The organism is Cohnella sp. SGD-V74, from assembly GCF_003001675.1.
In the GTDB taxonomy this organism is placed as follows: domain Bacteria; phylum Bacillota; class Bacilli; order Paenibacillales; family Paenibacillaceae; genus Cohnella.
Genome location: NZ_PVYW01000010.1, coordinates 114,339 through 229,681 on the forward strand (window position 1 = coordinate 114,339; position 115,343 = coordinate 229,681).

General features: G+C 57.8%; 93 protein-coding genes and 1 pseudogene (2 of these 94 cut by a window edge). 58 read left to right on the forward strand and 36 right to left on the reverse strand.

Features of this window, described 5'->3' with window-relative positions; all coding sequences use genetic code 11:
- Positions 1-982 carry the 3' portion of an MFS transporter gene (locus B0G52_RS16445; protein WP_094046218.1) on the forward strand. It extends 305 nt beyond the left edge of the window, so only the last 982 of its 1,287 coding nucleotides appear in the window; its start codon lies beyond the left edge, outside the window; the stop codon is at positions 980-982.
- Positions 972-1,889 carry a polysaccharide deacetylase family protein gene (locus tag B0G52_RS16450; protein WP_094046220.1) on the forward strand — a complete coding sequence of 306 codons (918 nt, stop codon included), beginning with the start codon at positions 972-974 and terminating at the stop codon, positions 1,887-1,889. The genes B0G52_RS16445 and B0G52_RS16450 overlap by 11 nt, the downstream gene beginning before the upstream one ends.
- Before the next feature lie 223 nt (positions 1,890-2,112).
- Here the strand turns inward: B0G52_RS16450 and B0G52_RS16455 are convergent, their stop codons facing one another.
- Positions 2,113-3,084 carry a GntR family transcriptional regulator gene (locus B0G52_RS16455; RefSeq protein ID WP_094046222.1) on the reverse strand — a complete coding sequence of 324 codons (972 nt, stop codon included), beginning with the start codon at positions 3,082-3,084 and terminating at the stop codon, positions 2,113-2,115.
- A 203-nt stretch (positions 3,085-3,287) separates the two neighbouring features.
- On the opposite strand from B0G52_RS16455, the gene B0G52_RS16460 reads away from it, so the two are divergent.
- Positions 3,288-3,776 (forward strand): HPP family protein, encoded by a 489-nt coding sequence (locus tag B0G52_RS16460; RefSeq protein WP_094046468.1) that lies wholly within the window; start codon positions 3,288-3,290, stop codon positions 3,774-3,776.
- A gap of 242 nt (positions 3,777-4,018) precedes the next feature.
- On the forward strand, positions 4,019-5,260 hold the full coding sequence (locus B0G52_RS16465; protein WP_094046224.1) for a TolB family protein: 1,242 nt from the start codon (positions 4,019-4,021) through the stop codon (positions 5,258-5,260).
- A 13-nt stretch (positions 5,261-5,273) separates the two neighbouring features.
- On the opposite strand, the gene B0G52_RS16470 is transcribed toward B0G52_RS16465, so the two are convergent.
- Complete coding sequence (locus tag B0G52_RS16470) at positions 5,274-6,257, reverse strand: DUF1835 domain-containing protein (RefSeq protein WP_094046226.1); 984 nt, start codon at positions 6,255-6,257, stop codon at positions 5,274-5,276.
- Between the two features lie 156 nt (positions 6,258-6,413).
- Between B0G52_RS16470 and B0G52_RS16475 the strand changes: the two genes are divergently transcribed.
- The 4 genes from B0G52_RS16475 (at position 6,414) to B0G52_RS16490 (ending at position 10,024) form a co-directional block, all read left to right on the forward strand.
- A complete protein-coding gene (locus B0G52_RS16475; protein WP_233162728.1) occupies positions 6,414-7,334 on the forward strand; it encodes a peptidoglycan-binding domain-containing protein in 921 nt (306 codons plus the stop codon).
- Positions 7,335-7,524: 190 nt separating this feature from the next.
- The gene (locus B0G52_RS16480; protein ID WP_094046230.1) at positions 7,525-8,634 is read left to right on the forward strand and encodes an MBL fold metallo-hydrolase; all 1,110 of its coding nucleotides are present in this window, start codon (positions 7,525-7,527) and stop codon (positions 8,632-8,634) included.
- Between the two features lie 401 nt (positions 8,635-9,035).
- A complete protein-coding gene (locus B0G52_RS16485; protein WP_094046232.1) occupies positions 9,036-9,635 on the forward strand; it encodes an ASCH domain-containing protein in 600 nt (199 codons plus the stop codon).
- 38 nt (positions 9,636-9,673) lie between these two features.
- Complete coding sequence (locus B0G52_RS16490; protein WP_094046234.1) at positions 9,674-10,024, forward strand: MGMT family protein; 351 nt, start codon at positions 9,674-9,676, stop codon at positions 10,022-10,024.
- 83 nt (positions 10,025-10,107) lie between these two features.
- Here B0G52_RS16490 and pepT read toward each other — a convergent pair whose 3' ends face one another.
- The 10 genes from pepT to B0G52_RS16540 form a co-directional block, all read right to left on the reverse strand.
- Positions 10,108-11,340 (reverse strand): peptidase T, encoded by a 1,233-nt coding sequence (pepT, locus tag B0G52_RS16495; RefSeq protein WP_094046236.1) that lies wholly within the window; start codon positions 11,338-11,340, stop codon positions 10,108-10,110.
- 156 nt (positions 11,341-11,496) lie between these two features.
- A complete protein-coding gene (locus B0G52_RS16500; RefSeq protein WP_094046238.1) occupies positions 11,497-11,805 on the reverse strand; it encodes a hypothetical protein in 309 nt (102 codons plus the stop codon).
- 106 nt (positions 11,806-11,911) lie between these two features.
- Positions 11,912-13,336, reverse strand: a complete 1,425-nt coding sequence (locus tag B0G52_RS16505; RefSeq protein ID WP_233162731.1) for a leucyl aminopeptidase family protein — start codon at positions 13,334-13,336, stop codon at positions 11,912-11,914.
- 109 nt (positions 13,337-13,445) lie between these two features.
- Positions 13,446-14,954 carry a dipeptidase PepV gene (gene pepV / locus B0G52_RS16510; protein WP_094046240.1) on the reverse strand — a complete coding sequence of 503 codons (1,509 nt, stop codon included), beginning with the start codon at positions 14,952-14,954 and terminating at the stop codon, positions 13,446-13,448.
- Positions 14,951-16,006 carry an asparaginase gene (locus B0G52_RS16515; protein ID WP_198960663.1) on the reverse strand — a complete coding sequence of 352 codons (1,056 nt, stop codon included), beginning with the start codon at positions 16,004-16,006 and terminating at the stop codon, positions 14,951-14,953. Before B0G52_RS16515 ends, pepV begins: the two co-directional genes overlap by 4 nt.
- A 14-nt stretch (positions 16,007-16,020) precedes the next feature.
- Entirely contained in the window at positions 16,021-17,298 is a 1,278-nt protein-coding gene (locus tag B0G52_RS16520; protein WP_094046242.1) for an alpha-L-fucosidase, read from the reverse strand.
- Positions 17,299-17,630: 332 nt separating this feature from the next.
- The gene (locus B0G52_RS16525; protein ID WP_094046244.1) at positions 17,631-19,313 is read right to left on the reverse strand and encodes an ABC transporter substrate-binding protein; all 1,683 of its coding nucleotides are present in this window, start codon (positions 19,311-19,313) and stop codon (positions 17,631-17,633) included.
- Positions 19,314-19,344: 31 nt separating this feature from the next.
- Positions 19,345-20,241: a carbohydrate ABC transporter permease gene (locus tag B0G52_RS16530; protein WP_094046246.1), complete on the reverse strand. Its 897-nt coding sequence runs from the start codon at positions 20,239-20,241 to the stop codon at positions 19,345-19,347.
- A gap of 14 nt (positions 20,242-20,255) precedes the next feature.
- The gene (locus B0G52_RS16535) at positions 20,256-21,170 is read right to left on the reverse strand and encodes an ABC transporter permease (protein ID WP_233162733.1); all 915 of its coding nucleotides are present in this window, start codon (positions 21,168-21,170) and stop codon (positions 20,256-20,258) included.
- A gap of 161 nt (positions 21,171-21,331) precedes the next feature.
- The gene (locus tag B0G52_RS16540) at positions 21,332-23,632 is read right to left on the reverse strand and encodes a helix-turn-helix domain-containing protein (protein ID WP_094046248.1); all 2,301 of its coding nucleotides are present in this window, start codon (positions 23,630-23,632) and stop codon (positions 21,332-21,334) included.
- A gap of 193 nt (positions 23,633-23,825) precedes the next feature.
- Here B0G52_RS16540 and B0G52_RS16545 point away from each other — a divergent pair, with 193 nt between their 5' ends.
- The 5 genes from B0G52_RS16545 to B0G52_RS16565 all read left to right on the forward strand — a co-directional run bounded on the left by B0G52_RS16545 (position 23,826) and on the right by B0G52_RS16565 (position 28,435).
- Complete coding sequence (locus B0G52_RS16545; RefSeq protein ID WP_233162734.1) at positions 23,826-25,355, forward strand: spore germination protein; 1,530 nt, start codon at positions 23,826-23,828, stop codon at positions 25,353-25,355.
- Positions 25,352-26,467, forward strand: coding sequence for a GerAB/ArcD/ProY family transporter (locus B0G52_RS16550; protein ID WP_094046250.1), 1,116 nt, complete (start codon positions 25,352-25,354; stop codon positions 26,465-26,467). Before B0G52_RS16545 ends, B0G52_RS16550 begins: the two co-directional genes overlap by 4 nt.
- The gene (locus B0G52_RS16555) at positions 26,451-27,611 is read left to right on the forward strand and encodes a Ger(x)C family spore germination protein (RefSeq protein WP_094046252.1); all 1,161 of its coding nucleotides are present in this window, start codon (positions 26,451-26,453) and stop codon (positions 27,609-27,611) included. The genes B0G52_RS16550 and B0G52_RS16555 overlap by 17 nt, the downstream gene beginning before the upstream one ends.
- A gap of 3 nt (positions 27,612-27,614) precedes the next feature.
- Positions 27,615-27,821 (forward strand): hypothetical protein, encoded by a 207-nt coding sequence (locus tag B0G52_RS16560; protein ID WP_094046254.1) that lies wholly within the window; start codon positions 27,615-27,617, stop codon positions 27,819-27,821.
- A gap of 113 nt (positions 27,822-27,934) precedes the next feature.
- Positions 27,935-28,435, forward strand: coding sequence for a hypothetical protein (locus B0G52_RS16565; protein WP_094046256.1), 501 nt, complete (start codon positions 27,935-27,937; stop codon positions 28,433-28,435).
- 620 nt (positions 28,436-29,055) lie between these two features.
- Here the strand turns inward: B0G52_RS16565 and B0G52_RS16570 are convergent.
- Positions 29,056-29,931: a helix-turn-helix transcriptional regulator gene (locus tag B0G52_RS16570; RefSeq protein ID WP_094046258.1), complete on the reverse strand. Its 876-nt coding sequence runs from the start codon at positions 29,929-29,931 to the stop codon at positions 29,056-29,058.
- Positions 29,932-30,085: 154 nt separating this feature from the next.
- Here B0G52_RS16570 and B0G52_RS16575 point away from each other — a divergent pair, with 154 nt between their 5' ends.
- The 16 genes from B0G52_RS16575 (at position 30,086) to B0G52_RS16645 (ending at position 43,863) form a co-directional block, all read left to right on the forward strand.
- Positions 30,086-31,474, forward strand: coding sequence for an MATE family efflux transporter (locus B0G52_RS16575; RefSeq protein ID WP_233162736.1), 1,389 nt, complete (start codon positions 30,086-30,088; stop codon positions 31,472-31,474).
- 138 nt (positions 31,475-31,612) lie between these two features.
- Positions 31,613-32,068, forward strand: coding sequence for a Dps family protein (locus B0G52_RS16580; protein ID WP_094046260.1), 456 nt, complete (start codon positions 31,613-31,615; stop codon positions 32,066-32,068).
- Positions 32,069-32,132: 64 nt separating this feature from the next.
- Positions 32,133-32,570: an RrF2 family transcriptional regulator gene (locus tag B0G52_RS16585; RefSeq protein ID WP_094046262.1), complete on the forward strand. Its 438-nt coding sequence runs from the start codon at positions 32,133-32,135 to the stop codon at positions 32,568-32,570.
- Between the two features lie 135 nt (positions 32,571-32,705).
- The gene (locus B0G52_RS16590) at positions 32,706-33,077 is read left to right on the forward strand and encodes a DoxX family protein (protein ID WP_094046264.1); all 372 of its coding nucleotides are present in this window, start codon (positions 32,706-32,708) and stop codon (positions 33,075-33,077) included.
- 348 nt (positions 33,078-33,425) lie between these two features.
- Positions 33,426-33,872 carry a MarR family winged helix-turn-helix transcriptional regulator gene (locus tag B0G52_RS16595; protein WP_094046266.1) on the forward strand — a complete coding sequence of 149 codons (447 nt, stop codon included), beginning with the start codon at positions 33,426-33,428 and terminating at the stop codon, positions 33,870-33,872.
- Positions 33,873-33,993: 121 nt separating this feature from the next.
- A complete protein-coding gene (locus B0G52_RS16600; RefSeq protein WP_094046268.1) occupies positions 33,994-34,620 on the forward strand; it encodes a nitroreductase family protein in 627 nt (208 codons plus the stop codon).
- Positions 34,621-34,648: 28 nt separating this feature from the next.
- Complete coding sequence (locus B0G52_RS16605) at positions 34,649-35,599, forward strand: ring-cleaving dioxygenase (protein ID WP_094046270.1); 951 nt, start codon at positions 34,649-34,651, stop codon at positions 35,597-35,599.
- On the forward strand, positions 35,599-36,228 hold the full coding sequence (locus B0G52_RS16610; protein ID WP_094046480.1) for an alpha/beta hydrolase: 630 nt from the start codon (positions 35,599-35,601) through the stop codon (positions 36,226-36,228). The genes B0G52_RS16605 and B0G52_RS16610 overlap by 1 nt, the downstream gene beginning before the upstream one ends.
- Positions 36,225-36,836 carry a flavin reductase family protein gene (locus B0G52_RS16615; protein WP_094046272.1) on the forward strand — a complete coding sequence of 204 codons (612 nt, stop codon included), beginning with the start codon at positions 36,225-36,227 and terminating at the stop codon, positions 36,834-36,836. Before B0G52_RS16610 ends, B0G52_RS16615 begins: the two co-directional genes overlap by 4 nt.
- Before the next feature lie 132 nt (positions 36,837-36,968).
- A complete protein-coding gene (locus B0G52_RS16620; protein WP_094046274.1) occupies positions 36,969-38,195 on the forward strand; it encodes an MFS transporter in 1,227 nt (408 codons plus the stop codon).
- An 87-nt stretch (positions 38,196-38,282) separates the two neighbouring features.
- A complete protein-coding gene (locus tag B0G52_RS16625) occupies positions 38,283-38,708 on the forward strand; it encodes an SRPBCC family protein (RefSeq protein ID WP_094046276.1) in 426 nt (141 codons plus the stop codon).
- Positions 38,695-39,033, forward strand: coding sequence for an ArsR/SmtB family transcription factor (locus tag B0G52_RS16630; protein WP_094046278.1), 339 nt, complete (start codon positions 38,695-38,697; stop codon positions 39,031-39,033). Before B0G52_RS16625 ends, B0G52_RS16630 begins: the two co-directional genes overlap by 14 nt.
- A gap of 158 nt (positions 39,034-39,191) precedes the next feature.
- Entirely contained in the window at positions 39,192-39,335 is a 144-nt protein-coding gene (locus B0G52_RS35940) for a hypothetical protein (protein ID WP_198960664.1), read from the forward strand.
- 102 nt (positions 39,336-39,437) lie between these two features.
- The gene (locus B0G52_RS16635; protein WP_094046280.1) at positions 39,438-41,357 is read left to right on the forward strand and encodes an ABC-F family ATP-binding cassette domain-containing protein; all 1,920 of its coding nucleotides are present in this window, start codon (positions 39,438-39,440) and stop codon (positions 41,355-41,357) included.
- Between the two features lie 63 nt (positions 41,358-41,420).
- Positions 41,421-41,699, forward strand: a complete 279-nt coding sequence (locus B0G52_RS16640) for an alpha/beta-type small acid-soluble spore protein (protein ID WP_094046282.1) — start codon at positions 41,421-41,423, stop codon at positions 41,697-41,699.
- A gap of 301 nt (positions 41,700-42,000) precedes the next feature.
- Positions 42,001-43,863: an LTA synthase family protein gene (locus B0G52_RS16645; RefSeq protein ID WP_094046284.1), complete on the forward strand. Its 1,863-nt coding sequence runs from the start codon at positions 42,001-42,003 to the stop codon at positions 43,861-43,863.
- Positions 43,864-43,954: 91 nt separating this feature from the next.
- On the opposite strand, the gene B0G52_RS16650 is transcribed toward B0G52_RS16645, so the two are convergent.
- On the reverse strand, positions 43,955-46,255 hold the full coding sequence (locus B0G52_RS16650) for a helix-turn-helix domain-containing protein (protein WP_233162738.1): 2,301 nt from the start codon (positions 46,253-46,255) through the stop codon (positions 43,955-43,957).
- A 117-nt stretch (positions 46,256-46,372) separates the two neighbouring features.
- Here B0G52_RS16650 and B0G52_RS16655 point away from each other — a divergent pair, with 117 nt between their 5' ends.
- The 4 genes from B0G52_RS16655 (at position 46,373) to B0G52_RS16670 (ending at position 51,594) form a co-directional block, all read left to right on the forward strand.
- On the forward strand, positions 46,373-47,896 hold the full coding sequence (locus B0G52_RS16655; protein ID WP_233162740.1) for an extracellular solute-binding protein: 1,524 nt from the start codon (positions 46,373-46,375) through the stop codon (positions 47,894-47,896).
- Positions 47,897-48,069: 173 nt separating this feature from the next.
- Complete coding sequence (locus B0G52_RS16660; RefSeq protein ID WP_094046286.1) at positions 48,070-49,626, forward strand: extracellular solute-binding protein; 1,557 nt, start codon at positions 48,070-48,072, stop codon at positions 49,624-49,626.
- Between the two features lie 152 nt (positions 49,627-49,778).
- Positions 49,779-50,699, forward strand: coding sequence for an ABC transporter permease (locus tag B0G52_RS16665; RefSeq protein WP_369827075.1), 921 nt, complete (start codon positions 49,779-49,781; stop codon positions 50,697-50,699).
- 19 nt (positions 50,700-50,718) lie between these two features.
- Positions 50,719-51,594: a carbohydrate ABC transporter permease gene (locus B0G52_RS16670; RefSeq protein WP_094046290.1), complete on the forward strand. Its 876-nt coding sequence runs from the start codon at positions 50,719-50,721 to the stop codon at positions 51,592-51,594.
- Positions 51,595-51,648: 54 nt separating this feature from the next.
- On the opposite strand, the gene B0G52_RS16675 is transcribed toward B0G52_RS16670, so the two are convergent.
- On the reverse strand, positions 51,649-52,440 hold the full coding sequence (locus tag B0G52_RS16675; RefSeq protein WP_158223738.1) for an FkbM family methyltransferase: 792 nt from the start codon (positions 52,438-52,440) through the stop codon (positions 51,649-51,651).
- Between the two features lie 232 nt (positions 52,441-52,672).
- Between B0G52_RS16675 and B0G52_RS16680 the strand changes: the two genes are divergently transcribed.
- The 5 genes from B0G52_RS16680 (at position 52,673) to htpX (ending at position 56,283) form a co-directional block, all read left to right on the forward strand.
- Positions 52,673-53,311 carry a TVP38/TMEM64 family protein gene (locus tag B0G52_RS16680; RefSeq protein ID WP_094046292.1) on the forward strand — a complete coding sequence of 213 codons (639 nt, stop codon included), beginning with the start codon at positions 52,673-52,675 and terminating at the stop codon, positions 53,309-53,311.
- Positions 53,312-53,410: 99 nt separating this feature from the next.
- The gene (locus B0G52_RS16685; RefSeq protein ID WP_094046294.1) at positions 53,411-53,908 is read left to right on the forward strand and encodes a hypothetical protein; all 498 of its coding nucleotides are present in this window, start codon (positions 53,411-53,413) and stop codon (positions 53,906-53,908) included.
- Between the two features lie 124 nt (positions 53,909-54,032).
- Entirely contained in the window at positions 54,033-54,635 is a 603-nt protein-coding gene (locus tag B0G52_RS16690; RefSeq protein ID WP_094046296.1) for a Uma2 family endonuclease, read from the forward strand.
- 58 nt (positions 54,636-54,693) lie between these two features.
- Positions 54,694-55,290 carry a Uma2 family endonuclease gene (locus tag B0G52_RS16695; RefSeq protein WP_094046298.1) on the forward strand — a complete coding sequence of 199 codons (597 nt, stop codon included), beginning with the start codon at positions 54,694-54,696 and terminating at the stop codon, positions 55,288-55,290.
- Positions 55,291-55,383: 93 nt separating this feature from the next.
- The gene (htpX, locus tag B0G52_RS16700; protein WP_094046300.1) at positions 55,384-56,283 is read left to right on the forward strand and encodes a protease HtpX; all 900 of its coding nucleotides are present in this window, start codon (positions 55,384-55,386) and stop codon (positions 56,281-56,283) included.
- 267 nt (positions 56,284-56,550) lie between these two features.
- On the opposite strand, the gene B0G52_RS16705 is transcribed toward htpX, so the two are convergent.
- The 3 genes from B0G52_RS16705 to B0G52_RS16715 form a co-directional block, all read right to left on the reverse strand.
- On the reverse strand, positions 56,551-57,651 hold the full coding sequence (locus tag B0G52_RS16705; RefSeq protein ID WP_094046302.1) for a sn-glycerol-1-phosphate dehydrogenase: 1,101 nt from the start codon (positions 57,649-57,651) through the stop codon (positions 56,551-56,553).
- Positions 57,652-57,653: 2 nt separating this feature from the next.
- Positions 57,654-58,457, reverse strand: coding sequence for an HAD-IIA family hydrolase (locus tag B0G52_RS16710; RefSeq protein WP_094046304.1), 804 nt, complete (start codon positions 58,455-58,457; stop codon positions 57,654-57,656).
- Positions 58,458-58,589: 132 nt separating this feature from the next.
- Complete coding sequence (locus B0G52_RS16715; RefSeq protein WP_094046306.1) at positions 58,590-59,354, reverse strand: DeoR/GlpR family DNA-binding transcription regulator; 765 nt, start codon at positions 59,352-59,354, stop codon at positions 58,590-58,592.
- Between the two features lie 220 nt (positions 59,355-59,574).
- Here B0G52_RS16715 and B0G52_RS16720 point away from each other — a divergent pair, with 220 nt between their 5' ends.
- The 3 genes from B0G52_RS16720 to B0G52_RS16730 are packed head-to-tail and all read left to right on the forward strand — an operon-like array spanning position 59,575 to position 62,913.
- The gene (locus B0G52_RS16720; protein WP_094046308.1) at positions 59,575-60,567 is read left to right on the forward strand and encodes a LacI family DNA-binding transcriptional regulator; all 993 of its coding nucleotides are present in this window, start codon (positions 59,575-59,577) and stop codon (positions 60,565-60,567) included.
- Between the two features lie 20 nt (positions 60,568-60,587).
- Entirely contained in the window at positions 60,588-61,562 is a 975-nt protein-coding gene (locus tag B0G52_RS16725) for an N-acetylglucosamine kinase (RefSeq protein ID WP_094046310.1), read from the forward strand.
- Between the two features lie 43 nt (positions 61,563-61,605).
- Positions 61,606-62,913, forward strand: a complete 1,308-nt coding sequence (locus B0G52_RS16730) for a 6-phospho-beta-glucosidase (RefSeq protein ID WP_094046312.1) — start codon at positions 61,606-61,608, stop codon at positions 62,911-62,913.
- A 57-nt stretch (positions 62,914-62,970) separates the two neighbouring features.
- Here the strand turns inward: B0G52_RS16730 and B0G52_RS16735 are convergent, their stop codons facing one another.
- Together B0G52_RS16735 and B0G52_RS16740 are read right to left on the reverse strand one after the other, a co-directional pair.
- Positions 62,971-64,377: a sensor histidine kinase gene (locus tag B0G52_RS16735; protein WP_094046314.1), complete on the reverse strand. Its 1,407-nt coding sequence runs from the start codon at positions 64,375-64,377 to the stop codon at positions 62,971-62,973.
- Positions 64,374-65,060 (reverse strand): response regulator transcription factor, encoded by a 687-nt coding sequence (locus tag B0G52_RS16740; RefSeq protein WP_094046316.1) that lies wholly within the window; start codon positions 65,058-65,060, stop codon positions 64,374-64,376. Before B0G52_RS16740 ends, B0G52_RS16735 begins: the two co-directional genes overlap by 4 nt.
- 213 nt (positions 65,061-65,273) lie before the next feature.
- Here B0G52_RS16740 and B0G52_RS16745 point away from each other — a divergent pair, with 213 nt between their 5' ends.
- On the forward strand, positions 65,274-69,818 hold the full coding sequence (locus tag B0G52_RS16745; RefSeq protein ID WP_158223739.1) for a X2-like carbohydrate binding domain-containing protein: 4,545 nt from the start codon (positions 65,274-65,276) through the stop codon (positions 69,816-69,818).
- 151 nt (positions 69,819-69,969) lie between these two features.
- Here the strand turns inward: B0G52_RS16745 and B0G52_RS16750 are convergent, their stop codons facing one another.
- Both B0G52_RS16750 and B0G52_RS36640 read right to left on the reverse strand, forming a co-directional pair.
- Positions 69,970-73,812: an OmpL47-type beta-barrel domain-containing protein gene (locus tag B0G52_RS16750; protein ID WP_233162742.1), complete on the reverse strand. Its 3,843-nt coding sequence runs from the start codon at positions 73,810-73,812 to the stop codon at positions 69,970-69,972.
- Positions 73,813-74,142, reverse strand: a pseudogene (locus tag B0G52_RS36640) (hypothetical protein); the annotation flags it as partial.
- 223 nt (positions 74,143-74,365) lie between these two features.
- Between B0G52_RS36640 and B0G52_RS16755 the strand changes: the two are divergent.
- Positions 74,366-78,649: a cadherin-like beta sandwich domain-containing protein gene (locus tag B0G52_RS16755; RefSeq protein WP_158223741.1), complete on the forward strand. Its 4,284-nt coding sequence runs from the start codon at positions 74,366-74,368 to the stop codon at positions 78,647-78,649.
- A 396-nt stretch (positions 78,650-79,045) separates the two neighbouring features.
- Here B0G52_RS16755 and B0G52_RS35280 read toward each other — a convergent pair whose 3' ends face one another.
- Complete coding sequence (locus B0G52_RS35280; protein ID WP_143762574.1) at positions 79,046-79,606, reverse strand: hypothetical protein; 561 nt, start codon at positions 79,604-79,606, stop codon at positions 79,046-79,048.
- Between the two features lie 70 nt (positions 79,607-79,676).
- On the opposite strand from B0G52_RS35280, the gene B0G52_RS35285 reads away from it, so the two are divergent.
- Positions 79,677-81,392, forward strand: coding sequence for a hypothetical protein (locus B0G52_RS35285; RefSeq protein WP_143762575.1), 1,716 nt, complete (start codon positions 79,677-79,679; stop codon positions 81,390-81,392).
- Positions 81,393-81,835: 443 nt separating this feature from the next.
- Here the strand turns inward: B0G52_RS35285 and B0G52_RS16765 are convergent, their stop codons facing one another.
- Positions 81,836-82,714, reverse strand: a complete 879-nt coding sequence (locus B0G52_RS16765) for a carbohydrate ABC transporter permease (protein ID WP_233162744.1) — start codon at positions 82,712-82,714, stop codon at positions 81,836-81,838.
- 16 nt (positions 82,715-82,730) lie between these two features.
- Positions 82,731-83,651, reverse strand: a complete 921-nt coding sequence (locus B0G52_RS16770) for an ABC transporter permease (RefSeq protein ID WP_094046326.1) — start codon at positions 83,649-83,651, stop codon at positions 82,731-82,733.
- 231 nt (positions 83,652-83,882) lie between these two features.
- Between B0G52_RS16770 and B0G52_RS16775 the strand changes: the two genes are divergently transcribed.
- Positions 83,883-86,231 carry an AraC family transcriptional regulator gene (locus tag B0G52_RS16775; RefSeq protein ID WP_158223743.1) on the forward strand — a complete coding sequence of 783 codons (2,349 nt, stop codon included), beginning with the start codon at positions 83,883-83,885 and terminating at the stop codon, positions 86,229-86,231.
- Between the two features lie 36 nt (positions 86,232-86,267).
- Here the strand turns inward: B0G52_RS16775 and B0G52_RS16780 are convergent, their stop codons facing one another.
- Positions 86,268-87,239 (reverse strand): DUF1861 family protein, encoded by a 972-nt coding sequence (locus B0G52_RS16780; RefSeq protein ID WP_094046330.1) that lies wholly within the window; start codon positions 87,237-87,239, stop codon positions 86,268-86,270.
- A gap of 27 nt (positions 87,240-87,266) precedes the next feature.
- Positions 87,267-88,865 carry an extracellular solute-binding protein gene (locus tag B0G52_RS16785; protein ID WP_143762576.1) on the reverse strand — a complete coding sequence of 533 codons (1,599 nt, stop codon included), beginning with the start codon at positions 88,863-88,865 and terminating at the stop codon, positions 87,267-87,269.
- Positions 88,866-89,187: 322 nt separating this feature from the next.
- Here B0G52_RS16785 and B0G52_RS16790 point away from each other — a divergent pair, with 322 nt between their 5' ends.
- The 3 genes from B0G52_RS16790 (at position 89,188) to B0G52_RS16800 (ending at position 97,545) form a co-directional block, all read left to right on the forward strand.
- The gene (locus B0G52_RS16790; RefSeq protein ID WP_094046334.1) at positions 89,188-94,113 is read left to right on the forward strand and encodes an S-layer homology domain-containing protein; all 4,926 of its coding nucleotides are present in this window, start codon (positions 89,188-89,190) and stop codon (positions 94,111-94,113) included.
- A 276-nt stretch (positions 94,114-94,389) separates the two neighbouring features.
- Positions 94,390-95,013, forward strand: coding sequence for a type II toxin-antitoxin system PemK/MazF family toxin (locus tag B0G52_RS16795; RefSeq protein ID WP_094046336.1), 624 nt, complete (start codon positions 94,390-94,392; stop codon positions 95,011-95,013).
- A gap of 249 nt (positions 95,014-95,262) precedes the next feature.
- Positions 95,263-97,545: an ATP-dependent DNA helicase gene (locus B0G52_RS16800; protein WP_094046338.1), complete on the forward strand. Its 2,283-nt coding sequence runs from the start codon at positions 95,263-95,265 to the stop codon at positions 97,543-97,545.
- Positions 97,546-97,666: 121 nt separating this feature from the next.
- On the opposite strand, the gene B0G52_RS16805 is transcribed toward B0G52_RS16800, so the two are convergent.
- From B0G52_RS16805 to B0G52_RS16820, 4 genes are read right to left on the reverse strand one after another with little or no spacing between them, the layout of a single operon-like run.
- A complete protein-coding gene (locus tag B0G52_RS16805) occupies positions 97,667-98,440 on the reverse strand; it encodes an ATP-binding cassette domain-containing protein (protein WP_094046340.1) in 774 nt (257 codons plus the stop codon).
- Between the two features lie 15 nt (positions 98,441-98,455).
- The gene (ssuC, locus tag B0G52_RS16810; RefSeq protein WP_094046342.1) at positions 98,456-99,235 is read right to left on the reverse strand and encodes an aliphatic sulfonate ABC transporter permease SsuC; all 780 of its coding nucleotides are present in this window, start codon (positions 99,233-99,235) and stop codon (positions 98,456-98,458) included.
- Positions 99,219-100,394 (reverse strand): FMNH2-dependent alkanesulfonate monooxygenase, encoded by a 1,176-nt coding sequence (ssuD, locus tag B0G52_RS16815; RefSeq protein WP_094046344.1) that lies wholly within the window; start codon positions 100,392-100,394, stop codon positions 99,219-99,221. The genes ssuC and ssuD overlap by 17 nt, the downstream gene beginning before the upstream one ends.
- Positions 100,395-100,425: 31 nt before the next feature.
- A complete protein-coding gene (locus B0G52_RS16820) occupies positions 100,426-101,439 on the reverse strand; it encodes a sulfonate ABC transporter substrate-binding protein (RefSeq protein ID WP_233162746.1) in 1,014 nt (337 codons plus the stop codon).
- Positions 101,440-101,701: 262 nt separating this feature from the next.
- Here B0G52_RS16820 and B0G52_RS16825 point away from each other — a divergent pair, with 262 nt between their 5' ends.
- The 9 genes from B0G52_RS16825 (at position 101,702) to B0G52_RS16865 (ending at position 110,554) form a co-directional block, all read left to right on the forward strand.
- Positions 101,702-102,904, forward strand: coding sequence for a helix-turn-helix domain-containing protein (locus B0G52_RS16825; protein ID WP_094046346.1), 1,203 nt, complete (start codon positions 101,702-101,704; stop codon positions 102,902-102,904).
- A 1,126-nt stretch (positions 102,905-104,030) separates the two neighbouring features.
- Complete coding sequence (locus B0G52_RS16830; RefSeq protein WP_094046348.1) at positions 104,031-104,273, forward strand: helix-turn-helix domain-containing protein; 243 nt, start codon at positions 104,031-104,033, stop codon at positions 104,271-104,273.
- 6 nt (positions 104,274-104,279) lie between these two features.
- On the forward strand, positions 104,280-104,798 hold the full coding sequence (def, locus tag B0G52_RS16835) for a peptide deformylase (protein ID WP_094046350.1): 519 nt from the start codon (positions 104,280-104,282) through the stop codon (positions 104,796-104,798).
- 41 nt (positions 104,799-104,839) lie between these two features.
- A complete protein-coding gene (locus B0G52_RS16840) occupies positions 104,840-105,967 on the forward strand; it encodes an ROK family transcriptional regulator (RefSeq protein ID WP_094046352.1) in 1,128 nt (375 codons plus the stop codon).
- An 81-nt stretch (positions 105,968-106,048) separates the two neighbouring features.
- Complete coding sequence (locus tag B0G52_RS16845; RefSeq protein ID WP_094046354.1) at positions 106,049-106,888, forward strand: sugar phosphate isomerase/epimerase family protein; 840 nt, start codon at positions 106,049-106,051, stop codon at positions 106,886-106,888.
- Positions 106,885-108,012: a Gfo/Idh/MocA family protein gene (locus B0G52_RS16850; RefSeq protein ID WP_094046356.1), complete on the forward strand. Its 1,128-nt coding sequence runs from the start codon at positions 106,885-106,887 to the stop codon at positions 108,010-108,012. Before B0G52_RS16845 ends, B0G52_RS16850 begins: the two co-directional genes overlap by 4 nt.
- A 78-nt stretch (positions 108,013-108,090) precedes the next feature.
- Positions 108,091-109,263 (forward strand): MFS transporter, encoded by a 1,173-nt coding sequence (locus tag B0G52_RS16855; protein WP_233162748.1) that lies wholly within the window; start codon positions 108,091-108,093, stop codon positions 109,261-109,263.
- A gap of 26 nt (positions 109,264-109,289) precedes the next feature.
- Positions 109,290-109,640: a DUF3243 domain-containing protein gene (locus tag B0G52_RS16860; RefSeq protein WP_094046360.1), complete on the forward strand. Its 351-nt coding sequence runs from the start codon at positions 109,290-109,292 to the stop codon at positions 109,638-109,640.
- 77 nt (positions 109,641-109,717) lie between these two features.
- Positions 109,718-110,554, forward strand: coding sequence for a DUF4362 domain-containing protein (locus B0G52_RS16865; protein ID WP_106359403.1), 837 nt, complete (start codon positions 109,718-109,720; stop codon positions 110,552-110,554).
- Positions 110,555-110,606: 52 nt separating this feature from the next.
- Here the strand turns inward: B0G52_RS16865 and B0G52_RS35945 are convergent, their stop codons facing one another.
- The 5 genes from B0G52_RS35945 to B0G52_RS16880 all read right to left on the reverse strand — a co-directional run bounded on the left by B0G52_RS35945 (position 110,607) and on the right by B0G52_RS16880 (position 114,116).
- Positions 110,607-110,762 (reverse strand): hypothetical protein, encoded by a 156-nt coding sequence (locus B0G52_RS35945; protein WP_198960665.1) that lies wholly within the window; start codon positions 110,760-110,762, stop codon positions 110,607-110,609.
- 25 nt (positions 110,763-110,787) lie between these two features.
- Entirely contained in the window at positions 110,788-110,952 is a 165-nt protein-coding gene (locus B0G52_RS35950; protein WP_198960666.1) for a hypothetical protein, read from the reverse strand.
- 142 nt (positions 110,953-111,094) lie between these two features.
- Complete coding sequence (locus B0G52_RS16870) at positions 111,095-111,238, reverse strand: DUF4023 family protein (protein ID WP_094046362.1); 144 nt, start codon at positions 111,236-111,238, stop codon at positions 111,095-111,097.
- 126 nt (positions 111,239-111,364) lie between these two features.
- The gene (locus B0G52_RS16875) at positions 111,365-112,009 is read right to left on the reverse strand and encodes a hypothetical protein (protein ID WP_094046364.1); all 645 of its coding nucleotides are present in this window, start codon (positions 112,007-112,009) and stop codon (positions 111,365-111,367) included.
- A 136-nt stretch (positions 112,010-112,145) separates the two neighbouring features.
- Complete coding sequence (locus tag B0G52_RS16880) at positions 112,146-114,116, reverse strand: dihydroorotate dehydrogenase (RefSeq protein ID WP_094046366.1); 1,971 nt, start codon at positions 114,114-114,116, stop codon at positions 112,146-112,148.
- Positions 114,117-114,835: 719 nt separating this feature from the next.
- Here B0G52_RS16880 and B0G52_RS16885 point away from each other — a divergent pair.
- Positions 114,836-115,343, forward strand: the start of a protein-coding gene (locus B0G52_RS16885; RefSeq protein ID WP_094046368.1) for a DUF3900 domain-containing protein. It continues 659 nt past the right edge of the window; only the first 508 of its 1,167 coding nucleotides appear in the window; its start codon is at positions 114,836-114,838; its stop codon lies off the right edge, out of view.

The following is a 115,343-nucleotide window of genomic DNA, read 5'->3' on the forward strand; positions in this document are numbered from 1 at the left end:
ATCCGAGATGGGGCTGTTTACGTGGTTCCTGATCGCGCTCATCTTCTACGAGGCGGTGGCGACCGTGATCTGGGTCAACTACGGCGCGTTGTTCGCCGAGCTGTTCCGGGGAGATCGAGTTCGCGCCAAGGCATCCGCCGTTCAGCAAGGGTTTCAGATCGTGGCGCTGCTGATCGGGACGGCGGCGACGCCTTTTCTGTACAATGCGATGGGCTTCAGCAATATGGCGATTGTGTATGCGGTAATGTTTGCCGCGCTTATGCTCATCTGTTTGCGGTTTGTGAGAGAGGACCCGGAAGCGAGCGCCGCCCCGCAGCCCAAGCTGAAAGAGGCGTTCAAAGAAACGCTCAGCAATAAGCCGTTCTGGCTGGTCAACCTGGCGAATTCGTTCGCGCAGACGGTTAACGGCTTGCTTAGCGCTACGATCCCCTTTTACGCCAAGTATGTACTGAAGATTCCCGAGGCCCAAAATACGATACTGCTGGCTTCCGTCTTCGTGTCCGTCATTCCGCTCGTCGCCGTCTGGTACTGGCTGCTGCGCCGGATGGACCCGGTCAAAGGCTGGAGGCTGTCGTTCATCGCATACGCGCTGTCCGTTATTCCGCTCTGGTTCGGCACGGGCTTGATCAGCGGCGTTATCGCGGGAGTGATCGTCGGCTTCGGGCTGGCCGGCTTCCTGGTCTCGCCTCCGATGGTCAACAGCAACATTATAGACATGGACGCGGAAAAAACGGGCAGCAGGCGGGAAGGCATCTATACGGCGGTCAGCGGTTTTATTATTCGTTCAAGCGGCTTGATTTCGGTGGTGGCTTTCTGGATCGTCGGCATTATTTTCGGCTACGAGAGCGGGGACAATCCCGGACCCGATCCGGAGAAAACCTTCCGCTATTTGATTAGCGTCGTTCCGCTGATATTGCTGACGTTCTCGATCGTGATTTCTTACTTCGTGAAAATAGAGAGGAAGCCCGCAAATGAGTCCTAAGTATCTCGTCATCAACTGCGACGATTTCGGCCAGAGCAGGCCGATGAACGAAGCGATCATGCATCTGCTGGAAGAGCGGCGAGTGTCCTCGGCGACGATTATGGCGCCAGCCCCCGGCTTCGAGGAGGCGGCGGAATGGTGCAGACGCAGAGGGCAGACCAATGTCGGACTGCATTTGACGCTGACGAGCGAGTTCGACGCTGTTCGCTGGTCCAGCCTGACCGGGCACCCTTCGCTCCACGACGAGAGCGGCCATATGCATAAGACGGTCGAAGCCTTCGAACGCCATGCCGATACGGAGGCCGTTCTGAAGGAACTGCACGCCCAATACGAGAAAGCTGTCCGGTCCGGCCTGCGGCTGAGCCACGCGGACAATCATATGGGCAGCCTGTACGGCACCGCGACGGGCCGAAGCCACATCCCGCACGCGCTTAAGCTGTGCGCCAAGTGGAAGCTGCCCTTCCGCCTCTTCCGCAAAGTCCATCCGGGCGATCCGCTGCTCTCCGGCATTCCGGGGGTCGAGCGCGCGGCGGCCAAGGCTTCGGCAGTGGCCGGTCTGCTGGGCGTGGCGATTCCCGACTATTTGCTGTCGCATGCTTTTCACGTCCAAGAGGGGGAAACCTACGAGCGGTTCAAAGAGGAGCTGATCGGCAAGCTCTACGACCTGCCCGAGGGGATCAGCGAGACGTACATACATCCCGCCGCGGAAGACGCTCATATGCAAGAGAACGTGCCGCATTGGGAGAAACGGGTGTGGGAGTACCGTCTGATGCTGGACGATGACTTCTCCTATGCGATTCGAGACGCCGGCGTGACACTGACCGACTACGGGCATGTCCGCAAGCATGGCAGAGCTTCGAGGCTGGGCTCGGTGTTGGCGCTGACGCGGGAACTGTTGAAAAAATAAAGAAGAGGCCGTCCATAAGTGAGGAAGTACAAGATTATCGATGAAAAAGAAGGGCATCTATCTCCTGGAGACTGCCTCATACGGTCCTGAAATCACCTATTCACGGGTTTACCGTTCCCATTTCAGGATCGTATAGCATCGGAAGGAGATAGATGCCTATTACCATACATCCATCGATAATCGTTAGGTACAACTCTGTTTACTTATGCGACAGCCTCTTCATTCAAGGATCGAGAGACAGGTCGCGGAGCAGCTTTTCGCTGCTTCGTTCCAGCACGAGCGGGTAGAGCGCAGCTTTTTCCGGGGCCAGCGAGCGCAGCTCGTCATATGCGGCGGACGAAGCGTAGACGCGGTCGGCGTGACCGACGATCTTCCGCAGAGCTTCGAGGTTGTCGGTACCCCCAACGTCGCTGGCGATATGGGTCAATCCGGCTTCGGCTACCCGGTCGGCCATCCACTGTCCGCCCTGCCGGCCGAGACAGACGAAAGCAATCCGGCTTCCGGCGTCCATCCGGGCAATCTCCAGCAGCACCGGCGGAGAGGCCGCCGCCCCGATCGTCAGCAAAGGAACGTTAACCCCTTCCAGCAGTCCGCGCACCTCATCCACATGATTCAACGTTGTGACCACTGCATCCGCTCGCCCAGCCGCCCCGGCAAGAATGTCCGCCCGTCCGGCGATTTCCTCCAGGAACAGCACGTTTACCACCGCTTGAGCCTCTTTCTCGACCTGCTCCCGATAGAAGGGATGGTCGTGCCCGCGGCATTCGACGAACAGCAGCTTCCGCTTGCCGTCCGAAGCCGCAGACTTTCCGAACAGCCGCGCGAACGCCAGTCCGGCGAGCGCAAGCTCGTCCGGGGAGATTCCGTTCTCTTCGGCTTCCTGCATTGTTTTCAAGAGCAGCTCGCGCATCGCTTGCCGCTTGCGGATCAGCGTCTCCGCAGCGGGGCCGGCCAATACTTGCGTGCCGCGTCCCTTTTTGCCCGAGACGAGACCTTCCTCGCGAAGCTGCGCATAGACAAGGTTCACCGTGTTGCGATTAACCTGCAGCGCGTCCGCCAATTGGCCCGCCGGAGGAAGCAGCTCTCCCGGGCGAATGGCGCCGATGCCGATCAGCCATTTCAGCTGCTCCTTGATCTGGACGTTGATGGAGTAGGAAAATTCGGGATCCGCTTGCAGGCGGATGTCATTGTTCATCTCGGACGCCCCCGTTCGATGGTAGTCGAGTTAGTCTTATTATACACGCGCGGAACGGAATAGGGATAATTAAATGTCTATTTGACTAGTCATTTAGGATAAATTTATTGACAAAAGACTATTTAAATAGTTATATATGATTATTTTAATAGTTATTTGAGGTGGCGACGGTGAAGAAGAGCTTGCAGAATTACTTGGGAAAAATGTCCGGTTCGGGACGCAGTCCGCTCAAAGTCGTTCCTCGAACGGCGGCGGTCGGTTTGCTGGGAGGATTTATCGCGATCGGATTGCTGGCGCTGCTGGGCGATTCCACTGCCTCGATCTGGCTGATGGCTCCGTTCGGGGCAAGCTGCGTACTGGCTTTCGGCCTGTGGGACGCGCCGCTCTCGCAGCCTCGCAACATCGTCGGAGGTCATCTGGTATCCAGCGCGGTCGGCTTGGTGCTGCTGCACGCTTTCGGTCAAGCCGGGTGGGTCGTCGCCCTGGGAGTGGCGCTGGCCATAGCGCTCATGCACTTGACCCGCACGACGCATCCTCCTGCCGGAGCCGATCCGATCGTCGTCATCCTGGCCGGGGAGTCCTGGGCCTTCCTGCTCGATCCCGTGCTGGCGGGCTCCGCGGCGATCGTGCTGACCGCGCTGCTCGTGAACAATCTGGACTCCCGGCGCAAGTACCCGACCTTCTGGCTGTGAGCCGTATAAATTTTCCAAGGAGAGGACAACGTAGGGCGTGTATGCATACTCCGAGGATAGCAGGTATTGCCGAATTTTCGTTCCATGCAAGGAACTTTTGTGAAGGCGTACCGGAGGTGCGTCAAGCAAAAGTGACGCAGCAGGGGATGATAGATGCCTCTGAGCGGGTTTGCATACACGCCCTAGGACGGTTAAGCGAATTCGGCCGTTCGCGCGGAAATTTCTAAGGGAGATGAAACGGAATGCTCGTACGTTTTGGGAAACTGCAAGGGATAGCGGTTCTGCTCTCGGCGCTGTTCCTCTTGCTCGGATCGTCGGTTGTCGCGGAGGCTGAGCCTAGAGAAACTCTGAAAGCGGCGTTCGTGCGAGACGGGGATTTGTGGATCAGAAGCGGCGGCACGGAACGGCGATTGACCGAAGGAAAACAGGTTTCTCGGCCGCAATGGTCGTTCGACGGAGAGTGGATCGCTTACCAGGAGGGCGAGGAAACGCCGAATCTCAAACTGTGGCACGTGACTTCGGGGAACAGCCTGGCCGTATTTGCCGAGGGACTTGCGGATTTTCAATGGTCTCCGGATCGCAATGAGCTGGCCTATACGGCAGATCGCAAGCTCAATACGGTCCGACCGGATCGAGAAGCCGGCTCCAAGACGGTCGCGGAAGGTATCGGCAGCTTTTCTTGGCTGCCCGAAGGAAACGGATTTATCGCTTCTTCGGCCGTGAGCCTGCTGCCGGATGGCTGGGAGCGTGTGCGGATTTTGAAGATCCCGCTGGCGGGGGAGGCGGAGACGCTGTACACGCTGCCGCAGGCTTCCGACGACTTCTTCGCCGTCGGCACGAGCGGCTTCAAGTACTCGCCTTCAGGCAAGTGGATTGCGTTCCTGGCGACGCCGACCGCTTCTCTGTCTGCGGACGGCAACTACTTATGCTTGTTGTCCTCGGACGGAACGAGCTTCCACGCGGTCGATCAGATGCTGAACCGCGGCGAGTGGTTCCAGTGGGCGAACCGGGAAGATACGCTGGCTTATATCGCCGGCGTCGGGCGGGAAGTGTCCCGCAATAAGGTTCTTAAGACGGTGAGAATACCGGCATCCGGCAAACCGGCGTCGTATACGCCTAAGGGCTTCGTGGATCAAGGGTTCGCATGGGCGGGAGCGGACCGCATTATCGCTTCCAGGGCGAAGGAGTACGAAGGCGAGGGCGGGATCGACAGCTGGCCGCTGCCCAAGCTGGTCGAGATCCGCTTGCAGGGCAATCGCGCCAGCTCGGTAACGGAGCCTCCGCAAGGCTACGGGGACTTCGCTCCGCAGTTTTTTCCCCGGGAGCAGCGGCTGGTCTGGGTGAGGTCCAACCGTAATCAAGCCGACGCGCTGATCTCGGGACGCGGCGGAAAGCATCCTTCCGTCTGGATCAAAAATATCGGCTCGGGAAGACAGTATTACGGTTACGGGAATTGGGGAGAGGTTCTGTCCGTGTACGGCTGATCGGGAGCGAAGGTCACTTGCGCTCCAGAGTCTCCGACGATTCGTCCCAGCGCCATACTTCCTTCGAGCCGTACAGATGGACGCCTCCGAGCCACAGATCGATTCCGTTCAGCGTTATCCGGTCCTCTTCGCCCTTCAGCGCCTTGGCGCCTGTATCCGTCAGGCGAATACGGGCATGCTGAAATTCCGGAGACATTGCCGCGAACGTCGGGAAGCGAACGATAGGCTGCACGGCAATGAGCGGATGCTGACCTTGAATCATTCCGGCAAGATACAGCCAATATTGCAAATCTCCCATGCCCAGGAGGCTAAGCCGGTCGGAAACGAGCCGGAACAGCTCGAGCGGAGCGTCCACGCCGTCGCGAAGGGCTTCCAAAGTCGCTTGCTCCACAATGCCAAGACCGTTGCGAACGGAAGGGTAGCGGGCCAAATGAATGCGGAAAGCGGAGCGAAGGTATGGAAGCGCCTCGGTGTCTTGCCGCAGGAAGTCGGCCAGCGAGCGAGGATCGGCCGAGGCATACGCTTCCCAGGCCTCGCTGCCAAGGCGGAGTTCCTCCGGTTGAATCTCATGGCGTGCATCCGCGAGCGGAATGAGCTGCTCCGGCAAGAGCTGGCCCAGACCATGAAACGGCTCGAAGCCCGGATATTCCCCGATGCAGACGAGGCTCAGCCGGGTTCGCCCGAGCGGCCGCCGTTCAAATTCGTGAAGCAGGCGGATAAGCATCGTTTGATCGAAGAGATCGTGCTCGAACCAGAGCACGATCTCTTCATGTTCGGTCGCTTGTTCGAAAGCGAGCGTCTGCTCCGCAAGACCGGCTTTCCAATGGTCTGGAGGAATGCCTAACGCCTCGGTCATATACGCGGTGCGGGCTTCATGGCGGGGGTCGGCGAAGATAGGACCTTCCGTATACAGCTCTCTCCAGACGAGAACATCCCCCTGGATTCCTCCGCGTCTCAGGCTGTCCCCGACGTGGTCTCCGTTGACGATATGCAGCATCGCGGCTCCCTTCCGCGCCGCCCTTCGGCGGCTCTCGTTTTTACCCATTATCCGACCTGAACCGGCGGAAAGCAAGGCGTCTTTCCCTGAATAATCAGGCGATTTTGGGAATAGTAAGAACGATTCGAAATCACCGAAATGGCAAGGAGGATGCACATGCATTTGGATACGGAACAGGATCGGTACGAGGAGCGGGGCGATCGGCTGAAGAAGTGGTTGGGAATCGCGGGAAAATGGTTCGTGGTGGCGGCGCTGGCCATCGCCATGACGGTAAGCATGCCCAAGACGAGCTTGGCGGTAGGCAAAGGAGCGCACGGTCCGGACGTCTACGTCATCCAGGGGATGCTGAAGGCGCTTGGCAGCTATTCCGGACCGATTACAGGCCATTACAATCAGGCGACGGTACGCGGAGTGAAGTACTATCAGAAGAAGCACGGTTTGCCCGTGACGGGAACGGTGGACAAGCGTACGTTCACGTCGCTCGTATATGCGTATTCGAGTAAACGCATCGGCGGCGGGCAGAGCTGGCGCGGCAAAAGCGGCGGCAGAGGCTACGGCGGCCAAGGCGCAGGCAGCGGAGGCGGAGCTGGCCAAGGTGGAGGCGGAGCTGGCCAAGGTGGAGGCGGCGCAGGCATCGGTGGCGGAGCGGGCCAAGGCGGCGGTGGTGCAGGCAGCGGAGGCGGAGCGGGCCAAGGCGGCGGTGGTGCAGGCATCGGTGACGGAGGCGGCCAAGGTGGCGGCGGCACTGGCATCGGCGGCGGAACTGGTCAAGGCGGCGGTCAAGGCCAAGGGATAGAAGAAGAGCAGGAAGATCTCGGCAAAGGCAAGACGGAGCTTAAGGAAGAACTGAAGGAAGAGAAGAAAGACGAGATCAAGGAAGAGAAAAAGGAAGAAATCAAGGACGAGGACCATGGCAAAGCCAAAGACGAGGATCACGGCAAAGTCAAAGAAGACGACGGCCACGATCATGGCAAAGCCAAAGGCGACCAAGGCTACGGCGGCGGGCAGCAGCCTCAAGCTCCGCAAGGCGATACGAAGGACGACAAAGGATACGGCTACGGCGGCCGCGGCAACTAATCCGCGCATTTTCCCGAACCCTCTGCTCTCGCGAGCAGGGGGTTTTTCGGGTTGACCTCGCTTGCTCTAAGCGGAGGGAAAGCTCGGAGGTCTTCGATTGGATTTTCGCCGGCAATAGGTATACCATATCTATATACCTAGCTGCGAACGAGATTCGCAGAATCGCACATGAAAGATGAGGTTGACCATTATGGGAACAGTTATCCTTATAGCTGCGATCGTCGCCATCGCGGTGTTGCTGATTGTCCGGTATTATCCGCCGCTCGGCGGCAAAGCGTCGCGAGAGAGCAAGCGGCGGATCGAGGCCTCGCCCCAAAGCCGCGACCGCAAGTTCGAAAATCAGATCCCGACGAGCATGAACATGGATTTCCGCACGGGGCTGAAAGTATTCGTCGATATGATCAAAGGCCACCCCCAAAGCCGGCCCAAACAACCGTTGGAGACGGAGAGGTTAACGCCGGATAGACTGAGCGCGGGCGGAGACGCCGCCGTGACGTGGTTCGGCCACTCGGCGGTGCTGCTTAAGCTGGACGGCAAAACCCTCTTCCTGGATCCGATGCTGGGCCGGGTACCGTCGCCGTTTCCTATGCTGGGAGGACGCCGCTACAGCAAACGGCTGCCGATCGAGATCGACCAGCTTCCGTCGATCGACGCAGTGGTCATCTCCCACGACCACTACGACCATCTGGATTACGGCACGATCAAGAAGCTTCGCAGCAAAGTCCGCAGATTTATCGTGCCGCTCGGCGTAGCCGCCCATCTGGAAAGGTGGGGAGTCGATCCGTCGATCATTACAGAGCACGATTGGTGGGACGAGCTGGAATATGAAGGGTTGAAGCTGGTGTGCGCGCCCGCCCGGCATTTTTCCGGAAGGAACGTGGGCAGCAATCGCAATTCCACCTTGTGGTGCTCGTGGGTGATCGCCGGAAGGCAGGCCAAGGTGTACTTCAGCGGAGACAGCGGCTACGGGCCGCACTTTAAGGAAATTGGAGACAAGCACGGACCGTTCGATCTGACGCTCATGGAATGCGGGCAGTACGACGAGAGATGGTCCGCCATTCATATGATGCCCGAACAAACCGTTCAAGCTCATCTCGACGTCCGGGGCAGGACGATGCTGCCGATCCATTGGGGAGCGTTCACGTTGGCTTTGCATGCCTGGACCGATCCCGTCGAACGAGCGGCGAAGGCCGCGCGGGAACGCGGAGCGACCGTGGTGACTCCCAAAATCGGCGAGATCGTACCGATCGCGGATCCTCAGCCGAAGGCAAAGGCTTGGTGGAAGCCCGAACTGATCTAGTAGATCGCCCCCGAAGTAACGTAACCAAGATGTTGAAGAATCTAGGCTGACTCAGTCTTGCTGAGTCGGGTTGGAGCGGCGAATGAGCTGGTAGAGTAGCTGCAACCGCGCTGTGTCGGGTTGGAGCAGCGAAAGGGCCGGTAGAGTCGCTGCAACCGTGCTGAGTCGGGTTGGAGAGTAAGATTGCATCGGCTTCGAGCGCAATCGCATTTTACTTCTGGAATGCTCTACTAGGGCGTGTATGCAACCTCCGAAGATAGCAGATGTTGCAGAATGTTCGTTCCATGCAAGGAACTTTTGTGAAGGCGTACCGGGGGTACGTCAAGCAAAAGTGACGCAGCAGGCGGTGATAGATGCCCCTGAGCGGGTTGGCATACATGTCCTAAGGGGAGGCGACGGATGTGCTGTTCAAGGAGCGTATTCTGGAAGGAATCCGGAGCGGGGACATTGATGTCGTGTTCCGTCTATGGAACGAACCTCGCGTTCAGAAGAACTCGCGCTTGCGAACGCCGATCGGAATCGTCGAGATCGTGGATGTCGAAGCCGTCCCGGAAGCGGACGTTGCCGCCGAGGAAATCGAGCGTGCAGGGTACGCCTCCCGAGCGGAGATGATGAAGGAGCTCGGCAAACACGGAGGGCGAACCTTCTATCGAATCGCGCTCCGGTACGCCGGGACCGACCCCCGGGAAACGCTGCGAGAGCAGGATGAGCTGACCGATGACGAGATGAAGGGATTGCTTAGCCGTCTCGCGAAAATGGACAAGTCGAGCAGACGAGGGCCGTGGACGTCGGGGACGTTGGCCGCGATCGGAGGGCTTCCCGGGGTACGGGCGGCGGAACTGGCCGTGAACGCAGGCTGGGAGACGGAGAAGTTCAAATTAAACGTCCGCAAGCTGAAAGAGCTGGGCCTGACGATCAGTCTGGGCACCGGTTACCGGTTGTCGCCGCGCGGCGAAGCGGTTATGAAGGCGATCCGGGCGAAGGGAACGAGCCTGGAGTAAGACGGGAGCAGGATACGGAGAAGGGGAGACGGTGGACGGTGCAGCCTTTTACGAAACGGGTCATCGAAGTCATCAAAAGCATTCCCGAAGGATACGTCATGACTTATGGACAAGTTGCCGCATGTGCCGGCAGCCCGAGAGGGGCGAGGCAGGTCGTGCGGATTCTGCATTCGTTAAGCGAGAAGCACGGACTGCCGTGGCACCGGGTCGTCAACTCCAAAGGGGAGATCGCGATCCAGGAAGGTGAAGGGCGTTACATGCAGAAGCTCTACCTGGAAAACGAAGGGGTCGAATTCGGCCTGAACGGCCTGATCGATCTGGACGAGTACCGGTATGTCCCAGAGCTGGAGGGAGACGGCGTTAGGGAAAGCGGCTTCGGCAACGAGTAAGAGAGGGACACGGAATGCCTGAGTCCACTGATAGAACGCGAAAGGCAGGCCCATTCGGGCCTGCCTTGTCTGTCTTGCTGCCGTTAGGAACGCTGCTCGAACAGCTTGGCGATCTCGATAATGACGTTCGTCGCTTGGATCATCGTATCGACGGAGACGTATTCGTAGCGTCCGTGATAGTTTTCGCCGCCGGTGAAAATGTTCGGAGTAGGCAGCCCCATGTAACTGAGCTGAGAGCCGTCGGTTCCTCCGCGAATCGGCTGGATGAGCGGCTCGATGCCGAGGTTGACCATCGCCTGGTGGGCGATATCCACGATCTCGCGGACCGGCTCGATTTTCTCGCGCATGTTGTAATATTGGTCCTTGATCTCCAGCGTGACCCGCTCTTTGCCGTATTTCTCCTGGAGTTCCTCCACGATAGCCGCGAGCAGAGCTTTCCGTCCGTCGAAGCGGGCGCGGTCGAAGTCCCGGATCAGGTAATGCAGCTTGGTCTCCTCTACATCGCCGTTAATCGAGATGAGATGGAAGAAGCCTTCATAGCCGTCGGTATGCTCGGGCGCTTCTTGGACGGGCAGACGATTGTTGATCTCCATCGCGATTTTGGCGGAGTTGACCATTTTGCCTTTGGCCGTTCCGGGGTGGACGATTTTGCCCGTGCACGTAATGCGGGCGGCTGCGGCGTTAAAGCTCTCGTATTGCAGCTCGCCGAGAGGACCGCCGTCCATCGTGTAGGCGAATTGCGCGTCGAAGGCCGCCACGTCGAAGCGGTGAGGTCCGCGGCCGATCTCTTCGTCCGGCGTGAACGCGACGCGGATGCGTCCGTGCTTGATCTCCGGATGCTGGATCAGATAAGCCATCGCGGTCATGATTTCGGTCATGCCCGCTTTGTCGTCGGCGCCAAGCAGCGTCGTGCCGTCGGTCGTGATCAGCGTATGTCCTTTGTATCCCGTCAGCTCAGGAAAATCGCGGGGAGACAGCACAATCCTCTGCTCGGCGTTCAGCACGATGTCTCCGCCGTCGTAGTTTTCGACGATCTGCGGTTTGACGTCCTTGCCCGTAAAGTCGGTCGCCGTATCAAGGTGCGCCAGGAAACCGATCGTCGGCACATCCTTGTCCGTATTGGCGGGAAGGGTGGCCATGACGTAGCCGTTGTCGTCGATCGTCACGTCCTGCATGCCGATCTGCTTCAGTTCTTCTGCCAGCATCCGTCCCAATGTCAACTGTCCTTCGGTCGTCGGACAGGTTTGCTTGCTCTCGTCGGATTGCGTATCGACTTGCACATAAGTTTTGAAACGGGTTATGATCTCGTTTTTCACGGTTTATCTCAGCTCCTCGAAGTTATTTTACCAAAGTTCCGTTCCAGAGCGAAATTTGGTTGAAGCCCTAAGGGGCGGCGAAAGAACAAAGCCTGGAAAGACCGCACAGGGCGGTCTCCAGGCTTTGTTCTTTCGAATATGTAATCGGATACAAAACTAAGCAGCGATGATTCCTCGGGTCTGCAAAGCCGATTGCGCGTGCTCGTCGGCAGGACGGTAGCCTTTTTCCAACAGCTCTTTAATATACATTTTGTTGTAAATGAAAGAGAAGATGATGCCAGGGACCCATGCTCCGAAGCCCAATGTGAAAACCCCGAATGCGCAAGCGGTAATGAACATAATAGCTGCCCATTTCAGATCCCCTCTAAAAAGCGCAGGAAAAAAGCCAAAGAAAAACGTTGTCCAACTAAAGCCCAATTTCGCTTGCTTCAAGCCCCCGGCGGCATTTCTCAATTGTACGTGCATGCACGACAACCTCCATTGAATTATTTTCCATCCACAATTTAGTATAGGTATAAAGTAGTAAATTGTCGATATTTAATTTTTCTTGGAGAAATGCCCAAAAATGTACTTAGATCCCGGAACGGAGGGGGTTATCCGTTCCGGCGGCTCGCTCGACATAGTCGGCGAGAAGCCGGACGCCGAAGCCGGTCGCTCCGGCCGACTCATAACCGCGGTCGCCCGGCGTCTGAACGGTGTTGGCCATGTCGATATGCGCCCAGCGGACGCCCTCGCTCACGAAACGGCGCAGGAACAGCGCCGCCGCGCATGCTCCCCCGTAAGCGCTGGAGCTGATGTTGTTCAGATCGGCATAGTCGCTGCGCAGCAGATCCTCGTCGTCGTCGACGAGCGGCATCGGCCATACCCGGTCTCCGCACGAATCTCCGCAGGAGCGCAGCGTTTCCGTTATGGCCGGATCGCCCCATGCGCCGGCCACTCGCAGTCCGAGCGCATGACCTACGCTGCCCGTCAGCGTGGCGATGTCGACGATCTCGGCGGCGCCAAGGCGCTGCGCGTGCAGCAGAGCGTCGGCGAGAATCAGCCGTCCTTCGGCGTCCGTGTTGCCGACTTGAACGGTCAGGCCGTTCGGGTAGCGGACGATGGAGGAAGGGAGCAGAGCGCCCGAGCCGGGCACGTTGTCCGCGACTGCGATCAGCGCGGCGACATTGACCGCCGAGCCGCTGCGCGCCAGCAGGTCGAGCGCCCCGGCGACGGCGCAAGCTCCGCCCATGTCGAAGCGGGCCTCGCTCAGATCCCGGCCCGTCTTCACGTTCATGCCGCCCATGTCGAACGTCATTCCTTTGCCGACCAGCGCGACCAAGGGCAGAGACGGATCGGAGGCATAGGTCAGTTCGACGAGGGCGGGAGCATGGCGGCTTCCCTGGCTGACGGCAAGAAGGCCGTTCATGCCGGACGCCGCGAGATCGTCTCCGCGGTAGATGCGGACGCCGACTCCCGGCACATCCGCGAAACGCCGCTCGATCTCGTCCGCGAGCCGCTTCGGAGTCATTACGTTGGCAGGCTCGTTGCACCAATCCCGGGCCAATGTCGTGCTCTCTGCGCGCAGCCGCGCTTTCTCCGTTAGCCGAACTGCCGCTTCCCGGTCCGCGCTCCCGGCCAGAAGCCGCAGCGAAGAGACCGCGCTTTTTCTCGCGGCCTCCGTCTTATATCGGTCGAACGCATAGCTGCCGAGCAGCCAGCCTTCCGTCCAAGCCTGCACGCAGATCTCCGCGCCCAGCCTGTCCGCGGCTGCGCCGAGGTCGACTGCCGCCGCCTTGTAGCCTTCGCGGCCGATGGCTCGCGCGGCGCTTCCGGCCGCTCGCCTAAGCCGCTCGGCGTCCAAGCGGTCCGCCGAGCCCAACCCGACGATCGCCGCATGCGGCTCTCCGGGCGCTCCGTACAGCAAGCTCGTCCGTCCAAGAGCTGCGGCCGAAGGAGTAGGTTCAACGTTGAGACCGGGAATGTCTCTCGTCCCTTCGAAGACGAGATGCAGCACAACCTCCGACGACGGACTCACGCCCGAAGCTGAATTTGAATCCGAGCCCAAGACTGAGCCCATGCCCGAAACCGAGCCTGAGTCAGCCGCCGTGAGCTCATCTATCCGTTCAACGATGTCGATCCTCATTTCCGTCGACTTCCTTCCCATAGTCGATGTTCGCAAGCTCGTAGATCGCTTCGGCATACAGAGCCGTCGCCCGCAGCAGACTGTCGATGGAGATCCATTCGTCCGGCTGATGCGCCGTATCCTCTTCGCCAGGGAACAGCGGACCGAAGGCGACGCAGCCCGGCAGCTTGCAGGCGTAGGTGCCGCCGCCGGTCGAGAGCAGCGTGGCCGGCTGTCCGGTCTGCTCCGTATAGATGCGCTGCAGCGCCCGGATCATCGGATGATCGGCGGGCACTTCGTGCGGAGGCTTGACGATCGGCGGTGTGAGGAAGAAACCGTAAGGCCGCACCCTCTCTTCCAGCGCGGCCGCAAGCTCCTCGCCGTCCGCGCTGGACGGAAACCGGATGTTGAGCTGGAAGAACGCCTCATCCGAGCTCGGCGCGTAACGGAGCAAGCCGACGTTGACGGTGAGCGCCCCGGTCGCTTCGTCCCGGCAGGCGATTCCGAGCGCTCCCCCGTCCGTGTCCGAGGCGAGCAGCTCGACCGCACCGCGCACGAACCGTTCGTCATCGCCGCCCAGCGGCTGACTTCCGAGAAACTCCAATAGCTTCAGTCCCGCGTTGACACCAATCTCCGGTACCATGCCGTGCGCGGACTTGCCTTCCATTCGCAGAATTGTCGCGCATTCCGGCAATTGCAGGTCGGTCGAGGTAGAGCCGCTCAGCCCGCGCTCGGAGCAATAGGACCAGAACTCGGATACGACCGCAGCCAGCCGGTCCTTCGAGCCGTGCACGATCGCTTCGGCGGCGTCCGGCACCATGTTCGCGGCGATGCCGGAACGGAAGCGGCACAGCTTAAGCGCCGCGCCGCCGTCACCGTCTCCGGTTAAGCGAAGCATCATGCCCGTGTTGATCTGCCCCTTCTCCGCGTGGACGATCGGGAAATCGGCGTCCGGAGTGAATCCGGCGAGCGGAGGACGCTCGTGGCGATTGTACGCGTCCATGCAGTTCATGCCGGTCTCTTCGTCGGTTCCGAAAATCAGCCGGACCCGATGCTTCAGCGGAAGGCCGAGCTCCTTCACGATAAGCAGTCCGTAGAACGCGGCCAGCGCCGGTCCCTTGTCGTCGAGGGAGCCGCGCGCGTACAGCCGGCCGCCGCGTACGGACGCCTCGAAGGGAGGGGACTTCCATTCCCCGCTGGCGGGCACGACGTCGACATGGCTGAGCACGGCGATGTAGTCGTCCCGATTTTCCTGGCCTTCCGCAAGGCTCTCCGGGCCGTCATAGTCGGCATAACCGACGATTCCTTCGAGCGCCGAAGTCGCCAGTCCGTGCTTCCCGGCCAGCTCCAGCACCCAAGCCAGAGCTCTGGCGGACTGCTCGCCGAGAGGGGCGTCCGGTCCGGCGGACGACTCGTCCTTCACGCTCGGAATCGCAAGGAGAGACGACAAGTCGCGCAGCAGCGCGTCTTGCCGTCCCCGGGCTTCTTCCAACCAGTCGATCCGCCTCATATCTGTTCACCCCGCCGCAGCTGGATGACGCTGCGGTTTTCGCCGATAACCCGTCCGTTGTCGTTGAGAATGTTCGGCGAGCCAATCCGGTACATCCGGTCGATCGTCTCGCGGTTGCTGTAGCCGATCTGCTCCAGAATCGAAGCGACCGCGATCGGCCATTCGTCCTCCGAACCGTCGACGACTTTCAGCGCGAAGCCGAGCCGTTCCTTCTTCAGGCCGAAGCAGTAGATGCCTTTGGCCCCGCCTTTGGCGACGATATTGTCGTCCATGAGCAGATTCGGGCAGATCAGATACTCGGCCGAAATCATGTTCGGGTAGGCGTTCATCAGGTCCGTAACTTTGCGGACCGCGTCGCGGAGCGCGGGATCGGCGATCAGATCCGGGCAGGCCAGCTTAAGGAAGGCGGTCGCCATGCTGCGCAGCGGCATGCCGAATACCGGGAAGCCGCAGCCGTCGGTGCCGATCCGGATGTCCTCCTGCGGAAGCTCCGCCAGCTCGGCGGCCAGCGCAGCGATCCGCCGCTGGGCCGGGTGGTCGGGCGAATCGTAGTCGTCCAGAGAATAGCCCATGCCGATGCAAGTGGCGAGCACGCCGAGGTGCTTGCCCGAGCAGTTGTGGTAGATGCGCCGCTGGGGCAGGCGCTCGGCGACGAGCGCGTCCCGGGCAGACGCGTCCAGGGGATAGGTCGGCTTGCAGACGAGCGCTCCTTCGTCCAGGCCCAGCTTGCCGAGCATGCCTTCGAGCGCGTTCACGTGATAGGGAAGCGCCCGATGCGAAGCCATCATGATCGCCTGCTCCTCCGGCGTGAATCCGAACTTCTCGTCGAAGCCCTCCAGGAAAAAGGGCAAAGCCTGGATCGGCTTGGCCGCCGAACGCATGAACGTAATCGCGTCCGGATCGCCGTACTGCCAGACGATGTCGCCCGTCTCATTCACGGCGCACGCATGCCCGTAGTGGACGTTCTCCACAACACCCCCGCGGTACTCCAGCACGAGAGGCTCGGCGCCGTTCGCCAAGCCTTCTCCGAGTCCGCCTGTCAACTTGCTCATCTGTTTTGTTCCTCCTATGGAAGGAGCTCCAGTTCGATTACGGTATCCCTCTCGTCGGGCAGCCGCGCGCCTTTCAGCGTAATGAACGCGCCGCTGTCGATGTCGGAATACTGTTCCGCCATCCAAGGGAGCTCCACTTTTAATTCGGTTCCGTCGCGAAGCAGCCGCGCCCGCTTGATCTTGCCCTTCAGCCCGGCGAAATAAACCGGTCCGATGCCGCGGTCGAAGACGTGCGCGTACAGCTTATCACCTCTCTGAGTATAACGGCCCCACTCCGGCTTGGCTAGATCCGAAGCGCCGCATCCGTAAATGCTGTCCCCGTTTAATCTCAGCCATTCTCCGACCTCCGCCAGCACGTCGAGAGATTCGCGCGTAATTTCGCCCTTGGCGTCCGGTCCGACGTTGAGCAGCAGGTTGCCGTTTTTGCTGACGCATTCGACCAGCGTGCGGATGACCTGCGCGGCGGACTTGTACTCCCGATCCGCGGAGTGGTAGCCCCAGTTGTCGTTCAGCGTAATGCAAGCCTCCCACGGGATCGAAGCGCCGTTGGCGTCAACGATGCCGCCCGGCGGGATGATCTGCTCCGGAGAATAGAAGTCGCCGGCATATTCTTCAGGCTCCGCCGCGCGGATGTCTCCGCCCAGCCGATTGTCGATAATGATATCCGGCTGAATCGAGCGGATCATGCGCACGAGCTCGGTCGCTCTCCATTTCTCCCCGGTCATGTCGTCGTAGGAGAAGTCGAACCACATAATATCGATCTTGCCGTAGTTCGTCAGCAGCTCGCGCACTTGGCCGTGCATGTAGTCCAGGTAACGGTCGAAGTCGATCGGCTTGTCCTTGGCCGCTTCGTTGTCCCGATCGGGGTGGATGCGGTCGCGGTAGCCCGGATAGTCGGGATGATTCCAGTCGATGATCGAATAGTAGAGACCGACAGCCAGCCCTTCGGCGCGGAAAGCGTCGACGTATTCGCGAATCAGATCGCGTCCGGCCGGCGTGTTCGTCACCTTGAAGTCGGTCAGCTTGCTGTCGAACAGGCAGAAGCCGTCGTGATGCTTCGTGGTCAGCACCGCGTATTTCTGTCCGGCCGCCTTGGCGGCGCGAGCCCAAGCTCTCGGGTCGTACCGGGACGCGTCGAATTCGTCGAAGTAGACCTTGTATTGCTCGAAGCTCATTTTCTCGTTGCCGCGAATCCATTCTCCCCGCGCCGGAATCGAGTACAGCCCCCAATGAATGAACATGCCGAACCGATCGCGCAGAAATTCTCTCGTTCTTTCTTCTCTCGTGCTCATTAGCGGACAACCTCCTAAATATCTTCTCCCGGGATGGACGGAGGGGGAGCCCATAAGCAAAGTTGCTAGAGATGATCGATATATAAAGTAAGGGGTATGTGTCTCCCGGAGACTGCCTCATACGCTCCTGAAATTACCTTGTCACGGGTTTACCGCAAACATTTCAGGAAACGCTTTTGGGGCCCCCGCAAAGTAATCGGAATAAGCTTCGTAGCTTAACGTCACTTTGTGGGGAGTCTTGCATCGGAGGGAGATACATACCCCTTGCACCTTTAACATCGATTATCTTTCACGGCAACTTGATTGGCTTATGGGACAGCCCTCCGACCCGCTTATTTTTTAATTTGAGCGTCGTAAGCTTCTTGATAGATTTGGATCAGACGGTTCAGATTCATGCTGTCGAGCGTCTTGAGATACGTGTCCCAATCTTTCTCGACGTCCGCGTCGCCGGTGACGAAGCGGGCGAGCATTTCCTCTACGTAGTCGTTGACCGTCTTCGAGAGATCGGCGATTTCGGTTGCCTGCTCGTTCGTCATGAACAGAGGAGGAACGGTCGCGTAGGTGCCCGATTTGTAAGGCTCGTAGTTGTTTTTCGTTTCGTTGTAGAGAATGACTTCGAGATCGTCGTCGCCCTTGCTGACCGCGCTCAGGCGGAATTCGTTGGAGCGAAGAGCCGGGCCGGTCTGCGCCCAGTTGACGTTCTGGACTTCGCCGAACGACTTCAGCTCGGACCATTTGGCCGGTTGGCCGTTAATGCCGATCTCGCCTTCCGTCGCGTTGCGCCATTCCTGATCCGGACGGCCGTAGTTGCTGCGCAGCGTGTGCTCGTATTCGTACAAGCCGTCGGCCCAGCGAAGCGCGACCTCGGGATTTTTCGCCTTGTTCGTAATCAGGAAAGATCCGGTCGTCAGGCTCGTCGCGTCCGTAGGAGCGTACTGAGCGCCGTTCGGGCCTTTCAGCACGGGAACCGTCTTATACTCGTTCCAGCGTCCGCTCTCGCCGAGAAGCTGCGTGAATACGCCTTGGTGGCCGCCGGTAGAGGCGCCGAGCAGAGGAACGTCCGGATTTTCCCCGACCTGGATGAGCTGGTTGTCGTCCTGCGTGAACGATTCCGGCGTGATCAGACCTTCGGAGTAGAGCTTGTTCAGGTATTTCAGGCCTTCCTTCCATTCCGGCTTCGTGTACGAGACGTCAAGCTTGCCGTCCTGGACGAACAGCCGCTTCGTCGTGCCGTAGATCGGGTTGTAGATGAACGAGTTCATCAGGAAGCCGTCGATGGAAGATCTCCAGGACTTCGGAGAGATGGACAGCGCGACTTCGTCCGCTTTGCCGTTGTCGTTCGGGTCCTGCGTCTTGAACGCCTTAAGCACGTCGTACAGCTCTTCGGTTGTCGTCGGCATTTTCAAGCCCAGCTTGTCGAGCCACGGCTGGTAGATCCACATTTTCTGACTCATCGAGCAGTGATAGCATTCGTTGACTTCCGGCAAGGAGTAGATGTTGCCGCCCGGAGCGGTGATCGCTTCCTTGATGTCCGGACGTTCGGCGAACAGCTTCTTCGTCTGCGTGCCTTGGCTCTCGATCAGGTCGTTCAAAGGCAGGAACACGCCTTGCGAGCCATAGATCATCTCTTGCGCCGGGGACACGTTCATGCCGAAGATGACGTCCGGATAGTCTTCGCTGGCGAGCACGAGGTTCAGCTTCTCCTGCATGCTCTGCTCCGGAACGACTTCCCATTCAATGTGGACGTTCGTTTTCTCTTCGTACCATTTGGTGAATTCGTTGGTCGAGAAATCTTCGACGAGCGGATTGCCGCGCACCATGACTTTCAGCGTTACTTTTTCCTTCGTAATCGGATAAGTGCCAGGCTCGGTCAGCAGCCCGCCGTCCGCGCTTGCGCTCCCCGCAGGGGCGCTGGAGGAGGCGGAGCCTCCGTCGTTCTTGGAACCGGAGCAAGCGGCCAGAACCGTGGATAACAGCAATACAGTCGCGATCAAGCTGAACAAGGATTTCTTCATATAGACCCTCCCGAAGTGATTGCGAATTAAATTAGCCTTTAATCGAACCGATCATGACGCCTTTGACGAAAAACTTCTGAACGAACGGATACACGAGCATAAGAGGGACGGACGAGATGACGATCAGCGAGTACTTGAGCAGCTCGCGCAAGCCTTGACGGGCCGCCGCCGATTTGACGTCTCCCAGCATGTCGATCCGAACTTCGTTCTGGACGAGAATGTCTCTGAGAATCAATTGGAGCGGATACAATTGCGGGTCTTTCAAGTAGATCATCGCGTTAAAATATTGATTCCAGTGGCCGACCGCATAGAAGAGCGCGATAACGGCGATAATCGGTCCCGACAGCGGCACGACGATCTTCAGCAGAAAGCGGAAATCGTTGCAGCCGTCGATCTGCGACGCCTCCAGCAGCTCGCCCGGAATCGTCGTCTGGAAGTAGGTGCGCATAATGATGACGTTCCATACCGACAGCGCGGTCGGTATCAGCATCGCCCATACGGTGTCGATCATATGCAAGTCTTTCACGACGAAATAAGTCGGGATAAGCCCTCCGTTGAACATCATCGTGAAGACGAACAGCAGCATGAACTTGTTCCGTCCCCGGAAGTCTTTGCGCGACAGCGGGTAAGCGGCCAGAATCGACAGGACGACGTTGATGAACGTTCCTGCGACCGTATAGAAGAACGTGTTCTGGAAGCCCGTCAGGATGTTCTTGTTCTTGAATACGGCTTTGTAGCCGTCGAGCGACGGTTCCACAGGCCACAGCCACACTTTGCCCGACAGGACGGCATAGCTGGAGCTGAAGGAAGCGCTTACGACATAGACGAGCGGATACAGCACGACGATGAGCACGATCGTCAGCATAATGTAATTGACGACGTTGAAGGCGCGGTCTCCGCCCGACTCCCGAATCGGCTTGGCATGCATGGCTTTCGTTCCTCCTACCATAGGCTTTCCTGCCCCACTTTCTTGGCCGTCTGATTTACGACGATGAGCAGTACGAATCCTATGACGGCTTTGAACAGGCCGATGGCGGTCGCGTAAGAGAAATTAAGCGCTTGCGAAACGAGCCCGATCTTGTACACGTAGGTGTCGATGACTTCGGAGGCTCGCAGATTCAGCGCATTTTGCATCAGCAAAATTTTCTCGAAGCCGGTCTCCATGATCTGACCCGTGTTCAGAATAAGCAGAATGACCGCGATCGGCATAATGCCGGGCAAGTCGATATGCCGCATGCGCTGCACCTTGCTCGCGCCGTCCATGACGGCGGCCTCGTGAAGCGAAGGATCGATGCCGGCCAACGCCGCCAAGTAGATAATGCAGGCGAATCCGACGTTCTGCCATACATGGGACCAGACGTAGATCGACTGGAACATGCCGGCTTGGCCCATGAAGTTGATCGGATCTACGCCGAACCAGCCCAGGAACGAGTTGATAATGCCGGTCCGAGGGTCGAGAAACTGGAACAGCAAACCGACCACGACGACCAATGAAATGAAATAAGGCGCGTAGGTGACCATCTGTACCGTTTTCTTGAACCGCTCGTGCTTCACATAATTCAATCCCAGAGCCAGCAGGATGGGAAAGGGGAAGCTGGCGATTAACGTGTAGAAGCTGATGGACAGCGTGTTTCTCAGCAATCTCCAGAATTCATAGGAATTAAAGAAACGCTCGAAGTGGGCGAATCCGACCCATGGGCTTCCGAACATGCCTTTGGTGACAGTGAACTGCTTGAACGCGATAACGTTTCCAAACATCGGTACGTACTTGAATACGATGATGTAAAGAAGCGGCAGAGCGAACAGCGCGTACAACTGCCAGCCTTTCCTTACATCGGTCAAGGTTCTCAGCTGCAATCCCCCCTCGGCTTAAGACTTGTTGTTTCCGGCCGGTGATTCGAAGTATAGAGGGGGGCGAGCTTGTTCGTAAAGAAGACAAAATCAAGGACTATGCACGAATTTAGAATGGTCTGTAAGCGCTTTTATTCCACATTCATAGACTATTCAATTGTTTAGAATCAGCCTCGGGAATTGCGGCGAAACTCCGTGGCGCTAAGGCCGTTCGCCCTTTTGAAGGCGCGGCTGAACGAGTTGAGGGAATAGTAGCCGACCCAGGCGGAAATCTCGCTGACGGGCATCTCGCTCTCGGTCAGCATCCGCTTGGCGTGACCCATGCGCACGTTCTCCAGATAGTCGGAGAAGTTCACGCCGGTCTGTTCCTTGAAGAAATAGGAGATGTACGCTTCCGACGTATTGAAACGGTCGGCCAAGGTGGTCAGGCTGAGATCGGTCTGCATGTAATGCTCGTCCAGGTAACGGATCAAGTCGTCCTTAAGCTGGTTGTTGTGGCTCTTCTTCCGGTCGTGCTGGCCTTGGCAGAGCAGCAGGAACCCGTCGGACAGCTGGCCGAAAGCGAGCTTCGCCGGACGGCCGGATTCGGAGGCGACCAGGGCCGAATGGATTTTCTCGTTCTGCCGCTCCGTTTCCGTCGCGGCTTGCTCCAGGCATTTCAGCAGCGTGCCGGTCATTTCGTTGACGAGAATTTTGCCGACGGCGGCCGGCAGATTCGGTTGATCGAGATTGTTCTCGCGGATTTGGCCGAGCAGAGCTTCGGTCTCGGCGACGCTGCCGGACTTGACCAGATTGATCAGCCGCTGCTCGACGTCGGGCGGGTAGTAGTAAGCCGGAAGGGCAGGGCTGTCTTCGTCGTCTTGCGTCACGATCGTGCGCTCCTCGGACCAGCTGGCCCGCTGCAGCAGCAGACGGGCTTCCTCGTACGAGCGGCTGATCTCGGTCATCTCCAGATAACAGCCTCCGACGGCGGCGTAGGTCTGCGCGTTCAGCGCGCCGACGATGCGGTTCTGCAGCTCCTTGAGCATACGGCGGATTTCGTCCAGATAAGCTTCCGGAGACTCCGAATCGCCGTTAAACAGCAGACCGATCTGATTTTCCCCGAGATCGTGGGTCGAGATCGTCTTGCCGAACCCTTTGGAGATCATGTCGCGTATGGCGATTTTGCGGAAATCGAGCTCGGTAAGCATCGCTTCGTTATAGGAGCCGTCGTAGCCGGCGATGACCAGAATGCCGACGGAGAAGCGGCTGCCTTCCCACGATTGCCGGGAGTGCTCCATGGCGACGGCGATGTCTTTGTTGGACAAATAGTGTCCGCGAAGCAGACGGTCGTAAAATCCGCTGCGAATCAGCGGAACCTGCTGCTCCATCTTCTCGGACAGAAAGTCGTTGCTGTGCACGAGATTGGTGACGGAGGCGCGAATCTGGTCCCAGGCGTTGCGCTGCGGGGGCGCTTCCGCGCCCGTCCGCTGGCTGGGCAGGACGCGCAGCAGCATCCAGAGCGGACGGCTGTTGCGGTAGGAGAACAGCAGCGCGGCGAGCAGGCCGAAGCCGAGGCCGAGCAGAATGATCGTCAGGATGAGCTGCTTGAAGTAGCGCACCTGCTGAAGGACGTACGCCTCGGGCTGCGCGGACAAATATGTCCAGCCGTTGTAGCGGGACGTTGTTTTCGTCACGAGCATGCTGCTGCCTTCGATGTTGAGCTGGGAGAAGCCGTCCGGCAGGTCCTTCGACCATCCGATATCGGTATTCGAGCCGATCCGGCTGATGATGTCGCCCTTGCTGTCGGCGATAAAGGCGAAACCCCCGTTGCTCGAATCGAGCTTGTGCAGCAGGCTGCGGATCTGATTGTCGTCGATCAGCATCAGGACGACGCCGGAGCGCTCCCGGGTTCCGAACGACTGCATGTAGGTAACGACGGAATGGGGTTTGCCCCGATAGACGGCGGGCTGCCCGGGAAGGAACGTCTTGCGTCCGGCGGCGGCCGTCAGGCTGCTTGCCCATTCTTCGTAAGATTGGTCGGCATAGCGAAACTCCAAATCGTAAAACTGCCGAAGCGAATGCGAAGTGTCCGGAGAGATGACGGCTCCGCTGCGGGGGTAGGCGACATAATAGTCCAGAATAAAGTGGTTAAACAAAGGATAGTCGAACAGATCTTTGCGCAGCTCCAGAATGCGAACCGGATTCGTACCGTAGAAAGGTCTGTCCACGTACTGGAAGTTCAGCGCCTTCGGGCTGCTCGACACTTGCTCGGCGATCGTCTCCAGCTCTTCGAACCGTCGGTCCATAATTTCCTTCGTCTGCTCCATAACCGCGTAGGCTGTTTCCTTGGAGTGGTTTTCCACCAGCGCCGAGGTTCTGTCGTAGGCGTACAGCGCGACGGCCAAGAAGCCGGCCAGCAGAATGCCGTACGGGACGAAGAAGTGAATCCATACCTTCATGCTTCCGCGTTGCTTGTCAATGCTCATGAAACGGACTCCCCCTGATGTCTTCTGTGTAAGGGTTTTCTAAAATGATAACAAATATCGCCGTCCAGCGGTATGCAAATGAGAGCTGTATTTTTCTTCCGGTCGCGGGAGCGGGGGCTGCGGTTAAATCAGGAAGGGTTGGATATATTAAAAGGAAATTCGAGCCAAGCGCCCGCGCAAGGAGGAGATGGGCATGAGCGAGTCGGCGAGCGACGATAAGCGCGGAGAAAGTTACGTCTTCCCGGACATGCAGGAAAACATCGGCCATATTCGGCGAATGCTCGGGGACCCGGCGGACCTTGTCATTCGCATCATCAGCATCGGCGGGGGCGAGAGAAGCTGCGCGCTCGCTTTTCTCTCCGGGCTGTCGGACAAGGCGGTCATCGACGAACAGATCGTCCGGCAGATTCTGAAAGCGGGACGATTCGGGCAAGAGGATACGGGCATGGACATCTCGGAGGTGCTGGGCGGTCTTCGGAACGAGACGATGTCGGTGTCCCAGGTTCTCGAAGTCAACCTCTGGAGCGATGTCATCAAAGCGGTTCTGTACGGAGATACGGCGATGTTCCTGGAGGGAGCGGACGACGTTCTGCTGATCGGCACCCAGAATTGGAAGGAACGGAGCATTGATGAACCGCCTACAGAAGCGCTGGTTCGGGGGCCAAGGGAAGGGTTCACGGAGAAGATCGAGACCAATATCGGTCTCATCCGCAGAGGCATTCGCGACATGAACTTGCGCTTCGTTTCTTACACGATCGGAAGGCGTTCGCGCAAAACGCTTATTTTGACGTATATCCAAGGCATTATTCATCCGGCCATCGTGGAAGAAGCGCGCAGAAGATTGGATACGATCGACATCGACGACGCTCCGGAATCGGGATTCATCGAGCAATGGATCGAGGACAGCTTCCTGTCCCCGTTCCCTCAATTGCTGCATACGGAGAGGCCGGACAAAGTCAGGGCGGCGCTGCTGCAGGGCAAGGCGGCGGTCATGCTGGAAGGGACTCCGTTCGCGCTTATCCTGCCGACGACGTTCGTGGCGTTGATTCAGTCGCCGGAAGATTATTACGAGCGGTGGCTGATCGGCTCTTTGATCCGGCTGCTGCGTTATCTCGCGGTAATCATCGCCCTTTTCGCTCCCGCGATTTATATCGCTCTCGTCTCCTTCCATCAGGGGATGATTCCGTTTAAGCTGGCGTTCTCGATCGCCGCCGCGCGGGAAGGGGTCCCCTTTCCGGCAATCATAGAGGCGATGGTGATGGAAGGGACGCTCGAGCTTCTGCGCGAGGCGGGCGTGCGGCTTCCCAAGCCGATCGGCCAGACGATCGGCATCGTAGGCGGCCTTGTCATCGGCGAGGCGGCCGTCCAGGCGGGCGTCGTCAGTCCGATCATGGTTATCATCGTCGCCGTGACGGCGATCTCCTCGTTCGCCATTCCGTCCTACAGCGCGGGCATCGCTTTTCGCATGCTCCGGTTCGCGACGATGCTGGCGGCAGGCATATTGGGGCTGTTCGGGATTATTCTGACGTTCATCATGATCAGCACGCACCTCGTCAGGCTGAGAAGCTTCGGCATGCCGTACTCTGCTCCGTTCGCGCCGATGTTCATTACCGACTGGAGGGATTTGGTCATTCGCTCTCCGGTGACTTTTCTGACGAAAAGACCCGAATTCATCCAGACGAAAAATATTAATCGGGCGAACAAGAGAGGAAAGCGTTCATGAAATCGTTCGAATACGGCGACCGGGAGATCGGGACGACCGAGGTGGTCTACGGGGTGAGCAACATGGTCATCGGCTTCGGCGTGCTGACTCTGCCGCGTTCGCTGGCCGCCATGACAGAATCCTCGGACGGTTGGATTTCGCTTATGATCGGAGGAGGCGCGGCGCTTGTCTTCGGCTGGCTGATCGCCTTGCTGTGCGCGCGTTTTCCGAAAATGGGACTCAGCGACATGACGAAGGCGGTCGCCAACGGAGCAGTCGCCAACGTCGTCGCCATGCTGTTCGCTTGCTATACGTTTCTGTTCGTCGGCTACGAGACGAGAGGGTTGGCCAACATCTCCAAGCTGTATCTGTTCGATCGGACGCCGGAGGAAGCGATCTGCCTGTTCTTCCTGCTCGTGCTGGCATACGGGGTGGCGGGGCCGAGCGCGGCGCTGCTGCGTTTGAATCTGATCTTCCTCCCTCTCGTGCTGATTATCGTATTCCTCGTGCTGACGATGAACATTACGTTTTTCAATATGCACAATCTCAAACCGCTGTTCGTCACGGATTGGCAGGACACGCTGAAAGCGACCAAAGGCACCGTGTTCTCCTTTCTCGGCTTCGAAATTTTCCTGTTCTACAACGCTTGGGCCAATCGGCCGAAGGCGATGAAGAAGGCGATTCTCGGCGGGCTTGCGATTCCACTCTTCATTTATTTGATCGTCTTCGTCTTCGTGATCGGGATTTTCGGTTCCGAGGTCACGAAGAATACCCTGTATCCGACGGCCGAATTGGCCAAACAAGTGGAAATTCCCGGGGGATTCTTCGAGAGATTCGAGTCCATCTTCTTTACGATCTGGGTCGTTACTCTATTCAATACGGCGGCGATGGCGTTCGACGTGACTATCATCGCCTTGAGAACCTTGTTCCCCAAACCGAAGCGAATGACCTGGGTGATCTGGCTTTGTCCGTTGATTTACCTCGTCTCCATGCAGCCCCAGAGCGTCACGGAAATCGATACGTTCGGGGAGTGGATCAGCTACGCGGGGCTCGCGATCGGCTGGTGTCTCCCGGCCGTTCTGCTCGGGGTGGCCAAGATGCGGAGGATTAAAGGCAATGAGCAAGCTTCTTAGAGGACTGGTCGCTGCGGCTTCTCTGATCCTGGCAGCGGGATGCTGGGACCGTGTGGAGATCGAAGACCGGGGATTCGTGGTCGGTTCCGCGATCGACGAAGGGAAGGACGGCGCCTACGAGCTAACTTTCCAATACATCGTTCCGAGCGCGATGCAGGGCAAGTCGGCGGGCGGCGGTCATCCTTCTGCCCAATCCTTCCAGAACGTCTCCTCCACCGCGGCGACGCTGTTCAAGGCCGCTCGCAAAATGTCCAACGAGACGAGCCGCCCGCCTTATCTGGAGCACAACAAGATCATTATCGTCTCCGAACGGCTGGCTCGGGCGGGGAAAATACAGGAAGTGCTCGATCTGTTCGTTCGCGATCCGGAGATGAGAAGGGCGGCCAAGCTGATGATCTCTGTCGGCCAAGCGAAGAAGCTGCTGGAAATCAAGCCGCCTATCGAGACGCTTCCCGTGCAATATATCAACTCGACCTCGGAAAATCCGCAGAAGAGCGAGTCAATCGTGCCGGCGACGACGATGGGGCATGTTCATCGCTTTCTGCTCGAAGAGCACAGCTTTGCGATTCCTCGCATTACCCAGACGGACAGCAAGGTTTCTCTGAGCGGGGCGGCGGTGTTCGGCAGCGACAAGAAGATGAAAGGGTTTCTGGACGGGGAAGAAACGACGGGCAAAAATTACTTCAGCGGCACAATCAAGGCGGGAGCCGTGGAAGTCGAGATTGAGGGCAAACCTTTGCTGTTCGAGGTCAAAAGGGCTTCGAGAACGCTGTACGCGAATGTCTCGGATCCGGAATCCCCTGCGTTCACGGTCAACGTTCGCATCGAAGGCAACGTAGGAGAAACGTATTCGCATGTCGATCTGCTCGATCCGCAAGTCATTCGAATGATCGAGAACCGGGTCAGCGACAAGATTCGGGAGATCATGTACGTCGTACTGGAGAAGCTGCAGAAGGAGTACAAAGCCGACGCGATCGGCTTGAGCGATTACTTGAACGAAAACCACTATCGCGTATGGAAGAAAATCGCGGCCGACTGGGATCGCGGCGACCATTTGTTCTCGAAATGCAAAGTCGACGTGAAGGTTCACACCCGATTAAGAATTATCGGCGCCATTGAACGGGTTCAACCGGAGGGGGAATAGGCTTTGGATGCGCTGCTTAAGGAGTTGGGAGATCGGATGCCGACGGCTACCGTGCTCATCAATGCGGCATTGGCGGCAGCCGTGCCGTGGATCGTGTACAGGATTAATCAAGCGTTCCATCGGTACGGCGATCCTCCTTGGAAGCGCGATGAGGAAGAGTGCAGCAACGCAGGGGTCGCCCATGGAAGCGGGAAGGAAGAAGATCGGTGAAATCCGGATATTTGCTGGACGGAGGAAGGCGCGGAGGGTACAATTAATGTAAGCGCAATCATTCAATCGGCTTAAGCAGCGATTCCTTAACGATTCCTATGGAGGCGATCGAAATGGGCACTCGTTTGTTGACCGAGCAATGGATTAGAAGAGAGTATCCGCAGTTGAAGTACGTCAGGGCGCATACGACAGGAAGGAACGCGGCGACGCTGTACGTGTGGAACGAAAGCCTGGAGCTGCCGGAGGCCGACGCCGCTGCGCTGAAGAAGTTCGCGGCAGGCTGCTTGAGTTCTTCGATCTGTTACCGGGTGAAGGCGTATTCGATGCTTCAGGAGGATCGAGTCCCCAAGGATTACGAGCTGCCGGAGCCCGTCGCTCAGGCGGCGATTGACCGGGAGCTGGAGCCGGGAGGCGTGCTGGCGGTCATGAACGGCATACTGGAACCGGGAGTGGTGACGTTTAACCGCTATGATTACATTTCCGGCACGCTGCACTTTCAATTGCTGACGGACCAGACCGTCACGGACATCGAGCGGGAACTGGCGCACCGCTACTTGAGCGAGATGATCCCTCTCGGCACGCGCTGCGAGCTGGAATACCGCTTGGCTAACTAGTAGAGCATTCCAGAAGTAAAATGCGATTGCGCTTGAAGCCGATGCAAACTTACACTCCAACCCGACTCAGCACGGTTGCAACTACTCTGACGTCCCATTCGATGCTCCAACCCGACTCAGCGCGGTTGCAGCTACTCTGACGCCCCATTCGATGCTCCAACCCGACTCAGCGCGGTTGCAGCTACTCTGATGTCCCATTCGATGCTCCAACCCGACTCAGCACGGTTGCAGTGACTCTACCGGCCCTTTCGCCGCTCCAACCCGACTCAGCGCGGTTGCAGCTACTCTGATGTCCCATTCGATGCTCCAACCCGACTCAGCACGGTTGCAGCTACACTGACGTCCCTTTCGCCGCTCCAACCCGACTCAGCACGGTTGCAGCTACGCTGACGTCCCATTCGATGCTCCAACCCGACTCAGCACGGTTGCAGCTACGCTGACGTCCCATTCGATGCTCTAACCCGACTCAGCAAGACTGAGTCAGCCTAGATTCTTTAATATCTTGGTTTTGCTGCTACCTGGACGTCGGCGAACACGTCGCTCTTGAACATCTCCAGAAACCAGACGCTCGTGTCGGTCGTGCCCGCCCGAGATAACGAGAGGATTCGGGAGATCTCTCCCTAAGAGAAGCGTTGGCGGTATTCCCGAGGGGAGAGGCCTTCCGTTTTCAGAAAGCAGGAACTAAAGTAAGGCGCTTGGTTAAAGCCGACCTCTTCGGCGATGCGCGCGATCGGATAGTCGGTCTGCATGAGCAGCAGCTTGCTCTGCTCGATCCGGTAGCGCAGCAGGTAAGCCATCGGAGACAGGCCATATTCCTTCTGCATGCAGCGCGCGACGTAGACCGGATGGAAGTTCAGCGCCTCTCCCAGCGACTTGGCCGTAATCGCTTCGCGATAGCGGCTGCGGAGAAAGGCGGCGGCTTGTTCGGCGCAGGCGACGGCGGGAGATGTGAGCTGGGACTCGATGCTTGCGGACAGCTGCCGCAGCGCTTCCTGGAACAGCACCTGTTGCTTGAACCGCGAAGCGTTCAAGTGAGCTTCGGGGCCAAGGGCGATGATCTGGTCCATCAGCTCTCCGAATCTGCCGGGATGGGCAAGCTTGGCGAATTGGGGCAGTGCGAGCTGGAACGCGCCGGCGTCGAATTTGCGGGATTCGTCCCGGTCGTCGTAAGGTTCGGGAGCTCTTCCGGGAGGCGCGGTATCCGTAGCCCTCCAGCTCCCCATCGTCCGAAAATGCAGCCAGTAGTAGTCGGTCGTTGCCCGGCAGCCCTCCGTGGCGAAATGATAAGCGTCCGGCCGAAGGATGAGCGCGTTCCCTTCCGCGACCTCGTAATGCCGGTCTTCTTCTCCGATATAGAGACAACCTTTCATGACCGCCAACATATCGAACAAACCGATATGCCGCCTGCTCATATGCTTCTCCCCGACGGCGAACTCCGTGCGTCCGCTCGCGATGTAATGCGGCAGCGGGGGCAGGGTAAACTCCAGAAGCTCCATGCTTGGCCTCCTTCCCAATGAGGTTTGTAAAGTGAAAGAAAGAGTTTCAAAACTGAATCACGATTGCGATTAATGCCACTATAATTTGTTTTGCGCACAAAGTCTAATCTGTGCGGAACAAACGGAGCTTACGCGCTTGGCAGGAGTTGTAAACGTGAAAAAGAATAGAAATCCATACGGACTGTGGATGCTGGCATGGCCCATCTTTATTGAAGTGTTGCTGCAGACGCTGCTTGGAACCGTCGATACGGTGATGGTCAGCCGGATTTCGGACGACGCGGTGGCGGTGGTCGGCTTATCGGGGCAATTGTTCGCGGCGCTTACGACGCTGTTCATGACGATCTCGGGCGGCGCGGGCATTCTGATCGCTCAGAAGCTTGGGGCCAAGCGAGGAGAGGACGCAAGGACGATTGCCATCATGAGCTTGACCGTCAGCGGCGTCATCGGCCTGGCGATCAGCGTGCTGTTATACGCGCAAGCGGAAAATTTGGCGGGCATGCTGGGCATCTCGGACGAGTTGCTCCCGCTATGGAACGTCTACGTCTCCTATTTCGGCGGCGGGATGGTGCTGACTGCTCTTATCGCTGCGCTGAGCACGGCGATTCGCAATACGGGCAACACGAGGACGCCGATGTACATCGGGATCGCGATGAACGTCGTTCATATCGTTCTGAACTACGTGCTTATCTTCGGGATGTTCGGATTTCCCGAGTGGGGACTGTTCGGCGTAACGGTGTCGGGCAACGTCAGCCGGCTGATCGCGGTGCTTCTGTTGTTCTATGTTTTCGTCTATTCGTTCGATCGGAAGATCGGGTTCAAGGATTTGCTCGTATTTAAGCCGAAGCTGTTCAAAGAGGTGCTTCATATCGGCTGGCCGCTCGGCGTGAACATGTCCGGATGGGTGTTCTCGCAGCTGGCGATCTACGCGTTTATCGCCATGCTGGGCGCGGCCGAGCTGGCGACGAAAACGTATATGAACACGCTGGAGTCTTTCTGCTTCATGCTCGGCTATGCGATCTCGCTGGCCGTTCAAATTCAAGTCGCTCATCTGTTCGGAGCGGGGAAGACGCGGGAGGCCTACGTCGGCGCTTACCGGGCGCTCGGCATTGGCCTGGGCCTGGCGATGCTGAACGCTCTGCTGCTGTTGGCGACGGGACGGTACTTGCTCGGACTGTTCTCGCAGAACGAAGAGATATTGGCGCTTGGCACTTCCCTGCTGGCGCTGAACTTGCTGCTTCAGCCGGGTAAGGTGCTCAACATGTCTCTTAACAACGCGCTGAATGCGGTTGGCGATACCCGGTATACGATGATGACGGCCCTGTTCTCTTTGTCCCTCGTGGCAACGGCAGGCTCGTACTGGCTGGGCATTCATGCAGGCTGGGGGCTGGCCGGGATCTATTGCTGCATGATCGCCGACGAATGGGTGCGGGGCGTTCTCGTGCTGCGGCGGTGGAAGGGGCAGAAGTATTTGCGCAAGGCGGAGGAGGAGTCTCGGATATCGGACAGCCGAAGAATGGCCGCGGAGACGGGGTTGTCCGTATGAATCCGCCGCGATTCGGGGGGCGGCGTCTTCATCCAATCTTCATGAAACCTTCATCGGACGTTCATGTTAAAAGTTCTTTCCCGTGCTAGAATTAATTTATATTTAGATTAAGTATAAATTAAAACGGGAGGAATTCTCATGAGCACAAATACGAACACAACGACTGTCGGCGCCGTACTGAATCAGCAGATCGCGAACTGGACTGTCCTTCATATGAAGCTTCACAACTATCATTGGTATGTCAAAGGGCCGCAATTTTTCACCCTGCATGCGAAATTCGAGGAACTGTACACCGAAGCGGCCGCCAATGTCGACGTACTGGCGGAGAGATTGCTGGCGACCGGCGGCAACCCGGTGGCGACGTTGGCCGACAGCTTGCGGCTGTCGAGCGTCCGCGAAGCGAGCGGGGACGAGACGGCCGAGAGGATGGCGACGAACGTGGCGGAGGATTTCGCCCAATTGGCCGGCGAGCTGAGACAAGGCATCAAAATCGCCGAGTCGTGCGACGATCAGGATACGGCGGACCTGCTGCTCGGCATGAAAACGAACTTGGAGAAACACGCCTGGATGCTGAACGCTTTCGCCGGGCGCTGACCCGGAGGCGAGTTGCGAAGTCTGGAGGGCCGAATGTACAATAGACGGATAGGAGGTGAGTTCCATGGGCGCTTCTATTCGTCCGATCGGTCCTCCGCGATTCGCGGTTGCCGTTCATATTTTGGTCGGACTGGCGCGCAGCGGCTGCAATCTGTCGAGCGCGACGATTGCGGATCAAGTCCATTCCCACGCCACGTTTATGCGCAGAATTTTGGCGCGACTGTCCCATGCCGGACTCGTCGAAGCGCGGGAAGGCCGGGACGGCGGATACAGCTTGAAGCTGCCGCCGGAGCAGATTACGCTTGCGGACGTCTTCGCGGCGATCCGATGGGAAGGGACCGAGGAGGCTGGAGGCGACGGCTGCGGCAAGGAGGATGGCTCGCCGTGCGGCGAGGTCGACTGGAACGAACGGCTCGACTTGGCGTTGATCGAGATCATGGGCGCGATGGATCGTCAAATGCTGGACTATTTGCGCCGGCACACGATCGCGAGTCTGATCTGACAAAGGATTGACATCGGCGGAATGCCGTTATAATATGTGCTTAGAATGGGTGCAGTTAACGATGCGGTTGGCTGCGCCTTATTTTGATCCTAACTGTGCCTGTATCAGGCTCAGTATTATCGGGAGGATGTCAAGATGGATATTGCGGCAATCGTACTGCAGTCTTTGTTGGCGCTCGCTTTTGTCGGAGCGGGCATTTCCAAGCTGGCGGGAGTCAAGGCGCATGTCGACAACTTTAACCACTGGGGGCTGCCGCAGTGGTTCAGAATCGTGACCGGACTGGTCGAGGTCGCGGGAGCTGCGGCGTTGGTCGTCGGCTTCTGGGAGCCGAGCTGGGCGGCTGCGGGAGCGCTGTGGTTGGCCGTCACGATGCTCGTGGCCATTCTCGTCCACGTTCGGGTCAAGGATTCGCTGAAGCTTACGTTTCCTTCGATATTCCTGTTCGTGCTGCCGGCCGCGCTGTTGATCATCGAGTGGGATGCTTTGGCTGATTTCCCGGGATTCTAAGCGAGGGCAGGCTGTGGCTGTCTTGTAAGTAAGGGCGTACAAGATTATCGATGAAAAAAAGAAGGCCATCTATCTCCTGGAGACTGCCTCATACGGTCCTAAAATTACCTTGCAACGGGTTTACCATTTCAAATTTTAGGATCGTATAGCATCGGAAGGAGATAGATGCGCCTGGCACCATTCATCGATAATCGTTTGGTACGCCCCTTGCTGATAAGACAGCCCGCCTTCCTGTTGGAGCAAGTCGAAAAATAGCCATTGACATTCCTGCGCAATTGTAATATCTTAAATTTAAGATAAACGAAATCGAGATAATACGATCAGTCAAAAGGAAGGCAGGTGCGAACGATGACGGACAATGGGCGCGATTTTTCGCTTGATCTCTATATCGCTCTAAGCCGGGCCAGCCAATGGGTGAATGCGCACGTCGATCAGGACATCAAGCGCTCGGGGCTGAACAGAACGGAATTCGGGGTGCTCGAGCTGCTGTATCATAAAGGCTCGCAGCCTCTGCAGCAAATCGGCGGCAAAGTGCTCATGAGCAGCGGCAACATTACGTATGTCGTGGATAAGCTGGAACAGAAAGGGCTCGTCCAGCGAAGAGCCTGCACGGAAGATCGGCGTCTCGTGTACGCGGATATTACGGATTCCGGCCGGCAACTGATCGAGGACGTGTTCCCGCGGCACAGGGAAGTGATTCATCAAGCGTTGGGCGGCCTGGACGAAGACGAGAAGAAGACGGTTAGCGCGCTGCTCAAGAAGCTGGGGAAGGCGGCCGAAGATGGATTCAAGTAGGGCGCGTGCAACGTGAACTCTGCGAAACATCTGGAAGCGAACAGGCTGAGGCCTCCGTTTTCAGATCATATATCTTAAAATAAAGAATCTTTAATTTGACATAGAGAGGCTGAATGGACAGATGAGCGACTTCGAAACTTTGGTGAAAAATCGCAGATCGGCAATGAAATTCATGAAGGACGTGGAGATAACGGAACGCGAGTTGAACGAAATGTTCAGTCTGACCAAATTCGCGCCGTCGGCTTTTAATCTTCAGCACGCGCATTATATCGTCGTGAAAGATCCGGAGATCAAGAACAAGCTGTATGAAGCGGCGAACAAGCAGTACAAAGTTCTGACCTCCTCCGCCGTCATTCTCGTGTTGGGCAATACTAATGCCTACCGCGATGTCGGCCCTATTCACGAAGGCTTGCTGAATCTGGGCGTTATGAGCAAGCAGGAGTACGACATGACCGTCGAGTCGGTGCTGTCCTTCTACGAGGAGCGTGGGGAGTCGTTCCAGCGCGAGGAAGCAATCCGCAACGCAAGTCTGTCGGCGATGCTGTTCATGCTGATCGCCAAGGACAAGGGCTGGGACACGTGTCCGATGATCGGCTTCGATCCTGTCGAAGTCGGAACAATCTTGAACATCCCCGAATCGTACGTGCCGGCGATGATGATTACAATCGGCCAAGAGGATACGTCAAGCCAACGGCCGCGCGGCTATCGCAAGCCGGTGGGCGAGTTCGTGAGCTACGATACTTTTTGAATTCATCCCTATTAAGGAGAGGATACAGATGACGCAACGCACTTCAGGTATCCACCATGTTACGGCTTTCGTGAGACATGCGCAGGCTACCGTCGATTTCTATTCGGGAGTACTCGGGCTGAGACTGGTTAAAAAGACGATCAACTTCGACGCGCCCGAAGTATACCACCTCTATTTCGGCAACGAGGCGGGCAGCCCGGGGACCGTCATTACGTTCTTCCCTTGGCCGACGTCCCGCAAGGGCCGGATCGGAGGCGGGCAAGTCGGCATCACCTCTTACGTCGTGCCGGTCGGAACGCTGGGCTTCTGGAAGGAGCGCTTCGAGAAATTCGGCATTGCGACGACGGAGACGAGCCGGTTCGGAGAGCGACTGCTGCAGCTCGAAGATCCGGACGGCTTAAAAATCGAGCTGGCAGAGCGGGAGGACGGTCCGGCCAACCGTTGGGCTTTCGGAGGCGTTCCCGCGGACAAAGCGATCAAAGGCTTCGGCGGAGCGCTGCTGCTCAGTACGGCTCCGGAGCGGACGGCTTCGGTGCTTGAGAACGTAATGGGCCTGCGCAGAATCGCCCAGGAGGGAGATTACGTCCGCTTCCAAGCGACGGGAGACCTGGGCAACATTATCGACGTGAACGTCGCCCCGGTCGCGCCCGGAGCCGGGGGAGCGGGAACGGTTCACCACATTGCCTGGAGAGCGGCGGACGACGAAGACCATGCGCGCTGGAGAAGTCTTGTGGAGGAGAGCGGCTATCAGCCGACCCCGTTTATCGACAGGCAGTATTTCAACGCGATCTACTTCCGCGAGGAAGGCGGAATATTGTTCGAGATCGCGACCGATCCTCCGGGCTTCGCGCGCGACGAACCGGCGGAGACGATGGGCGAGCAGCTGATGCTGCCGGAGTGGTATGAGCCGCACCGCGCCCAGATCGAACAAGGACTGACGCCGATCGAAGTTCGCGTATTGGAGGAGGATCGCCGATGATGAAGCATATTTATCGGCAAGGCTCCGATCCGGGCGCCCCTGCGCTTCTGCTGCTGCACGGAACGGGAGGAACGGAGCGCGACTTGCTGCCGCTGGCCGAGACGATCTCGCCGAGCTCCTCGGTTCTGAGCGTGAGAGGCAACGTGTTGGAGAACGGCATGCCGAGATTTTTCCGCAGGCTGGCCGAAGGGGTATTCGATCTGGAGGACCTCGAGTTCCGCACGAAGGAGCTTCACGAGTTTCTGGACTCGGCGGCTGCCGAGTACGGCTTCGACCGGGGCAATCTGGTAGCCGTCGGTTACTCCAACGGCGCGAACATCGCAGGCAGCTTGCTTTTCTACTACGGGCAAGCGCTCCGGGGGGCTATTTTGCACCATCCGATGGTCCCTCGGCGCGATTTGCGGCTTCCGGATCTCTCGGGCGTTCCGATCTTCATCGGCGCGGGAGAGAACGATCCGATCTGCACGCCGCAGGAAACGGAAGAGCTGCAGTCGCTGCTGACGGGAGCCGGAGCGAACGTCGCGCTGCACTGGGAGCGGTTCGGCCATCGGCTGACATCGACCGAGGCCGCGGCGGCGACCGAATGGTTCTCCCGGACATTCGGAGCGGAGGGAGGCGAGCGGGCATGATCGGGCTGGATCCGGCGGACCTGAGCGAGAGGGACAGCTACAAGCTGCTGATCGGCAGCGTCATCCCGAGACCGATCGCGTTCGTCACGACGCTCTCGAAATCGGGCGTCCTGAACGCCGCTCCCTACAGCTACTTCAACATCGTGACCGCCAATCCGCCGATGGTGTCGATCTCCGCGCAGCGAAGGAACGGAGAGCGCAAGGATACGGCCAGGAACGCGATCGAGACGGGGCAATTCGTCGTTCACGTCGCGGACGAATCCTACATCGGGAAGATCAACGAGACGGCCGCGGGCGTTCCTCCCGAGCAGAGCGAGGTCGAGCTCGCCGGGCTTACGCCGGTTCCCAGCGCGAAGGTTGCCGTGCCGGGCGTCGCCGAGGCGAAAATCCGGCTCGAATGCGTGCTGGAGCAAGCGATTCCGCTCGGCGGGGACAAGGCGACGCGGGCTTGCGATCTGCTGATCGGGAGAGTTGTGTACTTCCATCTGGACGAAGCGGTGTACAAGGACGGGCATATCGATCCCGAGGCGCTGAAGGCGGTAAGCCGCCTGGCGGGCAGCTCGTATTCCAAGCTGGGCGATTTATTTTCCATCGACAGACCTTCCTGAAGGGACGGGATAGAGCAGGCAGCGGGCGACCGCTGTCTGTTTTTTTGCGGGACGAAAGGCGGTTTCCGGTCGATCTTTTGGGGCAGGTTATTATGGTGCATCACACTCCACCGCAATCCGAAGGAGAGATTCATGAACACGCGCCCACAGCATCGAGACGGACGATTGGACGGTCAGACGATCCTCTTGCTCGCGGTGAACGGACTGTTCGTCATGGCGACCGCTCTATCCGGCACTTATTTCGGAGTCTATATCTGGAAAGCCAGCAACGACTATTTCAAGCTGGGATGGTTTACGCTCATCACCCATCTGTGCATGGGGATTACGTTCTGGACTGCCGGCAACGCGGCCAAAGAAGGCAACAAGATGATCCTGCTGAGGCTGGGCATCGCGATCTCTGCCGGTTTCTACGCGCTGGTGCTTCTCTTGAAAGGGAACGCCATCCACTACATATGGCTGCTGGGTCTTGTTCAAGGAGTCGCGACGGGCTTGTTCTGGCTCGCGTACAACGTCGTCTACTTCGAAGCGACGGAGCCCGACAATCGGGACAAGTTCAACGGCTGGGCGGGAACGATCGCCTCGTTAATCGGAATCGTCGTGCCTTGGACCTCGGGCTGGCTGATCTCCCTGCTGGGCGGCGACAACGGCTACCGCGCGATCTTCATCTCCTCGGCTTGCGTATTCGTGGCGGCGATCGCAACGAGCTTCTTCATTCGCAACCGCAAAACCTCGGGCAGCTACCACTGGCGGTGGCCGTACAAACTATTGAAGGAACGCAGTTCCGCATGGCCTGCCGCGCTGGGCGCGCTGGCTTCGCAGGGAGTGCGGGAGAGCGTGTTCGGGGTCATCATCGGCGTGCTGATCTACGTTCAGACCGGCAGCGAGATGAAGCTGGGCAACTTTATGCTGCTGACTTCGGCGTTCGCGTTCGCGAGTTTCCTGGCTACGGGAAAGTGGCTTAAGCCCAAATGGAGGTACTGGGGGATGCTGGCGGGCGCCGTTGCGCTGATCGCCGTCATTCTGCCGATGTTCGCCGGATTCAGCTATGGGACGCTGCTTGCTTTCGGCCTGGGGGCGGCTTTGTTCTTTCCGCTCTACATTCTGCCCATTACTGCGGCCGTCTTCGATCTGATCGGGAGAGACGAGGAGAGCGTGGAGAGAAGGGTGGAATACGTCGTGGCCCGGGAGTTGGCGCTGAACGTCGGCCGTATCGTCGGGATGGCGGTCTTCATGAGCGTCATCTCCTTCAGCAAGACGCCGCTGGCGATGAAATGGCTGCTGCTGGCGGTGGGCAGTTCGCCGCTTCTAAGCTGGTTGTTCATGCGCAAGCTTCTGGCGAGGGGGAAAGGGCTGAGTTGAGCGAGGGTTGACATGAAACCAAAAGGTTTCATATAATAGGGTGAGAAATGAAACCAAAAGGTTTCCTATGCAGAGGAGAAATGAATCGTGACCGATACAACTCAGGACAAACTGCCCGATATTCGCCAGACCCAACTGTTCGACGCGCCGATCGATAAAGTATGGAAGGCCGTTGCCACGGCGGAGGGGATCTCGGTTTGGTTTATGCCGAACGACTTCCAGCCGATCGTCGGACATGAATTTCATCTCGATGCCGGTCCTTACGGCAAATCCCCGTGCAAGGTGACGGAGATCGATCCGCCGTACCGTCTCTCCTTCAACTGGGGCAACGACTGGTTCGTAACATTCGAACTCGTCGACAAGGGCGGCCAGACCGAATTTACGCTCATTCACGGGGGCTGGTCCGCGGAAGGCGCGACGGAGTACGGCGAGCCTCACGAAGTCGTGCGCGACCGGATGAATGGCGGCTGGGTCGGCATCGTGGCCAAGCTGGGCGAATATGTCAGAGCCTAACGCGGCTTCGGCGGAACAGAAGCACGACGTCTTCCAGGCGATCTCCGACCCGACCAGGAGGAGCGTACTCCGTCTGCTCGGGGATCGGGAGCTGCCGTTGAACGCGATCAGCAGCCATTTTCCGATGACGCGTCCCGCCGTCTCCAAGCATCTGCGCATTCTCGCCGAGGCCGGCCTGGTGAAGGAGCGCAAGGTCGGTCGGGAGACGCGTTATCGGCTGGACGCCGATCCGCTTCGCGAGCTCAAGAACTGGCTGGCTTTCTACGAACGCTTCTGGGAGAACAAGCTGGACGCGCTCAAGCGCTATGTGGAGACGGACGACTGAGACCCCGCATCTTTACGCGCATTTTCGCAGATCGCATCACGGAATAATTATATAATGATTTGCGAATTTGGCGGCGATAAGGACGCTGTTAGCTTGCGCTGCCACCGGAGTCCGTGGTATTCTCGGAATAACGATTTTTAACGGGAGGTGAAGGTAGGATGAATCGAGAGTTTGTGAACAATCAAGTAAGCCGGCTGCCGATCGCGATGGCTGGCATCGTTCATGGCGTGCGCGAAGACGGGAGAAGTCTATCCAATTGCGACCATACGATTGCACAACTCGCGAGAAGGTTCCTACCTTGACCAGAGCGGATCAATTTGAATCCGAACAGGGCGCAGGGAATTTTCCCTACGCCCTGTTTCTATATACAGGACGGGAACCTCCGATATTCAGGAGGAACCGATATGTTAACGATTAATTGCCAAAATGTACGCAAATACAACGCTGCCCAGCTCGTGCTGGACAACGTGACGTTCGAGCTTCATCACGGGGAGAAAGCCGGTCTCGTCGGCCGCAACGGAAGCGGCAAAACGACGCTGATGCGTCTGATCGCCAAGCTGGATACACCGGACGAAGGGCTGCTCACCGTGCGCAAGGACGCCAGAATCGGCTATCTGGAGCAGATCCCGGCGGATTCGGAGCGCCGCACCGTCTATGACGCGCTCGCTCTCGGGTACCGCGGTCTGCTGGAATGCCGCGCCGAGATGACCGTCTTGGAGCAGCGAATGGCGGAGCCGCAGACGGGGGAGGGCCCGGAGCTGCTGGAGACGCTGCTGCAGCAGTATGCTGCGCTTCAGGAGCGCTTCGAGCGGGAGGGCGGCTACGAGCTCGACGCGCACATCGATCAGGTCGCAGGAGGCTTGCGAATCGGGAAGGAATGGTACGAGAGAGACTACGCTTCGTTGTCCGGGGGAGAGAAGACGAAGGTAGGGCTCGCTTCCCAGCTCATCCGCAAGCCCGACTTGCTGCTGCTTGACGAGCCGACGAACCATCTGGACATGGGCGGCGTCGAGTGGCTGGAGGAGTTTCTGCTGAAATACGACGGCGCGTGCTTGATCGTCTCCCACGATCGTTACTTCCTGGACCGGGTCGTTACGAAGATCGTCGAGCTGGAAGACGGGGAGTCGCTCGTGTTCCATGCGAACTACACGAAGTATATGAAGGAGAAGGAAGAGCTGGTCCTTCAGCAGTTCGCCGATTACCAGGAACAGCAGAAGAAAATCAAGAAGATGCGCGAGACGATCAAGCAGCTCATGGAATGGGGCAGAATCGGCGACAACGGCAAGTTTTTCCGCAGGGCCGCGTCCATGCAGAAAGCGCTCGACCGGATGGAGAAGGTAAAGCGTCCGGCAATTGACCGCAAGGAGGCGGAGTTCGAGCTTCGGCCGACGGATCGTTCGGGCAAGCAGGTCGTCGCGCTGGACGGGGTGGTCAAGCGCTACGGGCAGGCCGACATTCTCAGGGGCGCTTCGGCGCAGCTCGAATACGGGGAAAAAGCGATGCTGATCGGTCCCAACGGCGCGGGCAAGTCGACGCTGCTCCGGTTGATCCTCGGCCAGGAGGAGGCGGACGGAGGCGAGCTTAGGCTCGGTTCGCGGGTCGAGGTCGGTTATCTGGCCCAGCAGCAGCTTCCGGAACAGCCGAAGCAGTCGGTGCTGGATTATTTTCGCCGGGAGGCCGGCATGGAGGAAGGGGAGGCCAGGTCGCGGCTGGCGGCCTGCCTGTTCTACGGAGCGGACGTGTTCAAGCCGGTCGGACTGCTGTCCGGAGGGGAGTGGACGCGTCTGAGGCTGGCGCTTCTCGTGCTTCGCAAGCCGAATCTGCTCGTGCTGGACGAACCGACGAACCATATGGATATCGCGTCGAGAGAGGCGCTGGAGGAAGCGCTCGAGGAATACCCCGGTACGATACTGGCGGTCACCCACGACCGCTATCTGATCAACCGGCTGTCGCAAAAAATCTGGGAGCTGAACGAGGGACGGCTGACGGTGTACTTGGGCGACTTCGACGATTACAAGGCGGAGAGCAGGCGCAGGCGGGCGGCCGGCAAGCCTGCGGAACCGGCGAGCGACCGCCAGTCTCGGACTGCGGCAGAGCGGCCGAAATCGGTCATTCCCGTCGCTGCTCGGCAGACCGTGCCTGTCCGGGAACGCCTGGAAGCGGAGATAGCCGAGCTAGAGCGGCGTCTGGCCGAGCTTGACGACCGGATGAACGGCAGCGCGTCCGCTGGGCTTGAACTCGAACGGGAGTGGGCGGAAAGGGAAGGCGTGCGGGAAAGCTTGGATCGCCTGTACGAGCAGTGGATGGAGAGCTCCGGAGAATAATTCGCGGGCATCCGGGAACGATAGCATCGACAAGAGCGTTCCAAAACGGAGGCGATCGAGCGGATGGCGAGAAGAAGAAGGAGATTGGCTGTGCCGGGAGCGGAAGAAGGCGTCAGCGCGCTGAAGGCGGAAGTCATGCGCAAGGAAGGTTACCCTGTCGATCCCCAGCGGCCCGACGAAGTCAAATACGAGGTCGCCAAGGAGATCGGAGTGCCGCTGAAGCGCGGAGACAACGGCAAGCTGACGACCGAGGAAGCGGGACAGGTCGGCGGGAAAATCGGCGGGGCGATGGTGCGGGAGATGATTCGGCTGGCGCAGGAGCAATTGACGCGCAGAACGTGAAAAACCAAGAAGCGAAGACCTCTTCGGGGGATCTTCGCTTTTTTCATGCTATTTTCACGCTATACGGCCTTATAGCTGACGAAGCCCAACTTAACAGGAGGCTGGCGGTGGCTTATAATGAACAGATACGTTGCCGACCGACACGACTCCAGGACGAACCTGCATGCTAATAGGCGGGTTTTTCATTTTGCGCGGCAGCGGGTATAAAATCTTAAGAAACTTTAAGAAACCGTTGGCAGAGGAATACGATAGAATAATAGAAAAAGGTTCTCCGCAATTCGGTAAGGGGGATGAAGCGGACATGAATCTGTTAATTAAGCTGGGTAACAGAAGGTTTATTCTTTTTACGCTGATTTTGCTGCTGAAATGCTGTCTGGCCTGGTTCGTCGTCTTCGAGGACGGCCCTTCGGTCGCGACGATGCTGACGGAAATTCCGTTCTTCTGGGTCGTCTTCTGTCTGATCGAATGGTTCGCGACCAAGCGCAAGCTGCTCTACTACACGATCGCCAACCTGCTGTTTACGCTGCTTTATTTTACGGTGCTGATGTACTATAAATATTATGGCGTTATCGTAACCTATCACGCGCTTAACCAGGCCGATAAGGTCACGCAGGTCGGAGACAGCACCTATTCGCTGATGGACCCGTATTACCTGCTTGTTTTCGTCGATATTATCGTTCTGGTATCCATTCCGTTGTGGATGAGAAGCCGGGCCAAGGGCGTTCAGCTGAATTTGAGACCGATCAGCCGCAAGGCGATTTCCGTGCTGTTCATCGTGTCCGTCGTGCTGTGCTATCTCAGCATCTGGCCTAACCGCGCCAGCATGAACGAGAATAAGCAGGCCGAGGAAATGGGCATTCTGAATTACGAGTTTTACACGATTTTCGCGGACGACAAGGTCGATGCGGCAATGGTGGACATGAATGAAATCACCCAGGAGAGAATCGATTGGCTGAAGGGCAGCGCCCTCTCCGGGGAACCGCGGTATTACGGCGCAGCCAAAGGGAAAAATCTGATTATCATTCAGATGGAGTCGCTGCAGAACTTCGTGATCGGCCTTCAGGTCGACGGTCAGGAAGTCATGCCGAATCTGACCAGGCTGGCCCGGGAAGATTTCCGTTACGACAATTTCTATACGATGGTCGGACAAGGGACGACTTCGGACGCGGAATACACGGTGAACACCTCTCTGTATGTGCCTAAGCACGAGCCGGCCACGAAGAACAACGTGAAGAAGGAGCTTCCGAGCCTGCCCAAGCTGCTGAAGGCCCAAGGCTACGATACGGCTACGTTCCATACGAACGACGTCCAGTTCTGGAACCGCACCGAGCTGTATCCGGCTCTCGGCTTTGACCGCTACTACGACAAGAGCTTCTTCGGGGACACGGACCATATCGCGTTCGGTTCGTCCGACGAGGTGCTGTACGCCAAGACGATCGAAGAGCTGAAGAGGATGGATGAGAGCGGCAAGCCTTTCTATGCGCACGTGTTGAGCATGAGCGCTCATCATCCTTACAATCTTCCTGAGGGCAAGCAGCGGATGAGCATTCCCGAGGAGATGCAAGGTTCGATGATCGGAAGGTACATCGCGGCGCAAAATTACGCCGATTACGCGCTGGGCGTCTTCATCGACGATCTGAAGAGCAGCGGGCTGTGGGACGACAGCATCGTCATTCTGTACGGCGATCATCAAGGCTTGCCGGTGTATTCGATGAGCAACGACGAGCGCGAGCTGATGCGTGAGCTGATCGGACACGAGTACGGATATGCCGATATGTTCAACATCCCGTTCATTATGCACGTTCCCGGCGTGACCTATCCTTCCGTGATCGAACAAACCGGCGGCCAGGTCGACATTCTGCCGACCGTCGCGAATCTGGTCGGAGCTTCTCTCGACAACCAGCTTCACTTCGGACAGGATTTGCTGAATTCGGACTCCAACGTGCTGCCGATGAGACACTTCCTGCCGACCGGCTCGATCGTGATGGATACCGGGGTGTTCATCCCAGGCAACGATTACGAGGACGGCACAAACTATCCGTTCGACGGCGCCGAGCTTCCCGAAGGATACGGCGCTTCGCGCGACGAATACGAGCGAGCGCTCGAACTGCTTAACTTGTCCGACAGTTACGTGAAGCAGTTGCCGGATAGAGCGCCGCAATAAAGAACCGTAAGGCCGTTCCTGATCCGCTGCGCAAGGCGGACAGGGACGGCCTTTGTTGTTGTCGTTCGCGATCCGGAGCGGGATCATACCGTCAGGCACGCAACCGGCGTTCCCGGTACTGCCCGGGCGTCATGCCCTCCTGCTTGCGGAAGGAGCGGATGAAGTTTTGCGGATTGTTGTAGCGAAGCCGTGCCGCTATGTCCTTGATCGGCAGGTCGGTTTCCGTCAGCCACTTCTTGGCCATGCCGAAGCGATAGGCCGAGAGGTATTCGCTGAAGGACACCTGCGTCTCCTTGCGGAACACGCTGCTTAAGTAGTTCGCATTGTAGTGCAGCCGCGCAGCGCACTCCTCCAGCGTCAGGTCGGTGTCGTAATAATGCTGGACGAGATCGATAATCTGCTCGGAGATGTTGTGATATTGGGCCTCCTGGCGGTCCCCGAACGCGGCGATCATCGGAGAGACGACGGAAGCCCAGAACCATTCCTCGATCGCGGGAACGGTGTTGAGCGCCAGGAGCTGCTCGAACAGGGAACCGCCGGCCCGCGGGAGCTGGATTCCCGACTCCTGGGCGACGATGAGCAGGTTGTTGAGCAGCCGGATCAGCGGAAGCTGGCACTCCTGCGGGGACAGCTCCGCCCGGAATACGGGCTGAAGGAACTGCCCGAGCAGGTCGTGGGCTTTCTCCTGCTCCGCCAGCTTGATCGCGTCGATCAACTCGTTCTCGATCAGCGCAGGGTAGTTGAGATTGAGGAACGGATGGCCGGAATTCAGGTTGCCGTATTGGATGATGATGCCCTTCCCGAGCTTCAGCCGGTGCTTCAAGGCGTCCAGCCCTTCGCGATAGCCGGCCTCCAGCCGGGAGAAGGAATCCAGCGGCAGACTCATGCCGATGCTGATCTGCAGCCCGAGATAGCGGCCGACGTTGTGCTGCAGCTGCTCCGCGGTCTCCAGCAAGGCGGCGTTGAAGCCGTCCGCTTCCGGGTCGGGGCTGCCCAGCACGGCGACGACCGTGCCGTCGATCGTGACCGGCGTTAATCTCCGGGAGAACGGAATCATCTCCTCGACGATATTCTGGATCGCGAACAGCAGCAGCTCCAGATCCTCCTTGCCGTAGCGGGTTTCCTCCAGCGCGTCGATCTGCAGCGTCAGCACGACGAGCCTTCTCCAGCCGGACAACTGCTCCCCGAAGCCGAAGCGATGGAGCTGCTCCGCCAGCTCGCCGGGCTTGAGATTTCCCTGGATCGCCTTAATCAGATAGTAGGCTCTCACCTGGCCGAGATGCTGGCGAACCTCTTTCTCCAGGCGGGACTTGGATTGAAAGAGATGGCTTACGTGCTCGCCGATCAGCCCGAATTCGTCCTTCCTGCTCTTGTCCGCGCCCGTCAAGCCTTCTCCAAGCTGCCTGAGCAGCTTTTCGATCGGGGAATAGATCCGTCTCGAACCGAGCCAGACGAACAGAATCGCCGCGACGAGCAGGAAGAGGCAGATGCTCAGCGTGTAGAGGCCGATCTTGCTCGATTCCTTCGTGAGACTGGACAGCGAGATCAAAGAAACGTAGGTCCAGCCGTTGTAGGGGGAACGGTAGTAGGCGACAGAGTATTTCGCACCGTTGATCTCAGCCTGGATTTGGCCCGAGGCGGCGGTCAGCTCGCCGGAGAGCTCGAATCCGGCGGCCGAGACGGGACGCCCGATCATCGCGGGGTCGGGATGCGCGAGAATCCGGTGGCTTTCGTCCAGGACGAGCGTTGTATCGGCTTGCTCCGCGCCGTCGCTGAGCAGCGCTTGCAGACTGCAGGCGGGGAGGTTGGCCATGGCGAAGCCGTCCGTCTCCAGCCCGTTCACGGGAAGCTTCTTGGTCAAGCCGAGTACATACGGACAGCCGATGCTCGAGGCGCTTTCTTCGCTGTAAAACCAGCGGCTCGGGTAAAGCGCCCAATCCGTCCCGATGCCTCCGTTCAGCAGGCTCAGCAGCGCTTCGTGCTGCTCGTAGCGGTCGAACGGGTAGAGGCCGGAGTTTTTGACCATCCAGTTCCGGCGAACGTTGACCAGGACAACGTCTTCGACGAGCGTATCGAACGATTGCATGTGACGCAATTCGTTCCGGATGTTGTCATACGTCATGAAATCGTTTACAGTTAGCGGGTTGGCCATCGCCTTTTTCAGCGCAGTCGAGTTGATCGTCTGGTTCAGCGTATGGTTGACAGTCGTCAGAATTTGTTCTACATTGGCATTGATCTGCTTTAGGAGTTGTATTTTTCCTTCATTAACATATTTTTGGATTTCGTTGGATGAGGTCGCGTAGGAGAACAATCCGATCATGAGAACCGGAACGGTGCTGAGCAGAAGACCGAATACGGTCAATTTGGTCAGGAAGCTGAAGGAACGCATCATGGTCAACACCTCGTCTGAAGATAGCTTCATTGTACCTACTGGGCATTTTCAGGACAATAATCATCTGAAGCTTCCATAATCATCAGGCCAGATTCGACTGGCGCGGAGGGGATTACGGTGAAAACGATCGAGGATAACCGCTTCCGGAGGGGGATGAGCCGGGCCGCGCCTTTCCTTATGGCGGGGATGCTGCTTGTCTCTTGCGGACAAGAGGCCGACACGGGCAAGGCGACCGGAGAAGATTCCGCGATTAGCATCATGGCGCCTCTTCATTTTCCGCATGCGCCCGATTTGTCGATTATCGGAGAGATCGAGCGGCTGACGGAGACGAAGCTCGACATCGAGTGGGTTCCCGACGGCATCTATACGGACAAGATGAATACGTCGCTGATGACCAATTCGCTGAAGAAAGCGACGTTCGTCAAGTATACGGATTACACCTTCGTCAAAAACGCCGTGCGGTCGGGCGCGTTCTGGGAGATCGGCCCGTATTTGGACCGCTTCCCGAACCTTCGGCGGCTGAATCCGGACATTCTGGAGCAGTCGTCGCTCGACGGCAAAATTTACGGCCTGTATACGGAGCGGCTGTCCTCGCGCCAGGGAGTCATTTTGCGGCAGGATTGGCTGGAGAGATTGGGACGGAAGGCCCCGTCGACGATCGACGAGCTGTACGAGACGATGCAGGCGTTCACGTACGACGACCCCGACGGCAACGGTCTCGACGACACGATCGGCGTCGCCGACCGCAACGATCTGATCTTCGGCGTATTCAAGACGATCGGCTCCTACTTCGGAACGCCCAACGGCTGGGCGGTGCAGGGAAAGGCGCTCGTTCCGGAATTCGAAACCCCGGAGTATATGGCGACGATGAATTTCATGCGCAAGCTGTATGAGGAGAAGCTGATCAATCAGGATTTCGCCGTGACCAGCAAGGAGGTGCAGCGGAATCTGTTTATCCGCGGCCAGGCCGGTATGTATATCGGCAGCATGCTGGACGCGCAGCGCCTGGCGGACGCGGCCGTCCGGGCCAACCCCGAGGCGCGCTTCGCGATCGTCAACCGGATCGAAGGGCCGTACGGCTTCCGGATCTGGTCGATTCCGAATTTTAACGGGCTGTACCTGTTCTCGAAGAAGGCGATCAAGTCCGAGGAGGAGCTGCTTGAAGCGCTGCGTTTTTTCGACCGGTCGATGGAGGGGGACGTGGCGAATCTGATGAAGTACGGCTTCGAAGGCCGGCATTATGAGGTGGAAGGGAACAAGGTCCGCCTGCCGAAGGAAAGCCAGGAGATGAGAAACAACGAGGTGAGCGTCATCTACACGCTGATGGTCGCCGATCTGAGCAACCCCAACATTATGAAGGTGGGCGAGCAGGACGAGCTGACCGCGCTGGCGGAGAGGCTCAGCGAGGACAACGAGAAGTTCGTCGTGAAGGACCCGACCGTCGGGCTGAAATCCGACACCTACGACGAGAAGGGCGGCGAGCTGTACAAGATCGTCTCGGACGCGACGTACAATTATATGTTGGGACATCTGGACGAGGAAGGCTTCAAGCGGGAAGTGGAGCGCTGGAAAAACGCCGGAGGGAGGGACATCATACGGGAGTATACGCTGGATTATTTCGGCGGCGGAGACGCGGGGTAGATCGCCTCGCGTTTTTTTGCGCCGACTTCGAAGTGTCCGCAGGCGTGGGAATAATCCTTGCAACGTTTGGCAGCGAGAGAGCGCCCGTTCCGAGAGGATGATTATATACGTAATCGGCTCCGGCTTTTACATTAAGGCTGCAACGACATTTTCCAATCGGAGGTCATGACGCGATGAGAAAAAGCAGAGCGGCGTTCGCGCTCGGTCTGGCGCTGGCGAGCGTGCCGGCGCTGGCGGCTTGTTCGGGAGACGGGGGGAAGGAGACGGCCGGGCCGGAGACCGGCGCTTCGGCGGGGACCGCCCCATCGGAGACGGCTTCGGCGGCGCCGGAGAAGGAGGAAGCGGCGAAGATTACGATCATGCTTCCCCTGAATATCGCGGAGACGCCGCCGGACACGGTCGAGAAAGAGATCGAGCGGCTGACGAACACGGAGCTGACCTATCAGTTTTTCCCCGCGGATACGTATGAAGAGAAGCTGAACGCTTCGTTCGCGACGGGCTCGCTGCCTCAGGTGACGTATCTGAAAAATCAGGCTACCTTTCTCATTATGAAAGATGCGATCCGGGAAGGCCAATTTTGGGAGATCGGTCCGTATCTGGGCGAGTTCGCGAATTTGAGCAAGCTGAAGCCGGCGATCCTCGACAATACGAAGGTGGACGGCAAGCTGTACTCTCTGTATGTAGGAAGACCGCTGGCTCGGCAGGGCATGATCTACCGCAAGGACTGGGCGGATAAGCTCGGCCTGAAGGCGCCCGAGACGGTAGACGAGCTGTTCGAGATGGCGAAGCGGTTCACGGAGGATGATCCGGACGGCAACGGCAAGCCGGACACGATCGGTCTGGCGGACCGCAACGACCTGATCTACGGCGCGTTCAAGACGATCGCCTCGTGGTTCGCGACACCCAACAACTGGGGAGAGAAGGACGGCAAGCTGCTGCCCGAATTCATGTTTCCGGAGTACGAGGCGACGATGGATTTCATGAAAAAGCTGCGCGACGGCGGATACATGAACCAGGATTTCGCGGCGACGAGCAAGACCGACCAGACGAACCTGTTCACGAGCGGCAAGGCCGGCATCTACATCGGAAGCATGCAGGACGTCAATTCGCTGCAGAAGGATCTGGTCAAAAACGTGCCAGATGCAGTCGTGGATACGCATGCCCTGATCAAAGGCCCGAGCGGACAGGCGACGACGTGGTCGATTCCCGGCTACAACAACGTTGTGCTGTTCCCCAAATCGGCCATTAAAGACGAGGCGGAGCTGAAGAAGGTGCTGGCGTTCTTCGACAAGCTGATGACGTCCGAGGTCGCGACAACGATGTTCTGGGGAGTCGAAGGCGTCCACTACGAGAAGGTCGACGGCAAAGCCAAGGAGCTGGACGACAAGGAGCGGATCGAGCGCGAGGTCAAAGGCTTCAAGGACAGCCTGATCGGAGAGCCGGAGACGAATGGCCAGCTTGAGGCTTACCATACGCTTGAGGCGCGGATTCATGCCGAGGAGCTGATCGTCGAGAACGAGAAGATCGCCATCCACGACCCGACCGCGGCGCTCGATTCTCCGACGTACACGTCGGAGGGCCTCCAGCTTCAGGAGCTGATCAAAGATGCGACGTACAAGTATATGTACGGAAACATCGACAATGCCGGCTTCCAGGCGATGGTCGACGACTGGGCCAAGCGAGGCGGCAGCAAAATCATCGAGGAGTTCAACGCGGCCAGAGCGAAATAAGCGCCGCAGGCGGCCGTCCCGGAGGACTTCCCTTGGACAGGGGTTCCGGGGCGTCTTGACTCGGGGCGGCCGCTTCCGAACATTCAGGAAAGGAAGACGCGTATATGCGGCATGCGGAGACGACGGCGGGAGCGATGGAGCATAGCCTCCCTATGAAGGCGGGGAGGCGCGGCGAGCTGTGGCGAAGGCTCAGGCGGAACAAATGGCTGTACGTCATGATTTTGCCGGGACTGCTTTATTTTTTGATTTTCAAGTACGCTCCGATGTACGGGCTGGTCATCTCTTTTCAGGATTTCAAGCCGTACAAAGGGATCGCGGACAGCCCGTGGGTGGGGTTCAAGCATTTCGAGCGCTTGTTCACGGAGCCGGATTTCCTGCAAATTTTGGGCAATACGCTGATTTTGTTCGGCATGAACCTGCTGTTCTTTTTCCCGGTTCCGATTATTCTCGCTCTGCTGCTCAACGAGGTCCGCGTGTCGGTGTTCAAGCGGACGGTGCAGACGCTGATTTATATTCCCCACTTCATGTCGTGGGTGATCATCGCTTCGATCAGCTACGTAATGCTGACAATGGACGGCGGCATCGTGAACGAGCTGATCGCTTATTTCGGCTTTCAGAAGGTGAACTTCCTGCTTAGTCCGGAGTGGTTCCGGCCGATGTACATTTTGCAGGTGATCTGGAGAGAGGCGGGCTGGGGCACGATCATCTACATGGCGGCGATCGCATCGGTCGACGTCGAGCAGTACGAGGCGGCCCGAATGGACGGAGCGGCCCGTTTCCGGCAAATCTGGCACATTACGCTGCCCGCGATTCGCGGCGTCATCGTCGTGCTGCTCATTCTGAAAATCGGGGACGTTCTGGAGCTCGGCTTCGAGCACGTCTATCTGCTGCTCAATTCGATGAACCGCAGAGTGGCGGAAATTATCGATACTTACGTCTATACGGCGGGCCTGCGCCAGCAGCAGTTCAGCTACAGCGCGGCCATCGGATTTTTCAAGTCGTTCATCGGGCTTCTTCTCGTCATGCTGGCCAACCGGCTGGCGCGCAAAATGGGGGAAGACGGCGTCTACTAATGCATCGGGGGAATGAACCATGATTGAGGATCGGACGATAAGCGGCCGGATTTTCTCGGCGTTTAACTATACGCTGCTGGCAGCGATCGCGCTGGCGTCGTTTCTGCCTTTCGTGCACGTCATCGCTGGCTCGTTCACGACGAACGCGGAGCTGGCCGCCAGCAAGTTCGTCCTGATTCCGAAGGTGTGGAGCGCGGAGGCTTACCAATTTATTTTTTCCACGAACACGATTTTCCGGGCTATGGCCGTGTCGGCGGGAGTGACGCTGCTCGGCACGCTGCTCAGCATACTGATCTCCTCGATGATGGCTTACGGACTGTCGCGCCGGGATCTCGACGGGAGAAAGCCGATCATGTTCGCCGTCGTGTTCACGATGCTGTTCAACGGGGGGCTGATTCCGACCTTCCTGGTCGTGAAGGAACTGGGCTTGATCGATTCGTACGCGGCGCTCGTGCTGCCGATCGCCGTCAACGCCTTTAACCTGATCATTCTGAAAAACTTCTTCCAGAACATTCCCGACGGGCTGGAAGAATCGGCGAAGATCGACGGCTGCAGCGACTTCGGCATTTTGTTCCGAATCGTGCTGCCTCTGTCGATGCCGGCGCTGGCGACGATCTCCCTGTTCTATGCCGTGACGTATTGGAACACTTATCTGAACGCCATTCTGTATCTGGACAGCAGCGCCAAGTGGCCGATTCAGGTGCTGCTGCGGCAGATCGTCGTGCTGGCCAGCGGAATCGAATACAGCTCCAGCCTGGATGGGGCCGTGCCTCCGCCGGATCAGACGGTGAAGATGGCCGTCATTGTCGTGGCGACGCTGCCGATTCTGCTCGTGTATCCGTTCCTGCAGAAGCATTTTGCCAAAGGCGCGCTTCTGGGCTCGATCAAAGGGTGAGCAACTGCCCGATCCATTCGCGCTTGAGACGCGCGAACGGATCGGGCAGTTTTGTTAATCGTGCATCAATACGTACGGATAGCCTGTCATGGCGAGCAGATCTTCGAGTTCGACGGGTAAGGGAAAGCCGTCGGACGACAGCAGGGAGAAGCGCTTGCTGTAGTCGCGGCTGTATCGACGCAGCAGATCGCAGAACGGTTCCCAATCGTCGGCGAGCATGGAGCGGTTCAACTCGAAGACGAGGTGGCGGACCTTGTCGGGGAGAAGGCGCTCCATGCCTCTAAGCGCATGGTATTCGCCGCCTTCGATATCCATCTTGGCGAAGTCGATCGTCCCGAATTCGTCGACCCTGCTGTCCAGAGCTTCCGCGTCGACGACGATCTGCTTGAATTCGTCCGCATAGTGGCGGCGGTATTCCTCGGTAGGCTCGCGAATCGAGCTGTTGCCCATGTAGCGCAGCGAAGCGTTCAGCGTCAGCCGGGTTTCGGAGGAATAGGCGGCTTTGGCCAGCACGACGGTCCGGTCGTGAACGTAGTTGATCGACAGGTTATCGAACAGGAATCCGCGCAGCTCCGGATACGGCTCGTAAGCCCACAGCTTGCCTTCCGGGCCGATCAGCCTGCCGAGCAGCACCGAGAAATAGCCGATGTTGGCCCCGATATCGATCACCCGATGGCCGGGACGGACGTGATTAAGGAAGTAGTGCGTGAGCGGAAATTCCATTCCCCCGGAGAATACGAGCTCGGGCGTCAGGCTGAGATCGTTCGCGGGGAGCAGCAGTCTGCTGCCGTGACCGGTCAGGCAGAGCACCCTGTCCTGACCGATCGGGATGGCGTTCAAGCCCATTGGCATCGCTCCTTTTCCCATTAGCCTATGAAGGGGATTCGGCTCGAATGACTTGGCGAAGCCAGGGGATGACTTGACTTGGCAAGATCCGGGGACGACTGGGGGAGCTGAAAAAGGGAAGCGCGAAGTTGCGTGTATTGTCGGATTTGCGGGGAAGTACCGGGAAGTATTGGGAGCGGACAAGTGGTATAATAGGCACATTACTGCGAAGCGGAAAAGGTGTTGGCTCCGGATGAGTCTCGTATCGGATATTCTCTCCAACCTGACCGAGGAGAATTTGACCCACGTATTGGAACGGTACCGCGAGTTCGGACCTTTGCCAGGTATAGCGCTTACGTTCATGAAATCCTTCGTCCCGCCCCTGCCGACGCTGCTGATCGTCGGAGTGAACGCGGCCGTCTACGGCTTGTGGCTCGGCTTTCTGTATTCCTGGATCGGGATCGTCGGCGGCTGTCTCGTCACGTTCCTCGTCGTCCGCAAGGCGGCGGGGCATCCTTACTTCGTGCGCTTCGCGCGCAAGCCGAAGGTGGAGAAGAGCCTCGTCTGGATTCGCCGCAATGCGTTCAGCTACGTGTTTCTGCTCAGCATTTTTCCGGTCGGGCCGTTCGTCGTCATCAACATCGCCGCCGCGATCGCGCAGATGAGGCTTCGCTCGTTCTTCATCGCGATTCTGTTCGGCAAGGCGATCATGGTCATGTCGGTGTCGATCATCGGCCACGACTTCATGCGGTTCGTCGAACGTCCGATCGAGCTGATCTATGTCGTATTGTTCTTGGGGCTGTCCCTGTGGATCAGCAAAAAGATCGAGCGGCGGTTCACTCGGGACGACGCGGAGAAGCCGACGCTTTCCCGCGATCGCGCCGGGGTGTAGCCGGAGAGTACGGCGGCGTGACGCAGGCAAGGCTAATTTTGCTGAGGTGCGCCGAAGATAGATAGGACTATGAGCGCGAATAAGAAAGGGAGTTAAAGGATGTTGAGTTTCGAAGAAAAGCTCGCGATTATGCAGTCGTTCCCCGAACTGGAACGCAGAGACGTCTCCCTGGGGAGAGTAAACTTTCATTATGACGGCAGCTTGAGCGACAAGAAAAACGTCGGCTACCACTTCCATCCGAACGGCAACGGATACGTCTACGCAGCCGGAGTGGAAGGAGCGGAGACGGACGGAAAAGGCCTCGTGAACGTTCGCGACTACGAAGCCGAGCAGCTTCGTCAGCTCGTTGGGCAGGCCATCCGCTCGCTTGGCGGAGCTTCTGCGGGCGGCAAGTCGGCTGCGGGAACGGTACAGGACGGAGGCGCACGGACGAATGAAGAGAAGTGGCGCGACGGAGACGGCAACGAGCTGTCTCTGCAGTTCGAGGACGACACGTGGTACCTGTTCGCCGGCTTGAACCTGGAGATGGCGTTCGAAACTCGCGAAGAAGCCGAAGAGTACTTGGCGGCCGAGGGTTTCGTTATTGCAGGAAATTGACAGTTTGCCCAAACATGGGCATAATGAAAGACATAATGTCGAGGAAGCACCTCACAAAGATAAACACAGACGTGTTTCTTTGCTGAGGTGCTATTTCTGTTGAGCGAAGGGAGCTGGGACAAGCATGAAAAAGAAGACGTACGAGGAGTTAATCAAGGAGTCTCCCGTTACTTATGAGATGTACGCCGAGATGGTCGACGACGGCAACCGTTACGAGATTTCCGACGGCGTGCTGGAGCTGATGAGCCCGGCCCCGACAACGACGCATCAGTCATTTGTTAATGAGCTGCAGTATAAGTTTAATGTCAGTTGCCGCAATGAATACATTATCTATTCCTCGCCAATCGATGTCATTTTGTCCGCTACGGAAGTCCGGCAGCCGGATCTCGTTCTGATTCACCGCAGCAGAATGGATATTATTGAGGAAAGAGGCATTAACGGCGCTCCCGATCTGGTCGTCGAGATTACCTCCAAGCATTCGCGCAGACGGGACAAGGTGCAGAAACGAATCGCATATGCCAAATATGGCGTGCCTGAATATTGGATCATCGATCTCTCCAATTTTACATTGGAGCAATATGTGCTGGATGGAGAGCGGTATGAGTTGGCCGAAGTATACGCGGAAGACGAGACAATCCGTTCCAAGATAGTCACCTGCGCCGCGTTCAGCATGAATGAGCTTGTGCAGGGTCTGCCCGTGCCTGCGCGTCCGGACAAGACAGACTAAATTCAGACTTCCTGAGTCGGGGGGATTTCATTTTGAAGGGGAAGGAGACGGCATAAGCATGAAAAAGAGAACGTACGAGGAACTAATCAAGGAATCGCCCGTTACTTATGAGATGTACGCCGAGATGGTCGACGACGGCAACCGTTACGAGATTTCCGACGGCGTGCTGGAGCTGATGAGTCCGGCTCCGACGCCTACGCATCAGTCGGTCAGTCAGGAATTGCTCTTTTCGCTTAATGCCAGCTGCCGCAACGAATACATTATCTATTCCTCGCCAATCGATGTCATTTTGTCCGCTACGGAAGTCCGGCAGCCGGACCTCATCATGATACATCGCAGCAGAATGGACATTATTGGGGAACGAGGCATTAACGGCGCTCCCGATCTGGTCGTCGAGATTACCTCCAAGCATTCGCGCAGACGGGACAAGGTGCAGAAACGAATCGCGTATGCCAAATACGGCGTGTCGGAGTATTGGATCATTGATCTTGTTGGTTTTACTTTGGAGCAGTACGTGCTGGACGGAGAGCGGTATGAATTGGCCGAAGTATACGCAGAAGATGAGATCGTCCGTTCCAAGATAGTCACCTGCGCCGCGTTCAGCATGAACGAGATTGTGCAGAGCTTGCCTATTCATCCGGCTTTGCTTGACTGAAGGCTGGCAGGAATTTTCGGGGACAACGGTGAAACGTAATAAGAGGTTCATTCGTACATAAAGATTAATAAAATCTCATTCCATATGTGTTGAATGGAGATCAAGGAGGAACTCATGAAACGCATTCTGCTGTTTATTCTAACCAACTTGCTCGTGATGGTGACGATCGGCATCATCCTGTCTGTCTTCGGAGTCGGCTCGTATTTGAATGAGTCGGGCGGTATAGACTTCAGCGCGCTGCTCGTGTTCAGCGCCATTGTCGGCTTCACCGGAGCGTTCATCTCGCTCGCGATGTCCCGCTGGATGGCCAAGATGATGATGAAAGTCCAGGTGCTCAAGCCGGAGGCCAACCTGAGCTACGCCGAGCGCCAAATCGTCGATACGGTACATCGGCTGTCCCGCGCAGCGGGCTTGACGCATATGCCGGAAGTCGGCATCTACGAATCCCAGGAAGTGAACGCGTTCGCGACCGGCCCGTCCAAGAAACGTTCGCTCGTCGCCGTATCGACCGGACTGCTGAACGAGCTGGACGAGGACGCGGTGGAAGCGATCATCGCCCACGAAGTCGCGCACGTCGCCAACGGAGATATGGTGACGATGACGCTGCTCCAAGGGGTCGTCAACACGTTCGTCGTCTTTCTGTCGCGCATCGCCGCTTGGGCCGTATCCCGTCTCGTGAAGGAAGAGCTGGCCGGAATCGTTCATTTTATCGCCGTCATCGTGTTCCAGATCGCCTTCTCTATTCTCGGCAGCCTCGTCGTGCTGGCTTACTCCAGATACCGCGAATTCCATGCGGACGCGGGCGGCGCCCACCTGGCGGGCCGCGACAAGATGATCCATGCGCTGCGCGGGCTGAAAACCTACCAGGACCGCATGCGGGGCAGCGAGCAAAACGCGTTCTCCACGCTTCAGATCAGCGGCAAGAAGAGAAGCGCATTGTTCTCGACGCACCCGGATCTCGAGGAGAGAATCCGTCGTCTGCAAGCAGGCTGATATATTCGCTATCCTTATCTGAATCGTCTCCGACAAAGAGGCTGTCCTATAAGCGCTTTAAGTTGCTTTAAAAGATGATCGACGATACAGGTGCGAGGGGTATGTACCTCCTTCCGATGCTATACGCTCCTGAAACCTGAATGGGTAAACCCGTGATAAGGTGGTTTCAGGAGCGTAGGAGGCAGTCTCCAGGAGGTACATACCCTTCTTTGTCTATCGATCATCTCAAGCAACTCTGCTTTTGGGACAGCCTGTTTTGCGTTTTCACTAATGCGATTCGTTGTACGTTTTCAGCAGGGTGTGGCGGTTGGGGCGAATACGGTGGGCTTCGCGCGAGCTTCGCTCCAGCAGCTCCTGGCTGATGCCGAGCTCCTCCGGAGCGGTCGGCCCGCCGGCCAGCTTAAGCAATCTGCGGATCTCCTCGCCGCCAGGGATGCGGGAGATGGCTCTCGTCAGCGCCGCCCGATGCTCCTCCGGGAACAAAGCGGGTTTTTCCTCCGCAAGCTTGTGATACAGGTCCGAGACGATCGCGCAAGCGATGCCGACCTTGGCGCCGTGCAGCACCTGCTTGCGTCCGAGCCGCAGCAGCTCCATCTCCCAGTAATGGGACAGATGGTGCTCCGCTCCGGAAGCCGGATGGGACTGACCGAATTGCAGCATGGCGAAGCCGGATTCGACGAGCGCCCGCATCAGCGTCTCGACGCCTTGCGGCGTGCGGCGTCCGATCTCCTCGCTATGCGCAATGCACGACAGAAGCGCGCGTTCGGTCCGCTCGTACACCTCGCGCGAGAATGGCTCGCCGCCCGCGAGGCTGCCGAACGTCCAATCGAACAACGACGTGTATTTGCCCAGCATGTCTCCGAAGCCTGCGGCGATCATCGCGTCGGGGGCTTGCGTCAGAATGTCCAGGTCCGCGAATATGGCGGAAGGACCGATCGCGCCGATCGTCTTCTTCTCGCCGCGCAGAATGAGCGGAGCTCCGACGGAATTGAAGCCGTCGACGGAAGGGGCGGTCGGCACCGAGATGAACGGGATGCCGACGGCGTAAGCCGAGAAGCGCGCGATATCGTGCAGCGTTCCCGAGCCGACGGCGACAACGGCTTCCGCCGCTTCCTGACGCAGACTCAGAATCAACTGAACGATGGAGGCTTCGTCTGCGATCACGTCGCCTTGGCGATCGGGTTCGATCCTGGTCGTCCGAACCCGGATTCCTGTACGCCCGATCTCCTGCTCCAGCCGTTCTCCCGCCACTTTATACGTAATTTCGTCGGCCGCGATGGCCACATGCCGATAGCCTTGCTCTTTCAGATAAGGGGCGACTTCTCCGAGCGCTCCTGCCTCAATTTTTACCGGTCCGTTAAATGTCATAGTTAAGCCCCCTCTCCCGATTGAAGCAACGGCTGAATGTCCGAGATCGAGTTCCAGATGAAATCAGGGCGCTCCTCCGCGGTTTCCGCGCGTTCGCGCGTCGTCGATCCGCTGAGCACGAGCGCCGTGCGGATGCCGGCTCGCTTGCCCAGCGCGACGTCGGAATGAAGGCTGTCCCCGATGACGAGACAGCGTTCCGGGGGCAGTCCCAACGAACGAAGAGCCGCATTGGCCATATAAGCCGAAGGCTTGCCGACGACGACGGACACCTCCGCACCCGTCGTATGGACGATCGCGGCGATGGTGGCGCCGACGTCTATGCACTCGCCTCCGTCTCCCGGGAACGTCTTGTCCTCGTTGGTGACGATCAGCTTGGCGCCGTTGCGAGCCGCCCGGAAAGCGGAGTTCAGCTCCGCGTAGGTAAGCGACTCGTGCAGCGTAATGACGAGCCAATCGGCCTCCTCGGGCTTGGAGGCGAGCTTGACGCCGTGGCTCTTCAATTCTTCGTGAAGTCCTTCGTCTCCGAACAGCCAAGCTTTGCTGTCCGGCTCGTTCTCGAGCAAATAAGAGGCGGTGACGGTGGAGGTCAGAATAATCTCCTCCGCCGCTGCCGGAATGCCCATCGCCTCCAGCTTCTCCTGGCACATTCTGCGGGAGTAGTTGCCGCGGTTGCTCAGGAATACGACTTTTTTGCCGGCGGCGCGAATGCGGGCCATTGTTTCCTGGGCGCCTTCAATCGCTTGCGAGCCGAGGTAGATGGTGCCGTCCAGGTCGATAATCAATCCGTCGATTGCGTCCAACGTCATGCTGCGGTGTCCCCCTAAATCGCGAATTCTCTCCTTCTTATTGTCCTGTCGTTTGCTTGCGAATGTCAACGATTGAGTGCATTTATCGGCGTTCGCATTCGCTTGTATATGAACGTTCGTTTAATGGCGATTTCAATCGGCTATGAGCACTTCCTTGCGTTGGCATTGCTTCAGGAAGGCGGAGTCAGCCTTCCTGTCCGTAATGAGCGCATGGATTTCTTCGAAAGCAACCGAGGAGGCAATCGATCTTCTCCCGAGCTTGGTGTGATCGACCAGCGCGATCGTCTGACGGGCGTTGCCGGCCATCAGCTTCTTGAGCTCGGCTTCGTACAGGCTGAAGTCCGTCATGCCCTCCTGGATGCTGAAGCCCTCGGCCGAAGTGAAGAACAGGTCGGCGTGAATGCCGCTCAGAATATCTTTCCCCAGCACGCCCTCCACCGTCTTGGAGCCGACGCGCAGCACGCCTCCGACGAGAATGACGTTGTTGCGCGGGTTCTGGTTCAGCGTCATCGCCGTCTCCAGACCGTTCGTCACAACCGTCAAATAGTTGTGGCCGGTCAGGCTCTTGGCCAGCTCCAGCACGGTCGAGCTGGCATCCAGAATGATGCATTGGCCGTCGCTTACGAGCTCGGCCGCTTTGCTGCCAATGGCCTGCTTCTCTTCGAAGTTGAGCTGGCTGCGGGAAGGGTCCCGCGAATCTCTCGCGAAAGCTTGCTGCTTCAGCGGAATCGCTCCTCCGTGAGTACGCTCCAGCAGCCCCTCGTCCTCCAAAATCCGCAGATCGATCCGCAGCGTTCCCTCCGAGACGTTGAACATGCGCGCCAGATCTTTGACGAGCACCTGCTTGTCCTGCTGCAGCAGCTCCAGAATTTTATCTCTTCTATGCGAAGCGAACATCGCTTTCCCTCCCATGCGTTTGTTTTCATTGTAGAAGAAACGAATGCAAACGACAACAAACGAAGGAGGAACGCGACGGAAAATCCGCTTGTCATTTTTCGTCCCGGTGACCTATAATAAAGACAAAAGTTTAATCGCTTTAATTTTTAGTTAAAGCGCATTAACTTATCGAAACGAAACATCCGCAGGTCATTTTTCATCGCACAGGAGAATCGAATTTATGAAGATCAGCATTTTCGATGTCGCCAAGAAATCGGGATTGTCGGTCGTAACCGTGTCGCGTGTGCTTAACAACTCGAGCTCGGTACGGCAGAAGAACAAGGAAAAAGTGCTGAAAGCGATGAAGGAGCTCAACTACCAGCCGAACGCTGCGGCTCGCAGTCTGGCTCGCGGCAAGACGGGAATCATCGGATTGACGTTGACTACGCTGGACGATTCTTTCCTCGATGCGGTCGTGAAGGAGACGAACGAGCGGCTGGGCGAGCACGGTTATCTGCTGGCGCTCTCGATTGCGCGAAGCTTCGAGGACGCGTTCCGGCGCTCCTTGTTTCAAGAAGACCGGGTGGACGGCGTCATTTTGCTGTCTCCTACGGATGAAGACGAATTTATTATGGAGCTCAAGAATAAGAAAATACCGCTCGTTCTCGTAGACAATTCGAAAAGCCATCCCTCCGTATCCTCGGTAATCGTAGACAACTTCAAGGGCGGGTACGAGGTCGGAAAGCATTTGATCGAGCTGGGGCACACCGACATTGCCCATATCGCGGGGCCCGATCCGTTCCTGAGCAGCCGCGAGCGCGAGCGCGGGTTTCTGACGGCGCTGGAGGAGGCGGGACTCAAGCCTCGCTGCATCGAGCGGGGGACGTTCAGCATGTCGTCGGGATACGAGATCGCGACGCGATGGATCGATGCGGGCGAGCTTCCGTCGGCTTTGTTCGCCGCCGACGACTATATCGCGCTGGGCGTCATCGACGCCTGCCTGAATCGCGGAGTCCGTATTCCGGAACAGTTGTCCATCGTCGGGTTCGACGATCAGAAGTTCGCGTCGGAGTTCCGGCCGAAGCTGACGACGGTTCGTCAACCGGCGGACAAAATCGGCGCGGCCGGAGTGGAGCTGCTGCTGGAGGCGATGAACGATCCCGCGAAGCGCCAGACGACGGTGACGATCGAGCCGACGCTCATCGTGAGGGAATCTACGGCTAGGAAAAAATAAGGCTGGGGGGAGAGAGGGCAATGAAATATTATTTGGGAGTCGACGGCGGAGGGAGCAAGACCTACACGCTGATCGTCGATGAACAAGGCAATATCGTTGGAAAAGGAAGCAGCGGCAACGGCAATCATCAGATCGATTACGAGGCGGCGAAGGCCAACATCCGCGAATCGGTCGAGGCGGCGCTGGCTCAGGCCGGGTTGACCCGGGAGCAGATCGAGTTCGCCTACTTCGGCTTGGCGGGCGCGGACAGGGAAATCGATTATCGGATTTTGCGGCCGATGATCGCAGAGCTCGGGTTTCCGCGGCACGAAATCAATTGCGATACGATGATCGCGCTTCGGGCAGGAACGGACCGTCCTTACGGCGTCGTGCTGATCTGCGGCACGGGCTCCAACAGCGCGGGGGTCAGTCCGGAGGGACAGTTTTTCCAATGCGGGGGCTTTACCTATCTGTACGGCGACTTCGGAGGAGGGGGCACGCTGTGCGTAGAGGCGTTCCGCTCCGTCATTCGCGCCTGGGATGGCCGCGAGCGTCCGACGCTGCTGACGCGGCTGGTGCTCGAAGACCTCGGTTACGGCAGCGTTCAGCAGATGTTCGACGATTATTTGGACCATAACAAGGTGCCTCCGCTTCGCCTCGCCAAGCTGCTGTTTACGGCGGCTAAGGAAGGGGACGAGGTAGCTGCGGACATTTTGCGCAGACAAGGAATCGAGCTCGGCAAGTCGGCCAAGGCGGTTATCCGGCGTCTGGTGATGGAGAGCCTGACGTTCGACGTCGTTCTTGCGGGCAGCATCGTGACTCGCGGCGAAGGAGATTTCGTGCACCGATATATCCGCGAAGCCGTCGGGGATATCGCGCCCGCCGCGCGCGTCGTCACGCTGGAGGTCGAACCGGTCGTCGGGGCGGTATGGCTGGCCGTGGAGGCGACGGGCGCCGAGCTGCCTCCGGCCATTTACGAAAGTTTGCGCGGGGTGGCGGAATTCAGCCTCGCTTAAATAGATCAAGCATCGCGACTATCCAACAAGGAGAGGAAACGACATGGCGAACAAACAAGGCTTAAAGATCGCGGTTATCGGCGGGGGCTCTTCCTACACGCCGGAGATTGTGGAAGGCTTCATTAAAAACTACGAGCAGCTGCCTATCCGCGAGCTGTGGCTGGTCGATATCGAGGAGGGCCGCCATAAGCTGGAGATCGTCGGCGAGCTGGCGAAGAGAATGGTAGCCAAGTCCGGGCTGCCGATGGAAGTTCATCTGACGCTGAACCGCCGGCAGGCGATCGAAGGCGCCGATTTCGTCTCGACGCAGATGCGCGTAGGGCTGCTCGAAGCGAGGAAGTGGGATGAACACATCCCGAACAAGTACGGCGTGATCGGGCAGGAGACGACCGGCCCGGGAGGCATGATGAAGGCGCTCCGTACGATCCCGGTGCTGCTCGACATCTGCAAGGACATCGAGGAGCTGGCCCCGAACGCCTGGCTGCTGAACTTCACGAATCCGGCCGGCATGGTCACCGAGGCGATCTCTCGTCACTCCAAGGTGAAGAGCATCGGGCTCTGCAACGCGCCGATCGGACTGCACAAATGGCTGAGCAAGAAGTACGAAACGACGCCGGATCATCTGTATACCGAATTCGTCGGCCTCAACCACTTGCACTGGGTGACGCGTATTGAAGTCAATGGCGAAGACAAGCTGACGGAACTGCTCGACAAGCGCGAGGAGTATTCCGGCAAGAACGTGCCCGCGACGGAGTGGGATCTCGACTTCCTTCGCGGCCTCGGCGGTTTCCCTTCGTACTATTTGAAATATTTCTACTTGACCGACGTCATGCTGGAGGAGCAGCTCGAATCGCTGAAGGCGAAAGGAACGCGCGCGGAAGTCGTAAAGCGGGTCGAAGACGAGCTGTTCGAGCTGTACAAGGATCCGAACCTGGAAGAGAAGCCGAAGCAGCTGGAGCAGCGCGGCGGAGCGTATTACTCGGAGGCCGCGGTTAACCTGATGGTCTCCCTGTACAACGACAGACGGGACATTCAGACGCTGAACGTGACCAACGGCAAGACGCTGGACTTCTTGCCGGAGGATGCGGCCATTGAAGTCAACTGCGTCGTAACCGGCAAAGGCCCGATCGCGCTTCCCGTTACGAAGGTGCCGGAGCAGGCCAAAGGATTGATCCACGCAGTCAAGTCGTACGAGAGATTGACGATCCAGGCCGCGATCACCGGCGACCGGGAAATCGCGCTTCAAGCGATGGCCTCCCATCCTCTCGTTCCGTCCGTCAAAGTCGCCAAGGTGCTGCTGGACGAAATGCTGGAGCAGAACAAGCCGTATTTGCCCCGGTTTTTCCGGTAAACCGACAAGGAGTTGCCCAGCATTGGGGCAACTCCTTTAGTTTGCGTCTGCATATCGTCATGTCCGCGGCAGCGTGATCCGAAACGTCGTTTCCACGCCTGGGATACTGCTCATCTCTATCCTTCCCTGGTGAGCCTCGACGATATCTTTGACAATGGCCAATCCGATCCCTAACCCTTCTCCTTTTCTTCCCCCGTCCACACGGTAGAAGCGTTCGAAGATCCGCGCATGATGCTCTGGAGGAATCCCTTTGCCCTTATCTTTCACGATCAAATTCACGGCTTGTTCGTCCGCCGTTAACTGGATGCCGAGATAGCGTCCTTCGTTGCCGTAACGGACCGCATTATCGAGGAGATTGCGCAGCGCCCGCTCGATCAGAGGAGCGTCGACAGCAATCTGAATATCCTCGTCAGGCATCTCGACATCGAACTGAATCTGATCGCCGTCGAGGATCATGATATATTCAACAGCGATTTTACGAACGACTTCCGATAGATTATGATCCGCTAATCGAATGGTCAGATCGTCCGAATCCTGACGGGAGATGTCCAGCATCTGATCCAGCAGCTTGTCCATATACCTGCAGCGTTGAAGAATGATTTTGGCTCTGCCTTGCAGCTCTTGTTGATCCTTGTAATTGCCGGTGCGTATCATTTCGGCGCAGCCGAGCATCGTCGTCAGAGGCGTGCGCAGATCGTGCGACAGATTGGACAGCAGGAGCTTGCGCTTGTTCTCGAACTGCTGAATTTCCGCGAATTGGGAGCGGATCCGAAGCGCCATGGAATTATAGTGCTGCGTAAGCTGGCCCAACTCGTCTTTGGATCTATCGACCAGTTCGACATGAGGGGAATCGCTCTGGATGTTCAATTGATTCAGGGCATGATTGAGTTTGCGGATTCTTTTATTAATAGAAGAAAACAACCATATAGCCAGTAAAAAAGGCAGCGAAAACGAGAGAATAATCGGAACGACGAGCGTTAACAACGATTTATACGTACGGACCATAAAATACACTTCGCCTTGCTTCATCTCGGAAGCCGGAATGCTGAGGAGCAAGAAGTACGACTGCCCGTCTCTCGCTGCCGGAGTAAGAATATGAACATCGTCATCCGTCAAAAATCTCTGGGGCATTTGCTGCATCAGCATGGCCAAGTCTTTGAAGGATAAGTTCGGATTGAGCCCCGACGTATCGTAGAGAGACTGTCCTTGATCGTTTAGCCACAACCATCGAATAGCGGGATGCTCCACATGCGCGTTATCCAAAGTTCGTTTCAGCGCATCCTCTCCGAACTCAGGTTGTTCCTCGATCGAATCCACGATAGATTGCGCCAGCGGATTCAGTTGGAACAGCGTGTAGCCCTTATTCGCGGCTTTCCCGATCCAGACCGAACTGTAGCCGAACAGAACCATACTCATTGCGGTACTCACGACAAGCAGCAGCCATAGCTTAGTGCGCAGCTTCATATTCCTGCCCCCGTCAACCGGTAACCTACGCCGCGAACCGTTTGTATTTCCCAGGAGGATTCGGCCCGTTCCAACTGTTTGCGCAACCGACTGATATATACGCTTAAGTTGTTGTCGTCATATCGTTCGTGCAACCAGACCTGTTGATAGATTTCGAGCTTTGTCATGACACGGTCGGGATTTTGCATGAAGAACTGCATCATACCGCACTCTACCATCGTTAAGGAAACCTTCTCGTCTTTGATGAGCAGGGTATAGTTATCGACATCCAGAACCATAGGGCTCAATCGAATGAGCGTAGAGGATCGGCTGGCTGCCGGGTATCGTCTGCGCAATACGGCCCGGATGCGGGCGATTAATTCCATTGGACTAAACGGTTTCGTCATGTAATCGTCTGCTCCAAGTCCAAGTGTGTCGATCTTGTCCTGTTCCTGCCTTCTTGCGCTTACCACGATCGTCAAGGTGTCTAATCCGCGATTGTGCAAGTAGCGCAGCACCTCGAATCCGTCGCGGTCATCCATCATGAGATCAAGTATGATAACGTCCACCTGCTCGGATTCCAGCCGCTCAATCGCTTGTCGTCCTGATTCAGCTTCAATTGCACGCATGCCGGCTTGTTCGATATGAGTGCGGATCACTTCGCGGATTTGCGGATCGTCATCCACTACGAGTATTTGTTCCATTGTATAGTCGCCACCGTCCAGAAATTTGAGTTAGCTTGATCATAGCACGATTTTTCGGGGATTTGTTTTTCTGGGAACGGGGGGATGATATCTTTTAAGATTTCATTAAGATTTCCGGGGAGGAACTGTTGATATAATTCACTCTATATGGAAGTTGCCGCGAATCTACATCATTCTACGCTAATACCTTGTGCAGGAAAGGAGCTAGGCTATATGGAACGCTTACGTAAGCATAAAAGAACGAATATAAAGTGGATCAACATATGGATGGCTGTCATTCTGGGGTGGCTGTGCGCTGTCCCTATTGCGAATCCGGCAGATGCGGCTTTGCCCGCTGCGGTTAAAGTGACTCAGATCGCAGCCGCTGAGAATAATTCCATCGCTTTAAAATCGGACGGCACCGTCATCGTATGGGGAACCCAGGTCGACGGTTGGGCCAAGCCTCCTGCGGGGCTGAAGGACGTGGTCGAAGTTTATGCGAAGGACACCATCTTGATGGCTCGCAAATCAAACGGCACGGTTGTGGTGTGGGGAGGCAACGACGCAGGCGAGACCAATGTCCCTCCCGGTCTGAACAGGGTCATCTCCATGGCGGCGGCAGGCAATCACACCTTGACGGTCAGGGAAACGTCGATTCTGCCGGGCGCTGGCGAGGTAATCGGATGGGGGCTTAATGGCAATGGACAATCGACGATCCCGGATGCGGCGAAAAGCAGCGTTACTAAAGTAGCCGCAGGCACTTATTATTCGATGGCTTTGAAATATAACGGCACGGTCGTCGATTGGGGAACGAACGGATCGGGGGCGACGAGTATGCCTGCCGGTTTGTCCGGTGTGGTTGCGATTGATGCCGGATACATGTATGCCTTGGCGTTAAAGTCGAACGGCACGGTTGTCGCTTGGGGGAAGGAATATAACGGGAACGGGATAATCAACGTACCTGCAGGACTGAACGATGTCGTTGCGATATCGGCCAATCGTGAGCACGCCTTGGCGTTGAAACGGAATGGCACGGTTGTCGGTTGGGGGGATAACAGGAATGGAAAAGCAACACCCCCTGTCGGACTGAACGACGTAGTTGCGATATCGGCGGGTGTCAACCATTCCCTGGCATTGAAGAGCGACGGAACCGTCGTCAGTTGGGGCTCGCAAACCTCTGTGCCGGGCAACAACGAATTAATCGGCTTGACGGTTGCGGAAGGCGCGCCTTCCCAGACATTTTCTCCATCAGTGACTTCCTATCACTATGACATTGCCCCAGGGGTGTCGAGCGTTCATATCAAGGCGGATTTGAGAGATTCCACTTATTCCGCACTCTATATTAATGATCAACTGCAACCAAGCGGCCAGACGGTCGCTGTTACGGTTCCGCCTACCGGAGCCGTGATCAAGGTTCGCGTGGAACCGTATATGAAGGCGCCCAAGACGTATACGCTAACGGTATCTCGCGATCGGGAGCCGCCTGTTATCCACTTTGACCCTGATGGCAGCGCTGTGCCGTTAAGAACGATTACGACCGCTGTTCAGGTCACGGATGCGACGAGCGGTATCGATGCGTCTACGCTGGAATATGTTTGGTCGCAATTGCCGTCGGCTCCCTCTGGCGGATGGGCCGGTTTCTCTCTCCTTCCAGCCACGCAACTCGCGCAATTTACGCACACCGGCGCGGATGGGAACTGGTATTTGCACGTCCGGGCCAGAGATTATGCAGGGAATTCGGCGAGCAAAACTTCAGCGCCATTCTTGATTGATAACTCGCCGCCCGTGGTCAGCGTGACGATGAAGACGGAGGACGACAATGCCGTTTATCCGGAGAATACGTGGACAGGCAAGAACGTGGTTATAACCGCCGCAGCGACAGATTCGCTAAGCGGCATCGCAACCTTTAAGTATACGCTTGACGGGGGCAAGACATGGACGGATTATTCTGATCTTGATCCGGTCACTCTGACCGAATCCGGGGTTCATACGATCATTTTCCAAGCGAGCGATGCAATCGGCAATGTGAAACTCGAGAGTCGCACTGTAAACATCAGCAAGGGGAACTTCAAGCTGACGCCCACGATGAATAAGGTAAATCCGGATGGATCGGATGGCGACGCCTATAAGAGCGGGGAATGGACGAATGGAAGCGTTAAGGTGCGCGCTACGGCAGAAGCTCTGGAAAACGGCCCTCCCATTATCAAGTGGTCGTTGAACGGAGATCCGGAATTGAATTTTGGTGCGGATGCCACGTTCTTCCAATCAGGAATGAACACGGTCGTGTTCAGGGTGATAGATTCGCTTGATAATAGCTTAAGCATCCCGCTTGCGATCAATATCGATAAGACGCCGCCAACGGTTGCCTTCAGTCCGGATGGTAACGGAACATCTGCGCGGGCAGCTTCGGTAACGGCAACGGTCTATGACGCTGGCGGCAGCGGTCTGGTGAACGCTACGCTGGAATATGTATGGACGCAAAGCAACACGACTAAACCAACGGATGGTTGGCAGTTGTTGAGTAATGGCAGTGAGCTAAAGAAAGACGGTGTGGACGGAGAATGGTATTTGCATGTTCAAGGGAAGGATGCGGCGGGCAATGAGGTTCACGCGGTATCCGAGCGCTTCGTGCTGGATAATTCGGCGCTGAACAGCACGATCAGCCCGAGTACAGCCGATTTCGATAAAAATACGACTGCGCAAACGGATATCGCAATAACGCTGTCGCTGAACGGCAATACCTTAACCGGCATTCGCAATGGATCAGAGGAGCTTGTGCGAAACACCGACTACACGGTCTTGGGAAACACGGTGATGATCTCCAAAAGCTATCTGGCGACACAGCCGATCGGCACAACCAGCTTGATATTCTCGTTTAATGCGGGAGCGGATCAGGCACTGACGATTACGGTCAACGATACGACCGTTATTCCCGACGAGAATTCACCGATTATCAGCTCGGCAACGATCAGTCCGAAAGCTGTAAGATACGATCTGGATTTCCCCGGCGATATAAGCGCCAAAATTACTTGGAACAGTGCAACTAGCGTAACGAATGTGGTCTATGGCCATGTGCTGCTGGCAACGACTGCCGACTATAGTGTGAGTGGAGATGTGCTGACCATCAAAGACAGCTATCTTGCGGCGCAGAGTTTCAGCGAAGGGGACGAAGTGCGCTTTACGATTTTCTTCGATCAAGGAAATTCTGCCGAGCTTACTCTGGATGTCGTAAGGAATTACACGCCCGGAAGCAACGCCGACCTGAGTATTCTGACTGTAGGCGGCAGCAGGATAACCGATTTTGCCCCTGATGTGCTTACCTATCACGTAGAACTGCCTTATGGTACTCTGCCCGGCAGTATGGCGGCAACAGTAGGCGCAGACGCAGACGATAGAAAGGCTGGCGTAACCATCACGCAAGCGGCGTCCCTGCCCGGAAGCGCAACGGTGCAGGTTACTGCCGAGGATGAGGTAACCTTCAAGGACTATACCATCAGCTTTACGCTGGCTGATGCCGCGCCGACGCCGGGAACAGGAACCGGCACGGGCGGCGGTGGCGGCTCAGTACCGACTGTGACGAAGCCGGAGATCGATCTGAACGGCAAGCCGTTTGACCCGACCGGCATCGACACGTCCAAACCGTCGGTGACGCTGGAAGTGGAGCCGAGGGACGGATTGGCCTATGCCAGCATACCCGTAAGCTTGTTGGCAAGCTTCGCGGATCAGAACGCCTCCTTCATCATTGAGATCAAGACGCCTTACGGGAGCTATCAAATTCCGGTTAATCTCTCGTCGCTCATACCGGGATTGAAGGAACTGCTGGCGAAGAACAACCTCACAGTCGAAGAGGTTAGCTTCAAGATCAGCTTGACGGATAAGTCCGGCGACGCGGCACTGCAAGCTGCGTTGGCGAGCAAGTTGCCGAATGGCAAAGCGTTGGGCGCGATGGTCGATTACCATCTGGAGATCGTGAATACGAAGACGGGCCAGGCGGTCGGCACAGCGGATCAATTCTCGCAGGCGATTACCCGTATTATCCCGATGCCTCAGAATGTGACAGCCATGCCGGAGCAATGGGGCGCATTTCGTTACAACGGGACGACGAAGAAATTTGAGTTTGTCCCTGCCAAAGCTGTGAAGCTGGATGGCGTGTGGTACGCACTGATCAGATCTTATTCCAATAGCACCTATGTGGTTGCGGAAAATGCCGTGAGCTTTGCCGATGTGCAGGAGAAGCATTGGGCGAAGTCGTATGTGGAGCTGGCGGCGGCCAAGGGGCTTGTCGAAGGCGTGGGCGGCGAACGTTATGATCCGGGCAAGGCGGTGACGAGAGCGGAGTTTACCGTCATGCTCGTTCGAGCGCTGGGACGCGGCGGTGCATCGGCCAATGGCAGCACCGCCTCCTATAGCGATGTTGGAGCTGGTACTTGGTACTCAAGCGCTGTGGCGAAAGCGAAGGCGCTTGGGTTGCTGGACTTCGCTAAGGGCGGCAGCTTCAAGCCCAATCAGGCGCTGACCCGCGAGGAGATGGCGAGCATGCTGGCGGCGGTGATCCGGCTGGAGCAGCCGACGATAACTTCAAACGGAGGGAGTCTGGGGAATTACAGAGATATCGGAAGCTTGGACACGTCCGATCTGGAGAATATTCGCTTGGTAACAAAGCTTCAGATTATGAACGGAACGAGCAAGACGATGTTCAGTCCTAATGGCGTAACGACACGCGCGCAGGCGGCGGCCGTATTCGTTCGTACGCTGCAGGCGCTGGGCATGATCGACTGAATAATCTATTGAAGCAATAAGAGGGTTGCCCTGAAAGCTGTGACAGACCAGCTTCAGGGCAACCCTCTTCCTGTTCGCTATTTCCTCGTGCGGTTGCGAGGAACGTGACGAATTGCAGCTCATTCGATTTGCGGTCTGTTCGTGCGCTGCTTTAATCGATCGAGCCAAGTGCTTTCAGTATTCGAATGAATACAGTTGCCGCCTGCGCGCGTGTCGTAGCGCCCTTGGGGCTAAACGTTGTTTCGCTGGTCCCCGTCATAATGCGAAGTTTCGTCATCAAATGAATGTTCTGCAGATCGGGCGCGCTCACGCTTCCGATATCCTTGAATCCTTGCAGGCTCGTATCGCTCGCGTTTTGCGCCATCGTCGGCTTCTCCAGCCGGATCGCCGCAGTCAGCATACTCGCCATCTCCTCGCGAGTCAGCGGCTGATTCGGTTTGAAGCTGTCCCCCTTAGCGAAGTCCAGCAATCCAAGCGCTTTAGCTTCCGCCACAGCGTCCGCGTACCAAGCGCCGGCTCCAATGTCGCGATAAGGCACATTGCCGCCAGCCGATGTCGCGCCGTCGTTGGCCGATGCGCCGCCGCGGCCGAGCGCACGAACGAGCATCACGGTAAACTCCGCTCTCGTCACAGACTTGCCAGGGTCGTACCGTCCGCCTCCCACCCCTTCGACAAGTCCTTTGGCTGCGGCCAGTTCAACGAACGGCTGCGCCCAACCTTTTTGTACATCGGCGAAGCTCACGGCATTTTCCGCTGCAACGTATACGCTGTTAGAATACGAGCTGATCGTTACATACCCGACGCCTTCGATCCGCTCCATCCGAGCGGGGACAAATTCGAATTTCTGCGTCTTGTCGTTGTAGCGGAATGCACCCCACTGCTGCGGCATCGTTGTCACGTTCCTCGGCAGCGGAATCAGCCGGGTCAGCGCTTTGCTGAACTGATTCGCCGTCCCGATCGTCGCGCCTGTCTTCGTATTCACGATCTCCAGATGATAATCGACGATCGCGCCGATTATTTTGCCCTTCGGCAACCCATTCGCCAATGCAGCTTGCAGCGTCTTATCGCCGGACTTGTCGGTTAAGGTGATCTTGAAGCTGATATCCTCAGCCTGGAGATGATTTGCAGCCAGCCAGCTTGCCAGCTCCGGGATAAGCGACGCCAGATTAACCGGAATGCGATAGCTTCCGTAAGGCGTCTTGATCTCGATGTAGAAGGCGGCGTTCTTGTCCGCAAGGCTTGTCATTACATTGAGCGGTATACTCGCATAAGCGGTTCCGTTTTTGGGTTCGATTTCGAGCGTGACAGACGGCTTGGAGATGTCGATATCGGCCGGGTCAAACGGCTCTCCGTTCAGATCGATCAGCAGATTCGTCGCGATCGGCTCCGGCGTCGAACCGCCTCCACCGCCCGGTGGCGAAACGACCCTCACCGTACGTACCGTCTCTGCCGCCGTATTGCCCGCAAAGTCGCGTACGTTATATTGCAAGCTATAGGTGCCGACCGTATTCGTATTCACCGCTCCGGTCACCGCCACCTCAGTCGCAACTCCCGAGCCCCCGGCATCGGTCGCCGTCGCTCCTGCTTCGACGTAGGCTCTGCCTTGTGTCAGATTCATGCTGGACGAACCGTTAAGCGTAATCACCGGGGCTGTCCTATCGATGTTCACCGAACGTTGTTCAATCGCTTCATGGCCTAACGCATCGACAGCTTTGAACGTCGCAACATGGGCGCCTTCCTCTTGCAGCACGAGGGGAGCCGTATAGTCCTCCCATGTCGCGCCGCCGTCGAGAGAATAAGAGAGCGATTGGACACCGCTGCTCGCGTCCGTTGCTATCGCGGCAATCGCTACGTCTTGGTTCGTCCAATTGCTGTCCGCATAGGGTTCGCCAGCCGCTGTCGACATGATCAGGTCGATCGATGGCCTCGTATTATCCAAGCGGAAGCGGTTTGACACCGCCGCTGCAGCAGTCAACGCATTGCCGGCCCGATCCTGCGCTTGCAGATGCAAGTACCAGTCTCCATCTCCATCGGCTTTGATCAACTCGGCTCCGTTATCGAACGGGGTCCAACCCGCTGTCGGAGCCGTCGCCTCTGTCGTCCAGGCATATTTCAGCGCAGCATCGACAATATCGCTGCCGCCGGTGTCGTTGATCGTGACAACGGTTCTGGCTATTTGCGACCACGCTTCCCGGCCGTTCTCACTCCAATCGGCGGTAGGGGCGGTCTTGTCGATGTTCACCGCCAGCGGAGCGCTCAAGCTGTTGCCCGCATGATCCGTCAGCTTGAACGCGATCGTGTGCATACCTGACGCGGCAAACGGAATCAGGCTCTCATTCGAGTAGTTTTGCTCCGCCGCGCCATCAAGCGCATACGTCAAGGCCAGCAGGCCGCTAACTCCCCATTCGGCTTTGGCGCTCACATGGACATCGCTGTTCGTCCATTCTCCGCTCATATAGTCGCTGCCATCCGCCGCCTTCTTCATTGTCGGCGTCAACTCCAACCCGCTCTTGCTGATCTGGGCAGTACGAGATACGGTGTTTTCATTTCCAACCGCATCTAGTGCCTTGATTTTCACGTTATAGACACCGTCCCCCTGCAACTGGAAAGGAACGGTGTACGGATACCACGCCGTGCCGCCATTGGTCGAATACGTAACCGAAGTCACACTGGTGGCGTCCGTCACTGCAGCAGATACGATCACATTCTGATTCGTCCAGTTACTTTCCGAATAGGGGGTATCGTCCGCCTTCTTCATCGTGATATCGATCGCCGGCGGCGTGTTGTCGAGCAGGAACGAACTGGAGGTGACTGTTCTCGAGTTACCCGCGAGATCCTTGGCTCGAACGTGCAAGTACCAATACCCGTCCCCGTCGGATTTCACAATTGGAGCGGACATATCCTGCGAAGGAAGGAGCGAGAAGTCCGTCCATTCGGATGCCGCTGCGGGAGCGGAAGTGGATTGAGACCAGACATATTGCAGCGAGGCGGTATCCAATCCGCTTTCTGAATCGCTGACTGTAACGAAATTGACTCCAATCGTTCTTGAGGGTTCGTCGCTGCCGTTCGCGGAAAACTGGATACTCGGCAAAGTGGAGTCTCTCCATACGGTTATCGTGTAGGTTTTGGCCGGCAGAAAGTAGGGTTCTACGCGAACTCTGACAGTGGTTGAGGAGTCTGGCATAACGATCGTTGCCGGGCTGCCGCTGGTCTGCAACTGGTCGTTGATATACAGCGCTTGATAGGAACTGCTGGATAGCGTAGCGGTTAGGCGGAAGCCAGTGACCGATGCTCCGACGTACTGGGTATAGGAGGTTCCGGATGAAGTGAACGACGGGGACAGCATGCCCTCATCCACGGTCAGTCCGTTCAGGTTCGCGCTGCCCGGAACGTCAAAATAATTGTTTGTTCCGCCCCACTTCACCAGGGTGCCGTCCGATTTTAACGCCAAGCTGTGGCTGCGTCCCCCTGCAACAGAGGTCACTTGGGTTAGACCTGCAGGGACATCCGCTTGACCTAGTCTGTTATCCCCCCAAGCGACGACGGTGCCATCCGATTTCAAGGCAAGGGATGTGTTATCGCCAGCAGCGATTGCGATGACATCGGTTAACCCTGCTGGCACAGTCGCTTGCCCATCGCCGTTCACCCCCCAGGCGACGACGGTACCATCTTCCTTCAGGGCTAAGGAATGAGCGTCGGACGAAGCGATCGCGATGACATTCGTCGCCTCCACCGGAACGTTCAGATTGCCGTAAGGATCATTCCCCCAACCGACGATGCTTCCGTTCCTCTTCAGAGCTAAGGAATGGCCGAGACCGGTGGCAATGGCAACGACATCGGTCAAATCTGCGGGTAAATTCGTTATTACGTTATGGGCGTCGCGTCCCCAAGAGACGACTGTGCCGTCCGCTCTCAGGGCTAAGGAATGGTCATTGGCTGCGGCAATGGCGATGACATTCGTCGCTTCCGCCGGAATGCTGCGTTGACCATACATATTATCTCCCCAACCTACGACGTTGCCATTTCCCTGTAAGGCTAGAACATGACTCTTGCCTATCGCTACAGATACGACATCGGTCAGTCCCGCCGGAATGTTCCTTTGCTGATTGAGATTTCCCCAAATTGCGAGGGTGCCGTCTGTTTTTATGGCCACGACAACGTCTTCTCTTACATATATGGCCTTCGTCTTGATTGGATCAATCGGCGCCGCGGAGGCTGATTCTGCGGGAATAAGGGCGGATACGGCACATGACCATAATAGTAGAAGGGTCATTCCTATCTTGATCCGCTTCGACATCCTGCGCTTGATCGTTCGTTCCATCATCAGACTTCCTTTCCGGAAAATAGCTTCTCTATCAGACAATTATATTAACCGTTCCGTCCTAACACCCTTAATAGAATCTTAAAGGATCTGAGGAAGCGATTCGTTGGTGCCAAGGTTGAACGATCGACGAATCTTTTAAGATTTCATTAAGAATATCGATTATCTCCCAATGCTATATTCGTTCCTAGAAGCGATTAATAGGAATGGGAAGGAAAGAATAACCATGGGGTTTGAATTTCGTCGCAAGATGGCGCAATTTACAGTGTGCATATTGATTGCGGGATTGTTTACGGGACTGGCGCCATTCGGCAATGATCGTGCTTATGCGGGAACCGGGGGCGTGATTGACACTGTAGCCGGCGGAAACTATGGCGATGAGGGTGACGGAGGTCCGGCTGTCGCTGCAGAATTGGACTCTCCGTCGGCAGTTGCGATGGACAGCCTCGGGAATCTGTATATTGCCGATACGGGCAACAACAAGATCAGGAAGGTCGATGCGAGCGGGAATATCAGCACCGTCGCCGGCAGGGGGGATTACCTTGGCGAGTTGGGAGATGGTGGCTCCGCCCTTGACGCAGGACTGAGCAATCCGACAGGAGTGGCGGTGGACGATGACGGCAATTTGTATATCGCTGATAAATATAACCACCGGATACGTAAAGTAGATTTTACGAGCGAGCCTGCCACAATCTCTACGATAGCGGGGACGGGATCTGGCGGCTTTTCGGGAGATGGAGATCCTGCAATTAACGCTAAACTATACAGCCCAGGTGGGTTGGCGATATATGACGGCAATCTGTATATCGCGGATACAAACAATCACAGGATACGTAAAATAGATTTCTCGAGCGGGGTCGGTATCATCACTACGGTAGCGGGTGCGGGTGATGGCACATTACGTGGGGATGGAGGTCCTGCTGTCGAGGCTGAGTTACACTACCCGAGTGCAATAGCAATAGACAGTCAAGGGAGTTTATTTATCGCAGATACATTTAACAGTCGGATACGGAAAGTAGATTATTCGAGCGGGGTCGGCATCATCAGCACCGTGGCCGGGTCATCGTTGTCCTATGGGTCTGGTTTTAGTGGAGACGGGGGGCCGGCTGTTGAAGCAGAACTGAATCGACCGAATGGCATAGCGGTAGATGGCAGCGGGAATCTGTATATCTCCGATACAGGTAACAACAGAATCAGAAAGGTGCTTCCGAGCGGCTCGATTATGACGATAGCGGGAACGGGAGCGCGTGGTTATGAAGGAGATGAGGGGCCGGGGATCACTGCACAATTAGGGGGCCCCACAGGGTTGACTCTGGATAACGACGGTAACCTTTACATCGCTGATACAGACAACCATGCAATACGCAAGCAAACGCCTTACATTCCTTCGAGCGATGCGAGCTTAAGTTATATTACGCTGACGAGCGGCACGCTAAGCCCGGTGTTCGCATCCGGTACAACCAACTACACGGCAACTGTCGTGAATGGGGTAAGCAGTATTCGCGTTACGCCAACGACGACAGATTCTCTCATGTCGGTAACCGTAAACGGCGTGCGAGTTGCAAGCGGAACCGAGTCCGGAGACATCAATCTGGATGTAGGGGATAACAGGATTGACGTGGTAGCCGTAGCAGAGGACGGTGTAACAGAGTGGCCGTACACGATCATCGTCAAAAGAGAAGTAAGCAGCAACGCCAATTTGAGTCAGTTGTCGCTGTCAAACGGCACGCTAAGTCCGACATTCATCTCGACAACGACAACCTATACGGCAACGGCCAGCCAGAGTCAGATTACGGTCACTCCGACGTTATCGGATGCAATGGCTGCAGTGAAGGTGAACGGTACAGCGGTGGCGAACGGTACGGCATCCCTGCCGATCCCGCTCAACTTGGGCAGTGTCACCTCGATTGAGGTCGTTGTGACGGCGCAGAATGGAACAACAACCAAGACCTATACGATTAACGTGACGAGAACGATAAGCGCGAATGCGGATTTAAGCGGATTATCATTGTCGAGGGGAACGCTGAGTCCGGTGTTCGCGGCGGGCACGACCGGCTATACGGCGAGCGTCGAGAATAGCGTAAGCAGCATTACAGTGACGCCGACGACTGCTGACGTCAGCGCGGAAGTGACCGTGAATGGCGTGACGGTAAATAGCGGAACTGCTTCCGCACCGCTCCCGCTGAACGTAGAAACGAATACGATTTCTCTAGAGGTTACGGCGGAAAACGGCACAAAGAAACCTTACACGGTGACGGTTACACGCGCCAAGAGCAGCAATGCGGATTTGAGCGATCTGGTGCTGTCGAGCGGGACGCTGATTCCATCGCTGCTGCCCGGTACGTATAAGACAAGCGTGGATCATCAGGTGGAGAGCGTTACGGTAATGCCTACGGTAGTGGATGCGGTATATGCAACGGTTACGGTCAGTTTGTATGCCGATGGCGGAGCGCTGGTTAGCGGGCCGTTTGCAGTGCCGAACGGTACGGAGTCTCCGGCGCTGCCGCTGAATGTAGGAAGCCATAACGTAATTACGCTTGTCGTAACGGCGCAGGACGGTTCGACGAAGATGTATACAGTCACGGTAACAAGAGGCACAAGCAGCGATGCGGATCTGAGTAATTTGACGCTGTCGAACGGGACGCTGACCCCGGCGTTCGCAGGCACGTACACGGCGGGCGTAGGTTATGCTGTAAGCAGCATAACCGTAACGCCGACCTTGTCGGATGCTGCCAATGCTTCAGTAACGGCCAGCGTATTTAGCAGTGGAGGAACACTCGTAAGCGGGCCGCATACGGTGCTGAGCGGCACGGCGTCCGCAGCGCTTCCTCTGAGCGTTGGGGATAACGTTGTTAAGGTCGTCGTGACGGCGCAAAATAACGCAACGAAGACGTATACAATAACGGTGACGAGAGCTGCCGAAAGCAGCCAGCCAACAAGCTTGAGCGGGCTGACGTTGTCGAGCGGAACGTTAAGTCCGGCGTTTGGGGCGGATACGCTCCAATACACCGCAAGCGTAACCGCTGCCGTTGCCAATGTCACCGTAACGATGACGGTGGCCGATGCGGACAAGGCTGCAGCAACGACCAGCATCTATAACGGTGTTGGAACGCAGATCGGCGGACCGTTTGCGATGACGAGCGGGACGGCAGCCTTTGCGCTTCCATTAAACGAAGGAAGCAATGTGATTTCGGTTGTTGTCACGACGCAAGGCGGTGCGACCAAGACATATAAGCTCGACATCACCCGCGCGACATCGGGCGCTTCATCCGGTGGAGGCGGAGGGGGTGGAGGCGGCGGATGGGCGTTCACGAATGCGCCTGTCATCGACTTGAACGGACAGAAGCTGGACCCTGCCCGCATAGACACTGGGAAGCCATTTTTTACGCTTGAAGCGACGCCGACTAATGGCGTGTCCTACGTCAGTATTCCGGCGAGTATTTTAACGGACTTGGCCGCCAAGAATGCGGATTTCTACCTGGAGATCAGAACGCCATACGGCCGCTACCAAGTTCCGGTTAATCTGGCTTCGCTAATACCGGAGTTCGATGCCTTGCTTACGAAGAACCGACTCAAAGCCGATGATGTCAGCTTCAAGATTACGTTGACGGATAAATCCGGAGACAAGAGTCTGCAAACGACGATCGCGAGCGCCTTGCCGAATGGAAAAGTATTGGGAACGACGGTGGATTTCCATATCGAGATTGTCCACACGACTACAGGACTGACGGTTGGCACGGCGGACAAATTCAATCAGGCGCTTACGAGGTTAATTCCAATGCCGAACGGCTTGGCTGATTTGCCGGAATTATGGGGAGCTTTCCGCTATAACGGGACGAACAAGAAGCTCGAATTTGTCCCTGCGAAGAAGGTGAAGACGGACGGCGTGTGGCATATCGCTATTCGTTCTTACACGAACAGTATCTATTTCGGGGCATCGAAGGCAGTAAGCTTTTCCGATACGGAGAATCATTGGGCGCAGTCGTTTGTTGATCTGGCGGCGGCAAAAGGGCTTGTGGAGGGGATTGGAAACGGGAAATACGCTCCTGATAAAAAAGTGACCAGAGCAGAGTTTGCAACCTTGCTTGTTCGGTCGTTAGGAAGAGGTATTTCCGAGGCCGGATCGGTTGCGTACGTCGATGTAAAGCCCGAAGCGTGGTATGCCGATGCTGTTGCGCAGGCGAAGGAGCTTGGTCTGCTTGATCTCGTGAGCGGCGCGAGCTTCCATCCCGACCAACCGCTGACTCGTGAAGAAATGGCAAGCATGCTGGCGGCTGTCGTCGCTCTGGATAAGAGGCCGACAGCAACGAAAGAGGTTAACTCGAATGATAGCTACAAGGACATGGAAATCGTGAATCCGGCCTATCAGGAAGACGTTCGACTGATGATCAAGATGCGGATTATGACGGGGATATCGGAAGACTCGTTCGACCCGAAAGGCCAGGTGACACGAGCGCAAGCGGCAACCGTGTTTATCCGAACCTTGCAAGCGCTGGGTATGGTGGACTAGACCTGAATCAGGCTAATCGTGAACTAACCGCAAGTATGCGGATGATCGGAGGTTGCTTATGCCCAGAGAACGCAGTAACGCCGTTTCTTCGAAGAATGCGCCCTTCATTGGAGCCAAACCGTCGAAAAAACCGATAATCGGTTCGCACCGCACGAGATCGCCAATCGGCGGGCACCGCATGCAGCAGGTGTTGGAGATGCAGCAGACGATCGGAAACCAGGCAACGCAGCAGTTTGTACCAACATCGCCAAAGCCGACCCTTGGCTCGCACCGCATAAAGACGCAAATCGGCGGACATCGCAAGCAGCAGCTCCCGAAGCCGCAGAACGTCACAAACGTTCCCGAGAACAAACCGGAAACTCCGAAGTCGAAGCCGTTGCCGCCGGGGTATGTGCCTTATGAGGACAGCGAGTCGATTGGCGGCAGCTCAAGCTTTGACTGGAATATAGGCGGCAGTCCCACGATAACCTCGAAGCCGTTGCCGCCGGGGTATGTGCCGTATGAGGACGGCGAGTCGGCCAGCGATAGCTCCAGCTTTGACTGGAATATGGGCGGCAGTTCCACGACAAGCCCGCAATCCAAGCCGCTGCCGAAAGGGTATGTACCGTTCGAGGACGGCAGCGAGTCGACCAGCGGCAGCTCCAGCTTTGACTGGAATATTGGCGGCAGTTCCACGACAAGTCCGCAATCCAAGCCGCTGCCGAAAGGGTATGTACCGTTCGAGGACGGCAGCGAGTCGACCGGCGGCAGCTCGAGTTCCGGTTTTGATTGGAATATCGGCAGCAGTTCTCCGACATCGTCAGGGCCGAAGCCTCTGGCGAAGGGATATGTGCCGTTTAAGGAGAACGACGATGAGTCGGATGACGATGACGATTTTGACTTCGACTGGGACCAAGAGGACATCAAGAGCAGCAGCAAGAGCAGCAGTACGCCGCTTCCGCAGTTGTCGAACGGCAAATCGACCTCCTCTGCGGTAGGGGCTATTACACCGGAACAAGGTGTGTTTCCTGCTCGGGTGAGAGAGGATTTGCTCGAGGATAACGATGATGATTTTGACGACGACTCGGATGATGATACGGAGGACGCTAATCAGGATAGTTTGTCCGGACTGATCGCTCCATCCCTCCAGCCTGCTGCGGCGGGGTCGAGATTCGCTCTGGAAAATAACAAGGAATCCGAATTTGATAAAGAGATGCTGTACAGGGGCGGCATTCGCGGCGTAGACCTGGATTCGACGACCTTCTATGCGAATGAATCGCAGCGGGCCTCCTATGCCCGGGGTTTCGACAAGTCGGGTAAAATGATCAACGCGACAGACGGCAAATCGCTGGATACGATAGGGGCTTTAGAATCGTCGACGGTGGGAGCGAAGGCAGACCGGCACATTTTCACGATGAACGCTTTGGGCGAATTTCATTCTATGGATGCAGTCAAGGAAAATTCGGATCGTTCCAAGCGTATTCATGACCAACGCAAACAGGATTTGAAAGATTTGCAAGATAAACCGGAACATCAAGCGGAACTGCGAAATATGCAGCTTCCTTCGATGGAGAGAATCCATCATTCCACCTTCAATGCCGGGGATGATATCGCCGGGGCTGGCGAGCTTCAAGTTCGCGATGGACAGATTGAGTTGGTTTCCGATGCAAGCGGCCACTACAAGCCGGGTTCGAAGCAGATGGTGCAGACCGTGGAACAGCTTGAGAACAACAATGTTCCGATTGAGCAGCTTGGTGTGGAGTTTGTAGGAAAGCCTGAATTCCAGTACGAAATGGACTATTTGACAGGCAAAGACAAGGTCGATTCGACAACGGGGAAAAAGGTGCGCAGACGCGATATCGACGGCAATTTTATGCCTAAGATGCAGGGAAGCAGGCAGGCGTTTACGAAAAATATGCAAGTGTCTGCGCTGGAATTGCTCGGATATGCCAACCATGCGCCCGATGCTGCCGAAGAACGGATACGCGATGCGCACGACCAGAAAAACCAAATGCTCAGAGAACTGCTCAGGAAGACGGAGCGTCACGATCCGATCGCCTACGATTATCGCGGCGATGTGCAATCGAAGCATGGCAACGTAATGAAGGAATTGCTGGCGAAACGCAAAGAAGTCGCGCCTGTCCCGGATCTGCCGCAGGAGAAATATTTTGGCTACGGTTCGATCAGCAATGTGGCTGGGAAAAAGCTGGTAGTTGATGAGGACGAGCGCAGTTCCCGGAAAAGCCTGCCCCTTGCCGGAGACAACCATATCAAGACGACGAGCGACGAAGACGAGGTTTGGGGCGCCCCGGCAGGCAATAGCGCTGCTTTCACAGGAGAGAGCAAAGCGAAGACAGGCAGCAGCAAAGTCAAAACAGGCAGCAACGGCTACAACAACGCAACGACGTCGGGAGGCAGCAACGCCTACAATAACTCGACGTTGCTGAACGGCAGCAACGCCTACAACAACTCGACGTTGCTGAATGGCAGCGACGCCTACAACAACTTGACGTTGCTGAACGGCAGCGACGCCTACAATAACTCAACTTTGCTGAACGGCAGCAACGCCTACAACAACTCAACTTTGCTGAACAGCAGCAACGCCTACAACAACTCGACGTTGCTGAACGGAAGCGACGCCTACAATAACTCAACTTTGCTGAACGGCAGCAACGCCTACAATAAAGGTAAATTTGTCAGTCGCGGCTACAATGGCCCCAGGAATACTAGCTATAATGCATGGGACGAAGGTTCGTTCTACTAAAGTCGTGCCCGCTGTCAAGCGGGCACAATCCCACCAAACATTCCTGTTGTCAGGTTAACAAGCATTAAGGCAGGATTGCCCGGGCATCGCTTACGAGGTAACATTAAACGTAATGATCGTACATCTGGAGCTCGAATGGGGCTTAGGCTCAATTCATAACGTTACGGCGTAGTGCTAATTGACCGACTCAGACTCAGGTGCCGGCCAATAGAGTGATGGGATAACGCTATCTCTTCCCTATGCCCACGAGATCGCCTCTGTCCAATGAAATAGGGTTACGCCATAACGTTAACCCACCTTCAACCCGCCGGTCAGCCAATCAATAACGTTATCCCATCGTCCTATGCCATTTCTTGTGATTCCATTGCCAGCAATTGTAGATAGCTCTTCGAGGGATTAGCTTAACCTGACAACGTTGACAATCCCAACCCATTCCACCCCAGCTACCCCTTCACCGACCCGATCGTCAGACCTTTCACGAAGTAACGCTGCAGAACCGGGTACAGCAGCACGATCGGCCCGATCGTGACGAGCGTCGTCGCCATCCGGATCTGGTACGTCGGCGCTTGCAGAGCGATGCCCGCTCCCGACGGGATAAGGTTTTTCGCCGCTTCGAGGTTGGACACCATTCTTCTTAAAATCATTTGCAGCGGGAACTTGTTTTCCTCGCTCAGGAACAAGATGCCCATGAACCAATCGTTCCAATAGATAAGCGCGTAGAACAGCCCGACTGTTGCCAGAATCGGCTTCGAGATCGGCAGCACGAGCTGGATGAAGATCCGGACTTCCCCGGCCCCGTCGATCCGCCCGGCCTCCTCGAGCTCTTCCGGCACGGTGCGGAAGAAGCTGACCATCAGGAAGACGAGGAACGGCTGCACCGCCAGCGGCAAAATGAGCGCGGCCAGCGTGTCGGACAGCTTGAGCCAGTTGGAGATCAGAATATAGAACGGCACCATGCCCCCGTTGAACAGCATCGTGAAGTAGACGTAGAACGAGATGGCGTGGCGCAGGCGGTTGCGGCGGTTCGCGATCGAATAAGCCAGACTGGCGCTGACGAGAAGTCCGAGAACCGTGCCGGTTGCGGTAATGAACAGCGTAATGCCGTAGCTGCGCAGCAGCGCGCCCGACTGGAGCAGAATCCGGTAGGCTTCGAAGTTCAAGCCTTTGGGCAGCAGGCTGTAGCCTTCGTTGATCAGAATTTGTTCGTCGGTCAGCGAGCCCGATACCATGAGCAGGAAGGGAATCAGGCAGAACGCGGCGAAAAGGGTGATAAACCCCCAAGAGAACGCAGTCATCATACGGTCCGATTTCGTGGCTATCATCTTGCTTCTGTCCTCCTTAGAATAGGGCGGAGTCTTGCGAATAGCGCTTGACGAGGGCGTTCACCGCCACGACGAAAATAAAGCCCATCACCGATTGGAACAATCCGACGGCGGCGGCCATCCCGAAGTCGTTCAGCACCCGCATCGAACGGAACACGTACGTATCGATAACGTCGGTCGTCGGATACAGCATCGAGTTGTCGCCGACGATCGCGTAGATCATCGCGAAATCCCCGTTGAATATTTTGCCGATCGCCAGAATGGTCAGAATGGAGATCGTCGGCACGAGCAGAGGGACGGTAATCCGCCTCATCATCTGGAACCTCGAAGCCCCGTCGATGCGAGCCGCTTCGTAGATTTCGTCCGGGAAGCTGGTCACGGCGGCCAGGAAGATGATGGACATGTAGCCCGCTCCCTGCCAGACCCGGATCAAGGTCAGAATCCAGGGCCACAGGTGGGCCTCGTAATACCAGTTGAGCGGCGCGATCCCGAGGCTCTCCAGCCACCCGTCCACCGTCGGATGCATGCCTCCGAGGAACGATTGCACGAGCATGCCGATGACGACCCAGGACATGAAATACGGCAGGAAAATGAGCGACTGCGCGGTCCGCTTGAACCACTTGACCCGAATCTCGTTAAGCAGAAGAGCCAGCAGGACGGCGCAGCAAGTCGTGGCGGCAATGAACAGCAGGTTCAGGAAGACGGTGTTGCGGAGCACGAGCAGCAATTTGTCCGTCGTGAAGAAAAATTCGAAGTTGCTGAAGCCGACCCAAGGGCTTCCGAGAACGCCTTTGCGAATGTTGAACTCCTTGAAGGCGATGAGAATACCGTACATCGGCACGTAGCTGAACAGGAACACGAACAAGACGCCGGGCAGCGCCAGCAAATATAGAAAAGGGTAGCGCCCTATTCCGCGCATCCATGTTTTACCGCCCATAATCGATCCTCCCGCATAGTTGATGATGCTTGCATCGTAACCCGGTTCGGACCGACCGACTAGCCGCCAATATGCCTAATGACGTCAGAAAACAGCGAAACGGCGGGTTCAGAAAACAACAAAGCTTTCGAGAAACGCGTTTGCGCTTCCCTGAATCCGTATTCGAATTTATAATTTCGAATAGAATGTATGGCAGCGCTTACAGATGAGTGCCGGAGAGGGGGAAGCGGATTGAAGCTGCTGTCCAGAGCGAAGATCGGCTTGCGAAGACGCAAGACGTTCGTGCAGATGCTCGTCTATTTTATCGTGGCCAGCGTAGCCGGGCTGACGATCAGCACGTTCTATATGTACTATCAATCCTCCCGCACGATCGTCAAGGAGATCGGCAATCACACGGAAGACTCGATGCGCAAAGCCGCCCACAGCACCTCCTACATGATGGAATGGACGCTCAGCTACGCCCAGAACTGGAGCCGGGATTCGGCGCTCGTCGCTTACGCGCTCGGCGGGGAGAAGGATTATTACGAGGATTACAAGATCTGGTCCGCGCTGCGTAAAATTCAAGCGAACAACCCGCTCATCGAATCGATCTACATGCTGAACGATTATACGGATACGGTGGTGGATACGCGGAGCGGCATCTATACGCGGGCCGGCTTCTACGACAAGGAAGCGCTCGATATGGTGGCCCCCGCCGAGCTGCAAGGACATCGCAAGCTCGTTCCCCGCGGATTGGAGGGCTTGCTGAACGACATTCGGCCTTTCCGCGCCAACCTGCTGACTTACGTATTTCCTTACGAGCCGAATCAATCCTCGTCCGCGCTGATCATCAATATCGACGAACGGACGGTCGCCGACCTGATCGGCAGAAATTTCTCCCCTTCCGAAGGCTTGTACATGCTCGTCGACGAGACGGGGACGATCGTTGCGTCTCCAGGACAGAATCTGTTCCGGACGCGGACCGACTATGCGAACCGGATCGATGCATCGGGGCGCTCCAGCGGCTGGCAGGAGATCGACGGCCAAGGCAGCCCCTCCCTGCTCGTATTCGCTGACACTTCGTTCACCGGGCACGAAGGCTGGAGGATCGTCTCGATCATTCCGGAGAAGCAGCTGCTGGGCAACGTTCATGCGCTCCGGAACTGGACGCTGCTGATCTACGTTCCGGTCGTGCTGGCGACTTTGTTCATCGTGTGGCTGCTGGCCAAAAAGATTTATTTTCCGATTCAAAGACTGGTGCGGGACATCGCGGGAGATCGGAGAGAAGAGCGTGAGGATCAGGAGGAGAGCGAGCTCAGTCTGCTGTCGGGCGTGTACCGGGATCAAAAATCGCGCCTCGACCGGCTGTCGAATACGTGGCGGCATTACAGGGGAGACGCGAGGAACGCTTTCCTGCGCGGTCTGATCGAGAAGGAGGCGGAATATCCGGAACGGGAAATGGAGAGAAGGTTCGCCGACCTTGGAATGAGGCTGCCGAGATGGCCCATCCGGCTCGTGCTCGTCCGAATCGACGGGTACTGCGATTGGGCTTCGTCGTACACGGAGCAGGAAGTCCGGCTGCTGCGCTACGCGATGGCGAACATCGCCGAAGAGACGATGAAGGGCTACGCGCTCACCGCCGTCGATCTGGACCGAGACAGAGTCGTGCTGATCGTGGAGACGGAAGCCCGCTCCGAAGCCGAGCTGCTGGAGCATTTGCGGGAGAGCCAGTCGTCGATCAAGGATTACCTGGAGATTGAGACGAGTCTGACGGTCAGCCCTCCGCTGGAAGATTACGCGGACATGCACGAGGCCTACAAGCTGACGCTGAGACAGGCGGAGGAACGCTATTTTCGGGGACGGGGAACAATCGGCGTGGCGAAGGCCGAGCGCCGCGAATCGGCGTCCGCGTACAAATATCCGGAGGAGCGGGAGAGGAAAATTCTGAACGCGCTGAAGCTCGGAAACGAGGAAGAGACGATCCGGCATCTGCGGACGTTCGTTCGGGAGACGACGGACATGTCGGTGTCCGAAGGGCAGCTGGCGCTGACCCAGCTTATTCTGAACATCGGCAAGACGATGAATCAGATTCGCAAGTCGGACGCTCTGGGGGATACCTGGGACATTCCGTTCATTCAAGAGACGATGAGCCGGTTGGAAGTGCTGCAGGCGGTGGAGGAGTGGCTGGAGGAGCGGATGAGAGAGTTTCTGGAGCTTCAGCGCCAGGCGGCGAACAAGGCGAGCCGCAACGGGCAGATCGTGGCGGAGGCGATCGCGCTGATCGATCTGCAGCTCGCGGACCCGAATCTGTCGTCCAAGTGGGTGGCCGATCGGATGAAGATGTCGATCAACTATTTGCGGTCGCTGTTCAAGGAGGAGACGGGTCAGCCTCTGGCCGATTATATCGCGAAGAAGCGTCTGGAGCGGGTCGTCGAGCAACTCGTCGACACCGACCGGACGGTAGAGGAGATCTCGGTGCAGATGGGCTTCCCCGCGATCAACTCTTTCTACGTCGCGTTCAAGAAAAAGTACGGCATGACGCCGAATCAGTATCGGAAGGCGTATCAGCAGACTCCGGCGCCGACGCCGTGCGTCGAATAAGCCCGTCCTGCGGGCTTACCTAGCGGGCCTATCCGATCAGGCAATGTACAGTTCCTCCCGGGAGCTTTGCTCGTATTCGAGAAAGGGGTCGGGCAGGTGCATGACGTGCGCTTCCGCGTCGCTGGCCCCGACGTAGAGAGCCGCCCGGCCGCCGGGAAGCCGCTTGAGGCCTCCGCTGAACAGAATGTCCGTCAGGTCGGGACGCTTGGCGGAGCCGGGCTCGAAATCGCTGCGCACGGCAATGATCTTCATCGCGGTCCGGGCGCCGGTGTCGGGACGGATGGCGAACGTCATCGGGTAGTAATGGCGATCGCCGGCTTCGTCGTACCGGGCGATATGCCCGAGTACGCCGATATCCCCGTTGCTCAGCAAGTGCAGCTCGTTCGCCCCGCCCCACTCCTCCGGAATAAACTGATCGTCGTATATCGTCGCCTGCTCCAACCGCTCAGCGGTCAACTGCTCCAGAGAATCGAGCACCGTGAAGCCGATCTGCCCCAATCCGCCGACGGCGCCCTGCGGCCTCGTGCACACCGCGATCCGGCCGTCCGGAAGCTCCAGCAAGCGGATGTCCTTCATCAGATCGGGACCGGTGGCGAAATGCCGCAGCTCGCCCAACGTTTTTCCCCGGAAAAATACCGTCCGCCAGCAGGAGAAGCCGTTCGGATCGTCCGGGATCGCCCAGGCTTCCACGCCGCCGACGATCCATTCGCCGCCGACGGAGCAGACGAACGGATCTTGGTAAGGCAGCGAAGGAGCGCCGGGAAGCGGCCGCCACCAGCCGTCCCGTTCGGCGAAGAACACGATCTCCGCGTCCTCGGAGTCGCGGGCTTCCACCCGCCCGGCGATCACGTCAACGCCTTCCGCCTTGAAGGGGGCGGTAATGTTGTAGACGTCCCGCCCGCCCACCTCCGCGAACCGCAGCTTGAGGGCGGTTCCCTCAATGCAACTCGCGGCGTACTCCTCCAGCAATTGCATGCACGATTGCGGCCGATGAGAGAGTGTATCCATATGCGGTATCCTTGTATCTCCTCTCGCTTATTGAGCTTTGAACTCGTCGTATTGCCGCTGCAGCTCCGCCAAAATTTTGGCGTTGCCCGCTTTCTCGTACCGATCCTTCAATTCCTTGAGCCCTTTCTCCGCGCTGAGCACGCCCGCCCCGAGCGGCTTCAGAACTTCGTCCTTGATCGGGCTGAGCTGCGCAAATTCGGTTTTGAACGGGTCCGTGTTCGGCGTGAAGCCGGCGTAGGGCGACAGCAGGAAGTTGTCGGCGTCCCGCGTGAAGTTGAACCACTTCAGATCGTCCGGAATCATATGGTCCGGCGTGCGGGCCAGGTTCGGCCGCCAAGTGATGACGTAGCCGGGGAACGAATATTGGCTGCCTTCCACGACCGCGTACTTGTCGTCGCCGACCGCCGTCCAGTGCTTGCCCTCGATGCCGTATTCGAGCAGATCGTGGTTCTCCTTGATCGACAGCCAGTTCATGACGGCCATCACCTTGTCGGGATGCTTGGAGGAGGCCGGCACGCACAGGAAGTTCCACTGCTTGAAGTCCGAATAGACCGGATCTTCGGGGTTGACGATGACGACTTCCAGCTCGACTCCTGGCACTTTCAGCGCGTCGGTGAATTTCAGCCCTTCCACTCCGTCTCCGGAGTATTGAATGGCGGCGACCTTGCCCTGGTTGAAGAGGGCGGTGGAGTTTTCCTGCTGAGCGAGGTTTTTCTCCAGGATGCCGTCCTTGAAGTAGCGGTTCAGCTTCTTCAGGCTGTCCTCGAAGCCGGGGCGCTCGTAGATCGGATAGATTTTGCCGTCCTTCGTCCCGTTGTAGAACACGTCCATGGCGATCTCCATCACTTTGTTCTCCCCGATCGTCTCGGAGTTGAACAGATTGACGAGACCGTCGGCGTAGCGGCCGTCGGTGGCGAACGGAATGATGTTCTTGTCCTGGGCCTTCACCTGATAGAGGAATTGCTCCAACTCGTCGATCGTCTTGATCGGGGACAGGCCGTATTTCTCGCGCAAGTCTTTGCGGATCAGGAAGCCGCCGATTTTGCCCTGGGAGATGCCCAGAGGGATGCCGTAAATTTTGCCGTTAAACTTGTTCGCTTCCCACATCTGCTGCGGGATCGAGCTCTGCAGTTCGGGAGATTGGGCGACGAGCTCGTCGAGCTCGATAATGGAGCCGCTGCTGATCATCTGCGAGATGTGCAGCCACGGGGCGTCCAGGAACATGTCGAATTCTTCGCCCGCCGAGGCTTTGAGCGTCGTGACGTTGCCGTAGTCGTTCCACCCGATAAATTGGATGTTCAGCGCAGCGCCGATTCCGTCGGCGACCAGCTTCTTGTTGACTTCCTCCAGCACGAGCTCGAAGTCGACCGGCTTATCTCCGGGAAACAGAGCCTTGAGCTCGACCGGCTCTGCGGACGGCTGCGCGGAAGGCGACTCCGACGTCTCCGCAGTCGGCGAGGCGGAAGGCGACGAAGAAGGAGAAGCGGAAGGGCTGCTCTCCGACGAGCCGCCGCCCGAACAGGCCGAGACGAGCAGCAGGACAAGCGCCAGAGCGGCGCCGATCGTTTGGTTGCGCAGGCGTTGCGCGGTCATGCGGTAAAGACGTTTTTTTCCCCCTGATGGCAATGGAAAGACCTCCTTAACGAAAATGGATGGATTGCGCGATCGTTCGTAATCGGCATACCGAAGCGCAGTTCCAGAGTAGACCGGGACGCCCCTCTTCGTATATGGCAGAAAGCGACGGCAATGTCAGAAAGAGAGGAGGCGGAGGCTGCAGAAAACAACGCTCCTTCCGAATTCCACGAATCGTCGTTTTCGAGAATACCCGATGCTCCGGGCCGGCCGTTATGATGGCATTGATTCACGTTGCAGGAGGATGGAGCATGCGTTGTCGGAGGGATTGACGGACTATGTATTCTAATCTTCTACGAGGGGGTTCGGGAAAGCAATGAGAAAATGGGGAACGCTCGCGCTTGCCTTGCTGCTGCTGTGGACGGCCGGATGGTCGCCGCCCGTCGCGGCGAACGGAGCGGACACGATTCAGGTCGTCTATGCGATCGACAATGGAGATTTCGGTCAAGGGCTGACGGGGTGGGACAGCAACAACCCGCCGGGAACGACGGACGCCATTCGGGCGGTGCGCTATTTGGAGCTGCAGCCCGGCGCCGCCATCTGGCAGCCGATCGACGTGACGAACGCCGACGACGGCCCGAGCGTGCACGATGCGGTCTACGCCAAGGTGTACGCTACGCTGGATGCGGACGTAACGACTGACGACAACGTGCTTGTCCGGTTGGTGGCCGGGGAACAGCTTGCGGAGATCAACAGTCTGGCCGGCGTCCCTAGAGGAACGGCGGTGGAGCTGACGACGTCCGCGAAAAGCCTGGAAGGCCGTATCCCGGCGGGTCAGGACAAGCTGTGGATCGAGCTGCACAACGATACGGCGGGCAAAATCGAAGTGACGAAGGTGGAGGTCTGGGGAGTCGGCGAGGACGGCGAGACGAAGCCGTATCCGCTGACGAACGGGGATTTCTCCTCGTCGTTCGACGGCAATTGGGAGGGTGATGGCACGGCTTTCCGGACTGCGGCGTTCATGCAGCCGAACGCCGCGGCTTGGCGTGCGCTGCCGGTCGGCAATGGGGCGGCGATGCCGCAGCCCGGGGACAAGGTGAGCGTGCAGGCCGAGCTGTTCGTGCCGGACGGGGTCAACCGCGAGGATGGCGTGTTCGTGCGGGTGAACGACGGGCAGAATACGCTGCTCGACCTGAACGATATTTCCGGAACGGCGCGCGGCAAATGGTTCGCGTCGCAAGGCCGAATCGTAGGCAACGAAGGCGTCGTCAGAAACGGAGCCGCGGAGCTGTGGATAGAGCTGCACAACGAGACAAACGTTCCGGTGCGCCTGAAAGGGTTGAAGGTGACCGCGGAACGGGCGGCGGCGTCTCTCTATGATCTGAACGGAGATTCGGCGGTAGACGAGGACGACGCGGAATGGCTGGCCGAGAGGGTCGGGAGCGGACAGTTCGACCCGCGGGGAGATTTCGATGCGGACGGACAGCTAACGGAGAAGGATTCGTCCTACTTCCGCAAGTTCGCGCTTCATCGCGCCGACGAATTTTATTTGAATCTGAAGCATTTCCGCTTTATGAACGAGGATGTGACGATCGACGGTATTCCGATGATGGTGACGCATTTGTACTCGGAGCCGGTCGACCGGAGCGATCTGTCCAAAGGCTACGACTGGGTCGGCGATCCGCAGGAGGGATTCGCCTCGGTGGACGACGTGTCGCGGGCGGTAATCGCCTTCGCCGAACACTACGGCAAGTACGGCGATGAGCTCAGCTACGGCAAAATCAAGCGGGGACTGGAGTTCCTCATGTGGATGCAGTACGAGGACGGAGACTTCGACAACTTCGTCGTGCGGGATCCGGACAGCACGATTCGCCCGAAGGACAGTGCGTCCTCCCGGAAAAGCTTCAGTTGGTGGGCGGTGCGTTCCTATGAGGCGATGGCGGTCGCGCTTCCCCGGCTCAAGCAGGAGGATGCCGCTCTCGCGGCCAAAGTCGAAGCCCGGCTGGCCCTCTGCTTGAAGCGGTTGAAGGAGATGACCGACCCGCACTATGGCCAATACTCCGTTAACGGGGCCGTGCGGACCGCCAAGTGGCTGCTGCTCGGCGACACCTGGCTGACTTCTTCCGCGATCAATGCGCTTGCGGAGCATTGGAAGGTGACCGAGGACGAGTCGATCCGCAGCGCGATCCGCGAATCGGTCCGCAAGCTCGCGGAGGGACTCATGCCGGCCAAGACGGGCGATTACAGGGATTATCCGTACGGCGGGTTCATGCATCATTACGACGGAGTGTCCGGCGTCCACAACTGGGACGAATGGAACAGCATTCAAGTACGGGCGATGGCGTACGCCGGGCGAATCGCGGGCAACGCTGCCTGGATCGAAGCGGCAGAGCATGCGGCGGACAGCTTTCTCGGCGATCTGCTGATTTCCGGCCGCGCGGAGACGATGCATCCGAACAAGAAGCCGTATCCGCTCATCCAGTACGGGACGGCCAGCTACGTCGATAATCTGCTGGCTCTGCACGAGGTGACGGGCAAGGAGAAGTACGCGGTTCTGGCCGGCATCGCAGCTTCGTGGTGGACCGGCAACAACGTTCGCGGCTTCCCGATGTTCAACCAGGAGGAAGGCTACGCGTACGACGGCCTGCACGCCGACGAGGTCAACATCAACAGCGGGGCGGAGTCGCTGGACGAGGCTATTCGCGCGCTGATCCGGGTGCTGGACAATCCGATCGCGCGTCCGTACTTGTTCGCGCGGCAGACGGCCGGGAACGGGGCGAAGACGATAGAGGCGGAAGGGCTGTATCAAAGCGCCGCCCCGCCGGACGAGGAGATGGCGTTCCCATTCGGCTTGCTGAACGATCCGAACGCGGCGCTGGCGAAGCAGGATGCGGATTCGGGCACGGACGAAGCGAAGGTGTACGAGGATGCTCTGGCCGTCGGGGAGGGAACGGAAATCTACCCCGGATGGACGGGAAGCCGCGCTTTGTTCGTGGAGGGAGCAGGTCATAACAACGTGAGGCTGTTCGACGGAGGCTCGCTGCGGACGGAGCTGCCGATCGGGGAAGACGCCGCAAGCTTCCGTCCGGGGGATGCGGTGAAGCTGGAGTTCGCCGCGCGGGTCGAGTTCGATACGTCCCTGAGAGCCGAGGTGTACGCCGTGCTGGCGAACGGGGACAGAGTCAAGGTGGCGGACGCGAACGACATGAAGTACCATGCCCGCACCTGGTACTCGGGAGCCGGAGCGGTCCGCACGACGCCCGTGGAGAAAATTCCCGAAGGGGCGACGAAGCTGGAGATCATGTTCGCGGCGAGCTCTTCGAAGAACCCTCCCCACGAAGGCTACGCGGTCGTGACGGAAGGGAAGCTGTACCGGATGAGCGTGCCGGAAATCCGCTATTCCAACACCGATTTGTCGGGGTCCAGCTACGTGAGGATGCCTCCCGGTCAAGCAAGGACCTTCGACATCGAGGCGCCCGAAGCCGGAACTTACGACGTGATGCTGAGCTTTATCGCCGATCCGGAAGCCAGAGTGTCGGTCGGTCTCGGCGATAGGGCTCCGGTGACGGCGAGTCTGCAAGGCACGGTCGCCGATGTCGTTCAGATCCAGCGCATCGATACGGTTGAGCTTCCGGGCGGGACGGTTCAGCTGAAGCTGGAAAATCCGGACCTGAGGGTTCCGGCCGACATCGATGCTCTCATCCTGTATCCGGTTCGTTCTTACGCCGAATATTCGGTGCCGGGGGCGGCCCCGGTCAAGGTGCTGCGGGACAGCGTCAGCGGCATGCTGGCCGTCGGCGCGCCGGAGCAGGTGAACGGCCGGCATGTCGTGACGTTGGATGCCCCTGTATCGGCGGTTGCGGCCGGTTCGAGCGTTCGACTGAGCGGCTCGGTCAAGGGCGGCGGAGACGGAATGCCGATTGCCGGCGTCAGCGTAACGGTGCAGGCGGCGGGAAGTTCGGCGACGGCGACGACCGATGCGCAGGGCAAATTCGCCGCTGCGCTCGCGATCCCGAGGACGACCGGGACGGGGCAGATCCGGGCGAAGGCCGTGACGGAGCGGGGGGAAGCTTCGGTTATGCTCGCCATCGTTCCGGGAAGCTCCGGCGGCGGAGGCGGCGGTGGAAGCTCCGGAGGAAGCTTGGGCGTTGGCTCGGGCAGCGAGGTGTCCGAAGGCGTCTGGACGGTGCGCGGGGAGTCGATCTCCGCACAGCGGGAGGGGATCGTTAAGCTGGCGCTGCCTGAGGGAGCGGAAACGGTTCGGTTGGCCGGGCGGCTGCTCGAGGAGCATGCCTCGCGAACGTTCGAGTTCGGCAGCGCGGGCATGGCGCTGACCGTTCCGGACGGACTTGTGAAGGAACTGATCGAACGCGCGCAAGCCGCGGGATTGAAGGATTGGAGCCTTTCTCTGCGAATGGTTAGAGCGGAGGAGGACGAGGCTTCTTCCGCTGTCCGGAGGTTCGAATCGTCCGCGGGGGCCAAGCTGAAGCTTGCCGGGGGGCTCTATGAGCTGAGTCTGTCTCTGGAGGGAGAAGGCGGCGAATCTCCTTTGCCGATACGCGAATTCGATCCTCCGATCCGATTGACGTTCGATATCGGGCCGGGCGTCTCCCGCTCTCTGCTCGGCGTCTACTATTTGGGAGAGGACGGCTCACTGCGGTACGAGGGCGGCCGCGCGGAATCGGAGAGCCGAATATCGGCGGACGTCCGTCATTTCAGCCGCTATGCGGTTCTGGAATACGCGAAGGCATTCGAGGATGTGCCGGCTTCTCACTGGGCGCACGCCGCGGTGAGCGAGCTTGCCGCCAAGCAGATCGTCCAAGGCGTCGGAGAGCGGAAGTTCGGAACGAACGCGAAGGTCTCCCGCGCGGAGTTCGCGTCGCTGATCGTGCGGGCTTTCGGCCTGCGGACGGAAGGCGCCTCCCATTCCTTCGCGGACGTGAAGGAGGGAAGCTGGTATGCCGAAGACGTGGCGTCGGCTGCCAAGGCGGGGCTGATTCTGGGCAAGACGCCGAATGCCTTCGATCCGGGCGGCAAGCTGACTCGGCTGGAAGCGGCGATCATCCTGGATCGCCTGTTGAAAAATGCGGCGGACCTTACGCCGGGGGCGAATGCGCTGGAAGGATTCGAGGATGCCGGGAAGCTGTCGCCCGCCGCTTACGAAGCGTTCTCGCGCCTCGTCGGCATCGGCCTGATGCAGGGGGATGATCGCCAGCGGCTTCGCCCGAACGACAGCCTGACCCGGGCGGAAGCCGCCGTCCTGCTGGCTAAGTTGTATCGCCTCGTTCCACCGCAAGATTAATTTTTCGTGGGAAACGCCGGAGGCGCATGCCGCTCCTTTCGCCATTGCGGCGGCTCGGGAGCGCATGCGCCGACCGGCGTCTTCTCATGTCCGGCTGGGCGGAGACGGACTGGCCGGAACGTAGCCATGAGCGTTCGTGTTCGCCGGCGCGAGTGTCGATTGCTTCTGGCCGGATGAGGCAGAGGACTGATCTTTGCCGTTTTTGGGCATACGCGTGACCTCAATAATTGCCAAATAATGATTTTTTAGATAGATTCGTAGAAGGAGGCGAGAAGTATGTCGTTAATAAAAAATGATGCTCATTGGTTAAGTACGATGGAGAGTAGGTTTGCTGATTTACAACAAACAATTGAGAATATGGGTCTTAAACGAGGACAAAAATTTATCGAGTGGATGAAAACGCAAAATCAGTATTTGCAATGGGAAACCGGATTCGAACCCTCGAAGTTGCGCAAGTATAACCGAGGCGATATCATCTATGTTAATTTCGGGTTTAACCCGGGTTCCGAAATCGGCGGATTGCACTATGCCGTCGTCATGGATGATAATGAAAAATCGAATCCGGTCGTAAATGTCGTTCCACTTGGGTCTCTCGAATCGGGACAAACAAGAGACGTTCTGCACAAACATGAAATCTATATTGGTACGGTTGATGGAATGAACCAAAAGGAAGCATTTGCAATTCCCAATCAGTTTCAGCCCGTCAGCAAATTACGGATATATAGACCGAGAAAGGGGACCGATATAGTCGTTAAACTGCCTGGACAGTTCATGGATATGATCGATGAAAAGATACTTAGACTCTTTACTCGCAGGTATTCAGCGGCAATTGCACAGTTGGAGACTGCTCAGAAATCCGTTGCATCGGGACGAGAAAATGACATGCCATCCTCTGAATAATCCGCTATAAATATTGAATCAACATGAAGAGAGTGCTATACTACTTATATATTAAACAATGCCCTTTGAGCGGAAGCTCAATGCGGTCCTAAAAATGATTAAACGCTCTTTAAAAGAGGAAGCCGTCCCTTGTGGGCGGCTTCCTTAGTTTTAAATCTGCATACTGCACAAATGAAGCAAGGGAGGAGCGCAGTCCGGCCCCATCTATGGTACAATAGAACAAATGTTCTGTGGGTGGGAGAGCGCATCATGACCGATACCATATCCCTGTCCGTCAGGGGGCTCGTGGAGCACGTGTTTCGAAGCGGCAGCCTCGATTCCGGCTTCCGGGCGGCCAGCGCTTTGGCCGAGGGAACGAAGGCGCATCAGAAGCTGCAATCGAAGTACGGGGAGCGCGATCGCAAAGAAGTGTACTTGAGCGCGGAAGTCGGCTGTGGGGATCTCTTGTTCGCGGTGGACGGACGATGCGACGGCCTGCTGACCGGAGAAAACGGCGAGACGACGATCGAGGAAATCAAATCCACGGTACGCGATATCGCCTCGATGACGGAGGACGGGACCCCGGAGGTGCATTGGGCTCAGGCGTACTTCTATGCTTACATGTACTCGGCGGAAAACGGCGTCGATCGGCTGCGCGTCCGACTAACTTACGTTCAGGTGGACACGGAAGAGGTCCGACGGTTCGAGCGGGAGACGACGATGACCGAGTTGGAGGCGTATGTTCGGAGAGTGATAGAGGCGTATGCTCCGTATGCGCGCATGCTTGCCGGGAATAGGCGGGTCAGGGACGAGGGAATAGCGGCGCTGGAGTTTCCGTTCGCGGCTTACCGCGAAGGACAGAGGAAGCTGGCAGGGGCCGTCTACAAAACGATCGACGAGGGACGCAAGCTGTTCGCCCGCGCTCCGACCGGCATCGGGAAGACGGTCTCGACGCTGTTCCCCGCGATCAAGGCGATCGGAACCGGCAAGCTGGACCGGCTGTTCTATCTCACTGCGAGGACAATTACGAGAACGGCCGCAGAGGATACGCTGGCGCTCATGGCGGAGCGGGGACTCGGGATGCGTTCCGTGACGATTACGGCCAAGGAGAAAATTTGCTTCCAGGACGAGGTGGATTGCCGCCCCGAGAGCTGTCCTTACGCGAACGGCTATTACGATCGGATCAATGAGGCGATCCTTGAGCTTCTCGGTAACGAAACGCTGATCCGCCGCGAGACGATCGAGAAATACGCCCGCAAGCACACCGTATGCCCGTTCGAAATGTCGCTGGATGCGGCGTACGGAGCGGATGCGGTCATTTGCGACTACAACTATATTTTCGATCCGAGAGTTTCCTTGAAGAGGCTGATGGGAGAGCAGAAAAAACGGACTGTCCTGCTCGTGGACGAGGCGCACAATCTGGTCGACCGCGCGCGGGAGATGTATTCGGCGGTGCTGGAGAAGCGGGAGTTTCTGGAGCTGGAGCGGGAGTTCAAGGGTGTCAGCCCGCAGCTGCACGCGGCGGCCAAGGCGGTCAATAAATGGTTTGTGGAATTGAGAAAAAGAGCCGGCGGGGAGCCGCTTGTCTCGAAGGAGGTTCCGGAAGGGCTGCTTGAGCTGGTGGAGGAGTTCTCGGCTCGGGCGGAGCGGGAGCTGGCGGGCGGCGGCCCGGGCGCGGGAAGCGAACGGCTGCTGAATGCCTACTTCGCTGCGGCGGCTTGGATTCGGACCGGGAAGCTGTACGACGAACGGTACGTCGCTTACGCGGAGTTCGAGCGGAACGAGGTTCGACTCAAAATGTTCTGCCTGGACCCGTCGCATCTGCTAGCCCAGATGGGCAAAGGGTTTCTGGCGCACGTCTTTTTCTCCGCGACGCTGTCCCCTCTGAACTACTACATGGATATGCTCGGAGCCGGGGAGGAGGACTACTCGGTGACGCTCGGATCGCCTTTCGCCAAAGAGCAGTGGGAGGTGGAGATCGTCTCGCTGTCGACGAGGTATGCGGACCGGGAACGGACGAAGGAGCCGCTCGCGTCGGCTTTGCTGGATTTTGCGGGAAGGCGGCGGGGCAATTATCTCGTGTTCTTCCCCTCTTACGCATATATGAACGGTATGTATGAGGAGTTTGCCGCGCGAGCCGGGGAGGGCTGGCAGACGCTGCTTCAGACGCCGGATATGGCGGAGGAAGAGCGGGAGCGGTTTTTGGAACGGTTCGATGCGGCGAACGAAGGGACTTTGATCGGGTTTGCGGTCATGGGGGGCATCTTCTCGGAGGGGATCGACTTGACCGGGGACCGACTGAACGGAGTCGCCGTCGTCGGAGTGGGCATGCCGCAGCTCGGGCTGGAGCGCAATCTGATCCGCGGCCACTTCGACGAGCGGGGGATGAGCGGCTTCGATTACGCTTACGTGTACCCCGGCATCAACAAGGTGCTGCAAGCCGGGGGCCGGCTCATCCGCACCGAGCGCGACCGCGGTCGGCTGATGCTCGTCGACGACCGCTACCTGCAGCCGAAGTACGCTCGCTTGCTCCCGGAGGAGTGGCGGGGGTGATTGCTGCCACGGAGTGAGCGGAACTAGGGCGGAGCGCCCCGAGCAGAGCGAATAACGTTCTGGTGGACCGTTAACGAGGTGGGATCGCCCCACCCGAAGCGATTAGCGGTCCGCCGGACCGCTAAATCGAATAAGACACTTTGCGTTTGGTGGTCGAGGAGCTGTCGTCGCGCTCGAGAATCCGGTCGAGAATGAGCTTCTCGTAGTGGGCGAAGCCGCTGTCCCGCTCGCGAGGGCGATCGAGCGCGATGTTCACGTCCAGCGCGATGCGCCCGTTCTCGATCAGCACGACGCGGTCGGCCAGCGCTACCGCTTCGCTCACGTCGTGGGTGACGAGCACGGCGGTAAACCGCTGATCCTCCCACAGCTGCTCGATCAGCTGCTGCATGTCGATGCGCGTGAGCGCGTCCAATGCCCCGAGCGGTTCGTCGAGCAGCAGCAGCCTCGGCGAGCTGGCGAGCGCGCGGGCCAAGGCGACGCGCTGACGCTGTCCGCCCGACAGTACGCCGGGCCACTCGCCCGCGCGGTCGGCCAATCCGACCTGCTCCAGCGCCTTCAGCGCTTCGTCCGCATCCCTCGATTTTACGCCGACCTGAACGTTGGCGAGCGCTCTTTTCCAAGGCAGCAATCGTGCGTCCTGGAACAGCATCCTCGTATCCTCGCGAATGCCGGCGATCTCCGAACTGTCAAGCGACAGATCTCCTTCCGTAGGCTCTTCCAGACCGGCGATCAGCCGCAGCAGCGTGCTCTTGCCGCAGCCGCTTCTCCCGACGATGGCGACGAATTGGCCGGCGGGAATGTCAAGTTCAACCCCTTGCAGCACTTCCTTGTCTCCGAACTTCTTGGACGCGCCGCGCACTTGAAGGCGGGCGCCTCTGCGAATGGTTAAGCTCATGACCGATCTCCTCTCCTATTGCTTCGCATAGTTCGGATTCCACTGCAGCAGCCGGCTCTCCAGCCACTTGGCCGCGGAGTCGGACAGCTTGCCCAGCAGGGCGTAGAGCAGAATCGCGAACACGACGATATCGATGCGCATGAATTCCCGGGCGTTCATGGCCATATAGCCGATTCCGCTGTCCGCGGAGATCGTCTCGGCGACGATCAGCGTCAGCCACATGAACCCGAGCGCGTAACGGAGCCCGACGAGAATGGAAGAGACGGCGCCCGGCAGGATGACTTCCCAATAGAGGGAAAAGCCCTTAAGCCCGTACACCTTGGACATCTCGACGAGACCGGGATCGATGGAGCGGATGCCGTGCAGCGTGTTGATATAGATCGGGAAAAAGACGCCGAGCGCGACCAGGAAAATTTTCGCGGTCTCGTCGATTCCGAACCAGATAATGACGAGCGGGATCAACGCCAGATGCGGAACGTTGCGGATCATCTGCAGCGTGCTGTCCAGCAGCCGGTTCGCCCCGGCCGACATGCCGTTGAGCAGGCCGAGCGCGAAGCCGATGCCGCCGCCGATGAACAGTCCGATGAACGCCCTTCTCGTGCTGTCCCAGATATAGAGGAAAATGTCGCCCGACCGGACAAGCGCAACGCCGGCCTCCGCTACGGCGAGCGGAGTCGGCAGCGTGCGCGTCGAGATATAGCCGAGCTGGCCGAGAAGCTGCCAGACGGCGAGAATGAGAACCGGGACATAGACCGGAGCGAGCCGGCTCGCCGCGAGTTTACTTAGCCACTTCATGAGGCGTTCCTCCTGACTGGGGTCCGGTCAGCTTCTGCGGAGGCTTGTTATAGGCGACCAGCTCTCCTACCGCTTCGATGCTCCCCGTCTGCTCGCCGCTGTCCTCGCGCTTCAGAGGCAGCAGAGGGAACAGCAGCTCGGCGGCGCGGTAAGCTTCTTCCAGATGCGGGTAGCCTGACATGACAAACGTCTCTATGCCAAGCTCGGCATATTCCTTCATGCGCGCCGCGACCGATTCGGGACTGCCGACGAGAGCCGTTCCCGCGCCTCCGCGAACGAGCCCGATGCCGGCCCACAGATTCGGGGCGATCACCAGGGAGGAGCGATCCCCTTTGTGCAGGTCGGACATGCGCTTCTGTCCGACAGAATCATAGCGGGACAGAATGTTCTGCGCCTCCTGGATCGTCTTCTCGTCCAATCGGCTGATCAGCCGATCCGCAGCCTCCCAAGCTTCCTCTTCGGTTTCCCTCACGATGACGTGAAGGCGAATCCCGAAGCGAACTTGACGCCCTCTCTCTTCGGCAAGCGCGCGCACTTCGGCGATCTTCTTCGCGACCTCCTCCGGAGGTTCTCCCCATGTCAGATAGAAATCGACATGATCAGCCGCGATCTGCTGCGCCGCCGGCGAGGAGCCGCCGAAATAAATCGGCGGATACGGCTTCTGCAGCGGAGCGAACAACAGCTCGCCGTTCTCCGCGCGCAGATGCTTGCCTTCATAGCTCACCTGCTCCCCTTGCATCAGCCGTCGCCAGATCGTCATGAACTCGTCCGTCTGCTCGTACCTTTCCCCGTGCGAGAGGAAGATGCCGTCGCCGGCCAGCTCATGTGGATCGCCGCCCGTGACGACGTTGACGAGCAGCCTTCCGCCGGAGAAGCGGTCGAACGTGGCGGCCATTCTGGCCGCCGCGGACGGGGACATGAGACCGGGCCGCACGGCGACGAGAAACTTCAGCCGGCGCGTCGCCGGAATGAGGGAGGAGGCGGCCACCCAGGCGTCCTCGCAGGCTTTGCCCGTCGGCACGAGCACTCCGTGATAGCCGAGGCGGTCCGCCGCTTGGGCGATCTGGCGAACGTAATCGTGATCGACAGCCCGGGCGCCTTCCGACGTGCCCAAATATCTGCCGTCTCCATGAGAAGGGATGAACCAAAACACTTCCATGCTGTTTCTCCTCCAAATTGCCCTCGAGGGCTTATTTCAAGACGGCTTCCTTAACGTCGATAGCCGACGGAATCAACTGCAGTTCGAAGAATGCGTCCGCGATTTTCTGCTGCGCGGCGATAATGTCGTCCGTGATCGGTTCGACGCCGAAGCCGCGGTGGGACAGAGCTTGCTCCAGGGACGGAACGTCCAGATCGAGCGCGGGAGCCAGGATTTTGGCAACTTCGGACAAGTTGGCCTCGGCCCATTCGTCCGATTCCTGCAATGCCGCGAGCAGGACGTCGACGGCCGGTTTGTTGTTTTCCGCAAAGCTCCGCTCCGCCAAATAAAATTCGTAGTTGTCGACGAGCCCTTCGCCGTCGGCGAGCACGCGGGCTTTTGTCGCCAGCTGCGCCGCGGAGTAGAACGGCTCCCAGATGACCCAAGCGTCCACGTTGCCGCTCTCGAACGCGGCTCTGGCATCGGCCGGAGGCAGGAACACGACTTGGATATCGGAATATTTCAGGCCTTCCTTCTCCAAATACTTCACGAGCAGATAGTGGACGTTGGAGCCTTTGTTCAGCGCCACTTTCTTGCCCTTCAGATCGGCCCCCGTCTGGATCGGCGAATTTTCCGGAACGAGGATCGCTTCCGCCTTCGGGCTTGCCGGGGAATGCCCGAGATAGACGAGCGGGGCTCCGGCCGCCTGCGCGAAGATCGGAGGGGCTTCGCCGACGTTGCCGAAGTCGATGCTTCTGACGTTCATTGCTTCCAGCAACTGCGGCCCTCCGGGGAACTGCGTCCATTCCACTTTGTAGCCGGCTTCCGCCAGCTTTTCTTCCAATCCGCCTTTTTCTTTCAAAATGTTGATCGAGGCGTATTTCTGATAGCCGATCCGAACCGTCTTGCTGCCCGAAGCTCCGGAACTTCCTTGCGCGGACGGGCTTTCGGAGGATTTGGAGTTGCCGGCTCCGCATGCGGACAACAGGGAGAGGACGATGGCGAGCGCCAGCAGAAGAATTCCTTTTTTCACAGGTTTAAATGAGTTTGGATGCGTTTTGTTCAATTGAATCACTGCCCCTTTGATCGAATCGTATTTTCATAGCTTATAATTCCAATGAACTTACTTAGTTTTGTTAAGAAGGTAGCATCCCGCTTTTCCGGTGTCAATACGATGAGGAAAGATGAGGAGAAGTGAGGAGCAATGAGGGGTATAACCAATTCATTCCAAGTTCGTTCGTTGAAGTTTCTTCGGAGATCGATTATGATAAAAATAACTTATAATTCCTATAATAATAGTTTGTATTAAACGATAAAGGGGAGCGGCCATGAGCGGAGAAAGGTTCGATCTGCTAAGCCTGCGGGAAGCGATGGACATTCTGGGCGTGAGCCGCGCGACCATCGACCGTTGGCGCAAGGAGAAGCAGCTGCCGCACATCAAGATCGGCAAGGAGATTTGGATCGACCCGGCGAAGCTGCAAGCTTGGGTTCATCTGCATGCCCATGTCGCGGCTCCCGCGGAGCCTGCCGAGCTTCCATCGCGCCGTCGGGTTATCCGGGTCGGCTATCAGAGCGGGGCGGCGTTATTGTGGAGTACGCTGATCATTAAGTCGCTCGGGTTGTTCGATGACGAGCTGAAGCAGATAGCCCCTTCCGGCGAATACGAGGTGCTGTGGCACGACGCTCCCAACGGAATGGAATTGGTGGAGGATCTGATCAAGGGAGACGCGCACATCGTCTCGGTCGGGGATTATCCGATCATGGCCGGCATGGCGCTCAAACGGGTGCTGCCCAGGTTTAATCCGCTTTTTCTGGCCTTCGACGGCAAAACCCGGGGAGGCGACGGAATATCGCTGGTCGTCCCCTCCCGAGGATTAGCCAACCGGCCGGAGGAGCTGTCGGGCTCTCCGATCGCGACGGTGGGCCATTCCAGCGCGTCCTATCGGCTGCAGGAGCTGGTCAGCGCGCACGCCCTGAACTCCGAAGCGGTCGTTCATCGCACGATGAGGGATTGCTTTTATGGGCTTCTGAAAGGAAGCGCGGGAGCCAGCGTCCTATGGGAGCCTTATCTCAGCTGGGTCCAGGCGACCGGCGCGGGCGTACCGATCCGCACCCAAGGGATCGGCGGGGATTACTTGACGGGACTGGTGGCGGACGGAGAGTGGGCTTCGCGGAACGAAGACGTCGTTCTCGCCTACTTGAAGGCGCATCTTCGCGCGCACGAGTATATCAGAAGAGAGCCCGAGAGGGCGGCCGCGGTCATCGCAGGGGCTAGCGGAGTTCCGGTGGCGGTCGTCGCGGAGGTGCTGGCACTGATCCGCTGGGACGCTTCCCTGTACGAACGGGATGTCCGCACGCTGGCACGGCTTGGTGAAGCGGGATCCGGTTCTCTGCCTGGAGCCGCGGGCGCGGGGGCGGAGGGGATCGCGTACGGCAACGCGTATTTGCCGAGCGCGGTCGAAGCGCTGAAGCTTCCTTACTTGTCCGATTCCCCGCTGAAGGGCGATTGGTCCAGGGAAACGTTGTACTAGTAGGGCGTTCCAGAAGTAAAATGCGATTGCGCTCGAAGCCGATGTAATCTTACTCTCCAACCCGACTCAGCGCGGTTGCAGCTACTCTGACGCCCCATTCGATGCTCCAACCCGACTCAGCACGGCTGCAGCGACTCTACCGGCCCATTCGATGCTCCAACCCGACTCAGCGCGGTTGCAGCGACTCTACCAGCTCATTCGCTGCTCTAACCCGACTCAGCGCGGTTGCAGCGACTCTACCGGCCTTTTCGCCGCTCCAACCCGACTCAGCACGGCTGCAGCGACTCTACCGGCCCTTTTGCCGCTCCAACCCGACACAGCGCGGTTGCAGCTACTCTACCAGCTCATTCGCTGCTCCAACCCGACTCAGCACGGCTGCAGCTACTCTACCGGCTCATTCGCTGCTCTAACCCGACTCAGCACGGCTGCAGCTACGCTGACGTCCCATTCGCTGCTCCAACCCGACTCAGCACGGCTGCAGCTACTCTGACGTCCGATTCGATGCTCCAACCCGACTCAGCACGGCTGCAGCGACTCTACCAGCTCATTCGCTGCTCTAACCCGACTCAGCACGGCTGCAGCGACTCTACCGGCCCTTTCGCCGCTCCAACCCGACTCAGCGCGGTTGCAGCGACTCTACCAGCTCATTCGCCGCTCCAACCCGACTCAGCGCGGTTGCAGCGACTCTGACGCCCCATTCGCTGCTCCAACCCGACTCAGCGCGGTTGCAGCGACTCTACCGGCCCTTTCGCCGCTCCAACCCGACACAGCACGGCTGCAGCGACTCTATCAGCTCATTCGCTGCTCCAACCCGACTCAGCACGGCTGCAGCGACTCTGACGTCCCATTCGATGCTCCAACCCGACTCAGCGCCGTTGCAGCTACACAACCAGCTCATTCGATGCTCCAACCCGACACAGCGCGGTTGCAGCGACTCTAACGGCCCATTCGATGCTCCAACCCGACTCAGCACGGCTGCAGCTACTCTGACATCCCATTCGATCCGTCGCCTTAAATCGCGTATGCGGAACTCTTGTGGGCGTCGTTGCACTATGATATATTAGGTGCTACCTAATATTGTAAGGCACTGATTAAATCATCAGGTGACCGGAGAGGAGATCGCGGGATGCTGGAGTGGGTGCTGCGCAAAGTGATGCTGGATAGAGGCATATGGTCGGGCGCGGAGCTGCAGCGGCTGCTGCAGGACAAAGCGGGTTACCGGATGTCCGCGCCGTCCATCAGCGCGCTCGTCAACGGGCAGCCCAAGCAGATGAAGGGCGAGACGCTGGACGCCCTGTGCACGGCATTGGAATGCACGCCCGGAGATCTGTGGATCCATACCTCTCCCGATCAAACGAAGGGAGCTTAGAAGAAAGTGTCCGTATTGCATATCGTTCCTTTCGGGGAATCCATCCTGCGCAAGAAAGCGAAGCCGGTTGAGGCGGTGACGCCGAAGATCGCCAAGCTGCTCGACGACATGGCTGAGACGCTGTACTCGGCGGAAGGCCGAGCCGGGTTGGCCGCGCCCCAGGTCGGCATTTTGCGGCGGGTGATCGTCATGGATTGCGGCAACGGGCTGATCGAGCTGATCAATCCGGAAATCATCGAGACGAGCGGAGAGCAGGAGGGGGCGGAAGCCTGCCTGTCCTACCCCGGATATCACGGCTTCGTGAAAAGGGCTAACTACGTTAAAATCACGACGATGAACCGGCAAGGGGAGACGGTCGAACTGGAGGGCGAAGGGTTTCTGGCGCGGTGCATCCAGCATGAGATCGATCACTTGAACGGGGTTCTGTTCGTCGACCACGTTCAGGGACCTTGGCTGTTCGCGGATCAGACGCAGGACAAAATCCCCCTGTTCGAAGTCGTCAAGCTGACCAATCAAGGGCTGTAGACGGAGAACCGCAACACTAAGACGGAACGCGGGAGTCGACTATGAGTAAAATCGGCAATCAGCAAATGATGCGAGATATCAACAAATCGCTGCTGCTCCACCAGATTCAAGCGTATGGACCGATCTCCCGCGCGGAGCTTGCCCGCAAGACAAAGCTCAGCCCATCCACCGTATCCATCCTGATCGAAGAGGCGATCCGCGAAGGCGTCGTCTACGAGTCGGGAACGAGCGGATCCGGCGTCGGGCGCCGGATGACGCTGCTGAAGATCAAAGCCGACAGCGGCTACGCGCTCGGAGTGGATCTGGCCGGCTCCCGCTGCGCGCTGCTCGACATGAGCGGGGAACTGATCGCTTGCGAGACGATTCCGGCTATGCGCGGCGAGGAAGAGATCACGGAACGGTTTCCGGGAATCGCCGCGGCGTTCCTGGAGAGCCAACGGATCGATCCGGCCCGGCTGCGGACGGTCGGCGTCTCGGTTCCAGGCCGGATCGACGGGACGCAGCGCGCGATTGTGCGGGCGAAGCCGCTGCAATTGGAAAACTTCGCATTGGCCGACATAGCGGAGCAGGCGCTCGGCGCTCCCGCCTTTCTCGTCAACGACCTGGACGCCGCCGGCTTCGCCGAACGGTATAACGGAGCGGCTCAGGGCTTCAGCACGATCGTCTATATTCTGATCGGCTACGGCGTCGGAGCGGGGATCGTCATCGATAACCGCGTCTATCGCGGCAGCGAGGGCGGGGCGGGCCGGCTTTCCGGGCTGTTCCCTTACGGCACTCGGACTTTGGCGGAGCGGATCGCGCGCGAGCTGCCCGAGACGTTCTCCGGACGGGAGGAGCCGGAGGAAGCGGTGCGGCGTTTCGTCGCGCTGGGCATGGAACGGACGGACGGGGAGGTCCGGGAACGGCTGGAGCGGGCGACGGAAGTCATTGCAGGCCATTGCGCTTCGATCGTGGAGCTTCTCAATCCGGAGCAGGTCATTCTGAGCGGCTGGATTGCCGAGAACGACGCTTATTTCGAGCTGCTGCGGGGCAGGATTCAGAGCTTGGAGAGCGGGCAACTGGGACGACCGACTCCGGTCAAAGCGGCGCATTGGAAGCTGCAGGGGGCGGCGGTCGGAGCGGCAACGCTGGGCTTGCATCACATTTTCCGGATGAAGGAAGTCGGTTGAACTTTCTTTATCCGACCTTCGCAGGATAATTAATTTATTCGTCGAATAAATTAATTAGACGACGATTAAGGAGGAAATGAGATGAAGCTGTCAATCGGAGGATATTCCTTTAACCATCTGTCCCTGGAAGGAAAAATGGACGTGTTCGGCTATCTGGAGTCGGTCAAATTCCGCTACGGATTGGATGCCGTCGACCTGTGGAACGCCCAGATCGCGGAGAGGACGACACCGCTTCTGACGCTGGCGGACGATTCGTATTTGAAGAAAGTGCGCGAAGCGTTGGACGAGAAGGGGCTGCGACTCGTCAATCTAGCGGTGGATACGGCGCATCTGTGGGACCCCGACCCGGATAGGCGCGCGGCGCTCAGAACCAACGCGATGGCGCATCTGAGGGCCGGCGTCATACTGGGAGCGGAGACGGTGCGCATCGATACGGGCGGATACGGCAGCGACAGGTTCTCGGACGAGGCGTTCGACCATATCGTGCGGGGCTTCCGCGAATACTGCAAGTTCGCGAGGGATAACGGAATAAGGATCGGCCCGGAAAATCATATGGGGCCGTCCCTCGTGCCTGGCGAGTTGAAGCGGTTGGCGCAGGCGGTTGACGATCCGGCGTTCGGCATCCTGCTGCACATGGGTCGCTGGAACGAAGAACGGGAAGGCGGCGACGAGTTGGTGGCGCCATGGGTGTTCCATACGCATTTCGACGCACGGACGGCGGCATCCCCGGAATCCGCGCAGACGGTCGCGATGCTGAGACGGGCCGGCTTCGACGGCTATTGGGCGATCGAGCACAACGCGACCGACGAGCCTTACGCGCAGATAGCGGCGCTGCTTGAACAGGCTGAATCGCGGCTTGTCGAAGCGGGAATTTCCCCGCGGCGACAACCTCTTTTCAGAAGAGGAGGACAGCAGGAATGAGCGGCGTTAGAATAGCCATCATCGGAACCGGCCAGATCGGCAAGATGCACATCGCCAACTACGAAGCCATTCCCGGAGCGGAGATCGTGGCCGTGTGCGACGTGAACGTCGCGGAAGCCGAGCGGGTGGCGGCCGAGCACGGCATCGCCGGAGTGTATTCCGATTTCAGGGAACTGTTGAAGCGGGACGATGTGGACGCGGTCGACGTATGTCTGCATAATAACTATCATGAACCCGTGACGGTTGCGGCTTTGAACGCAGGCAAGCATGTATATTGCGAGAAACCGATCGCGGGAGCGTACGCAGACGGGGCGAGCATGGTCGAAGCGGCGCGGGGCAGCGGCCGGATGCTGCACATCCAGTTGAACCGGCTGTTCTCGAAGGAGACCGCGACGGCGAAGGAATTGATCGACGCGGGCAAGCTCGGCAAGCTGTTCCATGCCCGGTCCGCCGGATTCCGCAGAAGGAACCGCCCGTTCGTGGACGGTTACGGCACCGCCTCGTTCACCCGCAAGGAAACGGCGGGCGGAGGCGCTTTGTTCGACATGGGCGTCTACCATATTTCTCAGCTGCTCTATCTGCTCGGCAATCCGCAAGTCACGCGAATATCGGGCCAACTCTACCAAGAGATGGCGATGGACGAAAACAGGCGGTCCGCCAGCGGCTTCGACGTGGAGGAGTTCGCCGCGGGATTCGTCAAGTTCGACGGCGGCGTGTCGATGGATATCGCGGAATCCTGGGCGATCCATCTCGGCGGCTTCGAGGGAGGGGCGGTCGTCGGCTCGGAGGGAGGAATCCGTCTGTCCGGAGCGGTGTCCGGTACGGAGCCCAATCGTTTCTCGTTCCATACGGCGATCGCGGATCTGGATATGGACTGCTCGGTCGACTTGGAGCTGGCCCATCTGCGGCGGCGCCGTCTGGCCGAATACCCGGATGCCTACGAATCGTCGCAGCACCACTGGATCGCGGCGCTTCGCGGGCAAGCGGCGCTGCTGCCGACCGCGGAGATCGCCTTGAACACGATGCTGATCAGCGAAGGCATCTACCTGTCGCACGAGAAGGGCAGGGAAGTGACGGCGGAGGAGACGATAGCCTGCTCCGTATCCCGTTCCGTCCGCATCTAAGGAAATTCAGATCAAGCGTTATGACCGGAAAGGAACGGAACGAGTATGACGGAAAGCCCTGCTAGGCGATTTCATGTTTTGCGAGTATTCAATTTCGTATTGTACGGCGCTCTGGCCGTATACGGCACTTTCTTCGCCCTCTACCTGAAGGATATCGGTGTCTCTCCGGTCGAGATCGGCGTTTTGCTGGCGGGAGGCCCGATCGTCTCGCTCGTCGCCAACCCGCTGTGGGCGTATTGGGCGGATCGGATGCGCAACAATCGCATCGTGCTAATTCTTGCTCTGCTGGGTGCGTTCGCCGCCATGCAGGGGGTATTTTTCCTAGGCAACGAGCCTCTGATCTATGGAGCAATCCTTCTGTACTTTGTTTTCCAAAGTCCGCTGTTCACTCAGAGCAACAGCCTTATCCTGAACTCGATCGAGGGTACGCGGCACAAGTTCGGCGCATTCCGGATGTGGGGGTCTCTGGGCTGGGCGATTACGGCCGCGGCAGTCGGACCCTTGATCGGTCATCTGGGCATCCATAGACTCTGGATCGTCTTCGACGCCGCGATGCTCGCAGCGATCGCTATCGCATTTCTGCTGCCGCGAGGCGACGAATCGCCAAGGCCAACTTCTGCGAACAAGGGATCTTACGCCCGAATTTTCGCGAATCGGCCGTTTCTGGCGATGCTCGTCATCGGAGTGCTCGTGTCCGTGCCCAATTCGATCAACGGGACGTTCGTCGGCTTGTACATCGACGAGTTGGGCGGCTCCGCGTCTATAATCGGATGGTCGATGTTCGCGACGGCTTTTCTTGAAGCTCCCGTGTTTCTGCTGCTGGACAAGTATATGAAAAGAAGCGTAAGGCCGATGGTCGGTTGGCTGGTCCTGGCCAGCCTGCTCTATACGATCCGCTGGGCGCTTATGGGCGCGGCGGATACGGCGGGACAGATCGTCGCCATTCAATTGCTGCACTGCGCGACGTTCGGCGTCTATTATTACGTCGGCACCCAGCTGACTTCCTTGCTCGTACCGGCCGAATACCGTTCGTCCGGGCAGGCGATTTACGGCCTCACATGGGGCGGAGTGTCGGGCATTTTGGCGGGAACCGTCGGGGGATGGATGTTCCAGGAGCTCGGTCCGCACAGCATGTACAAGATCAGCGCAGGAATTACGCTTGTCGGCACGGTCGCTTTTGGCGTTATGCTCAGGATGGTTTCCCGAACGAGGTTCGAACGGCAGCAGGAAGGGAACAATGGGAAGGCATAACCAAATCAGCGCAAGGAGGATTTCGGATGTCCGAGCATAACCATGTAGTCGACAAGGACGGCGATATCGAGCCGGGCAAGGTAGGGGCCGCCATTTCCAGAATCGAGCCTTCGGAGCGGGACCGCATCTTGAGAAATTTCGAGGAGTTCAAGGGCTATCTTCACAGAAGAGTCCGCATGGCCGAAAGCATTGGCATGAGCGAAGAGCAGATGGCGATCATCGCGCAGAAGGTCGCCGACTATCTGTCAAGCCATGAGGAGCCGCGCAATAACGAAGAGCTGCTGCTGCAGGAGTTGTGGAAAGCCGGTACGGAAGAGGAGCGGCATGCGCTTGCCCATATGCTGCTGAGATTGGCTCAGGGAGCTTGGGCGCATTAAAGCGATCGTCTAATCTCACAAGGCAACCGAAACCTATCTGCCGCACGTTACGTCTGAATAAAGAGGTGATCGTGCAGATGAGGAGAAGGTACTGGATAGCGGCTTTGGCCGGCCTGCTGATCTTGGCGGGGTGCGGGGCTTCGAACCCCGAGGGAGGGCCGCGGCCGAGCACGCAGGAGGGTAAACCTCCATCCGGAGAGAGCAAGGTTGAGATTGCGCCCGTTAAATGGCAGGACACGGAGTTCGCGCAGGCGGTCGTCAGCCGTTCACAGCGATTCGGAAGCGTCTATCCGGCTCCTCTGGGCGTTTTCGCGGAGCAGGCGAAGCTTGAGGCGTTCGTCGAAGCGTTCCGGGACGGGGAGAAATTGGAAGGCGTGCTGGATACGGTCAGACCGGAGTATGACGTGTCTTTCGTCGGCGAAGACGGCAAGGCGGCGGGATTTCATCTGTGGTTAGGCTATCAACCGGGCTCCAAAGGCTTGTACATGTACGTAGAGGACACGAGCACGGGATATCGGCTTACGGAAGAGAACACAGACAGGCTAAGGGAGCTGATTCGGTCGCTGGACTACACGCCGGATCAAGCCGTCAGCAACGGGGACATCGTGAACCTGCACGGCACGCTGACCAATTCGGATAAGTGGACGCATTTCGTCGAACAAGTCCGGGCGGGGAATCCGAGCGAGGCGCACATTACGTCTTACACGATCGAAGGCGATCCGATCTTCCAGGATCTGCTGTTCGACGGCCAGGTGATCCAACGGACTTACGATAACTCCATGGACGGCTTCGGGGTGCCTCAAAGATCGATCAACTTCTGTAAAAGCCTGGATCAGGACGGAGCGCGCTATACATTGTCCAAGTGCGGCGACGAGGAAGCGAGGTTCGTGCTGGACATGCCATCCGGCGAATAACGGCTCGGGCCGCTTCCTCTCGCAGGGAAGCGGCCCGAGCCGTTACGGGGTCTTACTGAGGGCGAATGCGGACGACGCCGATCTCGACGGCATTGATGGCGATGGAATTGCCGCCTTGATTGTTGGAAGCGCTGGCGGTTTGTCCGACGTTAATGCGGGTTTTACCGTTGTTCCACTTTTTCACGTTTTTGGCGGTTTTACGAGGCATGGCGAATCCCTCCTCTCTTAATGTGCTATCTGCGGCGTTTGGACTGCTTCGAAATTTGAATGTTCAAGGCGTTGCTGGCCAGCGCGTTGCCCTGAACGGAATGCGCGTCGGCTCGTTGATAAATTTGAATGACGATGTATTGGTTTTTGCCGATGCGGTAACGGTACGATTTTATTCGGGTATGGTTCACGTTCAGCCTCCTTGCCCTGCGCGGATACGGTATCGTATGCGGATCCCGGTCAAGCCGTCGCGGCATTTGGAACGGAATATAGCCAAATAAGCCCATCGCTCGGATATGGAGCGAGGGCTTATTCGCGATATTGGAAAAGGCGTCACTTGTTCGTGCTATGCTGCTTGCCCGGCAAATGCTTGCTGCTGCTTTCTCCTGCGTTGCCTTGCGTTCGGCGTTTGCGGTTTCTGCGGTCCTTGTCTTGGGTATCGTGCACTTTCTCGACGAATTCGTGCGTATTGTCCATGCGAAACGAGAAGCCTCCTTCGTATGCGGATCTCGTTTATACGATGCCCAGCGAATGCGGCGAGGATACCGAATAAAGGGAGAGGCGCGGCCCCTCAACTCTGAGCGGATAGAAGCGTCTTTTGCATTACTTGAACTCGATGGATCCGGCCAGTTCCGCTCCGTTCTCTCCCGCATGGTAAACCGACAGCGTCTCCTGTCCGTCGTCTACGACGAGGTAAGGGCAGCAATCGAACAGAATCAGTCCTCTCAGTTCTCCTTTGACCCGAATCGATTCGTGGAAGCCTTTTTTCAGATCCGTAAAATCGTTGGCGGTGTAAGCGACGACCTCGTCGCCGATCCTCTCGGCGTAGTGATGTCCGGTTCTGCTCACGACTTTGTCGCGCGGAGCGGCATGGACCCGTCCGCTGAAGTAGGCGTCCACCGTATCGGTTTCTTTGCCTACGGCGAATTCAGGCCAGAGATCGCTGAACACCATGTAGCCGTTCTTGTCGTTCTTGATCAGGATCATCGGCACCTGCATCGGGCCGTACGGGAGGACGAACAAGTCCTGAAGTTCTCCGATGCGGTCCTTGCCTTTCGTCTGGTACAGCTGACCGCTCTTGTCGTAGACGTACACTTGCTTCTCGATCTGGACGGCAGCGAAGTCTCCCTCCGTCTGTACGGAGGCTTTCAGGGCGCTTGATGCCGGGGTGGCGGCATGGGCAAGCGCGGGGACCGACAGGGCGCACGCAAGCGCGGCGGCGGTCATGAAACGGACGGTTTTTTTCATGTTCTCAGTGTCTCCTTTAATTATCTTGATCCGGACAGCCTTGATCGCTGGCGATCCTGGCTTCGATCAGATCCTTCGAGGAGTATTATAGTCCGCTTGTTGTAATGGCGGTAAGTTACTGCCGTCACCGTTTTAGTCACGTTACGGTCATGCCGCGCTCGGCCGCTCCGTTCGGAAGACTAACGTTTCTCATTAAATAGGGATACAGCAAAATGAGTCCCGCCACGTAAAGCACCGCCGCGAAGTAAGCGGGCAGCAGGTGGATGAAGTCCCGGTATCCGATGCTGAAGTGCACGCTTAGACCGGCGACGAACGCGGGAGATCCGCCGGCAAGCAGCGTCCACCAGAGCCAGCGTTGCCCTTGCTGAATTCCCCACAGGGCAAGAATGAGCAGCATGACGGCGTCCGCGAACAAAGCTCCGCCGAAACCGGCCCGATCGTGGGCGATCAAGGGGATCAAGCGCGGGTTGGCCGCCTCGAGCTGTTCGGGGGTCACTCCCATGAAAGCCAGATCCTGGGGGACGAAGACGGTGGTAACGCCGACGCCCGCGATGACGAGACCGCCGACGCTAAGAGAGACGCCCAGGGCGACAAAGCAGAGCTGGCCCCATAGCCCGAGTCGCCACTCTCTGCTGTTGCGCAGGTTAACCGGTCCCCGCAACGGCCGGTCGGGATTGCGGCGCATGGCGAGAAGAAACATCGGGAACAGGATAATCGCCGCCGCCGCGTGCAGGGGATCAAAGAAGTCGTATCCCAAGTACAGGAAGAAGCTTGGGAAGCCGACGGCTCCGGAGGTCAGCACCGCCGTTCGCGCCCAATGCTGGCCCTGTCTCATCCCGTATTTGCCCAAACGGTAATAGAGAATGCCGATGGAAATCATCGTTCCCGCGAGCGTGATCCGGTCGTGGGACATGAAATGCAGCAGATGCTCGTTGATCCGGCTGACTTCATCGCGCGTCATCCCCAAGTAATCTTCGTCGTAAGGAAGCAGAACCGACGATTCCGCGATCAGCCAAGCGACGATGCCTCCAATGATCATGCCCAGGCCGAGCAGGCACATCCATCCCCAATGCTTCCAGAAGGAAGGGGGCTCGGGAGCCGGCGTATCGGCTAGTCGCTCATGGATGACGGCTTCGTTGACTCGCTTCGGCAGTCCCGGGCCCGAGTGGACGAGTCCGCTGTTCAAGAGAAGCTGGTCGGCCCCGGCCCGAAGCGCCTCGATGGCGTCTTGCGGCTCGTGGATGCCTGCGGCTGAATGGATCAGCCAGCTTTCCGGGGGGAACAGCTCGCGAATCAGCTTGATTTTGTTCAGAGCGATTTGTTGGCTCTCCGTTCCGAAACTGACGGTATGATCGGATTTTCGCAGAGCGCCTCCGATGACGCATCCCCTCCATAGCTCGCGGTCCAATAAGGGCAAGAGCCGCTTGAGCTGCTCATCCGGGAAATCCAGAGGGATATAAATGAAAAATAAGGGCTTAGAGCCTTCTGGCCTTGCGCGAACGAAGGCCGAGAATCGCTCCGCTTGTGCAAGATTCTCCTCGAAGTCGCGTTCCGAGGACAACGCTTCCACATAAAAGCCGACGGCTTTCGTCAGGGAGAAGATGTCGACGAGAGTTCTTAGCTGCTCTGTCGCTTGCTCGGCAGACGAGCCCGGTTCCGGTGCTATCCGAACGAACCGGGGCAAGGCGTCTTTGGCGTCGTCCAGTATCCGGAGAGAACGGATCAGACCGGGATTCTCGTATTCGTGCGGGTAGACGATCGTTCCCGTTTTTCGTTCGTTCAGGATCGGGTCGCTGCTGTCGATCGGACGTACCGTCACCGGCCCGACTTCGATGAACCCGAAGCCGAATTGCGACAACGCCCGATGGGCAGTCCCGGACGGATCGACGCTTCCGGACAGACCTAACGGCGTTTGGACAGGCAGCGTCGCGATTTGGTCTTGCAGCAAGGGGGAAGGTTCCATATGGCCCAGCGTCTTGATCAGGAATGTTCCGCCCGGAATGCGGCTGATGCGCCCCATCGCGCCCAACGTAAAAGCTCGGGCCGCTCTGGACGGCAGCCGGGACAGAACGGGCTTAAACAACGTTTGGTAAGACCAATCCGGCACGCTATCCACTCCCAGTAACATGGTCAGCAAAAGTATACCATATCCGGCAGGATGAGGGGGGCGGCTAAAGCGGTGAAGCAAGGGCGGCCGCTGGAGGTGTGGGGGGGCGGGGGGCGGATTGCGATGTTCTAAGGAATCGATTAACGCGTGGAGAAAAGGACGCTGGAGAGGCGAGATGTTCTAAGGAATCGAGTAACGGGCGGCGAAAAGGGTGCTGGAGAGGCGAGATGTTCTAAGGAATCGATTAACGCGTGGAGAAAAGGGTGCTGAGGAGACGAGATGTTCTAAGGAATCGATTAACGGGTTGCGAAAAGGGTGCTGAGGAAGCGAGATGTTCTAAGGAATCGATTAACGGGTGGCGAAAAGGGTGCTGAGGAAGCGAGATGTCCTAAGGAATCGATTAACGGGTGGCGAAAATGGCGCTGGAGAGGCGAGATGTTCTAAGGAATCGATTAACGGGTGGCGAAAATGGCGCTGGAGAGGCGAGATGTTCTAAGGAATCGATTAACGGGTGGCGAAAATGGCGCTGGAGAGGCGAGATGTTCTAAGGAATCGATTAACGGGCGGCGAAAAGGGCGCTGAAGAGGCGAGATGTTCTAGGGAATCGATTAACGGGCAGAAAGTCCCTCCTTCGGCGAGGTTGTCGTCCCAGAACGAACCTGATAAGATTCGAATAGGCTACACGAATCCATTCGAGCGATAGGAGACAGACGTCCGACATGAAATTTGCCGTGCAATTTTTATCGTTTTTCGTTATTCATAACGAGGGTTCCGACCCGGACGGTCCTAAGAAATATAAGCACTACCAGACGCTGACGCACGAGGAGTACCAGGACAGCGAACTGAGGGCGTTCCTCGACGGGGAGTTCAAGCGCATCGCCAAACGGAAGGCCGAGATCAACGCGGTGTCCGAGAACGTGCCGACTAAGATCGGCAGGTTCATCGTCGAGCCGGGGCACGATCTGACGAGCAATCCGAACTACAACCTTTTCCAACGGCTAAGAACCGCTGTCGACAAAACGGAGTTCCACAATTTCAGCGATGACGTGCTCCGTTTATACATGGATACCAACTCGGTGCGGGGCGGGGCGTTCGTCCTGGCGACGGCGAAGCTGAACGAGCTGTACGACGATCCGTTCCTGTTCCTGTTCAAGTGCGACTTCGAGTCGAAAATCGCCCGCGTATCCGACGAGCGCAGCCTGATCACGCAGGTCGAGATGGCGATCA

What these genes read in the sequence shown, in the direction of transcription:
- B0G52_RS16450 (WP_094046220.1), top strand. Translation starts at nt 972, where the DNA reads ATGAGTCCTAAGTATCTCGTCATCAACTGCGACGATTTCGGCCAGAGC.
- B0G52_RS16455 (WP_094046222.1), bottom strand. Translation starts at nt 3,084, where the DNA reads ATGAACAATGACATCCGCCTGCAAGCGGATCCCGAATTTTCCTACTCC.
- B0G52_RS16460 (WP_094046468.1), top strand. Translation starts at nt 3,288, where the DNA reads ATGTCCGGTTCGGGACGCAGTCCGCTCAAAGTCGTTCCTCGAACGGCG.
- B0G52_RS16465 (WP_094046224.1), top strand. Translation starts at nt 4,019, where the DNA reads ATGCTCGTACGTTTTGGGAAACTGCAAGGGATAGCGGTTCTGCTCTCG.
- B0G52_RS16470 (WP_094046226.1), bottom strand. Translation starts at nt 6,257, where the DNA reads ATGCTGCATATCGTCAACGGAGACCACGTCGGGGACAGCCTGAGACGC.
- B0G52_RS16475 (WP_233162728.1), top strand. Translation starts at nt 6,414, where the DNA reads ATGCATTTGGATACGGAACAGGATCGGTACGAGGAGCGGGGCGATCGG.
- B0G52_RS16480 (WP_094046230.1), top strand. Translation starts at nt 7,525, where the DNA reads ATGGGAACAGTTATCCTTATAGCTGCGATCGTCGCCATCGCGGTGTTG.
- B0G52_RS16500 (WP_094046238.1), bottom strand. Translation starts at nt 11,805, where the DNA reads ATGCACGTACAATTGAGAAATGCCGCCGGGGGCTTGAAGCAAGCGAAA.
- pepV (WP_094046240.1), bottom strand. Translation starts at nt 14,954, where the DNA reads ATGAGGCGGATCGACTGGTTGGAAGAAGCCCGGGGACGGCAAGACGCG.
- B0G52_RS16515 (WP_198960663.1), bottom strand. Translation starts at nt 16,006, where the DNA reads ATGAGCAAGTTGACAGGCGGACTCGGAGAAGGCTTGGCGAACGGCGCC.
- B0G52_RS16520 (WP_094046242.1), bottom strand. Translation starts at nt 17,298, where the DNA reads ATGAGCACGAGAGAAGAAAGAACGAGAGAATTTCTGCGCGATCGGTTC.
- B0G52_RS16525 (WP_094046244.1), bottom strand. Translation starts at nt 19,313, where the DNA reads ATGAAGAAATCCTTGTTCAGCTTGATCGCGACTGTATTGCTGTTATCC.
- B0G52_RS16530 (WP_094046246.1), bottom strand. Translation starts at nt 20,241, where the DNA reads ATGCATGCCAAGCCGATTCGGGAGTCGGGCGGAGACCGCGCCTTCAAC.
- B0G52_RS16540 (WP_094046248.1), bottom strand. Translation starts at nt 23,632, where the DNA reads ATGAGCATTGACAAGCAACGCGGAAGCATGAAGGTATGGATTCACTTC.
- B0G52_RS16545 (WP_233162734.1), top strand. Translation starts at nt 23,826, where the DNA reads ATGAGCGAGTCGGCGAGCGACGATAAGCGCGGAGAAAGTTACGTCTTC.
- B0G52_RS16550 (WP_094046250.1), top strand. Translation starts at nt 25,352, where the DNA reads ATGAAATCGTTCGAATACGGCGACCGGGAGATCGGGACGACCGAGGTG.
- B0G52_RS16555 (WP_094046252.1), top strand. Translation starts at nt 26,451, where the DNA reads ATGAGCAAGCTTCTTAGAGGACTGGTCGCTGCGGCTTCTCTGATCCTG.
- B0G52_RS16565 (WP_094046256.1), top strand. Translation starts at nt 27,935, where the DNA reads ATGGGCACTCGTTTGTTGACCGAGCAATGGATTAGAAGAGAGTATCCG.
- B0G52_RS16570 (WP_094046258.1), bottom strand. Translation starts at nt 29,931, where the DNA reads ATGGAGCTTCTGGAGTTTACCCTGCCCCCGCTGCCGCATTACATCGCG.
- B0G52_RS16580 (WP_094046260.1), top strand. Translation starts at nt 31,613, where the DNA reads ATGAGCACAAATACGAACACAACGACTGTCGGCGCCGTACTGAATCAG.
- B0G52_RS16585 (WP_094046262.1), top strand. Translation starts at nt 32,133, where the DNA reads ATGGGCGCTTCTATTCGTCCGATCGGTCCTCCGCGATTCGCGGTTGCC.
- B0G52_RS16590 (WP_094046264.1), top strand. Translation starts at nt 32,706, where the DNA reads ATGGATATTGCGGCAATCGTACTGCAGTCTTTGTTGGCGCTCGCTTTT.
- B0G52_RS16595 (WP_094046266.1), top strand. Translation starts at nt 33,426, where the DNA reads ATGACGGACAATGGGCGCGATTTTTCGCTTGATCTCTATATCGCTCTA.
- B0G52_RS16600 (WP_094046268.1), top strand. Translation starts at nt 33,994, where the DNA reads ATGAGCGACTTCGAAACTTTGGTGAAAAATCGCAGATCGGCAATGAAA.
- B0G52_RS16605 (WP_094046270.1), top strand. Translation starts at nt 34,649, where the DNA reads ATGACGCAACGCACTTCAGGTATCCACCATGTTACGGCTTTCGTGAGA.
- B0G52_RS16610 (WP_094046480.1), top strand. Translation starts at nt 35,599, where the DNA reads ATGAAGCATATTTATCGGCAAGGCTCCGATCCGGGCGCCCCTGCGCTT.
- B0G52_RS16615 (WP_094046272.1), top strand. Translation starts at nt 36,225, where the DNA reads ATGATCGGGCTGGATCCGGCGGACCTGAGCGAGAGGGACAGCTACAAG.
- B0G52_RS16620 (WP_094046274.1), top strand. Translation starts at nt 36,969, where the DNA reads ATGAACACGCGCCCACAGCATCGAGACGGACGATTGGACGGTCAGACG.
- B0G52_RS16630 (WP_094046278.1), top strand. Translation starts at nt 38,695, where the DNA reads ATGTCAGAGCCTAACGCGGCTTCGGCGGAACAGAAGCACGACGTCTTC.
- B0G52_RS35940 (WP_198960664.1), top strand. Translation starts at nt 39,192, where the DNA reads ATGAATCGAGAGTTTGTGAACAATCAAGTAAGCCGGCTGCCGATCGCG.
- B0G52_RS16635 (WP_094046280.1), top strand. Translation starts at nt 39,438, where the DNA reads ATGTTAACGATTAATTGCCAAAATGTACGCAAATACAACGCTGCCCAG.
- B0G52_RS16640 (WP_094046282.1), top strand. Translation starts at nt 41,421, where the DNA reads ATGGCGAGAAGAAGAAGGAGATTGGCTGTGCCGGGAGCGGAAGAAGGC.
- B0G52_RS16645 (WP_094046284.1), top strand. Translation starts at nt 42,001, where the DNA reads ATGAATCTGTTAATTAAGCTGGGTAACAGAAGGTTTATTCTTTTTACG.
- B0G52_RS16650 (WP_233162738.1), bottom strand. Translation starts at nt 46,255, where the DNA reads ATGATGCGTTCCTTCAGCTTCCTGACCAAATTGACCGTATTCGGTCTT.
- B0G52_RS16660 (WP_094046286.1), top strand. Translation starts at nt 48,070, where the DNA reads ATGAGAAAAAGCAGAGCGGCGTTCGCGCTCGGTCTGGCGCTGGCGAGC.
- B0G52_RS16665 (WP_369827075.1), top strand. Translation starts at nt 49,779, where the DNA reads ATGAAGGCGGGGAGGCGCGGCGAGCTGTGGCGAAGGCTCAGGCGGAAC.
- B0G52_RS16670 (WP_094046290.1), top strand. Translation starts at nt 50,719, where the DNA reads ATGATTGAGGATCGGACGATAAGCGGCCGGATTTTCTCGGCGTTTAAC.
- B0G52_RS16675 (WP_158223738.1), bottom strand. Translation starts at nt 52,440, where the DNA reads ATGGGCTTGAACGCCATCCCGATCGGTCAGGACAGGGTGCTCTGCCTG.
- B0G52_RS16680 (WP_094046292.1), top strand. Translation starts at nt 52,673, where the DNA reads ATGAGTCTCGTATCGGATATTCTCTCCAACCTGACCGAGGAGAATTTG.
- B0G52_RS16685 (WP_094046294.1), top strand. Translation starts at nt 53,411, where the DNA reads ATGTTGAGTTTCGAAGAAAAGCTCGCGATTATGCAGTCGTTCCCCGAA.
- B0G52_RS16690 (WP_094046296.1), top strand. Translation starts at nt 54,033, where the DNA reads ATGAAAAAGAAGACGTACGAGGAGTTAATCAAGGAGTCTCCCGTTACT.
- B0G52_RS16695 (WP_094046298.1), top strand. Translation starts at nt 54,694, where the DNA reads ATGAAAAAGAGAACGTACGAGGAACTAATCAAGGAATCGCCCGTTACT.
- htpX (WP_094046300.1), top strand. Translation starts at nt 55,384, where the DNA reads ATGGAGATCAAGGAGGAACTCATGAAACGCATTCTGCTGTTTATTCTA.
- B0G52_RS16705 (WP_094046302.1), bottom strand. Translation starts at nt 57,651, where the DNA reads ATGACATTTAACGGACCGGTAAAAATTGAGGCAGGAGCGCTCGGAGAA.
- B0G52_RS16710 (WP_094046304.1), bottom strand. Translation starts at nt 58,457, where the DNA reads ATGACGTTGGACGCAATCGACGGATTGATTATCGACCTGGACGGCACC.
- B0G52_RS16715 (WP_094046306.1), bottom strand. Translation starts at nt 59,354, where the DNA reads ATGTTCGCTTCGCATAGAAGAGATAAAATTCTGGAGCTGCTGCAGCAG.
- B0G52_RS16720 (WP_094046308.1), top strand. Translation starts at nt 59,575, where the DNA reads ATGAAGATCAGCATTTTCGATGTCGCCAAGAAATCGGGATTGTCGGTC.
- B0G52_RS16725 (WP_094046310.1), top strand. Translation starts at nt 60,588, where the DNA reads ATGAAATATTATTTGGGAGTCGACGGCGGAGGGAGCAAGACCTACACG.
- B0G52_RS16730 (WP_094046312.1), top strand. Translation starts at nt 61,606, where the DNA reads ATGGCGAACAAACAAGGCTTAAAGATCGCGGTTATCGGCGGGGGCTCT.
- B0G52_RS16735 (WP_094046314.1), bottom strand. Translation starts at nt 64,377, where the DNA reads ATGAAGCTGCGCACTAAGCTATGGCTGCTGCTTGTCGTGAGTACCGCA.
- B0G52_RS16740 (WP_094046316.1), bottom strand. Translation starts at nt 65,060, where the DNA reads ATGGAACAAATACTCGTAGTGGATGACGATCCGCAAATCCGCGAAGTG.
- B0G52_RS16745 (WP_158223739.1), top strand. Translation starts at nt 65,274, where the DNA reads ATGGAACGCTTACGTAAGCATAAAAGAACGAATATAAAGTGGATCAAC.
- B0G52_RS16750 (WP_233162742.1), bottom strand. Translation starts at nt 73,812, where the DNA reads ATGTATGGTCAACGCAGCATTCCGGCGGAAGCGACGAATGTCATCGCC.
- B0G52_RS16755 (WP_158223741.1), top strand. Translation starts at nt 74,366, where the DNA reads ATGGGGTTTGAATTTCGTCGCAAGATGGCGCAATTTACAGTGTGCATA.
- B0G52_RS16765 (WP_233162744.1), bottom strand. Translation starts at nt 82,714, where the DNA reads ATGATAGCCACGAAATCGGACCGTATGATGACTGCGTTCTCTTGGGGG.
- B0G52_RS16770 (WP_094046326.1), bottom strand. Translation starts at nt 83,651, where the DNA reads ATGGGCGGTAAAACATGGATGCGCGGAATAGGGCGCTACCCTTTTCTA.
- B0G52_RS16780 (WP_094046330.1), bottom strand. Translation starts at nt 87,239, where the DNA reads ATGGATACACTCTCTCATCGGCCGCAATCGTGCATGCAATTGCTGGAG.
- B0G52_RS16790 (WP_094046334.1), top strand. Translation starts at nt 89,188, where the DNA reads ATGAGAAAATGGGGAACGCTCGCGCTTGCCTTGCTGCTGCTGTGGACG.
- B0G52_RS16795 (WP_094046336.1), top strand. Translation starts at nt 94,390, where the DNA reads ATGTCGTTAATAAAAAATGATGCTCATTGGTTAAGTACGATGGAGAGT.
- B0G52_RS16800 (WP_094046338.1), top strand. Translation starts at nt 95,263, where the DNA reads ATGACCGATACCATATCCCTGTCCGTCAGGGGGCTCGTGGAGCACGTG.
- B0G52_RS16805 (WP_094046340.1), bottom strand. Translation starts at nt 98,440, where the DNA reads ATGAGCTTAACCATTCGCAGAGGCGCCCGCCTTCAAGTGCGCGGCGCG.
- ssuC (WP_094046342.1), bottom strand. Translation starts at nt 99,235, where the DNA reads ATGAAGTGGCTAAGTAAACTCGCGGCGAGCCGGCTCGCTCCGGTCTAT.
- ssuD (WP_094046344.1), bottom strand. Translation starts at nt 100,394, where the DNA reads ATGGAAGTGTTTTGGTTCATCCCTTCTCATGGAGACGGCAGATATTTG.
- B0G52_RS16825 (WP_094046346.1), top strand. Translation starts at nt 101,702, where the DNA reads ATGAGCGGAGAAAGGTTCGATCTGCTAAGCCTGCGGGAAGCGATGGAC.
- B0G52_RS16830 (WP_094046348.1), top strand. Translation starts at nt 104,031, where the DNA reads ATGCTGGAGTGGGTGCTGCGCAAAGTGATGCTGGATAGAGGCATATGG.
- B0G52_RS16840 (WP_094046352.1), top strand. Translation starts at nt 104,840, where the DNA reads ATGAGTAAAATCGGCAATCAGCAAATGATGCGAGATATCAACAAATCG.
- B0G52_RS16845 (WP_094046354.1), top strand. Translation starts at nt 106,049, where the DNA reads ATGAAGCTGTCAATCGGAGGATATTCCTTTAACCATCTGTCCCTGGAA.
- B0G52_RS16850 (WP_094046356.1), top strand. Translation starts at nt 106,885, where the DNA reads ATGAGCGGCGTTAGAATAGCCATCATCGGAACCGGCCAGATCGGCAAG.
- B0G52_RS16860 (WP_094046360.1), top strand. Translation starts at nt 109,290, where the DNA reads ATGTCCGAGCATAACCATGTAGTCGACAAGGACGGCGATATCGAGCCG.
- B0G52_RS16865 (WP_106359403.1), top strand. Translation starts at nt 109,718, where the DNA reads ATGAGGAGAAGGTACTGGATAGCGGCTTTGGCCGGCCTGCTGATCTTG.
- B0G52_RS35945 (WP_198960665.1), bottom strand. Translation starts at nt 110,762, where the DNA reads ATGCCTCGTAAAACCGCCAAAAACGTGAAAAAGTGGAACAACGGTAAA.
- B0G52_RS16870 (WP_094046362.1), bottom strand. Translation starts at nt 111,238, where the DNA reads ATGGACAATACGCACGAATTCGTCGAGAAAGTGCACGATACCCAAGAC.
- B0G52_RS16875 (WP_094046364.1), bottom strand. Translation starts at nt 112,009, where the DNA reads ATGAAAAAAACCGTCCGTTTCATGACCGCCGCCGCGCTTGCGTGCGCC.